This is a genomic window from Citrobacter sp. KTE151, assembly GCF_000398845.1.
GTDB classification, from domain to species: domain Bacteria; phylum Pseudomonadota; class Gammaproteobacteria; order Enterobacterales; family Enterobacteriaceae; genus Citrobacter; species Citrobacter braakii.
In genome coordinates this window covers 254,822-355,339 of record NZ_KB976065.1, presented here as the reverse complement: position 1 = coordinate 355,339, position 100,518 = coordinate 254,822, and the positions used below count along the sequence as shown (strand labels likewise).

Genomic DNA, 100,518 nt, shown 5'->3' with positions numbered 1-100,518 from the left:
CCTGTACTGAACACCTGTACTGAACCCCTGTACTGAACACCTGTACTGAACACCTGTACTGAACCCCTGTACTGAACACCTGTACTGAACCCCTAAGAACTACCAAATGGAGAATGTATGAACACAAGCACCAACACTGAGACAATCACCCTACCTGTACCCGGTCCCGCACAGGAAGCCTGTGAGGCCAGTCAGAGCACCGTACAGGATACCGACTACCTTTCACTGACAGCCACAGTGGACACACTGCTGGAGGCTGTGCAGGCCGCTACAGATACGTCTGAGTTACCAAGCATCCAGATGTACAAGCCAGACGCGACACAGGCAGGCGCGTACCTACAGGCACACTATGGCAGTATCCTACGTGGTATGGATGAGGCTTTCCGTGATGTGAGAATCAGCAAGCCGGAGGATATCGAGTTACTGGTGCGTGGATTTCTGATTAAGCTGGTGAATCTGAGCATCCGAAGCAAACACAGCGCCTTGAATCAAGCCAGAATCAACAAGGATACTGCACAGGCCGACGCACTGGGGGAGGAGCTAGCTCACTCTGTGCAAGCGTGCATGCTCACTCAGAAGATGCGGGAGAAGTTCAGCCCGGATGAGGTGCAGCTAATCCAAGAGCACGCTCAGGCCGGGCGCATGAACATCGCCAAGAGCATGGCCGGGCAGGATGTACAGTTCCTGATTGCAGATACCGACTGGAAAGACAAGGCCGATGCAATGGCTAAGATTCCCGGTAGCCGTAGCATTACCGCCAGTATCGGGACAAAGAACACGGGTGATTCTGTGTCTGTGCAGTTCCGAGATGGTGGATGGGTGCTGGCGTGGTGGAACTCTGCTGAAACCGGTAATGGTGACAATCCCGGCTGGGTGGTTATCCAGTGCAGTGAGAACCTGCGGGACACCTTGCAGCGTGAGCGTGCGCAGCAGCGTGAGATTGATACTCTGTTAGGCCGCCGACGCCCGCAGATGCAAAGCAAGGTGTTCACCGATGAGCTGGCGTAAGGGCAGCACACTACCCCTGCAATCCGGTAAGCACCCCACTAACCGGGAGTTACAGCTTATGCGGTTAGGCTATCCCGAGTACCAACAACGGCTCAGCAGCATTCAGCAGCATAACCCCGCTCGATACAACGCCATTATGGATAAGCAGAAACTCTTCACTAGTGGTGACTTCCGGTGTGTGAAATGTGGCGGTGTCGAGCAGTACACCCGGAATCTGGCTTGCCGTGGTTGCTGTATTAAACGTAGCAAGGCGGTGTTTGTTCTTCTCGAATCGCCTTACATCCTGAATCCCGAGTACCGGTATATCCCCGATGAGGTGGCCTCAGAGCGGTATCAGGAGCGCGTGCAGGCGAAGCAGTACCTCGATTGGTTCAGGGGCGAGTTAATGCTGGTGCGTGTCCAGTGCGGTCAGTGGCTGCTAGAGCGTGGCGTGCTGTTTCAGCCGGGCAAGGGTGGACGTTCTCAGGGAGTGCAGTATCTCCAGCCTAACCAGAAACGACACGCTGAGTTTATGAACAATCCCGAGTATCGGGAAATCTTGAATTATATCGAAAACACTATAGGAGAAAGGCCATGAACGGTGATCTTGGTTGTTCATTACAAGAAGCTATTGCCCTTAACCGCATTTTAAAGCTGTGTAGCGATGCACCGTCGGGGCTGGCGTGGCGAGCACGCTCTGGGAAAGGTAAAGCGAATAAGCGGGAAGGCGACCCAGCAGGCGGTTTAAATAGAACGGGTGGGCGGGATTATCGAGTCATGGTGAACGGGAGGCGGTGGACTGCTCCCGCCGCCGTTCGGATTCTGCTGAGTCTGGAATCTGTCCAGCGAATCAAAAAGGAGGTTTGATGCTGTACACAAAACAAAAGGCGCTCCCTACGCAGGTACCAGCGCTTCACGAGTCGCTTTGCTTAGCCAATGATTCTCCATCCGGTATTCGTTATCGCGTGTCCAGTTCGCTTGGTGTTCACGTCCCGACTTGTGTTGCGGGATTACCCACAGTGGTATCGTCATGGCCTCCTGATGTGGCTGAGATGTTCAGAGGCCAGCACTTGCACCCGTTAGATTATGAAGTGTCAGTACAAACAGGTTGGGATATCCAAGAGATAGGCGAGGGCTTGTGGGACGTTAATCCCTTGCTAGAAACATTCCCTGCTGCTGAGGTTCGCGCTGCTTTGAAGCACTTGGAGCTTGAGCGTGAGATTCAGTTGCTAACGCGAATTGTTGAGACTGATAAAGAGCAAGTGCAGAAAAAAGACGTTAAAAAAGTATCTAGGTTCAATGGTCGGAGCGCCGATTAAGGGGCTACATATCGCCGCAACGTATTTTAACTTCAAAAATAATATACTCCATTGATTTAAAATTCAATCAAACTTGTATCGGTATATCGTCTTATACGTTGGTAATAGCAATCGTGCCTCTAACTCAAATCATCAGTTGGTATAATGTGGTACGGTACTGCTGTCACCAATACCCCCCCCCTATACTATTACCGTGCTGTTAAGTCTCAATCAAAAAAATTTAACCTTGCTCTGCTTCTTGTACATGTTAATCGTTCATGAAAGTAATGCTCCATAATATGGGTGTTCAGTGTTTTTAAATTTATGAGCGGTTAACATGGTTTTAGATTGCAGGGTGTTCCTCATAGGTTTACTGATATTGATTTCTATTGTTGGTTTGTTTTTTGTTGCTCAATATAAACTCAATGTGTTTTAAGGAGTGTCTTATTATAAGTAATGATAAGGGGAATGATATTATAGTTAATTGCTTCGCAGTCGATACAGAATCTCCGAGCGGTTTAACTTGGAAGCGTGCCCTATCCCAGAGAGTTAAAATCGGTGCTTGTGCTGGGACTCTCGGTAAAGATGGTTATTGGTCTGTTCAATTAAAAGGAAAGAAGTACGCTGTACATCGTATTATCTGGTCTGTTATCAACGGTACTATTCCTGCTGGGCATTGTATCGACCATATAGACGGGGATAGAGGTAATAACAATATCCTGAATCTGCGATTAGCTACCAGAGCGCAGAACAACCAGAATGCACGTAAATGTATTACAGGTAATAATCTACCCAAGGGAATTAGTGTTAATAAAAAAAATGGGGTTTATTGTGCTCAAGTACAAAGTGACGGGAAGCGGTGGCGTAAGCATGGGAAGAACCTTGAGCAACTCACCCATGAGGTTCAATTAGCCCGTACAATCTCACACGGGCAATTCGCATGTCATGGATAGATTTATTTATTATCTTCTAGGGCGGGGCAGCGGGGCGTTGTTAAGTCACTGCACCGCCCAATATTTCGACCGTAAATAATAAACTCCCTCGGCTTGGTTGGGTAGTATTTATCGAATAAAGTTATCGTTTCATTTAGTAACTGATTGCAAGAGTCAGGGGAGGCGGTGACGAGATGCCCGTTAACTTCTAATAAGCAACCGAGACTATAGTACCAGCCGTTAAAGCGTTTAATATTAACCTCACGTAAAGAAATATTATCAGTGCCGCTTCCAATATAATATGATGCTTCATCATTCATTGGAGCGCGAGAGAATACAAATAGAATGCTTACTACAAAGCCCAGTGCGATAAGTTGGGCTACTATTGAGATAGCCCGCCCTTTAATTATGGATACCTTGAACATACTAGCCCCTTGCTGAATGGGATTGTTATTATACAGGTACAGTTGTGCCGTTATGTTCCGTAATCTAGGCGACAACCACTGTGCATTAATACTTTGCTCACCTACCAGTTTGAAAATAAACTGGGATCTCTTTCATAAATTTGTATAAGAAGAGCTGCACCAACAACACGAGCAGGTTCAATCATGTAATTATCAAAGTCAACACTACTTAGTAGTTCCAATTCTGGTAGGAGTATTTTATCTATTATATCTTTGGATGTGGTTCTTTTATATTTCATTAGCAGAGGAGCATACAGGGGTAGAGTTGGTTGGAGTTCATTTACAATGGAGAATGATTGTACTAATAAAGAAGTGCCTAGTCGAGATTTCATAAAATCATTGGAGTCATGATAATTTAAAAACCATTGCTGAAATGGTAGTAATGTTTTGTAATCGGATTTTGATGGTCCGAATAATTTAAATAGTATACCCATCCTTTACCTTTTTATTTATTTGAGTTGTTGAGTGAATTTCATTGTGGCTTAAACAATCTCGCCTCTATCTTTTAGGTGGCAGCTTGATTTTACTCCATTCTGCCAGCAGTGCTAGGGTATTGGTAATTGGTTTGATAGATCAATACTCGTTAATCGATCGGTTTAATCGATCATCTTTGGGGGGCTTCCACATGGTAAATCGCTTGTACCAGTGACACATAATCGGCTAATTCTGATAGAAGTGCACCAGAGCTGTAAGTTTTGAATGATTCAGTCTTGCCCCTTTCATGACCAACAATTTGTGCAATCCTATCCTCCGGTACGCCAGCGCGGTCTAAGGCAGTAATGAACATTCCGCGCAGACTATGAAAGCATTGTCTGTCTGTGGCATTGGGTAAAACCTTATCCCGTAGGCGGGTGAATTGCTGGCTGTACCACGGCCCCCTTTTACCATCGAGCCGCTTTATCAAGTTTGACTGCGGTAACAGGTACTCGCCTAGCTCGCCTTGCTGGTTCAATTGTTTGCATCTAGTAACGACGCTTTGTAACGCTGGGTGCATTGGTACAACCCGTACACCTGCTTTTGTTTTAGCTGCTCTCACGCTAAAGCACATGACACCCTCGATTTCTGAGGCGTCAGAGATCCGTAGAGAGGCGATTTCATCTAGCCGCATACCTGAGTAAAGCCCGATTAAAATAACGTCCCGTAGATCGTCTGAGGCGTTATTAAGTAGGACATTTATTTCATCCGGGGCGAATGCTTCATAACTTTTTATTGTTCTCTTGGCCTCTAGTCTATGCCCGGTAAATGGGGAGGCCGCTGGTATATTGTCGTAGCAACGGCGGGCGTACTCGTACACCGTGTTTAATCCTGATAAATAATTCTGGATAGTCTGCGTGGATTTCTTAGGCTTGAGCGCTCGAATAAATCCCGTTACCTCGGTGCGGCTGATGCCTGTTAGTTCAGTATCAGCAACGTTTAGATACTTGAGAAATAAACGAGAGGCTAGGGCATGTTTGCTTATTGTGCTGAGGCTTCGAGATTGTTTGTACTCGGCAAGATACTCATTCGTAACGGCCTGTAGCATAACCCTTTGGCCTGATAACGCCTGTGATGATTCTCCTAGTTGTTGTATGGCGTGGATAGCGCGATTTAATAATACCGCTCCGGTATCAATTGCGTGCTTTTCCTTTACGTGGTTCCACTCAACAACTAAGCGGTCTCGAATTACTCTCGCTTTCAGAACGTCTCGCTGCCCTGTGCTTTTCTTGAATAGCTTTCGTCCATCGGTTAAGTGGCGCATATGCCTAGGGACTGATATTTGAAACATCCAAAGGCCTGTTTCATGTTTGTACAGATACTGGTTCTTCTTGTTACTACCCATAGCGTTACCCCATGTGGTGATGTATATTCACCGCACCAGCAATGGGCTTAGGCACTTTCGATTACATAAGAAAGCGATTTAGTTCGATTCCCTTCGCCCGCTCCAAACACACTTCTCTGAACGTCTCCCAAAGTCTACAAATCCAGTATCTGTGAGCCTTGTAACAATTATTCGCTGTTTATACGTCTACGGACGTCTACCGGAATCTATACGCATTTGTGTATAGTGATGTGTATAGAGTGATTACCGACCATCGAAACTATACACATGCCGCTTACAGACCTTGAAATCAGGCGCTCCAAGCCAAAAGATAAGCCCTATACACTTAATGATGGAAATGGCCTTTCCCTGCTGATTGAACCAAACGGATCTAAAGGGTGGCGCTTCCGGTAGTTTCGACGGCAAGCCAAAAATGCTGTCTCTTGGTACATACCCCACGTTCTCCCTGACTGATGCCCGGCAAAAACGCGATGATGCCAAAAAACTGGTAGTCGCTGGTATAAATCCAAGCGACGTCAGAAAGCAGGGAAAAATAGATCGTCAGGCTATTTATGGCGCCACTTTCGAAGGAATAACGCGGGAGTGGTACGAAAAGCGCATTGATCGCTGGTCTGAATCCTATGCGGAAGAAATGCTGTCAACTTTCGAAAAGGACGTTTTCCCGCTTATTGGTCATCGTCCTATTTCATAAATTAAGCCTATGGAGCTGCTGCACGTCCTCTCCAGACTTAACGACCGAGGAGCAACAGAGAAATTACGCAAAGTGCGTCAGCGATGCGGTGAGGTTTGGCGGTACGCCATAGTTACCGGCCGTGCCGAATACAACCCAGCCCCTGATCTTGCCGGTGCATTTGCGCCGCACAAGAAAGAACATTACGCCTTCCTTAGTGTTGACGAACTTCCCGCCTTTTTCGATGCCCTGAATTCTTATACAGGCAGCCTGGTTGTGAAACTGGCCGCTCGCCTCCTAATCATAACCGGGTTACGCCCTGGAGAACTTCGCCAGGCTGAGTGGTCGGAAATCGACTTTGAAAATAAAGTGTGGGAAGTACCAAAGGAGCGCATGAAAAAACGTCGCCCTCATTGTGTGCCGTTGTCATATCAGGCTATCGCCATTCTTGAGCAACTGAAGCCAATAACAGGGCGTTATTCGTTTATTTTTCCGGGCAGGATCCAGCACAGCAAGCCAATGAGTGAAATGGCGATGAATGTTTTATTCAGGCGTATAGGTTATGCAGGAAGGGTAACGGGGCACGGTTTTCGGCACACGATGAGCACTATTTTGCATGAGCAAGGCTATAACACGGCATGGATAGAGATACAGCTGGCACACGTCGATAAGAACTCAATTCGTGGGACGTATAATCACGCTCAGTATCTGGACGCTTCAGTGGTACGCAAGTTATATGGATGATTTGGAAGTTAGGGGAAATGTGATGCATGGCTCGTTTGGTCAATTGGTGCGAAATAAATAAAGGTTGCAATGAAAATAAATAGCGCAGAAAGAATTTTAGAGTGGTTTGATCTTGAAAGATATGATGCATATACCAAGGGGTTGAGCTACGTGGAATGGATCGCTGCTTTATGGGAACGATGTGAATATTGGGATTACGATTATCACGCCCAGCCTAAATTATTTCCAGATCTTTGGAGTAACAAGGCACGGGAGCTTGCGGCAAAGGCAGAGGGTGAAAAACGGATACGCTTTGACTCCTTTATTAGTGAAATGAAAAGTGGGGTGGTACTTAAACCCGAGTGGCTGCAAGCAAGAGTTGATGAATGTAATTGTTATGCGAGTGTTCATAAGTTGGAGGAGTCTGACATTATGGATCTTGTGGATATTTATAAAATTGACAAGGAATATGATGAGTTTACTAGTGGCTTAAGGCTTCATATAGATTTAAATACTGAGGATAAATATATAATGCAACAAATAAAAATAATCATTGCTAATGAGAGGGAACTCAAAAATTTATCACCATCTAAATCTCTGAATGATGCCATGATAGGGAAAATTATTAATTTAAGATTGCTTCAATATCTGGATGCTATTTTATTTTCAAAGAGGGAGCGGTTAGAAATTAACCATGTTGCATTGGCAAGAGTGCTTTATCCTGATGAGTATGATGTTAATCCGATAGAAAGAGTTAGGAAGACAATGCCAGAGTTATCAGCAAGTGTAATGAATGCTGGTTTTTTGAATGCCTCAGAAAGCCGCCTCGCTGATTACTAACCAGGAACCTGGAATGATAATGCATCCATATCATTCCAGGTGAAATTAATTCTAGTCAATCCAAGCAACTTTGATTAGTTAACCTCCAGACAGTGATAAATAATCTTCATTACAGCTAAAATAAATTTCCGCACATTCCGCGACTTCTGATTCATTACGCATTCTAATTCCCCCCGTAGACTTTAATAGCCCACGGGAGAAAACTAAGAGCAACACAACCTGATCAAGCTGCCAGAAGTTATGCGCCGCACAGGATGCGGCAAAGCCTGGATCTATCGACTCATTCAGAAAGGTGCCTTCCCTACCGCCGTAAAGATTGGTTCTCGTAGTGTTGCTTTCGTCGAAAGCGACGTTGATGCGTGGGTTAACCAGCGTATTGAAGAACGAGACCAAGGAAAGGGCGCGTAAAATGAATAAAAGAAAAAACGTTGATGATGAAGTTAAATGTGGCGGCATGTCCACGATGTCCACGGGCGAAGGATTGCCGATCATCGAGTGGGCCGGTGTTCGCGTCGTCACCTCCGAGCAACTGGCTGATGGATATAGCACGGGTGTCGAAAATATCCGCCGCAACTTCAACCGCAACAAATCCCGTTTCGTCGAGGGTACGCATTACTTTCAAATTTCAGGTGGTGAACTGGAAAATTTGCGCGGGTCTTTTAGTCCCGCACAAATTTCAACCAGGACAAGAAGCCTGACACTCTGGACCGAACGCGGCGCCCGTTAACGCCAAACTCTGAGCCTGATGATTTAAATCGGCCCTTGGGGCCGTTTTTCTTGAGGATAAAAAATGTATCCGTATACCCATCAGCCGCAAAATCCACTCGCCGGACTCGACCTGTACGATCCACAGATTCGGCAACTGGTTATGCAGCACTATACGCACCTGGCTCACATGCTGCCGCAAGTGCAGCAGCAATTTTATCAGCCACAGTACCAGCAGCAGTACGCGCCACCGCCGCCTGCCGTCCCTGATTTTGGGCTTACGCTTGCTGAGCAGCAGTTTCTTTATCAGAACGCGAATTTAATACCGGCGTTTTATCAGACGGCGGACGGGAAAGTGCTGAACAAAATGCTGGTGGAAGGATTGCAGAAAATGTTGGGGGTGAGCAGTGGCGCTGATACAACCGCAACAGTGGCCACCCAGACCGGGAATGCCACCGGATGACCAAGACTGGGAAGAATGAAAAAGACCAGGGAAGGCAACACTCCTTGCTGGATTATCTGGCGTTGCGCTTCAGGTATGCCTGGCAGATTTTACAGATGCGATCAGTGCTCCCTTCCAATTCCATAACTAATGACATTACTTCAGCGTAATCACAATCCCTCATAAGAACCTCGCCAACAATTTAGAAATATCTATAACTAAATCTCACCCAAACGCCTAATCATATCAATCTCGGTCGCCAATCTTACTCTCGCCGCAGCAATGAAGGTGAACCAACATTCTTAGGTGCTGAACCAACAGCATTTTGAGTTTGTCGGTTCACACAAATCCAGTACTGGCGCGGCTTGCAGACCAGTGAATCAACGTTTTTTCTGTGTCTATATATGCGTTTTTTTTGCATCATCAGTGCTACGGAAAAAGCCCCGTAATGGGGCTTTGCCTGATGCTTGATTCAATGAGCTGAAATTTCAGCACATCGAGACGGGAGCAGATTTGCGCGTATCTCGCCGCCGGTGAGGTTAACCCCGCCATTGGCTGAGTTCCCCCATTGGAGGGAGTCAGAACTCCCGGGAGATCGTCAAATAACCGTTGTGCCGGATTGAGCATTCATCATCGTTCAGCAATGCGGAGGCGATGAAAATATCCTTCTTTCCGTCGGCGTTAATGTACGTGTAACGCGCGGCCAGATTCATGACGTGACCATTATGATAAATGCCGTAATAGTCGTCCTCTGATAACCCGTTGCCGGCTGCGGTATCGGTCTTCGCCAACTGCCTGGCAAACACATCAGAAACTGGCGTGATGCTCAATACTTCCACCGTAGTTTTATTACGGTTCACAGATGAGCGAGCAATCAGCAGATCCTTAGTGAATGCAGAAAAAAGCCCCTGTTCGATAAAACGACCTGGCGCTGCGCATTCACTACCCGGCAGAATGGCAGCGTACACAGATGCTGTGACCATAGACAGCATCAGCAGAACGGCGCGAATCATCGCGTTACCTCCAGCTCTGACCCAGTATCTTTACTGACTAAAAGGCGTGTGGAGTGACTCATGATGATACAACCTTCTGAGGCAAATCCCGCAATGCCGATACGCTTATCACCATGCATACGGAAAGTGCGCATATCACGCCCGTAAGAATTGCCGCTGATGTGTTTCAGCGTGATAGTTAGCGGGCCTTTACTGGTACCGTGTCTGCCAATCTTCCATGTGCCGCGTGGAATTGGCCCCATGCCGCGAACGTGCTCGCGGTCTGGATTATTTTTATTGGTCAGCGAGCCTGAATAACCGGTTTCAATCAATTTTCCGTCACGGTACAGTTCGCCGGTACTCTGCTTGTATAGCCATTTAGCCATGTGTGATCTCCTTATGCGGTTTTGCGTTCTTTCCAGCTGTCAGCGTGCTGGATATTTCCGTCAACGTAATTCCAGGTGATTTTCTCATAACGCAGGCCCACATGCTCAATGTGTCCATGCTTTTCGAATTCCGGATCCTTCGTATCAAACATGATGGGTACGACGTGGCACACCTTCACGTTATCGAGTTGCACGTTAAAATATTCTTCTTCCATGCCGTTATTGTTGATGCGGTAATATTTGAAGACGGCCTTTGCCAGGGGGCGGCCCGTTGTTAATGCGCGGTATAAAAGCGGGGATGATGGGTCAATCTCTTTTTCGAAGGTGTACGCCTCATGCTGGCGCGTTCCGGTGGTGGCCCCGGTCATATCATCAGTAGGGATAAACACATCGTGTTGCATGCCAACCAGCTCTATACTTTCTTCGCGCCCGGCGACCTCTACTCCGCCCTTCAGTAATTTCCCGTCTTCCTCGTATAGCCATAAATAAACCGGTATCGCCATTCTTAATAACTCCTTTTAGTTGAATAACTGACCAGACATTACCGCCCGCTGACATTGCAAAATGTAATATTTAACCCTTCGCCGTTACCTCAATAAATATTATTAATGCATTATCATAAATAATTATTTATATGAATGTATCATGGGTTTATGTCCTGAGGTTCACAGCATGAGTGAACACAAGTGATCACTTTCCATGGATGATGTTCGCCACTTAACCCAATGATATTTTTTTTGATAAAATGGCATTGGTGAATAGGGTGAACACTTTTTTATATAAAGTAATTTTCCTGATAAATAAAAAAAGCGGCATCCGCCCTAACATTTATCTTCGTAAAAACCATTCTGCCGCTTTCGGTATGCCAGTTACTGGATGAGAGCAACTACCACGGATGCCTGGTGATTTAACATCTTGCGGATCTTCTTTTTCACGTCTAACGATGTGGATAGCGGTCTACTCCAAGCGAGTGATAAATGTGTATAGAAATGTGTATAGTTTTTAAAAATAGAACACGAATTCCCTTTTTTCACTGGCATTTCTTTGTGTTGTTCTACGCCCTTCGCCGCCTCTCCTGATTCAATTATCCTTCGTAATCTCAATGTGTTTCTTTGTTTAACGGTCAGACAGATTCAATGCACGACTATGCAGGCTAAACCGATGGTGGGAGACGATAGGCTCCCCTGGCGGGAGATACCTCATATGAAACTAACTATCCACAGGGGCCAAAGAGAAATCTTTGACGCTCTCGGATAGTAGAGCCTTGTATATGCTGGTTAATCCTTTCAATTCGCGATACTGGTGTCTTAAATATCGCATTCCCCCCCGTGGTACAAAAAATCAACTATCAATCAATTGAATTTATTTAAGAAATTTTAAGGAGTATGTTTGATTGTCTGTCTGAAAATATATCAATGCTAATACAGGTCACGTAGTTAATTGTTAGATTATAATTCCATAGTTATCTTTTTTTTGAACACGATATAAGATTAACCATTCTTCATAAATAAGTAATATAGTCTTTTTGTAGGTCAATTTTCTCTAATCGGCAGTAACAGGTTTTAAATGGCTTAGACTTGGTATGATGTTACCTTGATAAACATAGTGGACATCTATTTTGTTAAAAATATATTCAGGAGTTTTATCATTAGTGATAATTTCTTAAGGTGACTAGTTTTGTTCTCATTATCCTATTAAGAAATTATGTAGATACACAAAAATATACGAGTCAGTTTAGTAAGGTATACCAATTTTAATACTTGCTATGCCGGGTGGCTCGTTAGCCTTGTGTATATTATGTCATTACTGTTGAAGAATATGGCAAATATAATTAGATAGACTACTGTTGTACTGATTAAAATCTCACACGGTATAGCTTAGAATTTAAATGTAAGGATACGGGTGACAATTCAGCCAGGCTACCTTTAACCCCGGTATGTATGCTGTAAATTTGTAAGAAAATGTTTCTGTGTGTTTTGAGACTTTTCTCATTTTGAATAAAAGATGAAAGTGCGATTTCACAGGTGGTACTAATAATACAACCAATAATCGCATTAAAATGCCGATATCCATTAGTAATTCAAATCTAAGAATGAATAATTGATAGTTTTTAGCTATGAATGGAGAGGGGTTGATATCACATCCTTGTTGTGTAAAAGTTCATTTCATGTACTTAGCAATATTAATAAAATTAATTACTCGATTGTTAGGTATTTTTTAGAGGGTAGGTGTGCTTAAAAGTACGCACTTACCTTTCCATGGATGAAATAGATTTTTTTGAGGTTATGGAGGCTTCATGAAGTATCAACATTTCTGGCCACCTAATGATATTTACTTTGGGGGTGGTGCCGCTAGTGTTATTGATGAAATGTCACTGATTACAAACGAAAGAAATTATTTATTTGTGAATCTTAATCAATACAGCTTACGTAGCACCTTGGCTTTTTTCTCACGGAATAAAAATATCAATAAAATCATAATCATCATTTCCAGCTCACGGTTGATGCCTTTGGCTCTTTTTTGGCTGGATAATATCAAAAATGTTATTGCTGTTTTCGATACCTCAACATCTGTGTCGGAGATGATTAAGAAAATAAGCCTATATCGACGAAATGGTGACAAGATAACAGCAGGGCGAAGGGAATGTAACTTTAAGATTAGCAACAAAGATATCATGAAGATGAAGTACTTCTTAACCGAAAGCGGTATGGAGGAGCTTCAGGATAGATTTATGAACTCGCCGTCAACATTGTATCGTTGGAGAAAAGAAATCGCCCTTAAATTCGGCGTGCGAGACCCTCGATATCTTCTATTGCCAGAATAAAATACTATGCGTTTTCTCATTAAGAATTACAATTAAAGATCCGATCTTTAATTGTTGTTTTAGAACGGATACTGCATACGACCTCCATTTAACTAAAATTAGGAAATATAAAATTTCTAGCCTTGCTTAGACTAGAAACTGTCGTGATTTCGATAAGAATAGATACGCTGGCTAAGAACGTCAGGGGCGGTAGCGTTCCAGAGAACATCTGGGATTTATTTAAAGTTAATAATTATTAAATAAGGGACTTATCAGTAATGATCAGCAAAGATGATGTAAAAATTGCCATTATTGGACTCGGGTATGTTGGCTTACCATTGGCTGCTGAATTTGGGAAAATTCGTCAGGTGGTTGGTTTTGATGTTAATCATAAACGTATACTCGAGCTAAAAGAAGGGATCGATGTCAATCTCGAAACCACAGAAGAAGAGCTACGTGATGCTCGCCATCTGACGTTTACCTCATCAATTGATGAAATCAGAGAATGCAATTTTTACATCATTACCGTCCCGACGCCGATCAACGATTATAAGCAACCAGATCTCACCCCTTTGATTATGGCAAGTGAAACTGTTGGCAAAGTACTGAGGCCGGGGGATATCGTGGTGTATGAATCTACGGTATATCCAGGGTGTACTGAAGAAGAATGCGTGCCGATCCTTGAGCGTATGTCAGCGATGACATTTAACAAAGACTTCTTTGTCGGATATAGCCCAGAGCGCATCAATCCCGGCGATAAAAAATATCGTCTGACAACTATCAAGAAAATTACCTCAGGTTCAACTGCAGAAACGGCCTGTCTGGTTGATGAGATCTATCGACAGATCATCACGGCAGGAACGTACAAAACGGAAAGCATTAAGATCGCGGAAGCGGCAAAGGTGATTGAAAATACCCAACGCGATCTCAATATCGCGCTGGTAAATGAATTGGCGATTATCTTTAACCGATTAGAGATTGACACTGAAGCCGTACTGCGAGCTGCGGGAAGTAAATGGAACTTCCTGCCATTCCGTCCTGGACTGGTTGGTGGTCACTGCATTGGCGTCGATCCCTATTATCTGACTCATAAATCACAGGGCATCGGTTACTATCCGGAAATTATCCTCGCGGGTCGTCGACTGAACGATAATATGGGTAACTATGTTTCGGGACAGTTGATCAAAGCCATGATCAAAAAAGGGATTAATGTTGAGGGTTCTAACGTTTTGATTCTGGGGTTCACCTTTAAAGAAAACTGCCCGGATATCAGGAATACCCGCATTATCGATGTTGTAAAAGAGTTGGGCAATTACAGCTGTAATGTTGATATTTTTGACCCTTGGGTGGATGCTGAGGAAGTCGAAGAAGAATACGGGATTATACCTGTATCGGAAATCAAGGCGGCTTCTTATGATGCCATTATTGTTGCCGTTGGCCATGAGCAGTTTAAGGAGATGGGGAGTACTGATATTCGTGGCTTTGGAAAAGATAAACATGTGCTTTATGATTTGAAGTATATCCTTTCGCCTGAGCAGTCAGATGTGAGGTTATAATCATGATAGCCTATGATGAATTAAAAATACAACTCGTTCTTGAACCAAAACGTTGGCTTATTACTGGCGTAGCAGGTTTTATCGGCTCTGGATTATTAGAAGAACTACTCTATTTAAATCAAACAGTAATTGGGTTGGATAACTTTTCAACTGGCTATCAACATAATTTAGAGGATGTGCGTGCCGCTGTCAGTGAAGAACAATGGTCGCGGTTTACCTTTGTTCATGGGGATATCCGGTCGTTTGCCGATTGTCAGGCTGTTTGTGAGAATGTCGATTACGTTTTACATCAGGCCGCTCTGGGAAGCGTACCACGTTCCTTGCAGGATCCTATCACGACAAATAGCGCTAACATTGATGGTTTTTTAAATATGTTGACGGCGGCGAGAGATGCACATGTATCTGGTTTCACCTATGCCGCAAGCAGTAGTACTTATGGTGACCATCCCGATTTACCTAAAATTGAGGAACGGATCGGCCGGCCATTAAGCCCGTATGCGGTTACAAAATACGTCAATGAATTGTACGCCGAGGTGTTTGCTCGCAGCTATGATTTTAACGCTATTGGCCTGCGCTACTTTAATGTATTTGGCCGCCGCCAAAACCCTAACGGAGCATACTCTGCAGTCATTCCTCGCTGGATACTATCGCTTCTTAAAGATGAACCAATTTATATCAATGGCGATGGTTCAACAAGCCGGGATTTTTGCTATATAGAAAATGTGATTCAGGCCAATTTATTATCAGCAACGACTAATGATTTAGCCTCAAAAAATAAAGTCTATAATGTGGCTGTTGGAGACAGAACTTCGCTAAATGAGCTTTATTATCTCATCCGCGATGGGTTGAATTTATGGCGGGACGAACAAATTAGTGCTGAACCAATTTATAAAGATTTTCGTGACGGTGACGTTAAGCATAGTCAGGCAGATATTACCAGAATAAAAACATTTCTTTCATATGAGCCTGAGTTTGATATCAAAGAAGGACTTAAGCAGACTCTAAAATGGTATATCGATAAAAAGACTGCTTTGTATTCCTGAGTAAAACTACTCACTTTCCTTTCACGTGGATGAATTTAATGAAATCGTCAGGGATGTTTACGCTTACAGCCATTGGTAGTTGCCGTATTGTGAGTCCGGTAAAACGAGCTCAGCCTTATTTTAATTTCAAGGCTAATTTTAAAAGGATATATGGTTTTACGCATACGAGCAGCGAGGCATTACAGCAGGTTCGTTTTATTTTAGGCTTGATAGATATTCCTGAAAAGGTCCGGCCTTTTATTTTTAGACCTTCCGTAAATTATTCAAATACCGACGTTCATAGTCGTTCTGATTTCTATATCGTTGAGATTTCAAGTCAGAAGAAGATTATGGCCTATGGGTTCTGCTTACAAATAAATTATTTAACTCGTCATTTCTATGAGTTTTTTAGCCAAACAGAGCGGGCGCGTGTGTACTGGTCGCTGGCCACGCCAGGAAATCAACACAAACTGCTGGCCTATCTCAAAGACGATCCCTGTTTTGCCGGAATGTCGGAAGACGATCGTGCCTTATTAAGCAATATCAATGTCGAGCAGATGGATGAGCATGCTATCGAACAGGATATGATGGAAATCGTTCAGCTGCTTGGTCGCGATCGCGTTATGTTTATGACCCATGTTGATGCCGTGACTCGTGCTGGAACCGTCATTCAGTCCCGCAGTCGGTTGATTAAAAATGTCGAGACCATCGCCACCAGGATGGATATTCCCTGCGTTAATCCGACAAATTTGATGGAAAAGTGGGGGCAGAAACGAGCCCTGGAAAAAAATGGCGACGATCTTACTCATTATACCGACATGTTTGGTGACGCGATCGTTGCGGCTATTTTTAAGGGAGTGATCAATAATACTAATCATCATCTTGATGAGGGGCGACAAGAGAAACAGGACCAAATACGTGAGATTACCCTGTCGATCACTAAGCTGCTTGCCGATAGCGACATTATTGCTGCATCACAGCAACTTTTTGCCGCATTAAGAAATCAGCAGCAAGAGCCTGTTCTAATCCAACTTCGGTCCGTAATCTTCAGCCGTTTAGGTTATTATGAACAGGCTTATCAGGATATTAGTGATGTTGAGAAAATTATCGGTACGACGGACAGTACATTACGTTGTCGGCTGAGGTCTCTACATGGATTAGCGCGTTGGCGGGAAGCCTTATCGACGGCCGAGATGATGCTTTCCAATGAAATTGAAGATGAAGAAGTCCTTACCGTTGCCGCCGGCTCAGCCGATGCTTTACAGCTGTTTGATAAGTCATATCAATACTGGAAACGTGTACTGTTATTGAATCCTGAAACCCAAAGCGGATGGGTTAATTTCCTGAGCAGCACGCAATATTTCAATGATGGCAACGCATTCTCCGAAGCTTTCCATGCCGGCATTCAATCGCAGCGCCTAAATGATGCGTTTATGGAAACAGCGTTATCTTTGGCAATCAAATTCAGTGATGAATTGATTTTCATGCATGCACTCGAGCAGCTACTCCGCCATGAGTCAGAATTTGCGCTGACGGTATTGTCGACGATTCATGATACCGGTCTCGTTATCCGCACAGCTTTCTGCATCAAGAATATGAGCTATCATCAGGCGCTTAGCACCTCGTATAAAGATAAACTCCACGACGTTTTTGAGGCATGGAACAATACTGCGCTGTCGCTACATTCGGTTGATGATTTTGTCTCACTGAGTACTTCGCTGGTCTACAGCTACTCTGCATTTATGGTTTATCCCCATGCACGTATTTCTCGCTTTAATAATGAAGTTAAAATGGCATGGCGCGAGAAATTAAGAGAAATGTATGAGCGTGAGGATTATGAAAATATCCTGGCAGGGGCGAAAATAGTGTGGCCACTTCTGGAGTTCGATCCCGTTAGCACCGTATATTGTGCAAGAACGCTGGTGAATCTTGGTGCCTGGAAAGACGCGTGCACGTTGGCCCATATGACCTTGATTCGTAATTCGAACATTACCAGCCTGCAGTCGATTATGTTACGCAGCATACGTCATATTAACGATATTCCATTCCTCATTGATTTGATTGCTAACGTCATGAGCATTTCTCCATCATTCCAGAATGCCTCGATGAACGAGTTGTTTGAGAAAGAGTGTCGCAATGTTGCAACCAGAGCCCTTAAATATGTACGCCAGAAGAAAACGGAAGGGCGTCTGGATGAAGCATTGTCTGTATTGATTAGCTTGAAACGAATTGATCCTGATGTTTCTCGCCTGATGCGTGAATATAAGCAAATTATCAGATTATTTAATGAGTCACTGAAGGATGGCGGTAGCACTATCGCGTCTTATGAACATCTAGATTATGCGAAAAAATTACTCGTTTTTGATAGCGAAAATGCCTATGCCTTGAAATATGCCGCATTAAATGCAATGCATTTACGCGACTACACCCAGGCTTTGCAGTATTGGCAGCGACTGGAGAAAGTGAATGGGCCAACGGAGCCGGTGACAAGGCAGATCTCGACCTGCATAACCGCATTACAAAAAAATACATCAGGGAAGTCGTAATGATTACGCAGGAAGAAAAGTTAGCTGCGCTAGGGAAAACGCTTTTAACATTGAAACAAGAGAAGAAGCTTGCGCAAGCTGTTGCGTTAATTGACAGCGAATTACCGGCTGAGGCTTTAACTTCATTAGCGATGCTAAAAAAAGCAGAATTTCTTCATGATTTCAATGAAACGGCGCGTGCATACGCGCTCTACGAAACGCTGATTGCACAAAACAATGATGAAGCACGTTATGAGTATGCGCGTCGTTTATATAATACGGGGCTAGCCAAAGATGCGCAGCTAATTCTTAAAAAGGTTAGCACCGGCGTGCAGAAAAAATATAATAATTATTTAGGAAAAATAAATAAGATCTGCGATTTGCTTGAACGCCTTGAAGGGGAAGCGATCCCTGTGGGGACCAACACCCGTATTATTGCAATGAAGCATGCCATCTTGTTCTATCGAAATCGTCAGCCGCGGCAGCTTCCCGTCGGATCTTTTGGTCGCCTTGCGCTCTGTACAGGCTCGCTAGGTAGCGGCGGTGCAGAGCGTCAGATTTCCAGGCTGGCTATTGAGATCGCCAGAAAATATCGGCAACAGGGGAAAATTGGCGGCCTGAAAGTAGAAGAGCCGGTAGAGCTCATTATTCGCTCCCTGGCACCGGAACTCAGGCAAGACTTTTTCCTGAAAGAAGTGCTGGAAGAACAGGTCGAGGTGCTTGAAATCGCGAAGATTACCGGAAACTTCTTTGACGATACGACAATAGAATCTCCGGAGTTGCGCTTATTGCTCTCTCATCTGCCGCCGGTGTGTAACTACGGTATCAAGCATCTGGTCCCCCACTTATGCGAGCGCAAGCTGGATTATCTCTCCGTTTGGCAGGATGGCGCTTGTCTGATGATTGCGCTTGCAGCGCTGATTGCTGGCGTGCCCAGAATTCAACTGGGATTACGTGGCTTACCGCCGGTGGTGAGAAAGCGTCTGTTCAAGCCGGAATATGAGCCTCTCTACCAGGCGCTGGCGGTCGTGCCTGGCGTTGATTTTATGAGTAACAACCATTGTGTGACCCGCCATTATGCCGACTGGCTAAAGTTGGAGGCGAAGCACTTCCAGGTTGTATATAACGGCGTCTTACCGCCATCTACCGAACCCTCTTCTGAGGTGCCACATAAAATCTGGCAGCAGTTTACGCAAAAAACACAGGATGCGGACACGACTATTGGTGGCGTTTTCCGCTTTGTAGGCGATAAGAACCCTTTTGCATGGATTGATTTTGCAGCACGCTATTTACAGCACCACCCCGCCACACGCTTTGTGCTGGTAGGCGATGGTGATTTGCGCGCTGAAGCGCAGAAACGCGCCGAACAGTTGGGGATTCTGGAGAGAATACTATTCGTTGGCGTCTCGCGTGACGTGGGGTATTGGCTGCAAAAAATGGACGTATTCATTTTGTTTTCGCGTTATGAAGGGCTACCCAATGTGCTCATTGAAGCACAAATGGTCGGGGTGCCGGTGATTTCAACCCCTGCAGGTGGATCGGCAGAATGCTTTATTGAGGGTGTTTCGGGTTTCATTCTTGATGATGCACAGACGGTCAATCTTGACCAGGCTTGCCGCTATGCAGAACAGTTGGTCAATTTATGGCGCAGCAGAACCGGTATTTGCCAACAGACGCAGTCATTTTTACAAGAACGCTTCACCGTTGAACATATGGTGGGAACGTTTGTACAAACCATTGCCTCTCAGCCTCGTTAATTAATGGGCAGCATTTTTTCAGCTAATTCATTTATAAAATAAGTTATGAAAAAAATTATTATATTATTAACGACGTTTTTTCTGCTTTCGGGATGCACTATTCCCAGGGCGGTATTTAAATCCAGCCTGATTAATCAGGACGATCCTCATTATCATCTGGTCGAAGTCACGCCGACATTAAAACTGAGTGATGCCGATACTGTGCCGAAAACTATTGTCGATCCGGTCTTTGCCGAAAATAACTGGCACTGGACATCTTTGGCTAAAGGCGATGTGCTGCATATCACTATTTTATCCTCGGGGGGAGCGGGGTATTTATCCAATAACGCGAGCGGCGACCGGGCGGATTTTGAAAATATTCTTGTGACTGACGGTAATATCGTTCAGGTGCCTTATGCCGGGATCATTCCGGTTACCGGGCTGGATGTGACACAACTGGCTGAAGAGATCAGAAAGCGACTTTCGCGCGTTGTCCTGAATCCTCAGGTGCTGGTGACGCTTACCGCCCGCACCGGAGCCATGGTGACGGTCGAGGGCAGCGGGAAAACGGGTCGCTACCCTCTCGAACAGAGTATGAATCGTCTTAGTCATTTTTTGGCAACGGCGGCGGCAGTAGAAAATACCAGCGCAGATATGATGGAAGTTCACGTGACGCGCCAGCAGCATTATTTCAATGCGCGACTGTCAGATATTTATCAGTATCCCGGGTTGGATATTGTCTTACAGCCGGATGACCGTATCACTCTGCGTCAAGTGACCGAGTATGTTAATGTGCTCGGCGCGGCGGGTGTTCAGGGAAAACATGCTCTGGTTCAGCGTCATTCCAGCGTAGTGGATGCTTTGGCGCTGGCGAAAGGATTAAACGACAATCTTGCCGATCCGCAGGCGGTTTTTCTGTACAAGCATGACGAAGCGGAGCAAGCGAAACAGCAGATGCGTAAGCTGAATATCTATCATGTCGATATGAGCCAACCTGACTCGGTGTTTTTAGCACAGGCCATGCGGGTGGAGGACGGCGATGTTATCTATATCTCGAACGCCTCTTTGACTGATTTCGCTAAGGTGAAAGCCGCATTCGATAGCTTTTTGATCCGCGGCTCTAATTCTTTCTAACGTCGCCATATGAATATTTTGAAAAATAATACTTATTATTTTATGAAACTCATTACCGTCTGTGAGTTAATCATTTTGTTAATGTCACGCGATATCAAAACACGCTATAACGGTAATTTGCTAAACTATATGATGGTGCTGGCCGTACCACTGGTATGGATAACCATTACCGTTATTTCTTTTCAATATTTAAATCGCACCGTGCCAATATTCACTGACGATATCAGCTTTGTTATTGCAGGTATATTACCGTATCTGTTATTTCGTTATACCATTACCGCAACCATGCGCACCCGTTCATTCTTTACATCGTTGGCGGTTGTCTCGCAGGTTAAGAAAAGACATGTGATTTTTGCTCTTGCCGCAGTCGAATTTGTTAATGCGGTTATCATTTATATTATTGTTTCATTAATTAACTTTCTTATCTTCTCCCGCTGGGAAGCCCAGAAACCGATCCTGATTTTTGAAGGAATGGTTATCGCATGGCTTCTGGGGTTATCGTTTGGTTACTTTTGTGACGCACTGTCTGAACGGTTTCCGCTGGTCTACAAAGCCGTTCCTGTAGTGCTAAGACCGATGTTTTTGATTTCAGCTGTCTTTTATACGGCGAATGAATTGCCCTATTCATTATTAAGCATATTCAGCTGGAACCCTCTACTTCATGCTAATGAGATAGTCAGAGAAGGAATGTTTGAGGGGTATAACTCCTTGTACCTTGAACCTCTTTACCCTCTGGCATTTTCCGCAACGTTATTCCTCGCGGGCATCATTTTTCACCTGATTTGTGACACTGAAAATCACTGACTTTAGCTTCAGGAGAGACGCGTTCGTGTTCGGTTTATTAGGTTGTACACGCTATTTTGAGTCTGATAAGGGCCCACGGGTGGTCCTTGATAAAACAGATTTTGTCATGGATTACCATGAGCATATCGGTATTCTGGCCGCCCCTGGTTCAGGCAAAACGACGCTAACCCGATTGCTGTGCGGTATAGATGCTCCTGATGAAGGGGATTTTATTGGGCTACGGGGTGATGCGCTCCCACTGGGGGCAAATGCTTTTGTTCTGCCGGGGTTAACCGGCGAAGAGAATGCGCGCATGATGGCCAGTCTTTATGGCCTGGATGGCGATGAGTTTTCACATTTCTGCTATCAATTGACCCAGCTTGAACAGCGCTATACCGACAGGGTGAGTGAATATTCTGTCACGATGAAAGCGCATCTGGCATTTGCCATTAATTTACTGCTTCCCTGTCGCCTTTATATTGCTGATGACAAGCTGTACACCGGGGATAATACCTCACAGTTGCGTATGCAGGCGGCGCTAGCTTATGAGCTGCAACAGAAAGGGTTGATTGTGCTAACGCGCAACCCTCGGCTTATTAAAGAACACTGTCATGCGTTTGGCGTACTGCTGCATGGAAAAATTACGATGTGTGAAGATTTAGCACAAGCATCTGCGCTTTTTGAACAATATCAGTCAAATCAGGCGACGATTCAAACTGATGATTATGCCTTTGATATATAATTAGAAAATATACGGATAGAGTGTGGAAAATTCAGAACGTATTAAAAAATGGAAAGAGGAAAGGGCGAAGGTAGCAGAAGAAAGCCGAGCCTCGCGACTACAACAAAAAGAGAATGAACGCTCCCTTCGCCAGACGGAAAAAACGGCCGATGCGAAAAGTCATCATCGCCCAGACGCCGGGTGGTCCGCGACGGATGCTGATTCCGTCCGTAGAGCGTCATTGGTTATTAAAGAGCGGCGTGTTCAGCAAGCCAAACAATCGCTACGTCGGCTCTTTCTTTATATTGCTTTGCCGCTGCTGGTTATTATGCTTATGTCGTGGCTATTAACTTCGCGTTTTTATAGCGCGGATGCCACCTTTATTGTGCAAACTGATGCCAGCCAGGATAATTTTTCTGGAACAGCTTTCTTTGGTGCAGGCAATGAGATGTCGGAGGGCTTTCAGGTTCGCGAGTTTATACTTTCGAAAGAAATGATGGAGCGGATGGAAAAAGAGCTCGGTTTTTTATCTTATTTCGCGCAAGACGATATCGCATTATTTTCCCGCTACCACGCACCGCTGGGTATTAATGATGATCCTTATCGTTACTATTTATCGAAAGTCTCGGTTGCTGTCGATATTCAACAGGGCATGCTGCGTTTAAACGTCAAGGCGCGGAGTGCGAAACAGGCTGAGTTTTTTGCCCAGCGCATTCTGGCTTTTGCTGAACAGCACGTTAATACCGTTTCAGCGCGGATGCAGCAGGAACGGATTTTATGGCTGGAAAACGATGTTAAATCGGCCCAGGAGAATCTGGGGGCCGCTCGGCTTGAATTGCTAAAAATACAGCATATACAAAAAGATATTGAACCGCAGGAAACCGTGACCGCGATTTATCAATTAATTGCTGGCTTTGAAACGCAGTTGGCGGAGGCGAAAGCGGAATACGCGCAATTAATGGCTAATGGTTTGGATCAGAACCCCCTTATTCCTCGCCTGTCGGCCAAAATCAAGGTCCTGGAAAAGCAGATCGGCGAACAACGTAACCGCCTGTCAAATAAGTTAGGGTCGCAAGGTTCTTCAGAAAGTCTGTCCCTGTTTGAAGATCTTCGGCTGCAGAGTGAGATCGCCAAAACACGCTGGGAATCTGCCTTACAGACCTTACAGCAAGGGAAGCTTCAAGCGCTACGTGAGAGACGGTATTTGCTGATCATTTCTCAACCGATGGTGGTGTCTGACACCACTCGCTATGCCGATGGAACAAAGTGGTTACTGTTCTTCGTGTTGCTGGGCATCGCGTACCTGGTGACTTCTCTCCTGATAACCATCAGGCGGATGCGTGAATAAGGCGGAGTAAGGAAATACGATGAGCTTGCACTCTACATGTAAAAAAATATCGCCAACCACCCTGCTCAAACAAGAGGATTGGGAGGGGCTATGTCACTATTTCGGTCAGCATCCCGAAAAAGTACGAGATAGTGCTGGAAATGAGCAAAACATTCTTCTCTTCGCTATCGCGTGTTTGCGTAAAGATGAAACAGATGCCGCGCTGACTTTGTTGTCAGACCGTGTGCTGACGGCAAAGAATAGCCGTGATTTATTGCGACGCTGGATTATTTCGCCGCTGGCATCACATCATCGGGACGCTGTACTACAGGTGGTTAACAAACTGCTGGCGGTGAATGTGTGCCAGCCGGAGGATGTCCTGCTGGTCGCAAGCGTGCTGCTTAAGAGTAAACAATATGCGACTGTTGCTGACTTAGCCGAGCGGGCATGGCTCGCTTTTTCGGGCAATAGCAAAATTTTTGCCCTCCATCTGCGCAGCCTGACGCTGGTGGATAAAGAGTTACAGGCAATCTCGTTGGCCAGAACACTGGCGCAGGAAACTCCCCCGCGGGGAGATATGATTGAGACCTGCCTCCGTTTCTTAAATAAAAGCCGCCTACCAGAAGATCATGACCTGGCCCGCGCATTGCTCCCTTTCTTCGTGTTAGAAAGCCAGGAGTCGGCGGGGCTGGCGGTTGATACGCTGTGCGCTGTCGGTAAATATCAGGAAGCCATTCAGACTGGGGAGTCCGTATTAGCCCGTGGGTTGGATGGTGCGGCGCTGCGTCGTAGCCTGGGGCTTGCCTACTATCAATCCGGTCGCAGCCGGGAAGCGAAGCTTCAGGCCGCTGAGCATTGGCGTCATGCCCTGGATTTTAACCCTGATAATTTACGTATCGTGACCCTGTATGCCGATGCCTTAATCAGAACGGGTCAGAATGAGAAAGCCATTCCGTTACTGCAGCAGTCGCTCGCGACTCATCCTGATCTTCCTTATGTCAGAGCCATGTATGCCCGAGCACTGCGCCAGGTTGGGCAATACGCTGCTGCCAGCGATGAGTTTGTACAACTGGCAAGGGAAAAAGGGGTGACCAGTAAATGGAACCGTTATGCCGCGGCGGCGTTGTTACAGGCGGGGAAAACAAGCGAAGCGGAAAGCGTCTTTGAGCACTATATTCAGGCCAGAGCAAGCCATCTGCCTCAGTCATTCGAAGAGGGGCTGCTGGCGCTTGATGGGCAAATATCTGCCGTTAATCTACCGCCTGAGCGCCTTGACTGGGCATGGGAAGTTGCCGGCAGACAGTCCGGTATCGAGCGCGATGAATGGGAACGCCGGGCGAAGTGGGGGTATCTTGCCGATAATTATCTCCTCGACTGGCTTGAATGCCGTGGAGAGCAGGCCGACGAACCGATGTATCGGTTGGCCGATATATCGCATGTCGAGCAGTTTTTCCAACGGCTGCAGCTCGATAAGCGTGGTTGCATTGTTGTATCGGCTCATATGGGCGCAATGTATGCCGGGCCGATGATCCTCTCCTTGCTGGAAATGAACAGTAAATGGGTGGCTTCCACGCCTGGCGTGCTCAAAGGGGGCTACGGTGAGCGGTTGATTTCGGTTAGTGACAAAAGCGAAGCGGACGTGGTCAGGGCCTGCATACAGACCTTACATAGTGGGCAGTCGCTTGTTGTGGCGATCGACGGCGCGCTGAATTTGAGCGCGCCAACTATCGACTTTTTCGGCCAGCAGATTACCTACTCCACCTTTTGCTCTCGACTTGCCTGGAAAATGCATTTACCCACCGTATTTGGTGTTCCGGTGTGGCGAGACGGGCGCATCCATTTTGTTTTGGAGAAAATGGTCGATCCGCAGAGGTTCGAAAGCCAGTCTTCTTTTATTGAGCGCTGGAAAGACAATTACCTGAAATGTGTAACCCAAATCCTGAATAGCGGGCCTGAAAATCTGAGACTGTCGGGGGGGATTTGGCGAAATATCACGCGCAGGGATGAAACATCTTCGGGCTGAAAAGACATTTGCCCCGCGATGCCTTTGGCGCACCAGGCGGGGCCGCCCGCTAAGTAAAACTGAGTTATTCTATTTAGAAAGCATCCGTTCATTAACGTTCGGGTGCTTTTTTCGTTCTAACGAGCTGAAAAACGGAGAATTATATAATAGCTACGTTATACCTGATTGTGGTTCTGTTTGTCTGAGGGTTACCAGAAGACAGTATCCTGAAGTCATCCCTTAGCAATGTTAAATAGCGGCATCGAAATCCGCTGGTAGCGTACTGTTTCCTGTGCCCAGGCTGCGTTGCATTAATACCGTATCAAGCCAAAGCCCATGCTTGAATCCAATGTTCGTCAGCGTGCCTATTTTCGTAAATCCGGCCTGCTGATGGACTTTCAGCGATCCCTGATTATTGCTGTCGCCGACGATAGCGATCAACTGCCGATAACCCTGCGTTTCAGCCCACTCAATTACATGGCGTAGCAACGCTTTTCCCACCCCCTGACGCTGTGCCGTCGGGTCAATATAAATCGAATCTTCGAGGGTATAGCGATAGGCATAACGCTCGCGGTAGCGGGTGAGATAGCAATACCCGATGACCTTATCTTCTTGCAATGCGACAACCCACGGCAGCCCCAGACTGCGGATTTTTTCCAGACGCTCCTGCATCTCGCGGGTATCCGGCGGGTCAGTTTCAAAGCTGCCGGTACCGTGAATAACATGATGGGCGTAGATATCGCGTATGGCGGGGATGTGTTTTTTTTCAGCGTTAACGATTTTCATTGACCAGCTCCCATTGGCATCTTTGTCCAAATTACCTCAAAGGCTGGAGAGAAGGTCAGTGCAAAAAATTATGCGTCTATACCCGTCATTCTTTAAGCTGCATGTGCGTTGGCTACGCTAGCGCACTTCAGTCACATAGTTCGCGATGCTCCTGGGGATTTACTCACTTGCCGCCTTCATGTAACTCGAATTATTTAGGGTATATAAATTATTTTCAATGTAAATAAGCTTTCAAATTGTAAGGGTAAAGTGAGTGGGGTTGATACTGTCAATAATACGCAAGGTTGGTAAATACATTAGCGAGTTGAGCAATGCACAATTCTTCGCGCACGTATTATGGCGGATACCAAAATACCAATTTTGGTAGATTGCAATGATAGGCTCAGGAAGTTGTTTGATTCTATTGAGTTTTTACTTTTTTTTTACTGTACTTAGTTCTGCTTATGACTGTACCTTTAATTTCATTTTATCGACCCTGTTCGAAACTTAAAATTAGGTTATATTATTTACATTGTTATCTTTGTTGTTATCAGGGGCATTATTATCAGAACTTTCTCTATCCGCACACAATAGTTACCATGCAAACAGTTGCGCGGTGTAGCTATGCCAACTAGCAATAGTTATCATCGTCACAAGGTTTCGTCATGCAAACTTAATCTAAATCCAGAATTCAATCCCAAGAGTATTAGGATTATTTAGTCTAAAATACTTTTTTGTCTAAGAGTTTTCGTATCGCATAGCCACGAACTACGCTGAGTGATAAAATTTTCGAGTTTACGCCTGCTTTCCCACGATTAGAGGGCTAGGCGCGGGTAGTCAATAAGACGAAAGAGTTAATTGCTTCATAACCCTATTGCAAAATAAGCGGCAGTGCATCTTACATGGTCGGGTATCGTAAGTAACCGACTGTAATATATTGAAAACGCTTATTTTTACTCTGATGTAAGTTATAAGGGCTGATATGTTAAGTATGCGTCGACATGCCAACTTCATTAAACGTTTTAAGTCTTTAAGCTGTTTATTTACGGCAAGCGTTCTTTTCCCTATGCAAATCTCTGCAGCGACATCAGATTATGACGCTTTGGTTATTGAAGCGCGGGGTGGTAATAGTGCACCGTTATTGCGTTATCTAGAGGATCAGGGAAAGCAAAGCGCGCTAACGCCAAATCAGGTTGCCGACTGGCTGCAAGTTTCCAGTTGGGTTGATAACAACGATAAAGCCACTATTGAAATTTGGCAGCGCTATCGTGGGCAGATGGATGTGCCTGCACGCGGCAAAGTCGCCGCTGCACGTGCGTACCGTAACCAGAAAAACTGGAATGATTCATTGGCGGTATGGGAAAGCGTTTTACAGGAAGAGCCTGACAACGTTGACGTACGCACCGGCTGGATAATGACGTTGGCAGATGCTCGCTACAATCAGCAAGCCCTTACTGAAGCGAATAAATGGGCACAGGCACATCCGGGGGCTGACTCCGATGCGCTACTTGCCTACGTATATCATTCTCAGGGAAAAAACTGGGACGCGCTGTTGGTTGCCAGCCAGGCGGATGACGTTGATCCTGGCAACAAAAATGCAAAATCTACGCTGCTGTCTGCTCTGTCAGCAAACCGTGTTTCCGGGCCTGCCTTAAATATGGCGGAGGTAGTGCCTACGGCAGATCCTGTGAAGCGCCGCCTTGAGCTTGATGCGGCCGCCGAAATGGTACGTTCCTCCTATACGTCCGCACGTAATGAAGAAGAGCGGTTTATCGTGGCGGATAAAGCGCTGGCCCGCTATGACCAGTTGCTGGCTGCCTGGAAGGATGAGCCGTCCGCGCAGAATGATGTCCGTCGGGCGAGAATTGACCGCATGGGCGCTTTGCTGGTTCGTAAGCGAACGTCTGAAGTGATTAAGGAATACGAATCGCTTTCTGCGAGCGGCGAAGTGCCAAACTACGCGAAACGCTGGGTAGCATCGGCATGGTTAAGCGAACGCCAGCCAGAAAAAACCGAAGCGATGCTGATGAGCATCTACTACCCGAATGGACCGATTCCCGTTACGCCGCTTGGTCCTGAGGATCAACAGGATCTGTTCTACGCGCATATCGATAATGAAAACTTTGATGCCGCTAAAAAACAGGCCGAAAACCTAATCAAAGAGAGTCCGTACCTGCGACGCATCTATGGTTCGCCAACGCCGCAGCCTAACGATAACTGGCTGCTCGGACAGTCGATGCTGACGCAATATTATATTGCTGCCAATGAACTACCTGAGGCTGAAAAGCTCGCAGAGCATCTGGCGCGAACAGGTTCAGGTAACCAGGGGCTGCGCATATCTTATGCCTCCGTTCTTGAAGCACGTGGCTTGCCGCATGCGGCGGAGAAAGAGCTGAAGCTGGCGGAAGTGATTGAGCCAAGTAACCTGGAACTGGAGCGTCAGCAGGCTTATGTTGCGTTGGATCTCCAGGAATGGAGGCAGGCCGATGAACTGACGGATGACGTCATCGCCCGTAGCCCGGATGATGAAGCGACGCTGCGCCTCGCGCGTATTCGTGATGTCCACAAAATGTCGGAAGTGCGCATTAGCGGCACACAAGGGATCTCGTCCGATAGCCCGGTCAGCGGTAAGAATGACTTCAATATCAATACTGCCATTTACAGTCCGCCAATTAACGACAACTGGCGATTGTTTACTGGATTCAACTTTGCTACCGGCGAATTTGAGGAAGGTAAAGGCATCAGCCGCGATCTGGCTGCGGGGGCGGAATGGACTTCCCGCGACTACTGGGCAGAAATGGAAGTCTCTGGCCGAAATTATGGCGATGGTCAGAAAATTGGCGGTCGTCTTTCCGGCTGGCATGACTTCAATGACAACTGGCGCGTAGGCGGTTCGGCCGAGCGCTTGTCGCGTAATACGCCACTGCGCGCGCTGCGTAGCGGCGTGTATGCCAACGGCGGCGATATGTTTGTTCGCTGGTATCAAAACGAACGACGTGAATATCAACTGTCGTTTGCCGCATCACATTTCTCAGATGGTAACGATCGCATCGAATACGGACTCAGCGGAAAAGAGCGCATGTGGACAACGCCGCGCTTCACCCTGGACTTTACCCCGGGCATCGGCGGGAGCACCAACACCAAAGAGAATGTGCCGTATTACAACCCGAAGAGTGATTTTTCCGTGGTACCGGGTCTGAGCGCGGAGCAGGTTCTTTACCGCCATTATGACACCGTGTGGACGCAGCAAGGTCTGGCTGGCGTAGGTGGCTATTGGCAGCAAGGCCAGGACGCTGGTGCCATCGTTCAGGTGGGATACGGACAACGGCTCAAATGGAACAACGTCGTAGATGGCGGGGTGATGCTGATTTGGGATAAACGCCCCTACGACGGTAAACGTGAGCGGAATATCTCCCTCGCTTTCGATTTAAATGTCAGGTTTTAAGGATTGTTCATGCTGAAAAGATGCCTGTGGCTTAGCGCATTAATCGCTGGCTGGTTGATGATTACCGCGTGCAGTAGCGCGCACAATACAACGCCTCGCTACGTTCCTCCCGCAGAGAGAACGCCGCTGACGGCGGATCATCCGTGGCCGAAAAATAGCTTCCTGGTGCTCGGCTACCACGATGTCGAGGATGGTGCCGCCGACCAGCGCTATCTTTCTGTGCGGACCAGCGCGTTGAGCGACCAAATGGCCTGGCTGCGTGATAATGGCTATAACCCGATCAGCGTGCAGCAAATCCTGGACGCCCATGACGGTAAAATCGTGTTGCCGGAAAAAGCGGTATTACTCACCTTTGATGACGGATATAGCAGTTTTTATACCCGCGTCTGGCCGCTGCTGAAAGCCTACAACTGGCCTGCGCTCTGGGCGCCGGTGGGGAGTTGGGTTGATGCTCCCGCCAACAAAAAAGTCGATTTTGGCGGCTTAATGACGGCGCGAGATAAATTCGCCACCTGGAAAATGGTCGAAGAGATGGGTAAATCACCGTTGGTGGAAGTCGGTGCGCACACCTGGAATTCGCATTTCGGTGCACAAGCCAACCCGCAGGGAAGTAAAGAACCGGCGGTGGCGAACCGCCTGTATGATAAGCAAACCGGCACTTACGAAACGGATGAACAGTACGCGCGCCGTATAAACGCGGATATCTCTCTCATCACCAACAAGATCAAATCGGTGACCGGGAAATCACCACGCGCGTGGGTCTGGCCTTACGGTGCGGCCAATGGCACAACGTTAAACCTGGCTAAAGAGCATGGCTATAAGATGGCCTTCACGCTCAACGAAGGGTTGGCGAATGCCGCGTTTCTTGATGACATCCCGCGCGTGCTAATCTCTGATAACCCCTCTCTTAAGCGCTTTGCCAGCCAGGTCGCTCAGGTACGTGAACCGCAGACGATGCGCGTGATGCATGTCGATCTGGATTACGTGTATGACAAGGACCCTGCTCAGCAGAAGCGAAACATCGACAAACTTATCCAGCGCGTTTATGACATGCGTATTTCTCATGTCTTCCTGCAGGCCTACGCCGATCCGCAGGGTGACGGAAATATTCGCGAGCTCTATTTCCCTAACCGCTGGCTGCCGATGCGTGCCGACCTCTTTAACTATATCTCCTGGCAGTTACAAACGCGGGCAGGGGTGACGGTGTATGCCTGGATGCCGGTTCTGGCTTTCGATCTCGACGCTTCCATCCCACGCGTAACCGCCTGGGATCCGAAAACGGGACGTACAGCGATCAGCCGCGAGAACTATGTCCGTCTGTCCCCCTGGAGCAGCGAAGCGCGTCAGCGCATCACTGAAATCTATGAAGACCTGGCCAAACACGCCAGCTTCAAAGGGATTTTGTTCCATGACGATGCTTTCCTGACGGACTTTGAAGACGCGTCACCGGAGGCGTTGGCTGCCTACCGCGCCGCAGGGTTTCCCGGAAGCATTGAGCAAATCCGTAGCAATCCCCAGGCGTTCGAGTGCTGGACGCGACTGAAAAGTAAGGTGCTGATCGACTTCACCAAACAACTGACCCAGGCGGTGCGTAATATTCGCGGTCCGCAGGTGCAAACGGCGCGCAATATTTACGCGATGCCGGTACTGGAGCCGGAGAGTGAAGCCTGGTTTGCGCAGAACCTGAATGATTTCCTCAATACCTATGACTGGACGGCACCAATGGCGATGCCTTTCATGGAGCAGATCCCGGCTAATGATGCCAACGCCTGGCTCGACAGATTAGTGAATGCCGTTGCACAAACGCCCGGCGCGCTGGACAAAACCGTGTTTGAACTACAGGCACGAGACTGGCGTAAATCCGGGGACGAGGCTGAAATCAGCGGAAAACAAATAGCCGAATGGATGCGCCAGCTGAAATTAAGCGGTGCAGGTAACTACGGCTATTACCCGGATGATTTCATCAGCGACAAACCTGAGATGTCAGAGATTCGCTCGACGTTCTCCTCATACTGGTACCCGCAAAAATGACCGATCGCATAATTGCTTTCCTGATACTTTGCCTGATGTTCAGCCTGCCGTTTGGCGTGGCGGTCATCTTTACAGGTGAAGTGATGTTGAACTTCGTCTTCTTCTGGCCCTTGTTTATGTCTGCTTTGTGGATAAGCGGCGGGGTCTATTTCTGGTTCTACCGTGAGCGTCACTGGAAATGGGGAGATGACACACCGCCACCGACGCTGGAGGGGAATCCGCTGGTTTCCATTCTGATCCCCTGTTTTAACGAAGGGATCAATGCGCGCGAAACCATTGAGGCCGCGCTGGCGCAGCGATATAAAAATATTGAAGTGATTGCCATCAACGATGGTTCAACGGATGACACCCACGACGTGCTGGAACAACTGGCGGTGGAATACCCCAGTCTGCGGGTGATTCATCTGGCTGAAAACCAGGGCAAAGCGCTGGCGCTCAAGACCGGGGCAGCAGCGGCGCGCAGTGATTACCTGGTGTGTATTGATGGCGATGCGTTACTGGACCGTGATGCCGTTGCCTATATTGTGGCGCCGCTGATCCAGTTCCCGCGCGTCGGTGCGGTGACCGGGAACCCACGTATTCGAACCCGCTCCACCTTAATCGGTCGGGTGCAGGTCGGGGAGTTTTCTTCCATTATCGGCTTGATTAAGCGCACTCAGCGAGTTTATGGGCAGATCTTTACCGTTTCCGGCGTGGTTGCTGCGTTTCGTCGTCGCGCGCTGGCCGAGGTCGGTTACTGGAGCCCGGACATGATCACCGAAGACATCGATATCAGTTGGAAGCTGCAATTGCGCCACTGGTCGATATTCTTTGAACCGCGCGCACTGTGCTGGATCCTGATGCCTGAAACGTTAAGAGGGTTATGGAAACAACGACTGCGCTGGGCGCAAGGCGGTGCGGAGGTGTTTATCGTGAACATGCGCCGCCTGTGGTCATGGGAATATCGCCGTATGTGGCCGCTGTTTTTTGAGTTCTGTTTTTCTACCACCTGGGCGTTTGCCTATGCGATCAGTATCGTGCTGTTCCTGTTAGGGCTGATGATCCCGATGCCGGACTCGCTGTATGTACAACATCTGTTCCCGCCAGCCTTTACTGGGCTTATCCTCGGTGTGGTGTGCTTGCTGCAGTTTGCGGTGAGTCTGATGATTGAGCGGCGCTATGAAAAAGGCATTGGCGCGTCGTTGTTCTGGATTATCTGGTTCCCGGTGGTGTACTGGATGCTAAGCCTGTTCACCACGCTGGTCGCCTTCCCGAAAGTAATGCTCAAACGCAAACGCGGCAGGGCGCGTTGGGTGAGTCCCGATCGTGGAATTGGGAGGATCGAATCATGAGCCAGCCGCTGATCTTTACGGAGCAGCGTTTGCTGCCGCGCATCATTGACGTGCTGTTAACGCTTTTTGCCTGGGTTGGCTTTTTATATTTGATCTATAAAGGGCTGATCACCGCTCTGGCGCACTCACCTTATATAGGTGTGCGACCCTTTTTCACCACGCTGGATACGGTCACGTTTTACATCCTTGTCGCGCTGGTCAACGGACTGGTGCTGATTGGTTGGGCGAAGTACAACCAGTTTCGTTTTCGGGTGGAACGTCGCAGTCGCAGGCCCGGACTGGAAGATCATGAGCTGGCGGAAAGTTTACGTATTACCCGGGAACTGGTGACAGAGCTGAACAAAGCGCGGGTGCTGACGGTTCACCATCATGAAAGTGGTGAAATCAGTCATATCGATGTGGACAGGGATATCGCCGATAACCGTCTACCGCCGCCGACGCCTGCGATGCTGGAGTATTTGCCGCCAGAGCCGCAGCCGTTGTTGCAGAAAAGGCCTGAGTGATATTTCTACTTTCAGCTGCTTCCTTCAGCCTCGCAGAGGTCTATGATTAGACCCAGACAATAAAAAAATGCGAGGCAATGTCGTGGATAAGGAACTACTGGATGCCGGTTACCGGGCCTATACCGGCGAGAAGATTGACGTCTACTTCAATACGGCGATATGTCAACATTCGGGCAACTGCGTGCGGGGAAGCGCAGCGCTTTTTAACCTGAAACGTAAACCGTGGATCATTCCGGATGAAGTGGATGTCGCGACGGTCATTAAAGTGATTGATACCTGTCCGAGCGGTGCGCTGAAATATCGCCAGAAATGAGTGAGGGGACCATGGAAATTCTTGTAGGCCACAACAAATTTTATGTTAACGATGCCGAAGGCAATCAGGTTGCCGAGATTGTCTTCGTGCCGACGGGTGAGCATCTGAGCATCATTGAACATACCGATGTCGACCCCAGCCTGAAAGGCCAGGGGGTCGGTAAACTGCTGGTGGCGAAGGTGGTGGAGAAAATGCGCGCCGAAAACCGCAAAGTTATTCCGCTGTGCCCGTTTGCCAAACATGAGTTTGATAAAACCCGCGAGTACGACGATATTCGCGCCTGATAATCTTACGTGCGCCGGAAGGCATGACCGCCGTCCGGCGCATCACTCCCGATGCAGCAAATCCTGATAAATTCCCGTCAATACACCTTGTGGGCCAAACTCTTTTTTAATCCACTGGGTTACACGACCGGTGGCCGAATGCTGGGTCGCCAGCAGCATCCGTGAATCCTGACGCGGGTTGTGGATCTGCCGCGTGACCAGCAACGACTTTTCCATCGCCTCGCGCACCATATAGTCCGGCAGAAAACCGATGCCCTCACCCAGGATCTGGCACTGGCATTTGGTATTAAAATCAGGAACCAGAATCGACTCCTGTCCGTGTAACAGCCAGCCGACCTTCTTGTTGATGGTGTGGGCGGTGTCTTCCACCATGATGTTCGGGTACAGGCGCAGCTGGCTCTCAGAAATCGGTTCGGGCATAAAAGCCAGCGGATGATCCGGGGCAATCGCAAACGACCAACGGATCGCGCCGATCTCGGTGTAATCAATCCCCCCGCCGTCCAGTAACGTATCCGGCGCGCCGATAGCGATGTTGGCGAGGTTGTTAATGATCGAATCCCAGACGCCGTTATACACCTCGGTGGTGACGGTTATCTGGCAGGTTGGAAACTGTTTCTTGAGTACCTGCAGCAGTCGTGCCGTATGTTGAGGGGTATACAACAGTTGATTAATACAGATGCGTACTCGGGCTTCAATGCCCTGAGCAATGGTATCAATACTGCGCTTGATGGCGTGGAAATCGTTGAGCAGGTCGGTCGCCTTGCGAAACAGATAGCGTCCGGACTCGGTCAGCTCAATGCTGCGGGTACTGCGGGTAAACAGCACCACGTCGAGCCCCAGCTCCATGCGCTTAATGGTGTAACTAATTGCTGATGTGGTTAAGCCTAGTTCCTCAGCCGCCTTGCTGAAGCTGCTGTAGCGGGCTGCCATCGTAAATGCCAGCAGGTTTTCCTCGGTAAAAATTGAATTCATCTTCCTCCCCTCCGGCGACAAACGCACATCCGCGACGCGATGATTGTTGAATGTATTTGTAATCCTTATGCAGAGCAATCAGTTTTGAACAGAATTTAACACTAGTTTTACAATTGATTTGAAGGCAATCACACTTCTGTATATTAATTGCAGGCCGCTATCCGTGTAGCATCACGCCTGATTTTCCTGACAACTGATTAATGGCTAAAAGCGGCTCTGTCATAAGGAAAAGATTGCACTACAGCACGTTTTGTTCTCATTGTTAAATTTGATTCAATAATCGACACGCTTACGATGAATGAAATTTAAGCGGATATTATTCTCTGCACTCTGTTGCTATTCTCAGCTTATCGGATATTTAAAAAGTCTAAAAAACTGCAGGAGAGCGATTATGTCAGAGAAAGAACTCATTACTGAATTTCTGCTGGCGGCAGAGCAGGGTGATGCCGATGGATTAAAATCCTGCCTGGCAAAAAATGTGGATATTAATGCCACTAACCACCAGGGGCGTACTGCCATAATTATTGCCAGCCTCAATAAACATTATGACTGTGTTTCTTTATTGATTGCCGCCGGTGCCGATATTAATAAACAGGATCAAACCTGTTTTAATCCATTCCTGATTAGCTGTCTGACTAACGATTTAACGCTGCTGCGTACCGTATTACCGGCCAACCCCGACCTCAATTGCCTGAGCCGTTTTGGCGGCGTCGGTATTACGCCAGCCAGCGAAAAAGGTCATGTAGAGATCGTGCGCGAACTGCTGCTGCGTACCGATATCAATGTTAATCATACCAACTTTGTCGGCTGGACGCCGTTACTGGAAGCCATCGTGCTTAATGACGGCGGCGCGAAACAGCAGGAAATCGTCAAGCTGCTGCTCGACCATGGCGCAAACCCGCACATGACGGATAAATACGGTAAAACCCCGCTGGAGCTGGCGCGGGAGAAAGGATACCACGAAATTGCCGAGCTGCTGATTGCGGCCGGAGCCTGACAGAGGAGCGCCACTATCGCCACGCCATCACGGCGATGCGTACGGGCGCTAACCGCAGACGGCGCGTTTCTCGCTTTCCGGGGAACAGGACGGGTTGAACAGGTTTTTTCCCGCGCGGTAAACCTGTTGATACCTGAACAGCAGCGGTTGCTGACGTTACTGAGTGAAGGTTGTGATAACGCGCCTAACAGCTGTCGGCTGGCGCTGACGCATTGTGAAGAGCTGTTTCACCCCGGTGAGAGAGTCAGTTTTACCGAATCGGGGATAGCCGTTGGCAACGATAAATGGATAGAAACTTCCGGTTGTCTGCCGTGGCGCATACTACGGTGGAGGCTTGATGCAATAAGCCTTGCTGCAATCCGCTGGCTGCGCTGGGAAGAGGTTATCCGCCAACAGCTAAGAAGCGCTGACACATTATTTCTGTACCAGGGTGATAACCCGTTTTATCTGGAAATCACCCGTCAATTACTGAGTCGCCGACAAACATTACTGGCGGCGTTGCATACAGGAGAAAATATCTCTACAGCGGTCAGCCATTTAATTGGTCTGGGGATTGGTCTGACGCCCTCATCTGATGATTATTTAGTGGGCTTAAGCACTATTTTATTTATTCCGGGACATCCGCTGGGGAAATATCGTGATGAATTTTTAGCAGCCTTACAATGTGCCGGAAATAATACCACGCTACTCAGCAAAATAACGCTAGAGGAAGCCTTTCATCAACGTTATCGGGAAAGCGTCGGACGGCTGCTGAACCATATTATTACAGAGCAACAACCCGTTTCTACGCAATATATTACTGACATTAAAAATATCGGCTCAAGTTCTGGCTGCGACATGCTGTATGGCATGGCGGATGCCTGCGCCCTGAGCCACAGGTCCGGAGGGAATTATGTCGATCAGGATAGTTGTTAAAAAGAACACGTATTTTGATTCTGTCTCACTGATGTCTATCTCCACACGCGCAAATAAGCTCGATGGCGTTGAGCAGGCGTTCGTGGCTATGGCGACAGAAATGAATAAGGGCGTACTGAAGAATCTCGGTCTGCTCACGCCTGAACTTGAAGAGGCGAAAAGTGGCGACCTGATGATTGTCATTAAAGGTGCCAGCGAGGCGGCGAACGATCAGACGCTGGTGGCGATTGAAGACTTGTTTACGCATAAAGAGCAGGGGGGGCAGCATGAAGCGCGCTATGCCACGCTCGCCAGTGCGAAGAAGCATGTTCCTGACAGCAACCTGGCGGTGATCTCGGTCAATGGTCTGTTTGCCGCGCGTGAAGCGCGTCAGGCGCTGCAAAATAACCTCAACGTGATGTTGTTCTCTGACAACGTCTCTCTTGAAGACGAACTGGCGCTCAAGCAGCTGGCGCATGAAAAAGGGCTGCTGATGATGGGGCCCGATTGCGGAACCGCCATTATTAACGGCGCGGCGCTGTGTTTTGGCAATGCGGTGCGTCGCGGCAACATCGGAATTGTTGGCGCCTCCGGTACCGGTAGCCAGGAGCTGAGCGTACGCATTCACGAGTTTGGCGGCGGGATTTCCCAACTGATTGGCACCGGTGGACGCGATCTGAGCGAAAAGATTGGCGGCCTGATGATGCTTGACGCGATTGGTATGCTGGAGGCCGATCCGCAAACCGAGATCATCGCGCTTATCTCCAAACCTCCTGCGCCAACAGTGGCGCGCAAAGTGCTGGAACGTGCGCGCGCCTGCCATAAGCCCGTCGTGGTGTGTTTCCTCGGACGTGAAGCCGCGCCTGCGGATGAAAACGGTCTGCTGTTTGCACGCGGCACTAAAGAGGCGGCGCTGAAAGCGGTACTGCTGACTGGCGTGAAAAAAGAGAGTCTGGATCTGCATCCGCTCAACTGGCCGCTGATTGAAGAGGTCCGCGCCCGCCTGACCCGGCAGCAAAAGTACATTCGCGGCTTATTCTGTGGCGGCACGCTGTGCGATGAGGCGATGTTTGCTGCCATGGAAAAACATGCGGAGGTTTACAGCAACATTCATCCGGATCCGGCTTTTCGCCTGACAGATCTCAACCGCAGCGTGGGACATACCTTCCTTGATTTCGGAGATGACGATTTTACCAACGGTAAACCGCACCCGATGATCGATCCAACCAACCGCATTAGTCGTCTGTTGCAGGAAGCACGCGATCCTGAAGTCGGCGTGATCGTTATGGACTTCGTTCTTGGATATGGATCACATGAAGATCCGGTTGGCGTGATGATCGAGGCGATCGTCGAAGCCAAAGCGATCGCCGCCGCAGAGGGGCGTCCGCTTGAGATCCTCGGCTACGTGCTGGGAACCGATCTCGATACGCCGTCGCTGGAAAAACAGTGCCAGATGCTGACCGATGCAGGCGTGATCTGGGCGAGCAGTAGCACCAATACCGGATTGCTGGCGCGTGAATTTATCTGTAAAGGGGAGGAAGCCTGATGAGCCAGACACTGTTTAACCAGCCGCTGAACGTGATTAACGTCGGCATCGCGATGTTCAGCGATGACCTGAAAAAGCAGAATGTTCCCGTGACCCAGCTCGACTGGACGCCGCCGGGCCAGGGCAACATGCAGGTCGTGGCCGCACTGGACGAAATTGCCGATTCGCCGCTGGCTGACAAAATCGCTGCCGCTAACCAGCAGGCGCTGGAACGCATTATCCAGTCGCATCCGGTGCTGATTGGCTATGACCAGGCGATCAACGTCGTGCCGGGCATGACCCGCAACACCATCCTGCACGCCGGACCGCCAATCTGCTGGGAAAAAATGTGCGGCGCAATGAAGGGCGCGGTCACCGGGGCTTTGGTGTTTGAAGGGCTGGCGAAAGATCTGGATGAAGCCGCCGACCTGGCCGCCTCGGGTGAAATCATCTTCTCACCGTGCCACGAGCATGACTGTGTCGGTTCGATGGCGGGTGTAACGTCGGCGTCGATGTTTATGCACATCGTCGAGAACAAAACCTACGGCAACCGCGCATACACCAATATGAGCGAGCAGATGGCGAAGATCCTGCGCATGGGCGCGAACGATCAGAGCGTTATCGATCGCCTGAACTGGATGCGCGATGTGATGGGACCGATGCTGCGCGACGCCATGAAGCTGGCGGGCGAAATCGATCTGCGCCTGATGCTGGCGCAGGCGCTGCACATGGGCGATGAGTGTCATAACCGCAATAACGCTGGGACGGCGCTACTGATACAGGCACTGACGCCGTGGATTATTCAGACCGGCTATCCGGTTGAGCAGCAGCGTGAGGTATTCGAGTTCGTCCTCAGCAGCGATTACTTCTCCGGACCGACCTGGATGGCGATGTGTAAAGCCGCAATGGACGCCGCACACGGGATCGAATACAGCACCGTAGTCACGACGATGGCGCGTAACGGCGTTGAATTCGGTCTGCGCATCAGCGGCTTACCGGGTCAGTGGTTTACCGGTCCGGCGCAGCAGGTGATTGGCCCGATGTTTGCAGGCTATAAGCCCGAAGATTCCGGACGTGATATCGGTGATAGCGCAATTACCGAAACCTACGGCATCGGCGGTTTTGCCATGGCCACGGCACCGGCCATCGTGGCGCTGGTGGGCGGTACGGTTGAAGAAGCGGTCGATTTCTCTCGCCAGATGCGTGAAATCACTCTCGGCGAAAACCCCAACGTTACTATTCCGTTACTTGGTTTTATGGGCGTACCGACCGCTATCGACATTACGCGCGTGGGTAGCACCGGCATTCTGCCGGTGATTAACACCGCAATTGCGCACAAAGATGCGGGGATCGGCATGATCGGCGCCGGAATAGTCCATCCGCCGTTCGCCTGTTTTGAAAAGGCGATCCTCAACTGGCGCGACCGCTACTGCCAATAACAACAATCGGGGCTAACGCTGTTAGCCCCACAGTAGCGAAGCGAAAAACGTTGCTTACCTGCAGGGCTGGGCGATCCCCGGGATCGCAAACGATGCTTAACCTGTTAAGGATATTCCATGAACAGCATAAAACTAGAATGGAAACGTGGTGACTGGGCTGCTTACTTTGGGCTGATGACCAACAACCTGACTAACCTGCTGACAATGATGGGGCTGCTCATTTTTGTCGTCGGGATCCCTACCGAAATTGTCTATGGTCGCATTGCGCCTGCCTTTGGTCTGGCGGTGCTGGTGGCCAGCGTCTGCTACGCCTGGTTTGGCCTGCAGATGGCAAAGCACACCGGGCGTAAAGACGTGACGGCGCTGCCGTCCGGGCCGAGCGCACCGTCAATTTTTACCGTGACCTTCCTGGTGCTAATGCCGGTATATCAGCAAACCAAAGATGCCAACTTTGCTATCCAGATAGCCCTGGTGTGGTGCTTTGTAGAAGCGTTGATCCTGGTCGGCGGCTCCTTCCTGGGCGAGACCATCCGCAAGATGATCCCGCGTACGGTATTACTTTCTTGTCTGTCCGGTCTGGGACTGTTGCTGCTGGCGATGAACCCGATGCTGCAGGCATTTGAAGCGCCGACCGTCTCTTTCATCGTCTTGTTGTTAATCTTCATTAACTGGTTCGGTAAGAAGCCGATTTTTGCCCGCATCCCCACCGGTTTGCTGCTGCTGATTGCCGGTACAGCGTTGGCGTGGATCTCCGGTTTGCAAAGCCCGGAAGCCATAAAATCTTCTATGTCTTCCTTTGGCTTTAACCCGCCGGAGATCCATGTCGACAGCTTCCTGCAGGGTTTGCCGCACGCGCTGCCGTACCTGGCTTCTGCGGTTCCTTTGGGTCTGGCGAACTACATTTTTGACCTTGAGAATATTGAAAGTGCGCATGCGGCGGGTGATGAGTACAACACCCGTAAGGTCATGATGGCGAACGGTTTTGCCTCCATGCTCGGCTGCATGCTGGGCAACCCATTCCCGGTGACCGTATATGTTGGGCATGCGGGCTGGAAAGCGATGGGGGCCAGCATCGGTTATACCCTCGCTTCAGGCATCACCATGTTCCTGGTACCGCTGTTTGGGCTGGGGGCGTTTATGCTCGCGATTATTCCGATGACTGCGATAGTGCCGATTCTGGTGTTTATCGGCGTGGTGACCGCCAACCAGGTGGTGCGAGAGACGCCCAAAGTCGAGGTTCCCGTTATCTTTATCTGCTTGTTCCCGTGGATCGCTAACTGGGCGTTGACCATCGTCAACAGCGTGATGGGCGCCGCCGGAACATCCGCGGGGAAACTGGGCAGCGACCTGCTGCACAGCAAAGGTGTCTATTACGATGGGCTGGTGCATCTGGGAAGCGGTGCGCCGCTGGCCAGTATGCTGTGGGGCTGCGTCGCTATCTTCGCCATTATGAATAAGCCGCTGCGTGGGGCGATTGCCGCAGCTTTTGGCGCGCTGTTATCGCTGTTTGGTGTGATCCACTCTCCGGCGGTTGGCTTTGCAGAAGGCAGTTCGATGATGTTTGTTGTGGCCTACCTGATGATGAGCGGCATGTTTGTCCTCAAGCATGTTCTTGATAGCCGTGAAGCGGTGACTGCGCCTGAGCAGGAACCGACGAAAACGACCTGAATCGCCTGTAAGCGGAAGATAACACTATGAAAGAACTTGTGGTCGTTGCCATTGGCGGCAACAGCATTATCAAAGATAACGCCAGCCAGTCGATTGAGCACCAGGCTGAAGCGGTGAAAGCGGTGGCGGATACGGTGCTGGAGATGTTGGCATCGGACTACAACATTGTGCTGACGCACGGAAACGGGCCGCAGGTGGGGCTGGATCTACGGCGTGCGGAAATCGCGCATGAGCGTGAAGGGTTGCCGCTCACCCCGCTGGCAAACTGCGTCGCCGATACGCAGGGCGGGATCGGCTATCTGATCCAACAGGCGCTGAACAACCGCCTGGCGCGGCGCGGTGAGCAGAAGGCGGTTACGGTGGTCACGCAGGTGGAGGTCGACAAAAACGATCCGGGCTTCGCTAACCCGACCAAGCCTATCGGCGCGTTCTTTAGCGAAGCGCAGCGCGATGAACTGCAGCGGGTCAATCCGGGCTGGCGCTTTGTTGAAGATTCGGGGCGCGGCTACCGCCGGGTCGTCGCCTCTCCGGAACCGAAGCGTATTGTCGAGGCGGAGGCGATCAAAACGCTGACCCAGCAAGGCTTTGTGGTGATTGGCGCGGGTGGCGGCGGGATCCCGGTGGTGCGTAGCGATCAGGGGGATTATCAGAGCGTGGATGCGGTGATTGATAAAGATCTCTCCACGGCTCTGCTGGCGCAGGAGATCCGCGCTGACATTCTGGTGATCACCACCGGCGTCGAGCAGGTCTGTATTCATTTTGGCAAACCCAACCAGCAGGCGCTGGATAAGGTGGATGTCGCAACGATGACCCGTTACATGCAGGAGGGACATTTCCCGCCGGGGAGCATGTTACCCAAAATCGTTGCCAGTCTGGCGTTCCTGGCGCGTGGCGGTAAGCGAGTGATCATCACCACGCCGGAATGCCTGCCGGCCGCACTGCGCGGCGAAACGGGCACCCATATTGTCCATTCCTGAGAGGAAATGTGAATGAAGGAAAATAACAGCCGCCGTGACTTTTTAAGTCAGAGCGGAAAAATGGTGACCGCTGCCGCGCTGTTTGGCGCAGTGGCTCCGGTCGCGTATGCTGCTAATCCTGTCGGGAACACCTGCGGGGCGAAGAGCACAATGACGATTAACGATAAGCACTATTACCTGGATAACGTCCTGCTGGAAGCGGGTTTTAATTACGAAAACTCGGTGGTGGTGCATACCCGTACCGCGCTGCAAACCGTTGAAATTCAGGACGGGAAAATTGTTGCCCTGCGTGAGAATAAGCAGCATCCGGATGCGACGCTGCCGCACTACGATGCGGGTGGAAAGCTGATGCTGCCCGCCATGCGCGACATGCACATCCATCTGGATAAAACCTTTTACGGCGGTCCATGGCGTTCGCTGAATCGCCCGGCTGGCACCACCATTCAGGATATGATCCGCCTTGAGCAAAAGCTGCTGCCTGAACTCCAGCCTTACACGCAGGAGCGCGCGGAAAAGCTCATCGATCTGCTGCAATCAAAAGGCACCTCGATCGCCCGCAGCCATTGCAATATAGAACCGGTTTCCGGGCTGAAAAACCTGGAAAATCTGCAGGCGGTACTGGCGCGTCGCCAGCCGGGTTTTGCCTGTGAAATCGTGGCGTTTCCGCAGCATGGCCTGCTGTTATCGAAGTCTGAACCGTTGATGCGTGAAGCAATGCAGGCGGGGGCGCATTACGTCGGCGGTCTGGACCCAACCAGCGTGGACGGGGCGATGGAAAAATCCCTCGACACCATGTTCCAGATTGCGCTGGATTACGATAAAGGCGTGGATATCCATCTGCATGAAACCAGCCCGGCGGGCGTTGCGGCGGTGAATTACATGGTGGAAACGGTGGAGAAAACGCCGCAGTTGAAGGGCAAACTGACCATCAGCCACGCATTTGCGCTGGCAACCCTGAACGAACAACAGGTGGATGCGCTGGCGAGCCGCATGGCGGCGCAGCAGATTACCATTGCCTCGACGGTGCCGATCGGTACCTTGCATATGCCGCTCAAGCAGTTGCGTGACAAAGGTGTGGAAGTGATTACCGGGACCGACAGTGTGATTGACCATTGGTCGCCGTACGGGCTTGGAGACATGCTGGAGAAGGCGAATCTGTACGCGCAGCTCTATATTCGTCCCAATGAACTCAACCTGTCGCGGGCGCTGTTCCTCGCCACCGGCGATGTGCTGCCGCTTAACGATAAAGGTGAGCGCGTCTGGCCGAAAGCGCAGGATGAAGCCAGCTTTGTACTGGTGGATGCCTCCTGCTCAGCGGAAGCGGTCGCGCGAATCTCCCCACGCACCGCGACCTTCCATAAAGGCCAACTGGTGTGGGGGAACGTCGCAAGCTAGCCTGGTTTGATGCGCAGCGGCAATCGCTGCTGCGCTCTCTGCTCGTTAACCGACGATCCCCATATAGCCGTGAATCCCCATATATAAGCCGACCATCGCGATGAGCGCGCTGGAAAAATAGGGGGCTTTGCGTGCCAGTGTGTTAAATCCGCTCCAGCGTTTGGCCGCCTGCTGCACGCTGATTGCCGCTCCCACGCCCACCGTTACCAGCGTTAGCGCCAGCCCGAGGCTGAAGCACAGCACCATAGTGGCACCCAGCGTGAAGGCTTTGAGCTGGATGCAAATCAGCAGTACCGTAATGGCGGCAGGGCAGGGGATCAACCCGCCAGTCAGACCAAACAATAATATTTGGCCGTTGGTGACCTCTTTGCCTGCAAAGCGGCGCTGAATATCGGTAGCATGTGCCCGCTCGTGGGCGTCCTGATACGCTTTTGAATCTTCGCTCAGCCCTGCTAACGCAGCATGGTTATGATCGTGGTCGTGGTCATGTTCGTGATGATGGTGGTGAGCTTCACCGTGGTTATGATGGTGGTGATGGTCATCATGATCGTGGTCATGATGCGTCTGGGTCAGCCAGTTCTGTTCTCCCTGCCAGGTTCGCCAGAACATCCAGAATGCGGTCCCGAGAATAATAATCGCCGAGACAAACTGCAGCCACGGCTCAACGGTCTGGGCAGTAAACGCTTTGCTGATATACATCCCGCCGAGCGCAATCAGCCATACCACTGCGGTATGCGACAGCGTTGCCGCCAGCCCCAGCATCACCGCCTGTTTGATGGTTCCCTTAATGGCAATAATAAAGGCCGCCATCATCGTCTTGGAATGCCCCGGTTCCAGACCGTGTAACACTCCTAATAGAATCGCGCTGGGAATGAAAAACCAGGCGTTGCCTTGCTGAAGAAGCGTAGAAAACTCACCCATGAGAATGATTCTTAGTTGTTTAATTTTGCCAGATTCTACTCCCCCCCAGTATTAAATACTACCCCCCAGTAGAATGACGATGGTATTGTCGCTACAGCCAGACGTTGAAAAGGTATTGCTATGTCACATACGATCCGCGACAAACAAAAGCTGAAAGCCCGAGCCAGTAAGATTCAGGGGCAGGTAGCGGCGTTGAAAACCATGCTGGATGAACCGCATGAATGCGCGGCGGTATTGCAGCAAATAGCGGCGATCCGCGGTGCGGTAAACGGGTTAATGCGCGAGGTGATTAAAGGTCATCTGACCGAGCACATTGTGCATCAGGGCGATGAAATTAAGCGCGAAGAAGATTTGGATGTGGTTTTGAAGGTACTCGATTCGTACATCAAATAAGTCAGTTTAACGGCTCATCCACATACTGATGAATGAGCCGTTAAAAACACGTTCTAGCCAAAAAACATCACAGATACGCACAGCAGACCGACAATCAGGGTGATCAGATTTCCCACTGAACGGTACGGCTTTAGCGCCGGGATCAGATAGGTAGATAATGTCGGCATGATAAACAGAATCATGGCAATCAGCGGCCCGCTAATCGCGTAAATCATTGAAATTGCATTAGGGTTAATGCAGCAAATGATAAACGTAATGGTCGAAACCAGCATAATGGACAGAGCGCGGTTAAAGGCCCGGCTTTTCTTCACTCCCACCTGATGCAACGATGTTTTTACCACCTCGGTTGCCCCTTCAATCACGCCAAAGTAGGTGCCGAGGAACGATTTTGACATCGCCACGACGGCGACAATGATCCCAGAAATCGACAGCCATGCTGGTGCGTTTGGCATCATCGATAGCGCAGACAGAATTGTCACGCCTTCATTTTTCGCGTCCTCGATATAGTTTGTCGGAATCGAAAGCAAACAGCTGAAGACGAAAAACAGCACGCTCAGGCAGATGATGACGTAGGCTACCTTCATGATTTTTTTGCATTTACCCATGGCCTGCTCGCCATATTTCTCACGTCGGTCGATGGCGAACGTCGAGATAATTGGCGTATGGCTAAAAGCGAAAACCATCACGGGAATAGATATCCAAACCTGATGAAGCGTGTGCTGATCGAAAGACATCTGGCCGGTGAGTAGCGTTGGCTGCCAGCTTCCGGTCAGGTAGAGCGAAAGGAACAAAAAGTACGCGATGAGCGGGAACACCAGAAAGCCCATTACCCGAATGGTTGCTTGTCGGCCCATCAGAAAAATCAGGTTCAGCACCAGCACCACGCCAAGACTGACCAGCATGCGAACACGCAGATCGATGGCGATATGTTTTGCCAGTTGTTCAGTGAGTGAATTGGTTATCGCCACGGCGTAGATCAGCACCACCACAAAGAAGGCAATAAAATAGAGGGTCGTGATCAGGCTGCCTATCTTTTTGCCGTAGTAGTGCGTAACTGCACCAGTGATCCCTTCACCTGCCGAGGTTTTTGAGGACAGGATAAACTGGCACAGCGCCTTGTGCGGCCAGTAGGTTAAAGGCCAGGCGACGAGTGCGGTGATAAACAGTACCACTGCGCCTGCAGAACCCAGCTGTATGGGGAGGAAGAGGGTTCCTGCGCCGACGGCAGTCCCATATAGTGCGAAGCTCCAGAGAGTATCTTCTTTTGACCAAAATTTCGACATTATTTGAACGTATCAACTATAAAATAAACAAAAAGAAGCGCAATTTACCACAAATGGCAGGGGCTGGGGGAGGTGTCAACAAGCGGGCGAGTGAATGGATCAAAAGCCGGAACCGAGAAGATTCCGGCTATTGTTTGAATTATCAGGCAGTAACGCGCTGCTGGCGACGCTTCATAACGCGCTCGCGTAAAGTGTCATAAGCCCAGTTATAGAACATGGTGTATGGCAGGAAGAACAGGAAGAAACCTATTTCCAGCGTGAATGCCTGGAGCAGGCTGACGTTCAGCACATACGCCACGATGCTCACCCCGATGACAATAAAACCGCTCTCGAAGCCTAAGGCGTGGAATGCCCGCACTTTAGCCGTACGTTTTACCAGGTGCGACGGCCACAGTCGGTCAAACAGGGCGTTATAAATGATATTCCAGATCATCGCCGTCGTGGCGAGAAGAATGGTCAGTCCGCCCATTTCCAGCACCGAGCGCTGCATCAACCATGCGGTGGTTGGTGCGAGGATCGCGGTGGCAATGCCTTCAAAGCAGACGGCATGAAAAATTCGCTCCAGTAACGAGCGGCGTTGGACTGTATCGTGTTGCATAATCTAAAACCTTCTTTGATGCCCGGATAACGGAATGGTGGCAATTTTATCGTTTTATGTGATATCTAAAAGATAGTATCCATCGATAAAGTAGATAGTTCATGCGTTACTCTCCTGAAGCGTTAACGGCATTTGTGGAGACCGTTTCCTGCGGCTCATTTTCTGCTGCGGCCCGGCGGCTGCGTAAAAGTCAGTCCACCATCAGCACGGCCATTGCGCATCTGGAAGCCGATCTCGGTTTTGCGCTGTTTGACCGCTCATCACGTCAGCCGACGCTAACCGAAGAAGGTAAGCGGGTGCTGGGCTATGTGCAGGCAATTTTGACGGCCAGCGAACGTCTTGATGAGGCAGCGATTTCGCTGTCGGGTGAAACGGAAGCGCGTCTGACCTTCGTTTTGTCTGACACGCTGCACCCGGATGTGCTGGAAGAATTGATGGTGCAGTTTGACCACAAGTTTCCCCATACCGAGTTTGAATGTCTGATTGGCGAAGATGAAGACGTGATCGATCTGCTGCAAAAAGGACGTGCTCAGGTTGGGTTGATCGAAGCGCGGGAGGATTACCCGACCGACATGGGCGTCACGCGTCTGCCGATGCAAACCTGGATGGGATTATACGTTGCGGCATCGCATCCACTGGCGACTCAAGAAAAACTGCAGTGGGAACAGCTACATACCTGGCGAGAGCTGCGGCTGAATACCTATCTGGAGAGCGGCACCAACGTGGCGCGCGGCCCCGTCTGGTCGGCGCCTAACTATTTGTTGCTGCTGAGTATGGCGGTGCAGGGATTCGGCTGGTGCGCGCTCCCTTGTGCGCTGGTGGAGGAGTTTGCGGCAGAAAAACCGCTGGTCCAATTGATGCTGCCCGGCTGGCCAAAGGCTATCTCTATCGATCTGCTGTGGAATAAGAAATCACCGCCTGGCGTGGCGGGAAGTTGGCTGCGCGACCATTTACAGCAGAGTGGCGTTCAGATGACCAATAAATGATACGAATTTCCTTTGTGATAAAAATCACCGTTTTTAAACAACCTTGATAACTCTTTTTAACAATCATCTACTATTGCGGTGTTATTTTGCGCTGAGGTGGTGATGAAAGAGGTTGTGATAGTCGGGGCGTTACGGACACCGATCGGCTGCTTCCAGGGGACGCTGGCGCGCCACTCTGCCGTTGAATTAGGTAGCATGGTAGTCAGGGCGTTACTGGATCGCACGGGCGTGGACGTTCACGCTGTGGATGAAGTGATCCTCGGACAGGTGCTTACCGCTGGTGCCGGGCAAAACCCGGCGCGTCAGTCCGCCATCAATGGTGGGCTACCCAATACCGTCTCCGCCATCACCATTAACGATGTCTGCGGCTCGGGTCTGAAAGCGCTGCATCTGGCGACCCAGGCTATCCAGTGCGGCGAAGCCGACATTGTCATTGCGGGCGGACAAGAGAATATGAGCCGTGCGCCGCATGTCCTTACTGATAGCCGTACCGGCGCACAGTTGGGCAACAGTCAACTGGTCGACAGCCTGGTGCATGACGGCCTCTGGGACGCTTTCAACGATTACCATATGGGCGTGACTGCGGAAAATCTGGCGCGGGAATATGGCATCAGCCGTGAACTGCAGGATGCCTACGCACTGCATTCGCAGCACAAGGCGCGGATGGCAATTGACGCCGGGCGCTTTAAAGATGAAATCGTGCCGGTGGTAACGCAGCGTAATGGGCAATCGTTCGTGGTGGATACCGACGAACAGCCGCGCACCGATGCCAGCGCAGAAGGGCTGGCGCGTCTGGATCCTACCTTCGACAGGCTCGGTTCAGTAACCGCGGGCAACGCGTCATCCATCAATGATGGCGCCGCTGCGGTGATGATGATGAGCGAGGCCAAGGCCCAGGAGCTGAATTTGCCGGTGCTGGCTCGCATTCGTGCCTTTGCCAGCGTCGGGGTCGATCCCGCGCTCATGGGAATTGCACCGGTGTACGCGACGCGCCGTTGCCTTGAGCGTGTTGGCTGGCAACTGGCTGATGTTGATCTTATCGAGGCCAACGAAGCCTTTGCCGCACAGGCATTGTCCGTTGGAAAAATGCTGGAGTGGGATGAACGGCGGGTGAATGTGAACGGCGGAGCCATTGCGCTCGGTCATCCGATTGGCGCATCTGGCTGTCGTATTCTGGTTTCACTGGTACATGAAATGGTGAAGCGTCGGGCGCACAAAGGGCTGGCAACGTTATGTATCGGCGGTGGTCAGGGCGTGGCGCTCGCTATCGAGCGAGATTAACCACCCGAAGTTTTCTCTGCTTAAACGCCTTTCCCACTGTATTTCCCCCTGCATCTATAAAAAAGCCCTCCAACAGGAGGGCAAGGCCAGTTACAGAAACATACACTCTAAACTCTGCTAACGTATCAAAACGACGTTTCATTTCATGTGATTAACAGCGCACTTTGTTAGAAAAGGTGTGTGAACGGCGTGTGAGGCTGGCTGTATTTTCAATGTCTTACCCCAACCCCTCATGAACTACTCTTGTTTATTTTTATCTATCTAATTGTTTTAAATGATTTTATTGAAACCATTCCCGCGATTTATATGCGCTAGCGTGATCGCAATTACACTTTTGATAATAAGATGCAGAAAAAGTGAAACGTTGTTTTATTTGTAATTGAAAACCTATTCCGGGAGGGATATCATGAGTGCATAAGATAAAACGGAACAGCGTTTTGCTATTCGTTTAAGCATTCACGGTCAATTTATCACTGGAGGTAAATGTGGACGTAAGACAAAGCATCCATAGTGCGCATGCGAAAACCCTGGACACTCAGGAGCTGCGTAATGAGTTTTTGGTCGAAGAAGTGTTTGTCGCAGATGAATACACCATGGTCTACAGCCACATTGACCGCATCATTGTTGGCGGCATTATGCCAGTGGCCAAAACCGTCTCTGTGGGTGGCGAAGTCGGCAAACAGCTGGGCGTAACCTACTTCCTCGAGCGTCGTGAGCTGGGTGTGATTAACATCGGTGGCCCGGGCACGATTACCGTTGACGGCCAGTGCTATGAAATTGGTCATCGTGACGCGCTGTACGTCGGGAAAGGGGCCAAAGAAGTGGTATTCGCCAGCATCGATACGGCGAAACCGGCGAAGTTTTACTACAACTGCGCGCCGGCCCACACGACTTATCCAACCAAAAAAGTCACGCCAGCAGACGTTGCGCCAGTGACGCTTGGCGATGACCTCACCAGTAACCGTCGTACCATCAACAAATATTTTGTGCCGGATGTGCTGGAAACCTGCCAGTTGAGCATGGGTCTGACCGAACTGGCGCCGGGTAACCTGTGGAACACCATGCCGTGTCATACCCATGAACGTCGTATGGAAGTCTATTTCTATTTCAATATGGAAGAAGATACCTGCGTCTTCCACATGATGGGGCAGCCTCAGGAAACGCGTCATATTGTGATGCACAACGAGCAGGCGGTGATTTCTCCGAGCTGGTCAATTCACTCCGGCGTTGGCACAAAAGCTTATACGTTCATTTGGGGCATGGTCGGCGAAAACCAGGTCTTTGATGATATGGACCATGTAGCCGTCAAAGATCTGCGCTAGTTGCGGGCGATAGCCGTGCCTGCTGCGGCGGGCATTATAAAAAATTAAGGATTTACAATGATTTTGAATGCATTCTCTCTTGAAGGTAAGGTCGCCGTTGTGACCGGTTGTGACACTGGCCTGGGTCAGGGTATGGCGTTGGGTTTGGCTGAAGCGGGCTGCGATATCGTGGGGATCAACATCGTTGAACCGACGGAAACTATCGAACGCGTGACCGCGCTGGGGCGCCGTTTTTTAAGTCTGACCGCCGACCTGCGTCAAATTGACGGCATTCCGGCGCTGCTGGAGCGCGCAGTGGCAGAATTCGGTCATATCGATATTCTGGTCAACAACGCAGGTCTTATCCGTCGTGACGATGCGATCGACTTCAGCGAAAAAGACTGGGACGACGTGATGAACCTGAACATTAAGAGCGTGTTCTTTATGTCTCAGGCTGCGGCGAAGCACTTTATCGCTCAGGGTAACGGCGGCAAAATTATCAACATCGCCTCTATGCTTTCTTTCCAGGGCGGGATCCGCGTGCCGTCTTACACCGCGTCTAAAAGCGGCGTAATGGGCGTCACCCGCCTGATGGCGAACGAGTGGGCCAAACATAACATCAACGTCAACGCAATTGCGCCGGGTTACATGGCGACGAACAACACTCAACAGCTGCGCGCTGATGAGCAGCGTAGCGCAGAAATTCTCGATCGTATCCCGGCGGGTCGTTGGGGGCTGCCGAGTGACCTGATGGGGCCGATTGTGTTCCTGGCATCCAGCGCATCTGACTATATCAACGGCTATACCGTTGCGGTAGACGGCGGCTGGCTGGCGCGTTAACCCGCTTTCCAGAACCGACAAACCCTGCCCTTTGGCAGGTTTTGTCGGTTAAACATAAAGTGAATGTAGCAATACACCGGAGGCGACATATTCATTCCCTCTGGAACAACATTATGCCGCCAGGCAGATTACGAACAGATAAAATTACGCAGGCAGAAAATCTTCGCGCATGGGCGTAAAGGTATCGAGTAGCGTTCCCGGTTTTAAACAGACGCAGCCATGCATAATGTTGGGCTGTTTATATAGGGTATCGCCTGCCCTAACGACATGCTTTTCTTCGCCGATGGTAAATTCAAACTCCCCAGACAAAACGTAAGTCAGCTGCTCATGCGGATGATTGTGCATCGGACCAATCGCGCCTTGCTCGAAGTTCACCTCAACCGCCATCATTTTACCGTCGTGAGCAAGAATGCGTCGGGTAACGCCATTGCCCAGATCTTCAAGGGTGGTCTCTTTATGAAAAATAAACATCCGGTATTCCTGTAATTAAAACAATGTTTCATTAAACCTATATCAGAAAATTAAAAAAAGAAATGCGCGCCAACAGATGTGGAAAGTTGATCACATCTTTGGTTCACTGGAGAGATAACAACAAATCAGGGGAAATGATGAAAACGATCGGTCTGTTAGGCGGTATGAGCTGGGAATCCACCATTCCTTATTATCGACTCATTAATGAAGGGGTAAAACAGCGTCTGGGTGGCCTGCACTCGGCACAGATTCTGTTGCACAGCGTAGATTTTCACGAGATCGAAGCCTGTCAGTCTGGCGGTGACTGGCAGCGGGCTGGGGAGATCCTCGCGCAGGCCGCCGCAGGGCTTCAGCAAGCCGGAGCGGAGGGGATTGTGTTGTGTACCAACACCATGCACAAAGTTGCTGAGGCGATTGAAACCGCCTGTGACGTGCCGTTCCTGCATATTGCCGATGCGACGGGGCGGGCCATACAAAAACAGCAGATGAGCAACGTGGCGCTACTGGGTACGCGCTACACCATGGAGCAGGATTTTTACCGCGGACGTCTACAGACTGAATTTGGTATTAGCACGCTTATTCCTGAGGCTGATGATCGTCAGAAAATAAACCAGATTATTTTCGACGAGCTGTGCCTCGGTGAGTTCAGCAACGCTTCCCGCGACTACTACCTGAGCGTAATTGATCAGTTGGCTAAACAGGGCGCTCAAGGGGTTATCTTTGGCTGTACCGAGATTGGTCTGCTGGTTCCAGCCGAGCTAAGTCCATTACCGGTTTTCGACACCGCGGCAATCCATGCGCAAGATGCGGTGGCGTTTATGCTTTCGTCTGTGGATACAAAATAGCCTCCAGCGGATCGATAAGTCTCGGGAGTTGAGCTTGCAGATGCGCCGTAAAAGCATCGACCAGCGCCGAGGCAGGGCGATGAAGTGGGTGGATCAGGCTGACCGTAAAGGGTACCGAAATGCTGAAGCGGCGGATAACCACTCCGCTGCTGGCATAATCCAGCGCGGTCAGTGGGTTTACCACCGAGATCCCCACGCCCGCCCGCACCATTGCACAAATTGAAGCGGCGCTGTGGGTTTCAATCACCATACGGCGCTTCACCTGATGTTCGTTAAACAGGGTGTCCAGTAGCTGACGATAACTGTCGGTCCGCGACAGGCTGATGTAGTTCTCTCCCTGAAAATCCTGTGGCGTTAATACCGCTTTCTCGGTCAGCGGATGCCCCTGCGGCAGTACACACACTTCATCCAGCGCCAGCAATTCGGTGCGTTTCGTTCCGGCAGGCGTATGCAGCGTTTCCGTTAACCCCAGATCGTGGCGCTGCGCCGACAGCCACTCTTCCAACAGTGGTGACTCCTGCGGCACGATCTGAATGTTGACCTGCGGATAGCGCGCGAGAAATGGCTGCAGCAGCGGCGGTAAAAAGGACTGTGAAAATACCGGCAGGCAAACAATCGACAATTCACCTTGACGAAATTCGCGCAGGCTTTCGGCGGCGCTCACAATTCTGTCCAGGCCGTACCACGAACGTTGTACCTCTTCAAACAGACGTAAGCCTTGCACGGTTGGATGCAGTCGGCCACGCGTGCGTTCAAACAGCGTTAATCCCAGGACTTTTTCGAATCGGGCCAGTTCCCGACTGACGGTGGGCTGCGAGGTATGTAGCATGCGCGCGGCTTCCGTCAGATTACCAGCGGTCATGATGGCGTGAAAAATTTCAATGTGGCGCAGGTTAACCGCGGGCATAGGCAATCCTCGAATGAGCTAATCCATATCATTTTTGCATAGACTCACGATAAAACGATATTTTTTATTCTTTTTGGGCTGTGGCGTAATCATAAAAAAGCCAATACCGGAGCACGCCATGCCACGCCCACTCAACAACACAGACACTGACCTGACCGCCGACAACCTGTTGCGCCTGCCTGCCGAATTCGGCTGCCCGGTGTGGGTCTATGATGCGCAGATTATTCGCGCGCAGATTGCCAAACTGAGTCAGTTTGACGTGGTGCGTTTTGCCCAGAAGGCATGTTCGAATATTCATATTTTGCGCCTGATGCGCGAGCAGGGCGTGAAGGTCGATTCCGTCTCGCTTGGCGAAATTGAACGCGCGCTGGCGGCAGGTTTTGTACCGGGCAAAGATGAGATTGTCTTTACCGCCGATATGATTGATGAAGCGACGCTCGCCCGGGTGCATGAATTGAGCATTCCGGTAAATGCCGGGTCGGTCGATATGCTGGAACAACTGGGCCAGCTCTCGCCGGGCCATCGCGTGTGGCTCCGCGTAAACCCTGGCTTTGGGCATGGACACAGTCAGAAAACCAATACCGGGGGAGAAAACAGCAAGCACGGTATCTGGTACAGCGATCTTCCGGCGGCGCTGGAGGTAATTCAGCGCTATAAGCTGAAGTTGGTGGGTATTCATATGCATATCGGCTCTGGCGTGGACTACGCGCATTTGGAGCAGGTGTGCGGCGCGATGGTGCGTCAGGTGGTGGAATTTGGTCAGGATCTGGAGGCGATCTCCGCAGGCGGCGGTTTATCAATCCCGTATCGCGAAGGTGAAGAGGCGATCGACACCGATCACTATTTTGGATTGTGGAACGCCGCGCGCGATAGTATTGCGCGTCATCTGGGTCATGCCGTCAAACTGGAGATCGAACCAGGGCGTTTCCTGGTCGCGGAAGCTGGTGTGTTAGTGGCGCAGGTGCGCAGCGTAAAAGAGATGGGCAGCCGTCACTTTGTGCTGATCGATGCGGGCTTCAACGATCTGATGCGCCCGGCCATGTACGGTAGCTATCACCATATCTCCGCGCTGGCGGGGGATGGTCGTTCTCTGCAACAAACTCCTCAACGGGAGACCGTGGTGGCCGGACCGCTGTGCGAATCAGGCGACGTGTTTACCCAGCAGGAAGGCGGAAATGTGGAAACCCGTCTGTTGCCTGCGGTGGTGCCGGGTGATTATCTGGTTTTGCATGATACCGGGGCGTACGGAGCGTCAATGTCGTCAAACTACAATAGCCGCCCGCTGCTGCCGGAGGTCTTGTTTGATAACGGCGTGGCGCGACTGATTCGTCGTCGCCAGACCATTGATGAGCTGTTAGCGCTGGAATTAATCTGAGTAAAGCTGGCCGGATAAGGTGCTTGCGTCGCCATCCGGCTCTTTTTCATATTACTTAAAGTACGGTCCGAGCGTTACTGAGTCACGTAATACCAGTTTGCCGGTAAACGGAGGGATCGGCTCCACGCTCTCACCGTTGGCCAGACGTATAGCCTGGTCGATTGCCGTGGTTATCATGGTATCAATCGGCAGATAAACGGTAGATAACCCCGGTTCCAGCCATTTGGCGCTGGGCGCATCATCAAAACCAAACAGCGAGACGTCCGTCGGGATCCTCAGCCCGGCCTGATGTAACGCTTTTGATGCACCTAATGCCATGTCATCGTTACAGGCGAACAGGGCGCTGAATTTCACCCCTTCCTCCAGTAGTTCTCGACAGGCTTCATAGCCTCGCGTCATCGTGGAGTCGCCGTATTTAACCTTATCAGGATCCCAGGGAATACCGTTTTTTTCCAGAGCCTTACGATACCCCATCAGGCGGGATTTACCGGTAGGCGTATGGCCTGGCACGGTGATGCAAGCAATATCGCTGTGCCCCTGCGAGATCAGATAATTGACCGCCTGATACGCCGCGTCTTCCTGCTCAAAGAAAATCGCGCGATCGCGGGCCTGACTGACATCACGGTTGATGACCAGCAAGGGCATCGCAATGCTGTTCATCAGCGACATAATCGCCTTTTCACTCATATAGCGGGTATAGAGAATAATGGCATCGCACTGCCTGTCGGCCAGCATTTGCACGGCTTCTTGCTCACGCTCCGGCGTGTCGTGACCATCGGTGACGATCAACTGCTTGCCGTGAGACTCCGTCTGGCGCGAGGCCTGTTGCAGCAGGCGGCCAAAGTAGAATCCATCAAATGTGGAAACCACCAGGCCAATGCTGTTGCTGGTGCGATTCGCCAAAGAGCGCGCTAAAAAATTGGGCCGATAATCGAGTGCCTGCATGGCCTTGAACACTTTCTGGCGCGTGCTCTCTTTTACCTGACCCGTTCCATTTAGTACGCGCGAAACGGTCGCTTTTGAGACGCCTGCGTGTCGTGAAACGTCCAACATCGTAGTCATGACGCAATCCTGGTTAATCGTTTGACGATGAGTTCCCCGGCTCTGTCAGCGCCGAAACGGAATGGCGACGCACCAGAGTTGGGTTAAAGACGTGGGTAATTTCAGGTGCGGGCCGCTTCTCCGCCAGCGCGAGCGCCAGTTCGGCGGCCTGGGTTGCCATCGTCACGATGGGATAGCGTACCGTGGTCAGACGTGGGCGCACATAGCGGGAAATCAGCACATCATCAAAGCCAATCAGCGAGATTTCTCCCGGCACATCAATGCCGTTATCATTCAATACGCCCATGGCGCCAGCCGCCATTGAGTCGTTGTAGCAGGCTACCGCAGTGAAGTTTTTGCCACGACCAAGTAACTCGGTCATGGCCTGTTCACCGCCGCTTTCATCCGGTTCGCCGAACGTCACCAGTCGATCGCTCACCGGTATATTGCTCTCCACCAGCGCGTCGTAATAGCCTTGCAGACGATCTTCCGCATCAGAAATACTGTGATTGGAACACAGGTAGCCAATGCGCGTATGGCCCTGCTGAATAAGGTGTCGGGTAGCGAGCCATGCGCCGAAACGGTCATCGAGGGCAACGCAGCGTTGTTCGAATCCCGGCAGAATTCGGTTAATCAATACCATGCCGGGGATTTGCTTCATTAATGAAGCCAAATCCGCATCCGGGATGATTTTGGCATGGACAACAAGGGCCGCGCAGCGGTGGCGAATGAGCTGTTCAATCGCCTGACGTTCCTTCTGTTCATTATGGTAGCCATTGCCAATCAGCAAAAAATTCCCGGTGTTATAGGCCACCTGCTCGACAGCTTTAACCATTGCCCCAAAGAATGGATCGGACACATCACCAACGACCAGTCCGATGGTTTCAGTGGATTGTTGCGCCAGTGCACGCGCATTCGCATTGGGGTGGTAGCTGAGTGATTCCATTGCACTCGTTACGGCCAGACGCGATGCTTCGCTGGCTTTGGGGGAATCATTGATCACTCGAGAAACGGTGGCGACTGATACACCAGCTAGTCGGGCTACATCCTTTATGGTCGCCATGATAGTACCTGTTGTGGGTAAACGCTTACATTCCGTCAGTGTTACGGAAAATGGCTGGCTGTTCAAGCAGATTGCCCGTCAGGACCTCGCAAATGTGAGCGCGCGCGAGCGAAGATAAGACAGAAAATAGAAAATGCTAATTTTTGCTTACACTTTGCGATGTGCTGTTGCGATTGTTCGCTGGTGGGAGAACTGAGCGGATTGCTAAAGTTGGGGTCCCAGAGGTATTGATAGGTGAAATCAACTTTCGGGTTGATCACTAGAATTACACCAGCCTGCGCAGATGCGCAGGTTTTTTTTGCCTTCAGCCTATCTGTAACAGTAACCGATAATTTACACAACTCGTTGCATTTGGGTTCATTCCTTTGCGTTTTCGTACTGGCGTATCTGGCTGCTGACGACCACAATCAAGATCCCAGAGGTATTGATTGGTGAGATTATTCGGTACGCACTTCGTACCTGTCTCTTGCACCGACCTGCGCGGATGCGCAGGTTTTTTTTCGGACTGTATTTACCTGTTTACCTGTCGCGCCCATTCCCCAACTCGTATACTCTCCCACCATTAATGTTTCTATAATTAATGGCACAGGGAGTTGAGATGCTATTTGGCTTTTTTCGTAATCTGTTTCGCGTGCTTTTCCGCGTTCGCGTCACGGGCAATGTCAGCGCGCTACAGGGAGAACGCGTTCTAATCACTCCCAACCATGTCTCATTTATAGACGGCATCCTGCTGGCGCTATTTTTACCGATTCGTCCCGTCTTCGCCGTTTACACCTCGATCAGCCAGCAATGGTATATGCGCTGGCTAACCCCGCTGATTGACTTCGTGCCGTTAGACCCAACCAAACCGATGTCGATTAAGCATCTGGTCCGTCTGGTCGAGCAGGGCCGTCCGGTGGTGATTTTTCCCGAAGGACGCATTTCGACCACCGGTTCGTTGATGAAAATATATGACGGTGCCGGGTTTGTCGCCGCGAAGTCGGGAGCGACGGTCGTTCCTGTCCGCATTGAGGGAGCAGAGCTTTCCCACTTCAGCCGCCTGAAAGGTCTGGTTAAACAGCGATTCTTCCCGCGTATCCAACTGCACATTCTACCGCCGACCCAAATGCCAATGCCGGAAGCCCCGCGAGCGCGCGATCGCCGCAAAATCGCCGGTGAAATGCTGCATCAAATTATGATGGAAGCACGCATGGCGGTACGCCCGCGTGAAACGCTATACGAGTCGCTGCTGGCGGCAAAATACCGTTTTGGCGCGGGCAAAAACTGCATTGAAGATGTTAACTTTACGCCAGACAGCTACCGCAAGCTGCTGACTAAGACGCTCTTTGTGGCCCGTATTCTGGAAAAATACAGCGCCGAAGGTGAAAAAATCGGCCTGATGCTGCCAAATGCGGGGATCAGCGCGGCGGTCATTTTTGGAGCCATTGCGCGTCGACGCATTCCGGCCATGATGAACTACACGGCGGGCGTGAAAGGGTTAACCAGCGCCATTACTGCGTCTGAAATCAAAACGATCTTCACTTCCCGACAGTTTCTCGATAAAGGCAAACTCTGGCATCTACCGGAACAGCTCACCCAGGTACGCTGGGTTTATCTGGAAGATTTAAAAGCCGATGTGACGTTGAGCGATAAGCTGTGGATTTTCTCACATCTGCTGGCACCGCATCTGGCGCAGGTGAAACAGCAGCCGGAAGAGGCTGCGGTGATCCTCTTTACGTCTGGTTCGGAAGGCCATCCGAAAGGCGTGGTTCACAGCCACAAGAGTATTCTGGCGAACGTTGAGCAGATTAAAACAATTGCCGATTTCACCGCCGATGACCGCTTTATGTCGGCACTGCCGCTGTTCCACTCCTTTGGCCTGACAGTGGGATTATTCACGCCGCTACTGACCGGTGCAGAAGTGTTTCTTTATCCCAGCCCGCTTCATTACCGCATTGTGCCGGAGCTGGTATACGACCGGAACTGCACCGTGTTGTTTGGTACTTCAACGTTCCTCGGCAACTATGCGCGTTTCGCGCATCCGTACGATTTCCACCGCCTGCGCTATGTGGTGGCAGGCGCGGAAAAACTGCAAGACAGCACAAAGCAGCTATGGCAGGAGAAATTTGGCCTGCGTGTCCTTGAAGGCTATGGCGTGACGGAATGTGCGCCGGTTGTGTCGATCAATGTGCCGATGGCGGCAAAATCAGGAACGGTAGGGCGCATCTTGCCAGGCATGGATGCCCGACTGCTGGCTGTTCCGGGTATTGAGGATGGTGGGCGTTTGCAACTGAAAGGCCCGAATATTATGAGCGGCTATTTGCGCGTCGAAAAACCTGGCGTGCTGGAAGTGCCGACGGCAGAAAATGCGCAGGGTGAGATTGAGCGCGGCTGGTATGACACCGGAGACATCGTCCGCTTTGATGAAAACGGCTTTGTACAGATCCAGGGGCGCGCCAAGCGTTTTGCTAAAATTGCCGGAGAGATGGTCTCGCTGGAAATGGTTGAGCAACTGGCATTGGCGGTATCTGCAGACAAAATGCACGCCACGGCGATCAAGAGCGATGCCAGCAAAGGTGAGGCGCTGGTGCTGTTCACTACCGACAGCGAACTCACGCGTGAAAAACTACAGCAGTATGCGCGAGCGCATGGCGTGCCTGAACTTGCCGTGCCGCGTGATATTCGCCACCTGAAGCAACTCCCATTACTCGGCAGCGGTAAGCCGGATTTTGTTACGCTGAAAAGCTGGGTCGATGAGCCGGAAAAACAACATGATTGAGTCAGCGCACACTAACACTTCAATCTGGTCCAAAGGGATGATGTCCGTCATCGCCGCGCAGTTTCTGTCGGCGTTTGGCGATAACGCGCTGCTGTTCGCCACGCTGGCGCTGCTGAAGGAACAATTTTATCCGGACTGGAGCCAGCCAATCCTGCAAATGGTGTTTGTGGGCGCTTACATCCTGTTTGCGCCATTTGTTGGACAGGTGGCGGATAGCTTTGCCAAAGGCAGAGTGATGATGTTCGCGAACGCCCTGAAACTGCTGGGCGCGGCGAGTATTTGCTTCGGCATTAATCCGTTTCTCGGGTATACGCTGGTGGGGATTGGCGCGGCCGCGTACTCACCGGCCAAGTATGGCATTCTCGGTGAATTGACCACCGGTGACAAACTGGTCAAAGCTAACGGCCTGATGGAAGCCTCCACCATCGCCGCGATTTTGCTCGGTTCTGTCGCCGGCGGCGTTCTGGCCGACTGGCATGTGATTGCCGCGCTTTCTGCCTGTGCGCTGGCCTATGCTGGCGCCGTGGTGGCTAACCTGTACATCCCGAAACTGGCCGCGGCTCGTCCTGGCCAATCCTGGCATCTGGGGAAAATGACGCGCAGTTTCTTCTGCGCCGCTTCTTCGCTGTGGCGCAACGGTGAAACACGTTTTTCGTTGGTCGGAACCAGCCTTTTTTGGGGCGCGGGCGTCACGCTGCGTTTTCTGCTGGTGCTGTGGGTTCCGGTGGCGCTCGGCATCACCGATAACGCTACGCCGACCTACCTCAATGCCATGGTAGCGATTGGGATTGTCGTAGGTGCGGGGGCGGCAGCGAAGCTGGTGACGCTGGAAACCGTGTCGCGCTGTATGCCAGCGGGGATCCTGATTGGCGTCGTGGTGCTGATTTTCTCACTTCAGCATGCGCTGCTTCCGGCTTACGCGTTGCTGATGCTTATCGGCGTGTCAGGTGGCTTCTTTGTGGTACCGCTGAATGCGTTGCTGCAGGAGCGGGGCAAGAAAAGCGTTGGTGCGGGTAATGCGATCGCGGTGCAAAACCTGGGCGAAAACAGCGCGATGCTGCTGATGCTCGGGATTTACTCACTGGCAGTGCTGGTGGGGATCCCGGCGGTAGCGATTGGTATTGGATTCGGCGCGCTGTTTGCGCTGGCGATTGCGGCGCTGTGGATTTGGCAGCGCCGCCAGCCTGGTACGAGATGAGTGAACAATGAATGTGCCGGATGGCAGCGTCGCCTTATCTGGCCTACAGAACGCAGCAATTTGTAGGTCTGATAAGCGTAGCGCCATCAGGCACTAACCGTCACGGTGCAGGATAGGTATACACCTGATGCACCGCTTCAATCTCTGCCAGTACTTCTTCGCTCAACTCCAGATGCAGGCTTTCAACGTTGGTTTTTAGCTGCTCCATCGTCGTGGCTCCCAGCAGGGTGCTGGCGACAAACGGCTGACGACGCACGAATGCCAACGCCATTTGCGCAGGATCCAGATTATGGCGTTTCGCGATATCCACATAGGCCGCAACGGCTTTTTGCGTTTGCTCGCCGCTGTAACGCGTGAAACGGCTAAACAGCGTATTGCGTGCACCGGCTGGCTTCGCGCCGTTCAGGTATTTACCGGTTAATGTACCGAAGCCAAGGCAAGAGTAGGCCAGCAGTTCAACGCCTTCATATTGGCTCACTTCCGCTAGTCCAACCTCAAAGCTGCGATTCAGCAGGCTGTAGGGGTTCTGAATGGTGGCGATGCGCGGCAGATCGTGTTTGTCCGCCAGGTGCAGGTAGCGCATCACGCCAAACGCGGTTTCATTGGACACGCCGATGTAGCGAATTTTCCCCGCGCGCTGAAACTCTGCCAGCGCGTCCAGCGTATCCAGCAGCGAAACGACTGGCGCAGAGTCCGTCCAGCTGTAGCCTAACTTACCAAAGCAGTTGGTCGGGCGCTGCGGCCAGTGAACCTGATACAGATCCAGGTAATCGGTTTGCAGTCTTTTCAGGCTGTCGTGCAGCGCTTCACGAATATTTTTACGGTCCAGCGCCTGATTCGGTCGAATACCGCTGTCGTTGTTACGTGAAGGTCCACTGACCTTAGAAGCAACGATTAGCTTTTCACGGCTGCCGTGTTTGGCGAGCCAGTTACCTACGTAGGTTTCGGTGAGACCCTGGGTTTCAGGACGCGGCGGTACCGGATACATCTCGGCAACGTCGATCAAATTTATGCCTTGTTCTACGGCATAATCGAGCTGTGCATGTGCGTCGGCTTCGCTGTTTTGTTCACCAAACGTCATTGTGCCCAGCCCCAGTGTACTGACTTCAAGCGAGCTGTGGGGTATACGGTGATATTGCATAGCCGTTTCCTTTTTATAATCACGACATAAGGATTATAAAAATGGCTGAGGGAAGAGAAAAAGGGAAGTAAAATTGTTAAGGCCAGCGCGCTGCTGACCTCAACCATCAGCGTTCAATGATTTGAGACACATCATCGCGATTAATCTGCATCGCATTGCCTTGCTGGTCGTGATAGCTCACCAGACCGGTATCATCGTCAATTTCTGGTTTTCCATCGGTCAGGATCATTCGACCATCTTTTGTCGCCATTACATAATCACTGCTGCATCCGGAAACGGCAAAAGCCAGTCCTACGGCGGAAATCAAAACTGCCCATTTTTTCATCTGCTTATCCTCACATGGCCTGCATCTGACAATAGTTTAGTAATAACGCGAAGTTGTGCATGGCGAAAGCAGTAAAATCTTAAACTGTGAGAAGAGGTAGGTGTGGCGCGCATTCGCTCCCCGTGCGGGGAGCGATGGATTTCATCAGAGCGGATTTTTTTTATTACGCCACAGGTTCAAGGTCTCTACCGCAATAGAGAAGAACATGGCGAAATAGATATATCCTTTCGGAACGTGGACGTCGAAACTTTCCAGAATTAGCGTGAAACCGACCAGAATCAGGAACGAGAGCGCCAGCATTTTTACCGAAGGATGGCGATCGACAAAATCGCCAATCGGGCGTGCAGCAAACATCATCACACCCACGGCAATCACCACTGCCGCCATCATGATAAACAGATGATCGGACAAGCCTACCGCAGTAATCACGGAATCCAGGCTGAAGATAATGTCTAACAACATGATCTGCACAATCGCGCCCAGAAAAGAGGAAACGCGGGTTTTCAGTCCCTCTTCCTCACCTTCAATGGATTCATGGATCTCCTTACTGGCTTTCCAGATCAGGAACAATCCCCCCAGTAGAAGGATCAGGTCGCGCGCTGATATTGCCTCGCCAAACACTTCGAATAGCGGGTTTGTCAGACGCGTTACCCAGGCGATAGAGGCCAGCAGTGCCAGACGCATGATCATCGCCGCCGCAAGCCCAATACGTCGGGCATGATTGCGTTGCGCTGTCGGGAGTTTGGCTACAACCAGAGAGAGGAAAATAATATTGTCGATCCCAAGAACGATCTCCAGCAGCGTCAGCGTACCGAGCGCAAGCCAGGCGTTAGGATCGGTTATCCATGCAAATAACATCGAACAAAGTCCTGCCAAAAAAAAGAAGCGGTAATTATAGGCCCGTAACGCGGCGGGTGAAAGACCGGACGGTGCCTATTGCGCCTGGAACAAGAAATGTCGCTCAAGCAATGCGCGCGTGAAGTTCTTTTTCAAGTAAAAACCGCGTGGTAGGGTCAGGATGGGTTCGCCATGGGCGCCAATGGCCTCGGTAAGCGCTCGGGCGTTGGCGGCTTTAGGACGCAGCTGTAGCACTTCCCCATGGCGGGCAGTGATGCGTTCGACGTGGCCTAACACTATCATGTCCATCAACTCTTCCCAGTCCAGACGCAATTGCCGGTCTTCTTCTTCATTCGGGCTCCACAGCAGGGGAGAACCGACGCGGCGCTCAGCCAGCGGGATGCTGCGTTCGCCTTCTACCGGGATCCACAGAACGCGTTTAAGTTTGTGCCGCACATGGCTGGTTTCCCAGGTAACGCCGGTATTGCCGGTTAACGGTGCCACGCACACAAAGGTGGTTTCCAGCGGTCTGCCAAGGCTATCCACTGGGATTGTTTTCAGCTCCACGCCCAGCGCCGCAAAATCCTGTTCCGGTTTGCTGCCCGCACTAGCGCCGAGCCAGATTTCCAGTAGTACGCCAATCCAGCCTTTATCGCGCTTGAGATCCTTGGGGGTAACGAGTCCTGCCATTGCCGCCAACTCTCCCAGCGCGTAGCCCGAAAGCAGCTGTGCCTGGCTCAACAACTGGGCTTCAGATTCAGGGGGAGAAAGCAGCGGATGGAGTTCTGACATCGGGTTAACCCTTAGGTGAAAAAATGAGCAAAGATTTTATACCGTGTGGACAGAGTTTATCTTTTTCCACATGCTTTATTCAATTCTATGATTTATATTGGTTTTTAGATTTACATACGCAGAGTTGCGCAACAGCGAAGCGGGTTTTCCAATTCTGGTCACTGACAATGAACAGGATCTTACACCATGTTATCCACAGAAAGATGGGATAACTGTGAAAAACCCCCACTACTGTTTCAATTTACAGCCTTGACGTGCGACGAAAATCGAATTTTCACACAAATTGTGCCTAACTTATTGGCATAATCTGTGGATAAAACCAACGCTGGTCGATCTTTCATCAGCCTGAAGATCGTGTGCGTGATATACGTCACATTTCTATGGGTTTATTTGCGCTTAACGGTTTTAACTTAATGAATATAGAAGACTATTTTTGATATGTGACGAATGTCTTATTCGGACTGTTCTGGGTTTTCCCATAGTAATTCCGTACTTCTTCACAACTATATCCACAGAAAAGGTGAATAAAATCGCCTTGCTTGCCCTTCTTCTGTTTATAACTCCGCCCTTAGCTGTGAGTTATTCAATTGTTATTAGAGTATCGCGCCCTTAACAGAGTGGTTTACCGCCTCTCTGGAGTGTGAAACAATCGTTTGTATATAAGGTTTATATTGAGGTAGTCCGGTGATTGATGACGATGGCTACCGCCCGAATGTAGGGATAGTAATTTGTAACCGCCAGGGGCAGGTCATGTGGGCCCGGCGATTTGGTCAGCACTCCTGGCAATTCCCGCAAGGTGGGATAAATGCAGGAGAGACAGCAGAGCAGGCGATGTACCGGGAACTCTTTGAAGAAGTGGGTCTCAGTCGTAAAGATGTACGGATCCTTGCTTCTACTCGTAACTGGTTGCGTTACAAGTTACCGAAACGTTTGGTGCGTTGGGACACGAAGCCGGTTTGTATCGGCCAGAAACAAAAATGGTTTCTTCTGCAATTGGTCAGCAGCGATGCTGAAATCAATATGCAAACCAGCAGTACACCTGAGTTCGACGGCTGGCGCTGGGTGAGTTACTGGTATCCGGTTCGACAGGTGGTGTCATTTAAACGCGATGTCTATCGCAGGGTGATGAAAGAATTCGCAAGTGTTGTCATGGCGCTTCAGGAGAGCACTCCTAAGCCGCAAAGCGCACCTGCGTACAGACGTAAAAGAGGTTAAGCTACGCAAATTATGCTCACCCGCCTGCGCGAAATAGTCGAAAAGGTGGCCAGTGCTCCGCGTCTGAATGAAGCGCTGAATATTCTGGTTACCGACATCTGTCTTGCGATGGATACAGAGGTCTGTTCGGTTTACTTGGCCGATCACGATCGACGTTGTTATTACCTCATGGCGACCCGGGGACTGAAGAAACCGCGTGGTCGTACTGTCGCACTCGCGTTTGATGAAGGTATCGTTGGCCTGGTTGGCAGGCTGGCGGAACCTATCAACCTCGCCGATGCGCAAAAACATCCCAGCTTTAAATACATCCCTTCGGTAAAAGAAGAGCGCTTTCGTGCGTTCTTAGGCGTACCGATTATTCAGCGCCGTCAGCTGTTAGGTGTGCTGGTGGTCCAGCAGCGCGAATTGCGCCAGTACGATGAAAGTGAAGAGTCTTTCCTCGTCACGCTTGCTACGCAAATGGCGGCGATTCTTTCGCAGTCGCAGCTTAACGCGCTGTTCGGCCAATACCGGCAAACGCGCATCCGCGCATTGCCCGCCGCCCCTGGCGTGGCAATAGCCGAAGGCTGGCAGGATGCGACGCTGCCGCTGATGGAGCAGGTCTATCAGGCTTCAACGCTGGATCCGGCGCTTGAGCGCGAGCGACTCACCGGTGCGCTGGAAGAGGCGGCGAATGAATTCCGCCGCTACAGCAAACGCTTTACCGCCGGGGCGCAGAAAGAAACGGCGGCGATTTTTGATCTCTATTCACACTTGCTTTCCGATACTCGTCTGCGCCGTGAGCTGTTTGCGGAAGTGGATAACGGTTCGGTGGCCGAGTGGGCCGTTAAAACGATCATCGAAAAGTTTGCCGAACAGTTTGCAGCGCTGAGTGATAACTACCTCAAAGAGCGGGCCGGAGATTTACGCGCGCTGGGCCAGCGTCTACTGTTCCATCTTGACGACTCGATCCAGGGGCCGAATACCTGGCCGGAACGCTTTGTGCTGGTGGCGGATGAGCTTTCCGCCACCACGCTGGCGGAACTTCCTCAGGACCGCTTAGTCGGTGTGGTTGTTCGGGACGGCGCGGCCAACTCTCATGCGGCTATTATGGTTCGTGCGCTGGGTATCCCTACCGTCATGGGGGCCGATATCCAGCCGTCGGTGTTACATCGCCGTACGCTGGTAGTGGACGGTTATCGCGGTGAACTGCTGGTCGATCCAGAGCCGGTATTGATCCAGGAATACCAGCGTCTTATCAGTGAAGAAATTGAGCTGAGCCGCCTGGCGGAAGATGACGTCAACCAGCCAGCGCAGTTGAAAAGCGGCGAGCGTGTGAAGGTGATGCTCAATGCGGGCCTCAGCCCGGAGCATGAAGAGAAGCTGGGGAGCCGGATCGACGGCATTGGCCTGTATCGCACCGAAATCCCGTTCATGCTGCAAAGTGGTTTTCCTTCGGAAGAAGAACAGGTTGCGCAGTATCAGGGCATGCTGCAAATGTTTAACGACAAGCCGGTGACCCTGCGTACGCTGGATGTCGGTGCCGATAAACAACTGCCCTACATGCCGATCAGTGAAGAGAACCCGTGCCTTGGCTGGCGTGGCATTCGCATAACGCTCGATCAGCCGGAGATCTTTTTGATCCAGGTTCGGGCCATGCTGCGTGCCAACGCGGCAACCGGCAACCTGAGCATTTTGCTGCCGATGGTCACCAGCATTGATGAAGTGGACGAAGCGCGACGTTTGATTGAACGCGCCGGACGCGAAGTGGAAGAGATGATCGGCTACGCGATCCCAAAACCGCGCATTGGCATCATGCTGGAAGTTCCGTCGATGGTGTTTATGCTGCCGCATCTGATAAACCGGATAGACTTTATCTCGGTCGGAACCAACGATCTCACCCAGTACATTCTGGCTGTCGATCGTAACAATACGCGGGTGGCCAGCATTTATGACAGCCTGCATCCGGGTATGTTACGTGTGCTGGCGATGATTGCGCAGGAAGCCGAAAGAAGCGGTATCGATTTGCGATTGTGCGGTGAAATGGCGGGCGACCCGATGTGCGTGGCCATTCTGATCGGCCTGGGTTTTCGCCATTTGTCGATGAACGGTCGTTCCGTGGCTCGCGTTAAATATCTGCTGCGCCATATCGATTTTGATGAGGCGCAAACGCTGGCGCAACGCAGCCTGGAAGCGCAGATGGCGACAGAAGTACGCCATCAGGTGGCGGCTTTTATGGAACGCCGTGGCATGGGGGGACTGATTCGCGGGGGATTGTGAATCGAGGGCTGGTAACAGTAGGTATACATATCTTTTAACTGTAATCGGCATCCGCTGCGATCCCCATGTGCTATCATTCGCACCTTTGGAGCGCCTGCATTATGCAGGCGCGCTTATCAATTGCTGTCTGACTTCAGCGAAATAACAAGAACTTGTGGTGACAGATGACCAGTAGCTATCTGCATTTTCCGGATTTCGATCCGGTCATTTTCTCAATCGGACCCGTCGCGCTTCACTGGTACGGCTTAATGTATTTGGTGGGGTTTATTTTTGCGATGTGGCTGGCGACGCGCCGTGCTAATCGTCCGGGCAGTGGCTGGACCAAAAATGAAGTAGAAAATCTACTGTATGCGGGCTTCCTCGGGGTTTTCCTTGGAGGGCGTATTGGTTACGTACTGTTCTATAACTTCCCGTTATTCCTCGATAACCCGCTGTATCTGTTCCGCGTTTGGGACGGCGGGATGTCCTTCCACGGTGGGCTGATTGGTGTGATCCTGGTGATGATTATCTTCGCCAAACGCACCAAGCGTTCGTTCTTCCAGGTTTCTGATTTCATTGCCCCGCTGATTCCGTTTGGTCTGGGCGCAGGGCGTTTGGGCAACTTTATCAACGGTGAGCTGTGGGGACGCGTTGATCCGAACTTCAAGTACGCCATGCTGTTCCCGGGCTCCCGTACCGAAGACATTTTACTGCTGCAAACTAACCCGCAATGGCAGTCAATTTTTGATACCTACGGCTCGCTGCCGCGCCACGCCTCACAGCTTTATGAGATGGCGCTGGAAGGCGTTGTGCTGTTTATCATTCTTAATCTGTACATTCGTAAACCGCGCCCGATGGGTTCGGTATCCGGTCTGTTCCTGATTGGTTATGGCGCGTTTCGTATTATCGTTGAATTCTTCCGCCAGCCGGATGCGCAGTTTACCGGCACCTGGGTACAGTACATCAGCATGGGACAGATCCTCTCAATCCCGATGATTGTCGCAGGCATTATTATGATGGTTTGGGCGTACCGCCGCAGCCCACAGCAACACGTTTCCTGAGGAACCATGAAACAGTATTTAGAACTGATGCAAAAAGTGCTGGATGAAGGCACACAGAAAAACGACCGTACCGGAACCGGAACGCTTTCCATTTTTGGTCATCAGATGCGTTTTAATCTGCAGGAAGGGTTCCCGCTGGTTACGACTAAACGCTGTCATTTACGCTCGATCATTCATGAACTGCTGTGGTTTTTGCAGGGCGACACCAACGTTGCCTACCTGCATGAAAACAACGTCTCAATCTGGGACGAATGGGCGGATGAAAACGGTAATCTGGGGCCGGTTTATGGCAAACAGTGGCGTGCGTGGCCTACGCCAGATGGTCGCCATATTGACCAGATCACCACGGTGTTAAACCAGCTCAAAAATGACCCGGACTCTCGCCGAATTATCGTTTCTGCATGGAACGTCGGTGAGCTGGATAAAATGGCACTGGCGCCGTGCCACGCGTTCTTCCAGTTTTACGTGGCGGATGGCAAGCTCTCCTGCCAGTTGTATCAGCGTTCGTGCGATGTGTTCCTCGGTTTGCCGTTTAACATTGCCAGCTACGCCTTGCTGGTACACATGATGGCGCAGCAGTGCGATCTGGAAGTGGGTGATTTTGTCTGGACCGGCGGCGACACGCACCTGTACAGCAACCATATGGATCAAACGCATCTGCAGCTTAGCCGCGAACCGCGCGCGCTGCCGAAGCTGGTCATCAAACGTAAGCCTGAATCTATCTTTGACTATCGCTTCGAAGATTTCGAAATTGAAGGTTACGATCCGCATCCTGGTATTAAAGCGCCAGTGGCTATCTAATCGGCTTCATGCTGTCACAACCGACGCCCGTGCGCGTCGGTTTTTTTGTCTCAAATCGCGTTCTTCGGCGTGGGTTCCTGAAATATTGCAACGACCTGCAACGCGACAAATATTCCCCGTAGCTCGCCGTAGAAACCGAATTTCCAGCTCGTTATTCATTTTCCTCACGCCATACTGGCGGCATGAAAAAACAACACGGCTACACGCTTATCGAAACCCTGATTGCGATGTTGATCGTCGCGGCGCTTGGCGCCTCGGGGCTGTATGGTTGGCAGCGCTGGCAACAGCAACAGCGGCTATGGCAAACCGCCATTCAGGTGCGAGATTACCTGCTGCAACTGCGTGAAGATGCTAACTGGCATAACCGCGATCACGTCATCAGCGTGATTCGGGATGGCACATCCTGGTGTTTTGTCAGCTCTGCTGCTGTGCAAACCACGTGTCTACCCGTTTCGCCCTTGGTTTTTACACCGCCCTGGGACGATGTCGAAATGGCAGAGATAACGCCTTCACTGGCCTTTTTTGGTCTGCGCAATACGGCATGGGCTGGACATATTCGCCTGAAAAATACGACAGGGGAATGGCGCGTGGTGGTGTCAGGCTGGGAGCGAATCAGGCTTTGCGAGAAAGATGAGGCCAGGTTATGTCAGTAAATGAACGGGGCTTTTCACTCCTGGAGGTGCTGATTGCTATGGCGATTAGCAGCGTTTTATTGCTTAGCTCAGCGCGATTTTTACCCGCGCTGCAGCGAGAGATCCTGCGCAACACGCGACAGTTAGCGCTTGAAGATGAAATATGGCAGCGGGTATACACCGTGGCGAAGCATCTTCAGCGGGCAGGGTACTGCCGCGGAAACTGTGTCGGAGAAGGGCTGGAGATATCGGCTAAGGGCGACTGTGTCATTGCGCGCTGGGATGCCAATAGCAACGGCATTTGGGAGAGCAGTCCCGCGAAAGAGGCCGATACGATTGGATTTCGTTTACAGGACAAGGTACTGGAGACCCTGCGGGGAGTAACGGACTGCAATGGAAAAGGGTGGGAGAAAATGACCGATCCAGCCACGATACAGATTGAGGCATTTCAGGTCGAACGTCTGAATATCAGCGGATATTCCCCGCTCCTTACGCTGCGTTTGCGCGGAGTGAACAATGCCGAACCACAAAAGGTTATTGAAGCAGTCTACAGCGTGACAGGATTCAACCTGTGAACCGTGAGCGGGGCGTTTCATCTTTAGCGATGGTCTTGTTGCTACTGGTGCTCGGTAGCCTTCTGCTGCAAGGCGTTAGCAGGCAGGAGTCCCGTTTTGCTTCGCGAGTGGTCACGCAAAGTCAGGCTCTGCAGCGCCAGGCGGTGGTGCAATCCGCGATGGAATGGGGGCGTATGCAGCCCTGGCGCTTACAACTCGCCGTACAGTGTCGGCGTTATACCACGCAGGATGCCGCGGTTTGCCTGCGACTGCTTACTAATAATTTCGTGCTGCTAATAGTCCATTATGAAGGGGTATCGTTATGGCGGCAGGGGGCGATTATTGATGACAATATCGAATATTCGGTGCATGGCTGGAGCGATTTTTGTCCGCTAAAGGAGCAGGCGCTATGTCAGATCCCCTGAACAGACAGCGTGGCTTTAGCCTGCCGGAAGTGATGCTGGCAATGGTGTTGATGATCATGATTGTGACCGCGCTGTCAGGATACCAGCGGGCGCTGATGAACAGCTTTATCATCAGAAACCAGTATCAGCAACTCTGGCGTCACGCCTGGCAGCAAACCCAGCTGTATCCGTTTTCATCGCCTTTGAACTGGCAGGTAAACCGAATGCAGACAACGAGCGCGGGATGTGTCAGCATCAACGTTAAAATTTCTTCACCCTTGGGCAGGCAGGGTCAGATGACGCGTCTGCATTGCCCGAATCGTCAGTAGTCAGGAGTCGCTATGTTAAGGGTCTACCACTCCAATCGTCTGGATGTGCTGGAAGCGTTAATGGAATTTATCGTTGAGCGCGAGCGGCTGGACGACCCCTTTGAACCTGAGATGATCCTGGTTCAAAGTACCGGTATGGCACAGTGGCTACAAATGACCCTTGCACAGAAGTTTAGTATTGCCGCCAACATCGATTTTCCGCTGCCCGCGAGTTTTATCTGGGATATGTTTGTGCGCGTGCTGCCGGATATCCCGAAAGAGAGCGCGTTCAGCAAACAGAGCATGAGCTGGAAGTTGATGACGCTGTTGCCGCAATTGCTGGATGGCGATGACTTCGCATTGCTGCGCCACTATCTGACGGACGACACCGATAAACGTAAACTGTTTCAGCTTTCCTCGCGCGCGGCTGACCTCTTCGACCAGTATTTAGTCTATCGCCCTGAGTGGTTGACCCAGTGGGAAGCTGGGCGACAGGTTGAGGGACTCGGTGAGTCTCAGGCCTGGCAGGCGCCGTTGTGGAAAGCGCTGGTGGAACACACCGAGGAATTGGGCCAGCCGCGCTGGCATCGCGCCAATTTATACCAACGATTTATTCAGTCTCTGGAAAGCGCGTCCGAGTGCCCGCAGGGACTGCCTTCTCGCGTCTTTATTTGCGGCATTTCGGCGCTACCGCCGGTTTATTTGCAGGCATTGCAGGCGCTGGGCAAGCACATTGATATTCATCTGCTGTTTACCAACCCTTGTCGCTACTACTGGGGAGATATAAAAGATCCCGCCTGGCTGGCGAAGCTGATGGCGCGTCAACGTCGGCACAGCTTTGAAGAACGCCATCTGCCGCTGTTTCGCGATAGTCAGAAAGCCGAAGGATCGTTTAACAGCGATGGTGAACAGGATGTGGGCAACCCGATGCTGGCCTCGTGGGGCAAACTGGGGCGCGATTACATTTATTTGCTTTCGGAACTAGAAAATAGTCAGGAGCTGGATGCGTTTGTCGATATAACGCCTGACAATCTTTTGCATAATATTCAATCGGATATTCTGGAACTTGAAAGTCATGCCGTGGCGGGCGTTACGCTGGAAGAGTATTCGCGTAGCGACAATAAACGACGGCTTGAACTGAACGACACCAGCGTGACTTTCCATGTTTGTCATAGCCCACAGCGCGAGGTAGAAATTCTTCATGACCGCCTGCTGGCAATGCTGGAAGCGGATCCCACGCTGACACCGCGCGATATTATTGTGATGGTGGCTGATATCGACAGCTACAGCCCATTTATTCAGTCGGTCTTTGGCAGCGCGCCAGCTGAGCGTTACTTACCTTATGCGATTTCCGACCGTCGGGCGCGCCAGTCTCATCCCGTCTTACAGGCCTTTATTAGCCTGCTGTCACTGCCGGATAGCCGTTTTGTCTCAGAGGATGTGCTGGCATTACTGGATGTACCCGTCCTGGCGGCGCGTTTCAATATCGATGAAGAAGGGCTGCGCTATCTTCGTTTATGGGTCAATGAATCCGGGATTCGCTGGGGAATTGACGACGATAACGTGCGTGAACTGGAACTTCCGCCTACAGGTCAGCATACCTGGCAATTTGGTTTAACGCGCATGCTGCTCGGCTACGCGATGGAAAGCGCGCAGGGCGAGTGGCAATCGGTATTGCCATACGATGAGTCCAACGGTTTGATTGCCGAGCTGGTAGGGCATCTGGCCTCGCTGCTGATGCAGCTCAATCTCTGGCGTAGAGGGTTAGTGCAGGAGCGCCCGCTGGAAGAGTGGCTGCCCGTTTGTCGGGACATGCTTAATGATTTCTTCCTGCCGGATGCAGATACCGAAGCGGCGATGACACTGATTGAACAGCAGTGGCAGGCCATTATCACTGAAGGTCTGGGGGCTGAGTATGGTGATGCCATACCGCTTTCTCTATTGCGAGATGAGCTGGCCCAGCGTCTTGACCAGGAGCGCATTAGCCAGCGCTTCCTGGCGGGGCCAGTTAACATTTGTACGCTGATGCCGATGCGCTCTATTCCTTTCAAGGTGGTTTGCCTGCTGGGTATGAACGATGGCGTTTATCCGCGTCAGCTTGCGCCGTTGGGCTTTGATTTGATGAGTCAAAAACCGATGAGGGGCGATCGCAGCCGTCGCGATGATGACCGCTACCTGTTCCTCGAAGCATTGATTTCAGCACAGCAAATGCTCTACATCAGCTACATTGGCCGCTCCATTCAGGACAACAGCGAGCGCTTCCCGTCGGTACTGGTGCAGGAACTGATGGACTATATCGGGCAAAGCCACTATCTGCCGGGCGATGAATCATTGACCTGCGATCAAAGCGAAGCGCGGGTAAAAGCACACATTACCCGTTTGCATACCCGTATGCCCTTTGATGCACAAAACTATCTGCCGGGCGAACAGCAAAGCTATGCCCGGGAATGGCTGCCTGCGGCGAGCCTGTCAGGAAAAGCGCACACGGATTTTGTCCAGACGCTTCCCTTTGAGATGCCTGAAACGCTGACGCTGGAAACGCTGCAGCGATTTTGGGCTCATCCGGTAAGGGCTTTTTTCCAGATGCGTCTGAGGGTCAACTTCCGCTCTGAAGAAAGTGAGATCCCGGAAACGGAACCGTTCACTCTTGAAGGATTAACCCGCTATCAGCTTAATCAGCAATTGCTTAACACGCTGGTTGAAGAGAAGGATGCTGAACAACTGTTTCGCCGTTTTCGTGCGGCGGGCACGCTTCCCTATGGGCCATTTGGCGAAATTCTGTGGGATACGCAGCGTCAGGAGATGCAGTCGCTGGCTGAACGCATTATCGCCTGTCGTCAGCCCTGCCAGAGTATGGAAATCGATCTTAACTGTAACGGCGTGCAAATCACCGGTTGGCTGCCACAGGTGCAAGAGGACGGTTTGTTGCGCTGGCGCCCATCTTTGATAAGCATTGCGCAGGGTGTGCAACTTTGGCTGGAACATCTTGTCTATTGTGCCAGTGGCGGTACGGGAGAGAGCCGGTTGTTCCTGCGTAAAGACGGGGAATGGCGTTTTCCGCCACTGGATGCAGAGCAGGCGCTGCTGTACCTGTCGCAGCTCATTGACGGGTATCGGGAAGGCATGTCGTCACCATTGCTGGTATTGCCCGAAAGCGGCGGCGGCTGGATAAAAACCTGTTATGACGCCGCAAATGATGCCATGTTAGATGACGATGCAACGTTGCAAAAAGCGCGCAGTAAGTTTCTGCAGGCCTATGAAGGCAACATGATGGTACGGGGTGAAGGTGATGATATCTGGTATCAGCGTCTTTGGCGTCAGTTGGATGCGGCTACGCTGGAGACCATTGTTTTACAGTCTCAGCGCTACCTGTTACCGATTTTTCGCTTTAATCAGTCATGATGATTGTATAAAAATTGCGCAGTTCGATGGCTTCCACTATGATGCGCATTCTGTCACGGACTGATTCTTACAAAGAGAGGATGCTGGCTCGTTCAGCACATAGTCTTGCCCTGTTCAGACCACGTATTTATGCGTGCTTTGCTGTGAACAGGTGAATACGTTAATGATGAGGTTTGTGAATGCCCCGCAGCACCTGGTTCAGCGCATTACTGTTGTTCGTCGCCCTTTGGGTTCCCGTAAGTCAGGCAGATACCGGTTGGCAGCCTTTAGCTGAAACCATCCGTAAAAGCGATAAAGACACCCGCCAGTATCAGGCCGTGCGCCTTGATAACGGCATGGTCGTGTTGCTGGTATCCGATCCTCAGGCCGTGAAATCCCTTTCTGCACTGGTGGTTCCCGTGGGCTCGCTGGAAGATCCGGACGAGCATCAGGGGCTGGCGCATTATCTCGAACACATGTGTCTGATGGGCTCGAAAAAATACCCACAGCCGGACAGTCTGGCTGAATTCCTGAAAATGCACGGCGGCAGCCACAATGCCAGCACCGCGCCTTACCGTACGGCCTTCTATCTTGAAGTCGAAAACGACGCGTTGGTGGGGGCGGTGGATCGCCTGGCGGACGCTATTGCCGATCCGTTGCTGGATAAAAAATATGCCGATCGTGAGCGTAACGCGGTTAACTCCGAGCTGACGCTGGCGCGTACCCGAGACGGGATGCGTATGGCGCAGGTGAGTGCTGAGACCATCAACCCGGCGCACCCTGGTTCTCGTTTCTCCGGCGGAAATCTCGAGACATTAAGCGATAAACCGGGAAACCCGGTGGTGCAGGCATTACAAAAATTTCATGAAAAGTACTACTCCGCGAACCTGATGAAGGCGGTGATTTATAGCAATAAACCGCTGCCAGAGCTGGCGCGGATAGCTGCTGAAACCTTTGGACGCGTACCGAACAGAAATATCGCAAAGCCTGAAATTACCGTACCGGTAGTCACCGACGCGCAAAAGGGCGTCATCATCCACTATGTTCCGGCAATGCCGCGTAAAGTACTGCGCGTCGAGTTTCGTATCGATAACAACAGCGCGCAGTTCCGCAGTAAAACCGATGAGCTGGTGACCTATCTGATTGGTAATCGTAGCCCTGGCACGTTGTCTGACTGGCTGCAAAAGCAGGGACTGGTTGAAGGTATTCGTGCGGATTCCGATCCGGTGGTGAATGGGAACAGCGGCGTGTTAGCCATTTCCGCGACGTTAACCGACAAAGGGCTGGCGAACCGCGATGAAGTTGTTGCGGCAATTTTCAGTTATCTCAATCTGTTACGCGATAAAGGCGTCGATAAACGCTATTTTGACGAACTGGCGCACGTACTGGATCTCGATTTCCGTTATCCCTCCATCACCCGTGATATGGACTACGTGGAATGGCTGGCTGATACCATGATCCGCGTTCCTGTCGAACATACGCTGGATGCGGTGAATATTGCCGACCAGTACGATGTGAAAGCCGTTGAGCAACGCCTGGCAATGATGACGCCACAGAATGCGCGTATCTGGTATATCAGTGCGAAAGAACCGCATAATAAAACCGCTTATTTTGTCGATGCGCCTTACCAGGTGGATAAAATCAGCGACAAAACCTTTGCCGACTGGCAGCAAAAAGCGCAGGGCATTGCGCTGTCGTTACCGGAGTTGAACCCCTACATTCCGGATGATTTCACGCTGATTAAAACGGATAAAAAATACGCTCACCCGGAACTGATCGTTGATGAGCCGGATCTACGCGTGGTGTATGCGCCGAGCCAGTATTTTGCCAGTGAGCCGAAGGCTGACGTCAGCGTGATCCTGCGTAACCCGAAGGCCATGGACAGCGCCCGCAACCAGGTATTATTCGCACTTAACGATTACCTGGCGGGGATTGCGCTCGATCAGTTAAGCAATCAGGCGTCGGTAGGTGGAATTGGTTTCTCTACCAACGCTAACAATGGGTTGATGCTTAACGCCAACGGCTATACCCAACGTCTGCCGCAGCTTTTTCAGGCGCTGCTGAGCGGCTATTTCAGCTACACCTCAACGGATGAACAGCTGGAACAGGCGAAATCCTGGTATGCCCAGATGATGGATTCTGCAGAGAAGGGTAAAGCCTACGATCAGGCAATTATGCCAGTGCAAATGCTTTCTCAGGTGCCGTACTTCTCACGCGATGAGCGTCGTAAGCTACTGCCTTCCATCACCCTGAAAGAGGTGATGGCGTACCGCGACGCCTTAAAAACCGGTGCGCGGCCTGAATTCCTGGTAATAGGTAATATGAGCGCCGCTCAGGCGACGACCATGGCGCGGGATATCCAACAACAGCTTGGCGCTAACGGGTCACAGTGGTGTCGCAATAAAGATGTGGTTGTGGACAAGAAGCAGTCCGTCATCTTTGAAAAAACAGGCAGTAGCACGGACTCCGCGCTGGCGGCGGTATTTGTGCCAACCGGATACGATGAATACGCCAGTTCAGCCTACAGCGCCATGTTAGGGCAGATTGTTCAGCCGTGGTTCTACAATCAACTGCGTACTGAAGAGCAGTTAGGCTACGCTGTATTTGCTTTCCCGATGAGTATCGGCCGTCAGTGGGGAATGGGGTTCCTGCTGCAAAGCAATGATAAGCAGCCGTCTTATCTTTGGGAGCGTTATAAAGCGTTCTTCCCGACGGCGGAAGCGAAGCTGCGGGCGATGAAACCTGAAGAGTTTGCGCAAATTCAGCAGGCGATTATTGCGCAAATGCTGCAGGCGCCGCAAACGCTGGGGGAAGAAGCCTCACAGTTAAGCAAAGATTTTGATCGCGGCAATATGCGCTTCGATTCACGTGATAAAATAGTGGCTCAGATTAAACTGCTGACGCCGCAAAAACTTGCCGACTTCTTCCATCAGGCGGTGGTTGAGCCGCAAGGCATGGCGATACTGTCACAGGTTTCCGGCAGTCAGAACGGGAAAGCAGAATATGTGCACCCGGAAGGCTGGAAAGTGTGGCAGACAGTCAGCGCGTTGCAGCAAACCTTACCCCTGATGAGTGATAAGAATGAATGATGCCGCTGAGTCCCTTGATCCACTGCGCTTGCCCCTGACGGGCGAGCGCCTGATTGAAGCCTCTGCGGGCACCGGTAAAACCTTTACCATCGCCGCCCTGTATTTACGTTTACTGCTTGGACTGGGCGGCTCTGCCGCCTTTCCTCGTCCTCTGACCGTTGAAGAACTGCTCGTGGTCACCTTCACCGAGGCGGCCACCGAAGAGTTGCGTGGTCGAATTCGTAGCAACATTCATGAACTGCGAATTGCCTGCCTGCGTGAAACAACCGACAACCCGCTATATGCCCGTTTGTTAGATGAAATCGCCGATAAAAAACAGGCCGCTCAGTGGCTGCTATTGGCTGAAAGACAGATGGATGAAGCGGCGGTGTTTACCATCCACGGCTTTTGTCAGCGTATGCTCAGTCTCAACGCCTTTGAATCAGGCATGCTGTTCGAACAGCAACTGATAGAAGATGAATCGCTGCTGCGCTATCAGGCCTGTGCGGACTTTTGGCGTCGGCACTGCTATCCACTACCCCGCGACATTGCGCAGGTGATTTTTGAAACGTGGAAAGGACCGCAGGCTCTGCTGAGAGACATCGATCGCTATCTGCAGGGGGAAGCGCCGGTCATCAAGGCTCCGCCGTCTGATGACGAAACGCTGGCTTCCCGGCACGAACAAATTCTCACGCGCATTAACCAGATCAAGCAGCAATGGCGTGATTCCGTTGATGAGCTGGATGGCCTGCTGGAAGCCTCCGGGATCGACCGGCGTAAATTTAATCGTGGTAACCAGGGCAAGTGGATCGAAAAGATCGGTGCATGGGCGCAAGAAGAAACCCAAAGTTATCAGCTTCCTGACGCGCTGGAGAAATTCTCTCAGCGTTTTCTGGAAGAACGCACCAAAGCGGGCGGAATAACCCCTCAGCACCCGCTGTTTGTCGCTATTGATGAACTGCTTAGCGAACCGTTAACTCTCCGCGATCTGGTGATCACCCGGGCGCTGGCGGAGATCCGTTCAGCGGTTGCCGAGGAGAAACGACGCCGCGGTGAGCTAGGCTTTGACGATATGCTCAGCCGTCTGGATGCGGCGTTGCGCAGTGAAAGCGGCGATGCGCTGGCGACGGCTATCCGTACCCGTTTTCCGGTCGCGATGATCGATGAATTTCAGGATACCGATCCGCAGCAGTACCGTATTTTTCGCCGGATCTGGCAGCATCAGCCGGATACCGCACTGCTGCTGATTGGCGACCCAAAACAGGCGATTTACGCGTTCCGCGGCGCGGATATCTTCACCTATATGAAGGCGCGCAGCGAGGTCAGCGCACACTATACGCTTGATACCAACTGGCGTTCGGCCCCCGGCATGGTCAATAGCGTAAATACGCTTTTCAGCCAGATGGATGACGCCTTTATGTTCCGCGAAATCCCCTTTAGCCCGGTAAAATTTGCAGAAAAAAACCAGTCGTTTCGGTTTGTTTTACACGGTGAGACACAGCCAGCCATGAGCATGTGGCTGATGGAAGGGGAAAGCTGCGGCGTAGGCGATTATCAGAACTACATGGCCCAGGTGTGCGCCACGCAAATTCGCGACTGGCTTAAGGCAGGGCAGTCTGGCGCTGCGCAACTGGTCAGTGGTAAAACATCCAGTCCGGTACGCGCGTCGGACATCAGCGTACTGGTTCGTAGCCGCCAGGAGGCGGCACTGGTCCGTGATGCGCTGACGCAGCTGGCAATTCCCTCCGTCTACCTTTCCAACCGTGACAGCGTATTTGAAACGCTGGAAGCGCGGGAGTTGCTGTGGGTGCTGCAGGCGGTGATGACGCCGGAGCGTGAGAACACGCTGCGTAGCGCGCTGGCGACCTCAATGATGGGGCTGAATGCGCAGGATCTTGAAGCCTTAAATAACGACGAAAATGCCTGGGATGCGGTGGTCGAAGAGTTTGATGGCTATCGTCAGTTCTGGCATAAACGCGGCGTGATGCCGATGCTGCGCGCGCTGATGACAACCCGCCAGATTGCGGAAAACCTGCTGGCGACGGCGGGGGGCGAACGCCGCCTGACTGATATTTTACATATCAGCGAACTGTTGCAGGAAGCAGGCTCGCAGCTGGAAAGCGAGCATGCGCTGGTGCGCTGGCTGTCCCAGCATATTCTTGAACCCGACAGCAACGCGTCCAGCCAGCAGCTCAGGCTGGAAAGCGACAAGCATCTGGTCAAAATCGTCACTATCCATAAATCTAAAGGGCTGGAGTATCCGCTGGTCTGGCTGCCGTTTATCACGAATTTCCGCGTCCAGGATCAGGCTTTCTACCACGATCGCAGCTCTTTTGAAGCCGTGCTGGATCTCAGCGATGCCGAGGAGAGCGTTGAGCTGGCTGAAGCGGAACGTCTGGCGGAAGACCTGCGTTTGCTCTATGTCGCGCTAACCCGTTCGGTATGGCACTGCAGCCTTGGCGTGGCGCCGTTGGTGCGACGTCGGGGCGATAAAAAAGGGGATACCGATGTGCATCACAGCGCCCTTGGTCGCCTGTTGCAAAAAGGTGAGCCGATGGATGCCGCGGGTCTGCGTAGTGCGATTGAAGCGCTGTGCAGCGACGATATTGCCTGCCAGACGCCTGCGCAGCCTGACGGTGAACGCTGGCAAGTTGCGCAGGCTGTTAGCTGCGAACTGAGTGCGAAAATACTGCAGCGTACGCCCGGCGATAGCTGGCGCGTGACCAGTTATTCCGGTCTGCAACAGCGTGGGCATGGAATCGCGCAGGATCTGATCCCGCGACTGGATATTGATGCCGCAGGCGTTGGTGAGGTTATTGAAGAGTCAGGGCTTACACCGCATCAGTTCCCGCGCGGCGCTTCGCCAGGTACATTCTTGCATAGCCTGTTTGAAGATCTCGACTTTACTCAACCGGTAGATCCGAGTTGGGTCGAGGAAAAACTGGCGTTGGGCGGTTATGACGCGCACTGGACGCCGGTTTTGACCGAATGGCTGGATGCCATTTTGCAGGCGCCTCTCAACGAGACGGGCGTGAGTTTGAGCCATCTTTCCGCGGGTGAAAAACAGGTGGAGATGGAGTTTTACCTGCCGATTTCGCAGCCGCTGATGGCCAGCCAACTTGATGCGTTAATTCGCCAATACGATCCGCTCTCCGCGGGGTGTCCTGCGTTGGAATTTATGCAGGTACGCGGCATGCTGAAAGGATTTATTGACCTGGTTTTCCGCCACCAGGGGCGTTATTACCTTCTCGATTACAAATCGAACTGGCTTGGGGAAGACAGCTCAGCGTATACGCAGCAGGCGATGGCCTCTGCCATGCAGGCGCATCGCTACGACCTGCAGTATCAACTTTATAGCCTGGCGCTGCATCGCTACTTGCGCCATCGTATTGCTGATTACGATTATGAACGCCATTTTGGCGGTGTTATCTATCTCTTCTTGCGTGGCATTGACAGTGAAAATCCGCAACAGGGAATTTACGCGACCCGACCTGACGGGGAGTTAATCGCCTTGATGGACGAGATGTTTGTCGGTGCGCCACTGGAGGAGATGTCATGACAATCCAGAAACGATTACTGGAAGCTGTGGAGCAAAAACAGCTCCGGCCTCTGGATGCTCAGTTTGCGCTGGCGGTTGCCGGAAATGACAACCCTGCCGTTGCGCTGGCGGCGGCGTTGCTCAGTCGTGAAGCAGGAGAAGGGCACGTCTGCTTACCACTTTCGCGGTTATCCCTGAGCGAGGATGCCCATCCCCTTTTAAGCGCCTGGCTCGCTGAAGTGGGGGAGCCAGAAGACTGGACGGAATGTCTGCTGGCCTCCGGGGCGGTAAGCCGTGGTGAGCAACCCACGCCGCTGGTGCTGCACGGCGATCGCTTGTATCTGAACCGGATGTGGCATAACGAACGGGCGGTGGCTCGCTTTTTCAGTGAAGTTAACCACGCCATTGAGGTGGATGAACAACGGCTGACCCACACGCTGGCGGCGTTGTTTCCACCAGCGGAAGGTGTTAACTGGCAAAAAGTGGCCGCTGCGGTGGCGTTGACCCGTCGTATATCGGTGATCTCCGGCGGGCCGGGGACCGGAAAAACGACAACAGTTGCGAGGCTTCTGGCGGCGTTGATTCAGATGGCGGAGGGAGAACGCTGCCGTATTCGTCTGGCGGCTCCTACTGGAAAGGCGGCAGCGCGCCTGACTGCCTCGCTGGGTGCAGCGCTACGAGAACTGCCGTTAACCGAAGAGCAAAAGAAACGCATTCCCGATGACGCCAGTACGTTGCATCGATTATTAGGCGCTCAGCCAGGCAGTCAGCGCCTGCGTCATCATGCGGGAAACCCGCTGCATCTGGATGTGCTGGTGGTGGATGAAGCCTCGATGATTGATTTGCCGATGATGTCGCGCCTTATCGATGCGCTGCCGCCGCACGGGCGGGTGATTTTTCTTGGCGATCGTGACCAGCTCGCTTCCGTCGAAGCGGGGGCGGTGCTGGGGGATATCTGTGCTTTCGTCGGTGACAGGTTTACCCCGGAACGCGCCCGCCAGCTCAGTCGTCTGACCGGAAGCGCTATTCCGGCAGGTCTGGGAACTCAGGCCGCCGCTTTGCGCGACAGTTTGTGTCTGCTGCAAAAGAGTTACCGTTTCGGTAGCGATTCCGGAATCGGTCAGTTGGCTGCTGCAATTAATCGTGGTGACAAAGCCGCGCTAAAAACGGTCTTCCAGCAGGGGTTTAGCGACATCGAAAAACGCACGCTACATAGCAGCGAAGATTACGCCGCGATGCTGGATGAGGCGCTGGCGGGTTATGGACACTATCTGGATTTACTGCGTGAGGGCGCTGAGCCGGATGCTGTCATTCAGGCCTTCAATGAGTATCAGCTGTTGTGCGCCCTGCGTGAAGGTCCGTTTGGCGTGGGTGGTTTGAATGAACGCCTTGAGCAGGTGATGGCGCAAAAACGTAAAATTCATCGTTCGACGCATAGCCGCTGGTATGAGGGAAGGCCGGTGATGATCGCGCGCAATGACAGTTCGCTGGGATTATTTAACGGTGATATCGGCATTGCCCTCGATCGTGGACAGGGCCTGAGGGTGTGGTTTGCGCTGCCGGACGGTTCTATCAAATCAGTCCAGCCCAGTCGCTTACCTGAACATGAAACCACTTGGGCGATGACCGTGCACAAATCGCAGGGATCTGAGTTTGACCATGCGGCGTTGATTTTACCCAGCCAGCATTCACCCGTGGTTACCCGCGAGCTGGTCTATACCGCCGTCACCCGCGCGCGCCGGCGTCTGTCACTGTATGCCGATGAGCGGATATTAAGTAACGCCATTGCCACCCGCACCGAACGTCGCAGCGGATTGTCGGCGTTGTTTAATCAATAAAATTCGTTGCCGGATAAGGCATTTATACCGCATCCGGCAACGACCACTACCCCAAATCCGCCATCAGCACCTTTGACCGCCGCTGATAGTTGTACATCTCTTTCTTGCTTTCCGGCAGCAGGTCGATATCCACCGGCGTGAAACCACGTTCCTGGAACCAGTGAATGCTGCGCGTGGTCAGCACGAACAGTTTGCTCAGTCCCATTTGCCGGGCCTGCGCGGCGATCCGCTCCAGCAATACTTCCCCGCGCGATGAGCTACGGTAGTCCGGATGCACCGCCACGCACGCCATTTCGCCAATTCTCTCCTCCGGGAAAGGGTACAGAGCGGCGCAGGCGATGGTCAGGTTATCGCGCTGAATAATCGTGAATTTGTCGATCTCCATTTCCAGTTGTTCGCGGGAGCGACGTACCAGAATGCCTTGTTGCTCCAGCGGACGGATCAGCTCCAGAATCCCGCCGATATCGTTAATGGTAGCGCGGCGGATCTGCTCGGCGCTTTCCATTACGATCTGCGTACCGATCCCGTCACGGGAGAACAGTTCCTGCAGCAATGCGCCATCTTCCTGATAGCTGATCAGATGGCAGCGCCGTACCCCACTGCGACAGGCTTTCACTGCCCCGCGCAGGAAGCGCACTGTGCCGGAGCTGTAATCGCCTTTCTCTTCCTGCAACTCAACGCGCGCCTGGGCTTCGTTAGGAAACAGCTCGGAAATAATATCGCCATCATCGTTGGTGACGCCCTGAGAGGAGCAAAAGCCGATCATTTTCTCTGCCTTCAGTTTGATAGCCAACTGCGTGGCGACCTCTTCTGAAGTCAGGTTAAAGCTCTCACCGGTGACGGAAACGGCGACCGGGCCCATCAGCACAATCGCGCCACTGTCTAACTGCCGGTGAATGGCATCTTCATCAATACGACGAATACGTCCGCTATGGCAGTAATCCACGCCGTCATCAACGCCCAGCGGCTGGGAGATAATAAAATTACCGCTGACCACATTGATGTGCGCCCCCTGCAATGGCGTATTATTCAGGCTCATTGACAGGCGGGCGGTAATATCAAGCTGAAGTAACCCTGCCGCCTGTTTGACCAGCTCCAGGGTTTTAGCGTCGGTAACGCGCGTATTCTTGTGGTACACCGGTTCATGATGATGTGCCGCAAGATTGGCATCAATCTGCGGTCGTGCGCCATAGACCACGACAAGGCGGATGCCGAGGCTATGAAGAAGGCCAATGTCATTGACGATACTGGAAAAGTTTTCATGCTCGATGGCTTCGCCGCCCAGCATAATGACAAACGTCTTTCCCCGATGGGTATTGATATAGGGAACAGAATGGCGGAATCCCTGTACCAGTTCGGTTCTACGCTCCTTCACCACGGCACACCCTCATTGCATGATTATTCGTAATTTGTGTATTTTTATTCTGTTTTGGCGCTGTGCGCAAGCGTAATTTTTACCCATGCCGAAGATTTTTCTCAGTAATGCCGTGAATATAAAAAGAATGTTTACCCTTTTATAGATGACAGATTATGCGTCATTCGCTAAAGTTTCCGGTCAATTCAGACGTTTTACGTATTACCTCAATAAAGATTTCTTTTTGCTCGGGAGAAGCATGTCGGGATCCAATTCAGCAATCAGTCGCCGCCGTTTACTGAAAGGTGCGGGTGCTATGTGGCTTTTGAGCGTCAGCCAGGTTGGTCTGGCTGCCATGAGTCAGGTCGTTGCCGTACGTGTCTGGCCAGCGTCCAGCTACACCCGCGTCACGGTAGAATCTAACCGTCTGCTGAAATACAAACAGTTTGCCCTGAGTAATCCTGAGCGTGTGGTTGTGGATATTGAAGGCGTTAATTTGAACTCGGTGCTCAAGGGCATGGGTGCGCAGATCCGTCCTGACGATCCGTATATTAAATCGGCGCGCGTCGGGCAGTTTGACCCACAGACCGTGCGGATGGTGTTCGAGCTGAAACAGAATGTGAAGCCACAACTTTTTGCGCTGGCTCCGGTGGCCGGCTTTAAAGAACGTCTGGTGATGGATCTCTATCCCGCGAATGCCCAGGATGTTCAGGATCCGCTGCTGGCGTTGCTGGAAGAATACAACAAGGGCGATCTGGACAAACAGGTGCCGCCTGCGCAAAGTGGCCCGCAGCCGGGTAAAGCGGGGCGCGATCGCCCCATTGTCATTATGCTCGACCCAGGGCATGGCGGAGAGGACTCCGGTGCGGTGGGGAAATACAAGACGCGTGAAAAAGATGTGGTGCTGCAGATTGCCCGACGCCTGCGAGCCCTCATAGAGAAAGAGGGCAACATGAAGGTCTTTATGACGCGAAATGAAGATATCTTCATTCCGCTTAAAGTCCGCGTGGCGAAAGCGCAGAAGCAGCGTGCAGACCTGTTTGTCTCTATTCACGCCGATGCATTTACCAGTCGACAGCCCAGAGGTTCGTCGGTATTTGCGCTCTCGACTAAAGGGGCGACAAGCACCGCCGCGAAATATCTGGCGCAAACTCAGAACGCCTCGGATTTGATTGGCGGCGTCAGCAAGAGTGGCGATCGCTACGTCGACCATACCATGTTCGACATGGTGCAATCGCTGACCATCGCCGACAGTCTGAAGTTTGGTAAAGCGGTATTGAATAAGCTCGGTAAAGTCAACAATCTGCATAAGAACCAGGTTGAACAAGCCGGGTTTGCGGTACTTAAAGCGCCGGATATTCCGTCTATTCTGGTGGAAACCGCATTTATCAGTAACGTTGAGGAAGAGCGTAAGCTCAAAACTGCGACCTTCCAGCAGGAAGTTGCAGAGTCGATTCTGGCGGGGATCAAAGCCTACTTTGCCGATGGTGCGACGCTGGCGAGAAGGGGATAACAAAAAAGCGCTGAAAAGCGCTTTTTTTATGGACCACAGATACAAAAAAACACCCTTTAGGGTGTTTATAATGTTGGTTGCGGGGGCCGGATTTGAACCGACGACCTTCGGGTTATGAGCCCGACGAGCTACCAGGCTGCTCCACCCCGCGTCACCGTACTGCTTTATATTTTATCAAATTTGATTGGTTGCGGGGGCCGGATTTGAACCGACGACCTTCGGGTTATGAGCCCGACGAGCTACCAGGCTGCTCCACCCCGCGTCACCGTACTGCTTTTATTTCATCAAATTTTAATTGGTTGCGGGGGCCAGATTTGAACTGACGACCTTCGGGTTATGAGCCCGACGAGCTACCAAGCTGCTCCACCCCGCGTCCGTGGATGCGCACTATACTCTGCTCGCATTTTCATGCAACCCTTTTTTCACCTTGATCACGTTTTTAAGGTGAAAATGAACAAAAACAACGCATTCTGGATTGTTTTTTGCTCAAAATTTGCGTTCGGGTATGTATACGCATTTCATTAGGTTCGGGGGTTTGTTATCTTCGTCTCGCATTCAGGCAACATAAGACGAGAACAATGAAAGGACGTTGGGCAAAATATCTTCTGGCGGGAGCAGTCGTCGCGATGCTCGCCGCGTGTTCCTCAAAACCCACCGATCGTGGGCAGCAGTATAAAGACGGGAAATTTACCCAGCCTTTCTCACTGGTGAACCAGCCTGATGCGGTTGGCGCACCAATCAATGCCGGTGATTTCGCCGAGCAGGTTAATCAAATTCGCAGCGCTTCGCCACGTTTGTACGGCAACCAGAGCAACGTTTACAACGCTATCCAGCAGTGGTTACGTGCGGGCGGTGATACGCGCAGTATGCGCCAGTTTGGTATTGATGCCTGGCAAATGGAAGGGGCGGACAACTACGGTAACGTCCAGTTTACCGGTTATTACACGCCGGTTATTCAGGCGCGCCATACGCGCCAGGGCGAGTTTCAGTATCCTATCTATCGCATGCCGCCAAAACGTGGCCGTTTACCAAGCCGGGCCGAGATTTACGCGGGTGCGCTGAGCGACAACTACATTCTGGCGTACAGCAACTCCCTGATGGATAACTTCATTATGGATGTGCAGGGCAGTGGTTACATCGATTTTGGCGATGGCAGTCCGCTTAACTTCTTTAGCTATTCCGGGAAAAACGGCCACGCCTATCGCAGCATCGGTAAAGTGCTTATCGACCGTGGCGAAGTGAAAAAAGAAGATATGTCGATGCAGGCTATTCGCCATTGGGGTGAAACGCACAGCGAAGCCGAAGTGCGTGAGCTGTTGGAGCAGAACCCATCGTTTGTCTTCTTTAAACCGCAATCTTTTGCACCGGTCAAAGGGGCCAGCGCGGTACCGTTGATTGGCCGCGCATCTGTGGCTTCTGACCGCAGTATCATTCCGGCGGGCACAACATTGCTGGCGGAAGTCCCGTTACTGGACAATAACGGCAAGTTTACCGGCCAGTACGAACTGCGCCTGATGGTGGCGTTAGATGTGGGTGGCGCTATTAAAGGGCAACACTTCGATATCTATCAGGGCATTGGTGCTGACGCCGGACACCGTGCGGGGTGGTATAATCACTACGGTCGCGTGTGGGTACTGAAAACAGCGCCGGGTACGGGTAACGTGTTCAGCGGTTAATAGCCGGATGGCGCTCGATATTAATGAATTTGAGGTGTTATGTCTGTGGTTATCAGTGATGCCTGGCGCCAGCGTTTTGGCGGTACGGCGCGTCTGTATGGCGAAAATGCGCTGCAGTTGTTTGCCCAATCGCACGTTTGCGTGGTCGGGATTGGCGGGGTAGGGTCGTGGGCGGCGGAAGCGCTGGCGCGTACCGGTATTGGCGTCATCACGCTCATCGATATGGATGATGTGTGCGTCACCAATACTAACCGCCAGATCCATGCTCTGCGCGATAACGTCGGCCTGGCAAAAGCTGAAGTGATGGCTGAACGTATCCGCCAGATTAACCCGGAGTGCCGGGTGAACGTAGTCGATGATTTTGTCACGCCGGATAATGTTGCTGAGTATATGAGTGCGGGTTATTCGTATGTCATTGATGCGATTGATAGCGTGCGCCCAAAAGCGGCACTGATCGCCTGGTGTCGGCGTAACAAAATTCCGCTGGTGACCACCGGTGGTGCGGGAGGGCAGATCGACCCGACGCAGATACAGGTCGTTGATTTGGCAAAAACTATCCAGGATCCGCTGGCAGCCAAGCTACGCGAGCGACTGAAAAGCGATTTTGGCGTGGTGAAAAACAGCAAAGGCAAGCTGGGCGTGGACTGTGTGTTCTCGACCGAAGCGCTGGTTTACCCGCAGGCAGATGGCTCGGTATGTGCGATGAAGGCGACGGCGGAAGGGCCGAAGCGCATGGATTGCGCATCCGGTTTTGGCGCGGCCACTATGGTGACCGCCACCTTTGGCTTTGTTGCCGTCTCACACGCGCTGAAGAAGATGATGGCGAAAGCGGCGCGCCAGAGTTGAGTGTGTTGTGCCGGATAAGGCGCGTTCGCGTCGCCATCCGGCAACCATCAAACCTGTCGGGCAGCCTCAAGAATCGCCTCGTTAAGAGCATGCAGCCCCTGGGTACGCGAGGCGCTGAGCTGCGCGCGTAAACCTAGCTCGTCAAATAATGCCATAGGCGAATGCGCCAGTAACTCGGCTGCGGTTTTACCTTCAACCGCCGTGAGTAATACCGCCAACAGCCCGCGTACAATGCGACCTTCGCTGTCTCCGAAGAAATGCAAAGTACCATTCTCATGAAGGGTATGCCCCAGCCAAACGCGGTTTTCGCAGCCCGCGATCTCTTTGGCCTGTGCCTTTAGCGAATCAGGAAGCGCTGGCAACTGCTTACCCAGCAGAATCAGCTGGCGATATTTATCTTCCCACTGGGTGAGCGGGGTAAAGGTATTGCGTAACGTCTCTTCCGTTACGGTTGTGCCAAACGGGTGTCCGGCGAACAGAGGGCTTGTCATTAATCCACCAATATTTCCAGCGCGCGGTCAACGGCTGCGACCAACGCATCTACATCACTTTGCGTATTATAAGGTGCAAATGAGGCGCGTAGCGTCCCGGATACGCCCAGTTCTGCCAGCAGCGGTTGCGCACAGTGTTGTCCTGCACGCAGCGCAATGCCATATTCTGCCAGCAACGTCACCATGTCGCTGTGATGAACGCCTGCGAAATCAAAGGCTAACAGACTGGAGTCCTGGCAGCGGAAGGAGCGAAAGCCGGGGCGTTTCGCCAGCGCATCTTCTGCCAACGTCGCCAGACCCCGGCTCCAGTTTTCGGCCTGCACCACGTCAACGTCCGCCAGCCATTCGAGCGCCGCGCTTAGCCCGATAACGCCAGCAACGTTAGGCGTACCGGCCTCCAGCTTCCATGGAGCAGCCTGGGTGGTGAAACCGTCAAAACTGACTTCGCTAATCATTTTACCGCCACCGAGCCAGGGAGACATGGCATCCAGCAGTTCCGGTTTACCGTACAGCACGCCAATGCCGGTGGGGCCATACAGCTTGTGGCCCGAGAACGCATAGAAATCAATGTCTAATTGCTGTACGTCGGCGGGGAAATGGACAATCCCCTGGGCGCCATCCACCATCACCACCATACCAGCCGCATGGGCGAGGGTAATGGCGCGGGCCAGATCCGGGCAACCGCCGGTAACGTTCGACATCTGCCCAAGCGCCAGAATGCGGCTGCGTGGAGTGATGAGTTGCGCGAGGCTTTCAACGTCTGGCAATAAATGGTCGTTAAGCGGTAGTCTGACGACCTTCGCCCCCGTTTGCTCCGCCACCATCAGCCAGGGCACGAGGTTGGCATGGTGTTCTGCTGCGCTAACGATAATCTCATCACCCGGTTGTAAGCGCGGTCGCGCATAGCTTTGGGCAACCATGTTGATCGCTTCCGTCGTACCGCGGGTCCAGACGATTGTTTTGTCATCCGGCGCATTAATCAGGCTTGCGACTTTTTCCCGTGCGGCTTCATAGCGTGCGGTCAGGCGCTGTGCTTCGGCAAACTGGCTGCGATGGACGTTACCGGCGCTCAGGCTATAAAACTGATGGGTGGCCTCAATCACTGCCTGCGGCTTCAGTGCGGTAGCAGCGCTGTCGAGATAGACGCCAGCATCGTTGAGTGCGGGAAATTGCGCGCGAAACTGCGCGGGGTTAAAAGCGTTCATGGTACTCCTCAGTTCAGTAAACCGATCGTGGCGCAAAAAGGGCGCTGATACAAGGGGTGTGCTAACCATCGGAATACTCTGGATATCCTGGCAAAGTCCACGCAGTGTCTTATGCTATATACCGTTAGGCGAGCAATTTAGCCTGTTACGGAGTGTGTTTTTAATAGCATAAATCGCTTTAAGGAGAAAAAGATGAAAAAGACTGCCGCAATTATCTCTGCTTGTATGCTGACTTTTGCCCTGAGCGCCTGTTCTGGTTCGAATTACGTGATGCACACCAATGATGGTCGATCAATCGTATCTGATGGTAAGCCACAGACCGACAATGAAACGGGGATGATTTCGTATAAAGACGCTAACGGCAACAAACAGCAGATTAACCGTACCGATGTGAAAGAGATGGTAGAACTGGATAACTAACCGGTCGTCCATCGACAAAGAGTCGGACAAAAAAAAGCACCGCAATTTGGCGGTGCTACATTAATCACTATGGACAGACAGGGTAAATGTACAGGAAGTGAAAAAGGGTAGCTTTGCTACCATGGTCTGAATCGCAGACCAATTGCAAACACAACAACACAACATCACAACCGTAAGCCAAAAGCCCACCAGAACACGCATTCCGATAAAACTTTTCGTTCCGGCTTCAGGAAGTGCCGCCACTATAGGTATTTGCTGGTAGAACCTCAACGGACAATTTATAATGGCTCAGATAAAAAAAACTAATAGGTTACAACCTGTTGGTTAATTGTTAAATTCATTTAACATCAAAGCCTAAAAGTCATGTCAAAACGATTACCACCCCTAAATGCGTTGCGTGTTTTTGATGCTGCAGCGCGTCATTTGAGCTTTACTCGCGCAGCAGAAGAGCTTTTTGTGACGCAGGCCGCAGTAAGTCATCAAATCAAGTCACTTGAGGATTTCCTGGGGCTGAAGCTGTTTCGTCGACGCAATCGATCTTTGCTGTTAACGGAAGAAGGCCAAAGCTACTTTCTCGACATCAAAGAGATTTTTTCGCAATTAACCGACGCGACGCGTAAACTTCAGGCACGCAGTGCAAAAGGTGCGCTCACCGTGAGTTTATTGCCCAGTTTTGCAATCCAATGGATGGTTCCCAGACTCTCTAGCTTTAACTCAGCTTATCCGGGAATCGATGTCAGGATCCAGGCGGTGGACCGTCAGGAAGACAAACTGGCTGACGATGTTGATGTGGCGATTTTCTACGGACGTGGCAACTGGCCGGGTCTGCGTGTTGAAAAATTGTACGCAGAATATCTATTGCCGGTCTGCTCGCCGCTATTACTCACCGGTGATAAACCGCTAAAGACGCCCGAAGATCTGGCGAAACACACATTATTGCACGATGCGTCGCGCCGTGACTGGCAAGCCTATACGCGCCAGCTTGGCCTGAATCATATCAACGTACAGCAGGGACCCATCTTCAGCCATAGCGCCATGGTGCTCCAGGCTGCTATCCATGGACAGGGAATTGCATTGGCTAATAACGTCATGGCGCAATCCGAAATAGAAGCCGGACGTCTGGTCTGTCCGTTTAATGATGTTCTGGTCAGCAAAAACGCATTTTATCTGGTTTGTCATGACAGTCAGGCAGAACTGGGTAAAATAGCCGCCTTCCGTCAGTGGATTCTGGCGAAAGCGGCCACGGAACAAGAAAAATTCCGCTTTCGTTATGAACAATAATTTACGTAGGGTATTCACATGACCAGCCGTTTTATGCTGATTTTTGCCGCCGTAAGTGGCTTTATCTTTGTGGCGTTGGGCGCCTTTGGGGCACATGTTCTGAGTAAAACCCTCGGTGTCGTTGAGATGGGGTGGATCCAGACTGGCCTCGAGTATCAGGCGTTCCATACGCTGGCTATATTTGGCCTGGCCGTCGCCATGCAGCGGCGCATTAGCATTTGGTTTTACTGGAGTAGCGTGTTTTTGGCATTAGGAACGGTGCTGTTTAGCGGCAGCCTGTATTGCCTCGCGCTCTCGCATTTACGCCTGTGGGCGTTTGTTACCCCCGTCGGCGGTTTCAGCTTCCTTGTGGGCTGGGCGCTGATGTTAGTGGGCGCTATTCGATTGAAACGTAAGGGCGTTAGCCATGAATAAGGTTGTATTGTTGTGTCGCCCAGGTTTTGAAAAAGAGTGCGCCGCAGAAATTACGGATAAAGCAGGACGCCGGGAAATCTTCGGTTTTGCCCGCGTGAAAGACAATGCGGGTTACGTCATCTTCGAATGCTATCAACAGGACGATGCCGAAAAGTTAGTGAAAGAGTTGCCGTTTAGCTCGCTGATTTTTGCCCGTCAAATGTTTGTGGTGGGCGAACTGCTGCAATATTTACCGCCGGAAGACCGCATTACGCCGATTGTCGGCATGTTGCAGGGCGTGGTAGAGAAAGGCGGCGATCTGCGCGTTGAAGTTGCTGATACCAATGAAAGCAAAGAGTTGGTTAAATTTTGCCGTAAATTTACCGTACCACTGCGCGCGGCGCTGCGGGAAGCGGGCGTGCTGGCAAAATATGAAACGCCAAAACGTCCGGTGGTTCATGTGTTCTTTATCGCACCAGGCTGTTGCTATACCGGCTATTCCTGGCCCGACAATAACTCCCAGTTCTACATGGGTATTCCGCGTCTGAAGTTCCCGGCCGATGCGCCGAGCCGTTCAACACTGAAGCTGGAAGAAGCGCTGCACGTGTTCATTCCTGCCGATGAGTGGGATGAACGTCTGGCTAACGGAATGTATGCGGTGGATTTAGGGGCATGCCCGGGCGGTTGGACCTATCAACTGGTTAAACGCAACATGTGGGTTTACTCCGTGGATAATGGTCCGATGGCGCAAAGTCTGATGGATACCGGACAAGTTACCTGGCTGCGCGAAGACGGATTTAAGTACCGGCCGAATCGCAATAACATTTCGTGGATGGTTTGCGACATGGTGGAAAAGCCCGCGAAGGTTGCCGCCCTGATGGCGCAGTGGCTAGTCAACGGCTGGTGTCGTGAGACTATTTTCAACCTCAAGCTGCCGATGAAAAAACGCTACGAAGAGGTGTCGCAAAACCTGGCTTATATTCAGGCACAGCTTGACGAGCATGGCGTAAATGCCCAGATTCAGGCGCGTCAGCTGTATCATGACCGTGAAGAAGTCACTGTGCACGTCCGTCGCCTGTGGGCTGCTGTTGGTGGTCGTCGCGACGAGCGATAAGGTAAAATTGCAGGCCGGATGAAGGCGTAAATGCCTCATCCGGCCTGCATTGTTTCAATCATCGGCGTATCTGAAATAATATGCGTCACATCATCCAGATGCCCAATCCGGGCCTCTCCCGAACGATTAAATTTACTTTTATCGATCAGCAATAATGACTGCGCTGCGCGCTTAAGCAGAATGGACTTGAAGTCGGCATTGGTCGCGTTAGAGTCCCAGAGTGCGCCGTCGCTGTCGATCCCTGCGCAGGAAAAAATAAACAGATCGATCTCGAGTGGTTTGAGCTGCGAGATGAGCGAGGGGTTAACATAGCAACCGTATTTACGCTCAAGGCGACCGCCGGAGCTGAAGAGCTGAAGGTGTTCGCGTTTAGCCAATTCCTGGCAAATGGGCTGGCTGTTGGTAAAGACGTGAATGTTGATGTCCGGTAACTGTCGCGCCAGGTACCAGCACGTTGAGCTGGCGTCCAGGGCTATCACCATACCTTCTTCGATCCATGCCAGCGCTTCGCGGGCAATATTCGCTTTGTGGGCATAGTGGCTTTTGAGTCGCATATGAAACGGGTCGCCGCTGTCCTGATTTTCCCGATGAATCACTTTGGCCCGCCCGTGATTGCGCAGCACTTTTCCCTGGGCTTGTAGCTCGCTGAGATCGCGGCGGATGGTCTCTTTGCTGACCTTAAGTTGCAAAGCAAGGGTTTCGGTTGTCAGATTTTTGTGGTTGGTAAGCAGATCTACGATCGCCTGCTGGCGCGCCGCTTTCATGTTCTGATCCTCATCTTATGATGAATGCCCGTAGCTGACGGGCATTCAGACCAGAGATTACGGGGTTACTCCTTTTTTTAATAGAATATTCCCGTACTTTGCCCGCTCTCCTGTGATAACGATCGCAAACGCCTGTTGCGCGCGTTCATAGAAGGCATAGCGGTCAATACGCGTGATGTCCGGGCAGGGGGTTTGCAGTGAAAGCGCCTGACGATAGCGGGCCTCGACGTCAGGATCGAGGGCATCGCCTTCAACAGCCGCCATCATCACCAGCGGTGGGGCATAGCTGTCCAGTTCAAAGAGCGGAACAATCGCCTGTAGAAGGTCGCTGACCAATAGACCGTCGGCGCGGATAACCTGCGGTCCCATGCTGTGGGCCGGGAAGTGGGCATCGGAAAATATAATCTCATCGCCGTGGCCCATCTCAGCCAGCACCTTCAGCAGGTCGGGCGAAATTAAGGGAGATATTGTTTTGAGCATGTTACTCAACTCCTGTTAGTTCGGATTCGGTTTGCGGATAGAAGTAACGGTACTGGTAGCGTACCTGCCCGCGTGCCTGTTCCGGTGAGGCAAATTCCCCAGTGCCCGACCACGCAAACATTGCGGCACCTGCCACGGTGGTTTCGGCGTCATCCAGCACTTTGACAGGTATCCCGAGAACATTCGCTTTGATCTGATTCCACAACGCGTTGCGGCTTCCCCCACCAACCAATAGCAGTTCAGTGGCCTGGAAATGACCGATTTTTTCCAGCGTATGGAGGTTTCGCTGCAGCTGTTCTGTCAGTCCTTCCAGCGCGGCGCGATAAAAGTGACCACGGGTGGTATTGAGCGTAACCCCTTGCCAGCCCGCATTCTGACAGGCCAGCAGGTCGCAGTGCATCTTCACGCCTTCAGCACCTGCAGGGATGGCCCTGGCTTCGTCAATCAGCGTCTGCCAGGGGGTGTCGGCAGTCCACAGCAGCTTACGCACCCACTCGAGTACACCGGAAGCCAGCCACTGCATGCCGGGGTTATTCAGTCCAGCCTGGCTATCCAGCTCACAAGTGGAACCCGCATATTGGCTGAGCTGGGAGGTATCCACCTGCGCACTGCGCACCATCAGAATTTCCCATGTGCCGGAAGAGAGCACCGGTTCATCTGGCTGGGCTCCAGCGCCAAATAGCGCAAACTGCGTGTCGTGTCCGGCAGAGATGACCGGAATTCCCGCCGTAAGCCCGAGCAAGCTGGCAGCCTCTGGTTGCAAAGCCCCAATCTGTTCGCCTGCTTCAACCAGGCGCGGGAACAGACGGCGCGGTATGCCCGTAGCCTGCAAAATGTCATGACTAAAATCGCGCTGCCGGATGTCCAGCAACTGGCTGGTGCCCGCCATGGTGATATCTGTAGTGAACTCGCCGGTTAAACGGTGGTTGATAAGCGACGAGATAAACAACCAGGCGTGCGCCTGCTCCAGAAATTGCGGATGGTTTTCTTTCAGCCACACCAGTTTATACAGCGTGTTGAAGCTAAATGCGCCGACGCCGGAAATTTCCTGCAATTGCTGCGGTGATATGTAGCGGTGAATATTCTCCATCACCGCTGCGGTGCGTGGGCATTTCCAGCTAATCACCGGATACAGCTGCTTGCCGTTCTTATCAACCAGCGCGCCGTCAACGCCAAAAGTGGTGACGGCGATCCCGCGGACATGGCAGGCGGCCAGTTGCGTGCAGAGGCGCTGACAGCAATCGGCGAAGTGTTGCAGAATGGACTCCAGCGACCATTGATGCCAGGTACTGTTTTCTGTTGCGATGTCACTGGCGTTCGGGGTTGCTGCGCGGGCGACAATCTTTCCCTGTCGGTCAACGGCGATAGCCCGCACGTTGGTCGCGCCACAGTCGAGAACCAGGATAACGTCTTGTTTCATAATCGCTCCCCAAACGTAGCCGGATGGCGCAGCGCTTACCCGGCCTACAAAATTCACTGCGCAGGCCCGGTAAGCTTGCGCCACCGGGCCAGAGTCGCATTAACGCTTATACAGCGGGCCGTAGTTCTGGCAGGCGCGATAATCCTGGCCTTCCATATCCATACCATGGGCTGCCCAGGCTGAAGGGCGGTAAATTTTTTCGTCTTCCACGTTGTGCATACAAACCGGGATACGCAGCATGGCGGCGAGCGTAATAAAGTCCGCGCCCACGTGACCTATCGTCAGTACGCCGTGGTTTGCGCCCCAGTTAGCCATGACGGAATAGACATCGCTGAACGGGCCTTTACCGGTTAAGCGCGGGGCAAACCAGGTGGTTGGCCAGGTGGAGTTGGTGCGCGCATCAAGCTGGTCGTGCATCTCTTTCGGCAATTCCACGCTCCAGCCTTCCGCGATTTGCAGCACCGGGCCCAGGCCTTTGATGATGTTGATGCGGGTCATGGTGAAGGGCACGCCGCCCTCGGTCAGGAAGCGAGAAGAATAGCCGCCGCCGCGGAAGTATTCGTGAATAGCCGGACACCATTCGGTAGCCGCCAGGCAATCATCCGCCTCTTTCTGTGAGATCTCCCAGTGCGGCTTCATGGTCGGTTTCCCTTCGCCGTCGCGCTGTTTGCAGGAGCCATCCAGCGCTGCCGAGCCGGAGTTAATCAGGTGAATAATACCGTGCTCAGCAAGGCCGGTTAGCGGTTTACCTGTGACGCGTTCAACCGCCTCTGGCGACCAGTAGGTGCGCACATCGGCAAAGACCTGCGCTGTGCCGGTGAGTTGATGACCAAACAGCATCGCCACGCCGTTCAGGCTGTCGTTTTCGGTGGCGACAACGAACGGTTCGCGAATGCCGTTCCAGTCAAAGGAGCTGTTGAGCAGTGCTTCGGCGGTATCGCCATTCGGGTATTGATCGGTCCAGTGACGCTGGCCCTGGAAGCCTGCGGCAATCGCGTTATACCCCAGCGACTCTTCAACCCGACCTTTGTCTGCCAGTTTCTGGTTACCCTGCATCATGTCGCGAATACACATGGCCATCAGCAGGCTCTCTTTCAGCACCGCACGGCTCTGCTCTGCGTTACGCTTATATTGCTTTGCGTTCTGATCTTCACCGTAGCGGAAGTTTTTATCCGCCCACGCCAGCGCCATTTCCAGCTCAGCTTCGTCATAGATTTTTTGGTCGATGCGACGACGCAGTTCGGTCATATCAACGGGTTGAACCTTCATTCCCAGCCAGGATTCAAAGAAGTTATGATCGACAATCGAGCCGGCAATGCCCATTGAAACGCCGCCTACGGACAGGTAGCTTTTGCCTTTCATACTGGCAAGCGCCAGGCCCGCGCGGGCAAAACGCAGCAATTTTTCTTCAACATCGGCAGGGATCGTGGTGTCGCCGGCATCCTGTACGTCATGGCCGTAAATAGAGAAGGCGGGAAGTCCTTTTTGATTATGCGCAGCCAATGCTGCGGCCAGATAAACTGCGCCGGGACGTTCTGTTCCGTTAAAGCCCCAGATAGCTTTCGGGCGCATCGGATCCATGTCGATGGTTTCGCTACCGTAGCACCAGCATGGGGTAACAGTAATCGTCACGCCTACGTTCAGGCTGCTGAATTTTTCTTCACAGGCGGCAGATTCAGCCATCCCGGCAATGCAAGTGTCGGCAATCACACATTCAATTTGTGCACCACAGGCGTGACGAAGTTTCTCTGTGATCAGCGCAGCAGTGGCTTTGGCCATATTCATGGTTTGCTCTTCGAGCGATTCACGAACACCCATACGGCGCCCATCAATCACCGGACGAATTCCAATTTTCGGTAAGCTATTTTTGTTCATTCGAGGTTCCTCATCTCACTTTATGCCGTGCTGCAAAAGCGGATGTTGAACACCACCGTCGCAGTTGGCTGAATAACCCATTTTTGCTAACTCGAGTTAGCTTAGGTATTAGAGAGTTTTTTGCACAACTTTTTTGTTGTGGAACTGTGAGAGGCTTCACGAGAAGTGGTTAAAATTCGATCTGCGTCAAATAAACCAGGACGGGTATTTTCAATAAATCCTTTTTAAATTAATTGGTTGTAATAAATTGTCTGTTCAGCGTCACAGTTTTAAACCAAATGATTTGGCTATTTTGAGTAGCTAAAATAGCTTTAAAAGGCACTTCGCTAACTCGAGTTAGCATAATTGATAAAACGCATATGAACTTATAGGTAGTATTCGCATTAACGGTGACGATGGCTTCCTGGCAACGTTTTGCGCCTGATTCACTGATTGCAGTTTCTGTATATTGAGGAAAGCAGCAATGTCTGAAACATTTTTACAGATGAGTCATATTACGAAACGTTTTCCCGGCGTATTAGCGTTGAGTAATGTGGATTTTGCTTTACGCAAAGGAGAGGTTCATGCGCTGCTGGGTGAGAATGGCGCAGGAAAGTCTACGTTGATGAAGATTTTATCCGGTGTTTATCAGCCTGATGAAGGGGATATTATTTTTGAGGGACAACCTGTTACTTTTGCGAATCCGTTGAGTGCACAAAGCGCAGGTATCACCATCATTCACCAGGAGTTTAACCTTTTCCCTGAACTCACGGTGGAAGAAAATATATTTATTGGCAGGGAGTTTTGCAAAAATAATCGCTGGCGTCTGGATGAAAAACAACAGCGACAGGCAGCTATCGATATTTTGCAAAAATTAAACCTGAATATCTCTCCAGAAACGCTGGTGGCCGATCTGACCGTCGCGCAACAACAAATGGTTGAGATTGCTAAAGCGATATCGGTGAATGCCAAGATTCTTATTATGGATGAACCGACGGCAGCGCTGACCGAAACGGAAATTGACAGCTTATTTCAGGTAACTCGTTTGCTGAAAGAACAGGGAACGGGCATTGTTTATATCTCGCACAGATTAGAGGAACTGGCGCTGATCGCCGATCGCGCGACGGTGATGCGGGATGGTCAGTTTATTGCCACTGTGGATTATGATGCGGTTAAAATTAGCGATCTGATTGCCATGATGGTTGGGCGCGATCTTGGCAATATCTATCCTCGCCGCGAACCTTTGGCTCAACACAAGCCGGTGTTGGAAGTAAGCGGTCTGACGCGCAATGGCGTATTGAACAATATTGATTTCACTCTGTATCAGGGCGAAATTTTGGGCTTCGCCGGTCTGATGGGGGCAGGACGTACTGAGCTGGCGCGGGCGATTTTTGGTGCGGATCCCATTGATGGCGGAACCCTCAAGCTGAACGGTAACGTGACGGTAATTAAAGATATTCCTGATGCTATCAAACAGGGTATCAGCTATTTAACCGAGGACAGGAAAAAAGAGGGGCTGGCATTAGGACTGTCCGTTGAGCGCAATATTATGTTGGGCAATTATCCTGAGTATTCCGATCGTTATGGCAACGTGGACAGCAAACGTTGTCAGAAAACCAGCGAAGAACAGGTGAAAGCCCTACGCATTAAAACACCACATTTAGAACAGGCTGCTCTGAATTTAAGTGGTGGTAATCAGCAGAAAATTATTATTGCCAGATGGGTGTGTAAAGACACCGATATTCTCATCTTTGATGAACCCACTCGCGGTATTGATGTGGGTGCCAAACTTGAGATTTATGAATTAATGAATCGACTGGTGGCCAAAGGGAAGTCAATTATCATGATCTCCTCTGAATTACCGGAAGTGCTGGGTATGTGCGATCGCATTTTAGTGATGCGTAATG

Annotated in this window: 86 protein-coding genes, 3 tRNA genes and 1 pseudogene (1 of these 90 running past the window's edge); 61 read left to right on the top strand and 29 right to left on the bottom strand. The window is 51.3% G+C overall.

Going from position 1 to position 100,518, the window contains the following annotated elements; genetic code table 11:
- Positions 1 to 117 precede the first annotated feature (117 nt).
- The 4 genes from WC7_RS06965 to WC7_RS06985 all read left to right on the top strand — a co-directional run bounded on the left by WC7_RS06965 (position 118) and on the right by WC7_RS06985 (position 3,238).
- Positions 118 to 1,008, top strand: a complete 891-nt coding sequence (locus tag WC7_RS06965) for a hypothetical protein (RefSeq protein WP_016154334.1) — start codon at positions 118 to 120, stop codon at positions 1,006 to 1,008.
- On the top strand, positions 995 to 1,585 hold the full coding sequence (locus tag WC7_RS06970) for a hypothetical protein (RefSeq protein WP_050566847.1): 591 nt from the start codon (positions 995 to 997) through the stop codon (positions 1,583 to 1,585). The genes WC7_RS06965 and WC7_RS06970 overlap by 14 nt, the downstream gene beginning before the upstream one ends.
- Before the next feature lie 268 nt (positions 1,586 to 1,853).
- Positions 1,854 to 2,306, top strand: a complete 453-nt coding sequence (locus WC7_RS06980; RefSeq protein ID WP_016154331.1) for a hypothetical protein — start codon at positions 1,854 to 1,856, stop codon at positions 2,304 to 2,306.
- A gap of 404 nt (positions 2,307 to 2,710) precedes the next feature.
- Positions 2,711 to 3,238 carry an HNH endonuclease gene (locus WC7_RS06985; protein ID WP_016154330.1) on the top strand — a complete coding sequence of 176 codons (528 nt, stop codon included), beginning with the start codon at positions 2,711 to 2,713 and terminating at the stop codon, positions 3,236 to 3,238.
- Between the two features lie 2 nt (positions 3,239 to 3,240).
- On the opposite strand, the gene WC7_RS06990 is transcribed toward WC7_RS06985, so the two are convergent.
- The 3 genes from WC7_RS06990 to WC7_RS06995 all read right to left on the bottom strand — a co-directional run bounded on the left by WC7_RS06990 (position 3,241) and on the right by WC7_RS06995 (position 5,500).
- Positions 3,241 to 3,642: a hypothetical protein gene (locus WC7_RS06990; RefSeq protein WP_016154329.1), complete on the bottom strand. Its 402-nt coding sequence runs from the start codon at positions 3,640 to 3,642 to the stop codon at positions 3,241 to 3,243.
- Positions 3,643 to 3,743: 101 nt separating this feature from the next.
- On the bottom strand, positions 3,744 to 4,115 hold the full coding sequence (locus tag WC7_RS26785; protein ID WP_155849805.1) for a hypothetical protein: 372 nt from the start codon (positions 4,113 to 4,115) through the stop codon (positions 3,744 to 3,746).
- Between the two features lie 170 nt (positions 4,116 to 4,285).
- Positions 4,286 to 5,500: a site-specific integrase gene (locus tag WC7_RS06995; RefSeq protein WP_032947156.1), complete on the bottom strand. Its 1,215-nt coding sequence runs from the start codon at positions 5,498 to 5,500 to the stop codon at positions 4,286 to 4,288.
- A gap of 267 nt (positions 5,501 to 5,767) precedes the next feature.
- On the opposite strand from WC7_RS06995, the pseudogene WC7_RS0124645 reads away from it, so the two are divergent.
- From WC7_RS0124645 to WC7_RS07010, 5 genes and pseudogenes are all read left to right on the top strand, one after another.
- Positions 5,768 to 6,975: pseudogene (locus WC7_RS0124645) on the top strand (tyrosine-type recombinase/integrase).
- Positions 6,976 to 6,983: 8 nt separating this feature from the next.
- Complete coding sequence (locus WC7_RS07000; RefSeq protein ID WP_016154325.1) at positions 6,984 to 7,733, top strand: DUF6387 family protein; 750 nt, start codon at positions 6,984 to 6,986, stop codon at positions 7,731 to 7,733.
- Between the two features lie 219 nt (positions 7,734 to 7,952).
- Positions 7,953 to 8,141: a helix-turn-helix transcriptional regulator gene (locus WC7_RS0124640; RefSeq protein WP_255344653.1), complete on the top strand. Its 189-nt coding sequence runs from the start codon at positions 7,953 to 7,955 to the stop codon at positions 8,139 to 8,141.
- A complete protein-coding gene (locus WC7_RS27355; RefSeq protein ID WP_369707990.1) occupies positions 8,089 to 8,460 on the top strand; it encodes an ORF6N domain-containing protein in 372 nt (123 codons plus the stop codon). Before WC7_RS0124640 ends, WC7_RS27355 begins: the two co-directional genes overlap by 53 nt.
- A gap of 63 nt (positions 8,461 to 8,523) precedes the next feature.
- Positions 8,524 to 8,901: a hypothetical protein gene (locus WC7_RS07010; RefSeq protein WP_016154323.1), complete on the top strand. Its 378-nt coding sequence runs from the start codon at positions 8,524 to 8,526 to the stop codon at positions 8,899 to 8,901.
- A 557-nt stretch (positions 8,902 to 9,458) separates the two neighbouring features.
- Here WC7_RS07010 and WC7_RS07015 read toward each other — a convergent pair.
- Genes WC7_RS07015 through WC7_RS07025 form a run of 3 tightly spaced genes read right to left on the bottom strand, consistent with a single transcriptional unit; the run spans position 9,459 to position 10,761 of the window.
- Positions 9,459 to 9,893, bottom strand: a complete 435-nt coding sequence (locus WC7_RS07015; RefSeq protein ID WP_016154321.1) for a hypothetical protein — start codon at positions 9,891 to 9,893, stop codon at positions 9,459 to 9,461.
- Complete coding sequence (locus tag WC7_RS07020) at positions 9,890 to 10,258, bottom strand: tlde1 domain-containing protein (protein ID WP_016154320.1); 369 nt, start codon at positions 10,256 to 10,258, stop codon at positions 9,890 to 9,892. Before WC7_RS07020 ends, WC7_RS07015 begins: the two co-directional genes overlap by 4 nt.
- An 11-nt stretch (positions 10,259 to 10,269) precedes the next feature.
- Positions 10,270 to 10,761 (bottom strand): Hcp family type VI secretion system effector, encoded by a 492-nt coding sequence (locus WC7_RS07025; protein ID WP_016154319.1) that lies wholly within the window; start codon positions 10,759 to 10,761, stop codon positions 10,270 to 10,272.
- Between the two features lie 1,793 nt (positions 10,762 to 12,554).
- Here WC7_RS07025 and WC7_RS07030 point away from each other — a divergent pair.
- The 10 genes from WC7_RS07030 (at position 12,555) to vexE (ending at position 25,888) form a co-directional block, all read left to right on the top strand.
- Positions 12,555 to 13,082 carry a hypothetical protein gene (locus tag WC7_RS07030; protein ID WP_016154318.1) on the top strand — a complete coding sequence of 176 codons (528 nt, stop codon included), beginning with the start codon at positions 12,555 to 12,557 and terminating at the stop codon, positions 13,080 to 13,082.
- A 257-nt stretch (positions 13,083 to 13,339) separates the two neighbouring features.
- A complete protein-coding gene (gene tviB, locus WC7_RS07035; protein ID WP_016154317.1) occupies positions 13,340 to 14,617 on the top strand; it encodes a Vi polysaccharide biosynthesis UDP-N-acetylglucosamine C-6 dehydrogenase TviB in 1,278 nt (425 codons plus the stop codon).
- Between the two features lie 2 nt (positions 14,618 to 14,619).
- The gene (gene tviC / locus WC7_RS07040) at positions 14,620 to 15,660 is read left to right on the top strand and encodes a Vi polysaccharide biosynthesis UDP-N-acetylglucosaminuronic acid C-4 epimerase TviC (protein ID WP_016154316.1); all 1,041 of its coding nucleotides are present in this window, start codon (positions 14,620 to 14,622) and stop codon (positions 15,658 to 15,660) included.
- A 29-nt stretch (positions 15,661 to 15,689) separates the two neighbouring features.
- Entirely contained in the window at positions 15,690 to 18,185 is a 2,496-nt protein-coding gene (gene tviD / locus WC7_RS07045) for a Vi polysaccharide biosynthesis protein TviD (RefSeq protein ID WP_155849804.1), read from the top strand.
- The gene (gene tviE / locus WC7_RS07050; protein ID WP_016154314.1) at positions 18,185 to 19,921 is read left to right on the top strand and encodes a Vi polysaccharide biosynthesis glycosyltransferase TviE; all 1,737 of its coding nucleotides are present in this window, start codon (positions 18,185 to 18,187) and stop codon (positions 19,919 to 19,921) included. Before tviD ends, tviE begins: the two co-directional genes overlap by 1 nt.
- 45 nt (positions 19,922 to 19,966) lie before the next feature.
- The gene (vexA, locus tag WC7_RS07055) at positions 19,967 to 21,034 is read left to right on the top strand and encodes a Vi polysaccharide ABC transporter protein VexA (protein WP_016154313.1); all 1,068 of its coding nucleotides are present in this window, start codon (positions 19,967 to 19,969) and stop codon (positions 21,032 to 21,034) included.
- A gap of 9 nt (positions 21,035 to 21,043) precedes the next feature.
- Positions 21,044 to 21,838: a Vi polysaccharide ABC transporter inner membrane protein VexB gene (gene vexB, locus WC7_RS07060; RefSeq protein WP_016154312.1), complete on the top strand. Its 795-nt coding sequence runs from the start codon at positions 21,044 to 21,046 to the stop codon at positions 21,836 to 21,838.
- 25 nt (positions 21,839 to 21,863) lie between these two features.
- Positions 21,864 to 22,559, top strand: coding sequence for a Vi polysaccharide ABC transporter ATP-binding protein VexC (vexC, locus tag WC7_RS07065; protein WP_016154311.1), 696 nt, complete (start codon positions 21,864 to 21,866; stop codon positions 22,557 to 22,559).
- Between the two features lie 22 nt (positions 22,560 to 22,581).
- Positions 22,582 to 23,886 carry a Vi polysaccharide ABC transporter inner membrane protein VexD gene (gene vexD / locus WC7_RS07070; RefSeq protein WP_016154310.1) on the top strand — a complete coding sequence of 435 codons (1,305 nt, stop codon included), beginning with the start codon at positions 22,582 to 22,584 and terminating at the stop codon, positions 23,884 to 23,886.
- Between the two features lie 19 nt (positions 23,887 to 23,905).
- Positions 23,906 to 25,888 carry a Vi polysaccharide transport protein VexE gene (gene vexE, locus WC7_RS07075; RefSeq protein ID WP_016154309.1) on the top strand — a complete coding sequence of 661 codons (1,983 nt, stop codon included), beginning with the start codon at positions 23,906 to 23,908 and terminating at the stop codon, positions 25,886 to 25,888.
- 228 nt (positions 25,889 to 26,116) lie between these two features.
- Here vexE and WC7_RS07080 read toward each other — a convergent pair whose 3' ends face one another.
- A complete protein-coding gene (locus tag WC7_RS07080; protein ID WP_016154308.1) occupies positions 26,117 to 26,653 on the bottom strand; it encodes a GNAT family N-acetyltransferase in 537 nt (178 codons plus the stop codon).
- Positions 26,654 to 27,614: 961 nt separating this feature from the next.
- Between WC7_RS07080 and pgaA the strand changes: the two genes are divergently transcribed.
- The 6 genes from pgaA to WC7_RS07110 all read left to right on the top strand — a co-directional run bounded on the left by pgaA (position 27,615) and on the right by WC7_RS07110 (position 34,539).
- Positions 27,615 to 30,077 (top strand): poly-beta-1,6 N-acetyl-D-glucosamine export porin PgaA, encoded by a 2,463-nt coding sequence (gene pgaA, locus WC7_RS07085; protein WP_016154307.1) that lies wholly within the window; start codon positions 27,615 to 27,617, stop codon positions 30,075 to 30,077.
- Positions 30,078 to 30,086: 9 nt separating this feature from the next.
- On the top strand, positions 30,087 to 32,108 hold the full coding sequence (pgaB, locus tag WC7_RS07090) for a poly-beta-1,6-N-acetyl-D-glucosamine N-deacetylase PgaB (RefSeq protein ID WP_016154306.1): 2,022 nt from the start codon (positions 30,087 to 30,089) through the stop codon (positions 32,106 to 32,108).
- Positions 32,105 to 33,439, top strand: a complete 1,335-nt coding sequence (gene pgaC / locus WC7_RS07095) for a poly-beta-1,6-N-acetyl-D-glucosamine synthase (protein WP_016154305.1) — start codon at positions 32,105 to 32,107, stop codon at positions 33,437 to 33,439. Before pgaB ends, pgaC begins: the two co-directional genes overlap by 4 nt.
- The gene (gene pgaD / locus WC7_RS07100; protein ID WP_016154304.1) at positions 33,436 to 33,942 is read left to right on the top strand and encodes a poly-beta-1,6-N-acetyl-D-glucosamine biosynthesis protein PgaD; all 507 of its coding nucleotides are present in this window, start codon (positions 33,436 to 33,438) and stop codon (positions 33,940 to 33,942) included. The genes pgaC and pgaD overlap by 4 nt, the downstream gene beginning before the upstream one ends.
- An 82-nt stretch (positions 33,943 to 34,024) precedes the next feature.
- Positions 34,025 to 34,255, top strand: coding sequence for a 4Fe-4S mono-cluster protein YjdI (gene yjdI, locus WC7_RS07105; protein WP_016154303.1), 231 nt, complete (start codon positions 34,025 to 34,027; stop codon positions 34,253 to 34,255).
- A gap of 11 nt (positions 34,256 to 34,266) precedes the next feature.
- Entirely contained in the window at positions 34,267 to 34,539 is a 273-nt protein-coding gene (locus WC7_RS07110) for a GNAT family N-acetyltransferase (protein WP_016154302.1), read from the top strand.
- A gap of 42 nt (positions 34,540 to 34,581) precedes the next feature.
- Here the strand turns inward: WC7_RS07110 and WC7_RS07115 are convergent, their stop codons facing one another.
- A complete protein-coding gene (locus tag WC7_RS07115; RefSeq protein ID WP_016154301.1) occupies positions 34,582 to 35,511 on the bottom strand; it encodes a LysR substrate-binding domain-containing protein in 930 nt (309 codons plus the stop codon).
- 391 nt (positions 35,512 to 35,902) lie between these two features.
- Between WC7_RS07115 and WC7_RS07120 the strand changes: the two genes are divergently transcribed.
- The 7 genes from WC7_RS07120 (at position 35,903) to WC7_RS07150 (ending at position 44,406) form a co-directional block, all read left to right on the top strand.
- Positions 35,903 to 36,508: an ankyrin repeat domain-containing protein gene (locus tag WC7_RS07120; RefSeq protein ID WP_016154300.1), complete on the top strand. Its 606-nt coding sequence runs from the start codon at positions 35,903 to 35,905 to the stop codon at positions 36,506 to 36,508.
- A gap of 126 nt (positions 36,509 to 36,634) precedes the next feature.
- Positions 36,635 to 37,423, top strand: a complete 789-nt coding sequence (locus tag WC7_RS07125) for an oxamate carbamoyltransferase subunit AllH family protein (RefSeq protein WP_016154299.1) — start codon at positions 36,635 to 36,637, stop codon at positions 37,421 to 37,423.
- Positions 37,401 to 38,948 (top strand): acyl-CoA synthetase FdrA, encoded by a 1,548-nt coding sequence (gene fdrA / locus WC7_RS07130; RefSeq protein ID WP_016154298.1) that lies wholly within the window; start codon positions 37,401 to 37,403, stop codon positions 38,946 to 38,948. Before WC7_RS07125 ends, fdrA begins: the two co-directional genes overlap by 23 nt.
- Positions 38,948 to 40,366 (top strand): YlbE family protein, encoded by a 1,419-nt coding sequence (locus WC7_RS07135; protein ID WP_016154297.1) that lies wholly within the window; start codon positions 38,948 to 38,950, stop codon positions 40,364 to 40,366. Before fdrA ends, WC7_RS07135 begins: the two co-directional genes overlap by 1 nt.
- 117 nt (positions 40,367 to 40,483) lie before the next feature.
- A complete protein-coding gene (locus WC7_RS07140; RefSeq protein WP_016154296.1) occupies positions 40,484 to 42,034 on the top strand; it encodes a permease family protein in 1,551 nt (516 codons plus the stop codon).
- A gap of 26 nt (positions 42,035 to 42,060) precedes the next feature.
- Entirely contained in the window at positions 42,061 to 43,011 is a 951-nt protein-coding gene (locus WC7_RS07145; protein ID WP_016154295.1) for a carbamate kinase family protein, read from the top strand.
- A gap of 12 nt (positions 43,012 to 43,023) precedes the next feature.
- Positions 43,024 to 44,406: an amidohydrolase family protein gene (locus WC7_RS07150; protein ID WP_016154294.1), complete on the top strand. Its 1,383-nt coding sequence runs from the start codon at positions 43,024 to 43,026 to the stop codon at positions 44,404 to 44,406.
- Positions 44,407 to 44,451: 45 nt separating this feature from the next.
- Here WC7_RS07150 and WC7_RS07155 read toward each other — a convergent pair whose 3' ends face one another.
- Positions 44,452 to 45,327 (bottom strand): nickel/cobalt efflux protein RcnA, encoded by an 876-nt coding sequence (locus tag WC7_RS07155; protein ID WP_016154293.1) that lies wholly within the window; start codon positions 45,325 to 45,327, stop codon positions 44,452 to 44,454.
- Between the two features lie 120 nt (positions 45,328 to 45,447).
- Between WC7_RS07155 and rcnR the strand changes: the two genes are divergently transcribed.
- On the top strand, positions 45,448 to 45,720 hold the full coding sequence (rcnR, locus tag WC7_RS07160) for a Ni(II)/Co(II)-binding transcriptional repressor RcnR (RefSeq protein ID WP_016154292.1): 273 nt from the start codon (positions 45,448 to 45,450) through the stop codon (positions 45,718 to 45,720).
- Between the two features lie 53 nt (positions 45,721 to 45,773).
- Here the strand turns inward: rcnR and WC7_RS07165 are convergent, their stop codons facing one another.
- Both WC7_RS07165 and WC7_RS07170 read right to left on the bottom strand, forming a co-directional pair.
- Complete coding sequence (locus WC7_RS07165; protein ID WP_016154291.1) at positions 45,774 to 47,003, bottom strand: amino acid permease; 1,230 nt, start codon at positions 47,001 to 47,003, stop codon at positions 45,774 to 45,776.
- Between the two features lie 142 nt (positions 47,004 to 47,145).
- Entirely contained in the window at positions 47,146 to 47,601 is a 456-nt protein-coding gene (locus WC7_RS07170) for a multidrug/biocide efflux PACE transporter (RefSeq protein WP_016154290.1), read from the bottom strand.
- Between the two features lie 101 nt (positions 47,602 to 47,702).
- Between WC7_RS07170 and WC7_RS07175 the strand changes: the two genes are divergently transcribed.
- The 4 genes from WC7_RS07175 (at position 47,703) to kduD (ending at position 52,009) form a co-directional block, all read left to right on the top strand.
- A complete protein-coding gene (locus tag WC7_RS07175) occupies positions 47,703 to 48,587 on the top strand; it encodes a LysR family transcriptional regulator (protein ID WP_016154289.1) in 885 nt (294 codons plus the stop codon).
- 102 nt (positions 48,588 to 48,689) lie between these two features.
- Positions 48,690 to 49,868 (top strand): acetyl-CoA C-acetyltransferase, encoded by a 1,179-nt coding sequence (locus WC7_RS07180; RefSeq protein WP_016154288.1) that lies wholly within the window; start codon positions 48,690 to 48,692, stop codon positions 49,866 to 49,868.
- A gap of 485 nt (positions 49,869 to 50,353) precedes the next feature.
- Entirely contained in the window at positions 50,354 to 51,190 is an 837-nt protein-coding gene (gene kduI, locus WC7_RS07185; RefSeq protein WP_016154287.1) for a 5-dehydro-4-deoxy-D-glucuronate isomerase, read from the top strand.
- A 57-nt stretch (positions 51,191 to 51,247) separates the two neighbouring features.
- A complete protein-coding gene (gene kduD, locus WC7_RS07190) occupies positions 51,248 to 52,009 on the top strand; it encodes a 2-dehydro-3-deoxy-D-gluconate 5-dehydrogenase KduD (RefSeq protein ID WP_016154286.1) in 762 nt (253 codons plus the stop codon).
- Between the two features lie 144 nt (positions 52,010 to 52,153).
- Here kduD and WC7_RS07195 read toward each other — a convergent pair whose 3' ends face one another.
- Entirely contained in the window at positions 52,154 to 52,480 is a 327-nt protein-coding gene (locus WC7_RS07195; protein ID WP_016154285.1) for a cupin domain-containing protein, read from the bottom strand.
- A gap of 137 nt (positions 52,481 to 52,617) precedes the next feature.
- On the opposite strand from WC7_RS07195, the gene WC7_RS07200 reads away from it, so the two are divergent.
- Complete coding sequence (locus WC7_RS07200) at positions 52,618 to 53,325, top strand: aspartate/glutamate racemase (RefSeq protein WP_016154284.1); 708 nt, start codon at positions 52,618 to 52,620, stop codon at positions 53,323 to 53,325.
- Here the strand turns inward: WC7_RS07200 and WC7_RS07205 are convergent.
- The gene (locus WC7_RS07205) at positions 53,297 to 54,232 is read right to left on the bottom strand and encodes a LysR family transcriptional regulator (protein WP_016154283.1); all 936 of its coding nucleotides are present in this window, start codon (positions 54,230 to 54,232) and stop codon (positions 53,297 to 53,299) included. The genes WC7_RS07200 and WC7_RS07205 overlap by 29 nt on opposite strands.
- Positions 54,233 to 54,350: 118 nt before the next feature.
- Here WC7_RS07205 and lysA point away from each other — a divergent pair, with 118 nt between their 5' ends.
- A complete protein-coding gene (gene lysA, locus WC7_RS07210) occupies positions 54,351 to 55,607 on the top strand; it encodes a diaminopimelate decarboxylase (protein WP_016154282.1) in 1,257 nt (418 codons plus the stop codon).
- A 51-nt stretch (positions 55,608 to 55,658) separates the two neighbouring features.
- Here lysA and WC7_RS07215 read toward each other — a convergent pair whose 3' ends face one another.
- Together WC7_RS07215 and galR are read right to left on the bottom strand one after the other, a co-directional pair.
- Complete coding sequence (locus tag WC7_RS07215) at positions 55,659 to 56,669, bottom strand: LacI family DNA-binding transcriptional regulator (RefSeq protein WP_008785715.1); 1,011 nt, start codon at positions 56,667 to 56,669, stop codon at positions 55,659 to 55,661.
- A gap of 13 nt (positions 56,670 to 56,682) precedes the next feature.
- On the bottom strand, positions 56,683 to 57,711 hold the full coding sequence (gene galR, locus WC7_RS07220) for an HTH-type transcriptional regulator GalR (RefSeq protein ID WP_016154281.1): 1,029 nt from the start codon (positions 57,709 to 57,711) through the stop codon (positions 56,683 to 56,685).
- Between the two features lie 598 nt (positions 57,712 to 58,309).
- On the opposite strand from galR, the gene aas reads away from it, so the two are divergent.
- Positions 58,310 to 60,469: a bifunctional acyl-ACP--phospholipid O-acyltransferase/long-chain-fatty-acid--ACP ligase gene (gene aas / locus WC7_RS07225; protein WP_016154280.1), complete on the top strand. Its 2,160-nt coding sequence runs from the start codon at positions 58,310 to 58,312 to the stop codon at positions 60,467 to 60,469.
- Positions 60,462 to 61,667: a lysophospholipid transporter LplT gene (gene lplT, locus WC7_RS07230; RefSeq protein ID WP_016154279.1), complete on the top strand. Its 1,206-nt coding sequence runs from the start codon at positions 60,462 to 60,464 to the stop codon at positions 61,665 to 61,667. Before aas ends, lplT begins: the two co-directional genes overlap by 8 nt.
- Before the next feature lie 100 nt (positions 61,668 to 61,767).
- Here lplT and WC7_RS07235 read toward each other — a convergent pair whose 3' ends face one another.
- The 4 genes from WC7_RS07235 to mutH all read right to left on the bottom strand — a co-directional run bounded on the left by WC7_RS07235 (position 61,768) and on the right by mutH (position 64,762).
- Positions 61,768 to 62,808, bottom strand: coding sequence for an NADP(H)-dependent aldo-keto reductase (locus WC7_RS07235; RefSeq protein ID WP_016154278.1), 1,041 nt, complete (start codon positions 62,806 to 62,808; stop codon positions 61,768 to 61,770).
- A gap of 106 nt (positions 62,809 to 62,914) precedes the next feature.
- Positions 62,915 to 63,133, bottom strand: a complete 219-nt coding sequence (gene ygdR / locus WC7_RS07240; protein ID WP_000758660.1) for a lipoprotein YgdR — start codon at positions 63,131 to 63,133, stop codon at positions 62,915 to 62,917.
- Between the two features lie 144 nt (positions 63,134 to 63,277).
- Complete coding sequence (locus WC7_RS07245; RefSeq protein WP_016154277.1) at positions 63,278 to 63,991, bottom strand: TerC family protein; 714 nt, start codon at positions 63,989 to 63,991, stop codon at positions 63,278 to 63,280.
- 75 nt (positions 63,992 to 64,066) lie between these two features.
- On the bottom strand, positions 64,067 to 64,762 hold the full coding sequence (mutH, locus tag WC7_RS07250; protein WP_016154276.1) for a DNA mismatch repair endonuclease MutH: 696 nt from the start codon (positions 64,760 to 64,762) through the stop codon (positions 64,067 to 64,069).
- A 684-nt stretch (positions 64,763 to 65,446) separates the two neighbouring features.
- Between mutH and rppH the strand changes: the two genes are divergently transcribed.
- From rppH to recD, 12 genes are all read left to right on the top strand, one after another.
- Positions 65,447 to 65,977 (top strand): RNA pyrophosphohydrolase, encoded by a 531-nt coding sequence (gene rppH / locus WC7_RS07255; protein WP_003825602.1) that lies wholly within the window; start codon positions 65,447 to 65,449, stop codon positions 65,975 to 65,977.
- Positions 65,978 to 65,989: 12 nt separating this feature from the next.
- On the top strand, positions 65,990 to 68,236 hold the full coding sequence (gene ptsP, locus WC7_RS07260; protein ID WP_016154275.1) for a phosphoenolpyruvate--protein phosphotransferase: 2,247 nt from the start codon (positions 65,990 to 65,992) through the stop codon (positions 68,234 to 68,236).
- Between the two features lie 164 nt (positions 68,237 to 68,400).
- Positions 68,401 to 69,276 (top strand): prolipoprotein diacylglyceryl transferase, encoded by an 876-nt coding sequence (gene lgt / locus WC7_RS07265; RefSeq protein WP_003825606.1) that lies wholly within the window; start codon positions 68,401 to 68,403, stop codon positions 69,274 to 69,276.
- Positions 69,277 to 69,282: 6 nt separating this feature from the next.
- A complete protein-coding gene (gene thyA, locus WC7_RS07270; protein ID WP_003033990.1) occupies positions 69,283 to 70,077 on the top strand; it encodes a thymidylate synthase in 795 nt (264 codons plus the stop codon).
- Positions 70,078 to 70,259: 182 nt separating this feature from the next.
- Entirely contained in the window at positions 70,260 to 70,730 is a 471-nt protein-coding gene (locus WC7_RS07275; RefSeq protein WP_016154274.1) for a prepilin peptidase-dependent protein, read from the top strand.
- A complete protein-coding gene (locus WC7_RS07280) occupies positions 70,721 to 71,284 on the top strand; it encodes a prepilin peptidase-dependent protein (RefSeq protein WP_016154273.1) in 564 nt (187 codons plus the stop codon). The genes WC7_RS07275 and WC7_RS07280 overlap by 10 nt, the downstream gene beginning before the upstream one ends.
- A complete protein-coding gene (locus WC7_RS07285; RefSeq protein WP_016154272.1) occupies positions 71,281 to 71,688 on the top strand; it encodes a DUF2509 family protein in 408 nt (135 codons plus the stop codon). The genes WC7_RS07280 and WC7_RS07285 overlap by 4 nt, the downstream gene beginning before the upstream one ends.
- A complete protein-coding gene (locus WC7_RS07290; RefSeq protein WP_016154271.1) occupies positions 71,673 to 71,996 on the top strand; it encodes a prepilin-type N-terminal cleavage/methylation domain-containing protein in 324 nt (107 codons plus the stop codon). The genes WC7_RS07285 and WC7_RS07290 overlap by 16 nt, the downstream gene beginning before the upstream one ends.
- 12 nt (positions 71,997 to 72,008) lie before the next feature.
- Complete coding sequence (recC, locus tag WC7_RS07295; RefSeq protein WP_016154270.1) at positions 72,009 to 75,377, top strand: exodeoxyribonuclease V subunit gamma; 3,369 nt, start codon at positions 72,009 to 72,011, stop codon at positions 75,375 to 75,377.
- A 179-nt stretch (positions 75,378 to 75,556) separates the two neighbouring features.
- Positions 75,557 to 78,445 carry a pitrilysin gene (gene ptrA, locus WC7_RS07300; RefSeq protein ID WP_016154269.1) on the top strand — a complete coding sequence of 963 codons (2,889 nt, stop codon included), beginning with the start codon at positions 75,557 to 75,559 and terminating at the stop codon, positions 78,443 to 78,445.
- The gene (gene recB, locus WC7_RS07305; protein WP_016154268.1) at positions 78,438 to 81,983 is read left to right on the top strand and encodes an exodeoxyribonuclease V subunit beta; all 3,546 of its coding nucleotides are present in this window, start codon (positions 78,438 to 78,440) and stop codon (positions 81,981 to 81,983) included. The genes ptrA and recB overlap by 8 nt, the downstream gene beginning before the upstream one ends.
- The gene (recD, locus tag WC7_RS07310; RefSeq protein ID WP_016154267.1) at positions 81,980 to 83,800 is read left to right on the top strand and encodes an exodeoxyribonuclease V subunit alpha; all 1,821 of its coding nucleotides are present in this window, start codon (positions 81,980 to 81,982) and stop codon (positions 83,798 to 83,800) included. Before recB ends, recD begins: the two co-directional genes overlap by 4 nt.
- 46 nt (positions 83,801 to 83,846) lie before the next feature.
- On the opposite strand, the gene argA is transcribed toward recD, so the two are convergent.
- The gene (argA, locus tag WC7_RS07315) at positions 83,847 to 85,178 is read right to left on the bottom strand and encodes an amino-acid N-acetyltransferase (RefSeq protein WP_008785703.1); all 1,332 of its coding nucleotides are present in this window, start codon (positions 85,176 to 85,178) and stop codon (positions 83,847 to 83,849) included.
- A 235-nt stretch (positions 85,179 to 85,413) separates the two neighbouring features.
- On the opposite strand from argA, the gene amiC reads away from it, so the two are divergent.
- The gene (amiC, locus tag WC7_RS07320; RefSeq protein WP_016154266.1) at positions 85,414 to 86,667 is read left to right on the top strand and encodes an N-acetylmuramoyl-L-alanine amidase AmiC; all 1,254 of its coding nucleotides are present in this window, start codon (positions 85,414 to 85,416) and stop codon (positions 86,665 to 86,667) included.
- Positions 86,668 to 86,741: 74 nt separating this feature from the next.
- Here the strand turns inward: amiC and WC7_RS07325 are convergent.
- The 3 genes from WC7_RS07325 to WC7_RS07335 all read right to left on the bottom strand — a co-directional run bounded on the left by WC7_RS07325 (position 86,742) and on the right by WC7_RS07335 (position 87,040).
- Positions 86,742 to 86,818 (bottom strand) — tRNA-Met (locus WC7_RS07325).
- A 34-nt stretch (positions 86,819 to 86,852) separates the two neighbouring features.
- Positions 86,853 to 86,929, bottom strand: a tRNA-Met gene (locus WC7_RS07330).
- Positions 86,930 to 86,963: 34 nt separating this feature from the next.
- Positions 86,964 to 87,040 (bottom strand) — tRNA-Met (locus WC7_RS07335).
- Between the two features lie 205 nt (positions 87,041 to 87,245).
- Between WC7_RS07335 and mltA the strand changes: the two genes are divergently transcribed.
- Both mltA and tcdA read left to right on the top strand, forming a co-directional pair.
- Complete coding sequence (gene mltA / locus WC7_RS07340; RefSeq protein ID WP_019077597.1) at positions 87,246 to 88,343, top strand: murein transglycosylase A; 1,098 nt, start codon at positions 87,246 to 87,248, stop codon at positions 88,341 to 88,343.
- Between the two features lie 39 nt (positions 88,344 to 88,382).
- Positions 88,383 to 89,189 carry a tRNA cyclic N6-threonylcarbamoyladenosine(37) synthase TcdA gene (gene tcdA, locus WC7_RS07345; protein ID WP_016154264.1) on the top strand — a complete coding sequence of 269 codons (807 nt, stop codon included), beginning with the start codon at positions 88,383 to 88,385 and terminating at the stop codon, positions 89,187 to 89,189.
- Positions 89,190 to 89,236: 47 nt separating this feature from the next.
- Here the strand turns inward: tcdA and csdE are convergent, their stop codons facing one another.
- Both csdE and csdA read right to left on the bottom strand, forming a co-directional pair.
- The gene (gene csdE / locus WC7_RS07350; RefSeq protein ID WP_016154263.1) at positions 89,237 to 89,680 is read right to left on the bottom strand and encodes a cysteine desulfurase sulfur acceptor subunit CsdE; all 444 of its coding nucleotides are present in this window, start codon (positions 89,678 to 89,680) and stop codon (positions 89,237 to 89,239) included.
- A complete protein-coding gene (csdA, locus tag WC7_RS07355; RefSeq protein ID WP_016154262.1) occupies positions 89,680 to 90,885 on the bottom strand; it encodes a cysteine desulfurase CsdA in 1,206 nt (401 codons plus the stop codon). Before csdA ends, csdE begins: the two co-directional genes overlap by 1 nt.
- A gap of 192 nt (positions 90,886 to 91,077) precedes the next feature.
- On the opposite strand from csdA, the gene WC7_RS07360 reads away from it, so the two are divergent.
- The 4 genes from WC7_RS07360 to rlmM all read left to right on the top strand — a co-directional run bounded on the left by WC7_RS07360 (position 91,078) and on the right by rlmM (position 94,093).
- The gene (locus tag WC7_RS07360) at positions 91,078 to 91,305 is read left to right on the top strand and encodes a YgdI/YgdR family lipoprotein (protein ID WP_016154261.1); all 228 of its coding nucleotides are present in this window, start codon (positions 91,078 to 91,080) and stop codon (positions 91,303 to 91,305) included.
- A gap of 363 nt (positions 91,306 to 91,668) precedes the next feature.
- Positions 91,669 to 92,586, top strand: a complete 918-nt coding sequence (gene gcvA / locus WC7_RS07365) for a glycine cleavage system transcriptional regulator GcvA (RefSeq protein WP_016154260.1) — start codon at positions 91,669 to 91,671, stop codon at positions 92,584 to 92,586.
- Positions 92,587 to 92,604: 18 nt separating this feature from the next.
- Complete coding sequence (locus tag WC7_RS07370; RefSeq protein WP_003034037.1) at positions 92,605 to 93,000, top strand: DUF423 domain-containing protein; 396 nt, start codon at positions 92,605 to 92,607, stop codon at positions 92,998 to 93,000.
- The gene (gene rlmM, locus WC7_RS07375) at positions 92,993 to 94,093 is read left to right on the top strand and encodes a 23S rRNA (cytidine(2498)-2'-O)-methyltransferase RlmM (protein WP_016154259.1); all 1,101 of its coding nucleotides are present in this window, start codon (positions 92,993 to 92,995) and stop codon (positions 94,091 to 94,093) included. Before WC7_RS07370 ends, rlmM begins: the two co-directional genes overlap by 8 nt.
- A gap of 35 nt (positions 94,094 to 94,128) precedes the next feature.
- On the opposite strand, the gene fucR is transcribed toward rlmM, so the two are convergent.
- The 4 genes from fucR to fucI form a co-directional block, all read right to left on the bottom strand.
- The gene (gene fucR / locus WC7_RS07380) at positions 94,129 to 94,857 is read right to left on the bottom strand and encodes an L-fucose operon activator (protein WP_016154258.1); all 729 of its coding nucleotides are present in this window, start codon (positions 94,855 to 94,857) and stop codon (positions 94,129 to 94,131) included.
- A 57-nt stretch (positions 94,858 to 94,914) separates the two neighbouring features.
- Complete coding sequence (gene fucU / locus WC7_RS07385; protein WP_016154257.1) at positions 94,915 to 95,337, bottom strand: L-fucose mutarotase; 423 nt, start codon at positions 95,335 to 95,337, stop codon at positions 94,915 to 94,917.
- 1 nt (position 95,338) lies between these two features.
- Complete coding sequence (gene fucK / locus WC7_RS07390; protein ID WP_016154256.1) at positions 95,339 to 96,757, bottom strand: L-fuculokinase; 1,419 nt, start codon at positions 96,755 to 96,757, stop codon at positions 95,339 to 95,341.
- 99 nt (positions 96,758 to 96,856) lie between these two features.
- The gene (fucI, locus tag WC7_RS07395) at positions 96,857 to 98,632 is read right to left on the bottom strand and encodes an L-fucose isomerase (RefSeq protein ID WP_016154255.1); all 1,776 of its coding nucleotides are present in this window, start codon (positions 98,630 to 98,632) and stop codon (positions 96,857 to 96,859) included.
- Between the two features lie 463 nt (positions 98,633 to 99,095).
- Between fucI and WC7_RS07400 the strand changes: the two genes are divergently transcribed.
- Positions 99,096 to 100,518: the 5' portion of a sugar ABC transporter ATP-binding protein gene (locus WC7_RS07400; RefSeq protein ID WP_016154254.1), read on the top strand. The gene runs 77 nt beyond the window's last position; 1,423 of the gene's 1,500 nt are visible here — the first part of the coding sequence; it begins with the start codon at positions 99,096 to 99,098; its stop codon lies off the right edge, out of view.

What these genes read in the sequence shown, in the direction of transcription:
- WC7_RS07275 (WP_016154274.1), top strand. Translation starts at nt 70,260, where the DNA reads ATGAAAAAACAACACGGCTACACGCTTATCGAAACCCTGATTGCGATG.
- WC7_RS07195 (WP_016154285.1), bottom strand. Translation starts at nt 52,480, where the DNA reads ATGTTTATTTTTCATAAAGAGACCACCCTTGAAGATCTGGGCAATGGC.
- vexA (WP_016154313.1), top strand. Translation starts at nt 19,967, where the DNA reads ATGAAAAAAATTATTATATTATTAACGACGTTTTTTCTGCTTTCGGGA.
- WC7_RS07235 (WP_016154278.1), bottom strand. Translation starts at nt 62,808, where the DNA reads ATGCAATATCACCGTATACCCCACAGCTCGCTTGAAGTCAGTACACTG.
- recC (WP_016154270.1), top strand. Translation starts at nt 72,009, where the DNA reads ATGTTAAGGGTCTACCACTCCAATCGTCTGGATGTGCTGGAAGCGTTA.
- WC7_RS07015 (WP_016154321.1), bottom strand. Translation starts at nt 9,893, where the DNA reads ATGATTCGCGCCGTTCTGCTGATGCTGTCTATGGTCACAGCATCTGTG.
- WC7_RS07280 (WP_016154273.1), top strand. Translation starts at nt 70,721, where the DNA reads ATGTCAGTAAATGAACGGGGCTTTTCACTCCTGGAGGTGCTGATTGCT.
- thyA (WP_003033990.1), top strand. Translation starts at nt 69,283, where the DNA reads ATGAAACAGTATTTAGAACTGATGCAAAAAGTGCTGGATGAAGGCACA.
- fucK (WP_016154256.1), bottom strand. Translation starts at nt 96,757, where the DNA reads ATGAAACAAGACGTTATCCTGGTTCTCGACTGTGGCGCGACCAACGTG.
- WC7_RS07180 (WP_016154288.1), top strand. Translation starts at nt 48,690, where the DNA reads ATGAAAGAGGTTGTGATAGTCGGGGCGTTACGGACACCGATCGGCTGC.
- tviE (WP_016154314.1), top strand. Translation starts at nt 18,185, where the DNA reads ATGATTACGCAGGAAGAAAAGTTAGCTGCGCTAGGGAAAACGCTTTTA.
- WC7_RS07155 (WP_016154293.1), bottom strand. Translation starts at nt 45,327, where the DNA reads ATGGGTGAGTTTTCTACGCTTCTTCAGCAAGGCAACGCCTGGTTTTTC.
- WC7_RS07170 (WP_016154290.1), bottom strand. Translation starts at nt 47,601, where the DNA reads ATGCAACACGATACAGTCCAACGCCGCTCGTTACTGGAGCGAATTTTT.
- WC7_RS07110 (WP_016154302.1), top strand. Translation starts at nt 34,267, where the DNA reads ATGGAAATTCTTGTAGGCCACAACAAATTTTATGTTAACGATGCCGAA.
- pgaC (WP_016154305.1), top strand. Translation starts at nt 32,105, where the DNA reads ATGACCGATCGCATAATTGCTTTCCTGATACTTTGCCTGATGTTCAGC.
- WC7_RS06980 (WP_016154331.1), top strand. Translation starts at nt 1,854, where the DNA reads ATGCTGTACACAAAACAAAAGGCGCTCCCTACGCAGGTACCAGCGCTT.
- rlmM (WP_016154259.1), top strand. Translation starts at nt 92,993, where the DNA reads ATGAATAAGGTTGTATTGTTGTGTCGCCCAGGTTTTGAAAAAGAGTGC.
- WC7_RS07140 (WP_016154296.1), top strand. Translation starts at nt 40,484, where the DNA reads ATGAACAGCATAAAACTAGAATGGAAACGTGGTGACTGGGCTGCTTAC.
- WC7_RS07290 (WP_016154271.1), top strand. Translation starts at nt 71,673, where the DNA reads ATGTCAGATCCCCTGAACAGACAGCGTGGCTTTAGCCTGCCGGAAGTG.
- tviD (WP_155849804.1), top strand. Translation starts at nt 15,690, where the DNA reads ATGAATTTAATGAAATCGTCAGGGATGTTTACGCTTACAGCCATTGGT.
- fdrA (WP_016154298.1), top strand. Translation starts at nt 37,401, where the DNA reads ATGTCGATCAGGATAGTTGTTAAAAAGAACACGTATTTTGATTCTGTC.
- WC7_RS07245 (WP_016154277.1), bottom strand. Translation starts at nt 63,991, where the DNA reads ATGTTATTTGCATGGATAACCGATCCTAACGCCTGGCTTGCGCTCGGT.
- WC7_RS07010 (WP_016154323.1), top strand. Translation starts at nt 8,524, where the DNA reads ATGTATCCGTATACCCATCAGCCGCAAAATCCACTCGCCGGACTCGAC.
- pgaB (WP_016154306.1), top strand. Translation starts at nt 30,087, where the DNA reads ATGCTGAAAAGATGCCTGTGGCTTAGCGCATTAATCGCTGGCTGGTTG.
- WC7_RS07020 (WP_016154320.1), bottom strand. Translation starts at nt 10,258, where the DNA reads ATGGCTAAATGGCTATACAAGCAGAGTACCGGCGAACTGTACCGTGAC.
- tviC (WP_016154316.1), top strand. Translation starts at nt 14,620, where the DNA reads ATGATAGCCTATGATGAATTAAAAATACAACTCGTTCTTGAACCAAAA.
- gcvA (WP_016154260.1), top strand. Translation starts at nt 91,669, where the DNA reads ATGTCAAAACGATTACCACCCCTAAATGCGTTGCGTGTTTTTGATGCT.
- WC7_RS06985 (WP_016154330.1), top strand. Translation starts at nt 2,711, where the DNA reads ATGTGTTTTAAGGAGTGTCTTATTATAAGTAATGATAAGGGGAATGAT.
- recD (WP_016154267.1), top strand. Translation starts at nt 81,980, where the DNA reads ATGACAATCCAGAAACGATTACTGGAAGCTGTGGAGCAAAAACAGCTC.
- pgaA (WP_016154307.1), top strand. Translation starts at nt 27,615, where the DNA reads ATGTTAAGTATGCGTCGACATGCCAACTTCATTAAACGTTTTAAGTCT.
- WC7_RS07215 (WP_008785715.1), bottom strand. Translation starts at nt 56,669, where the DNA reads ATGACTACGATGTTGGACGTTTCACGACACGCAGGCGTCTCAAAAGCG.
- fucR (WP_016154258.1), bottom strand. Translation starts at nt 94,857, where the DNA reads ATGAAAGCGGCGCGCCAGCAGGCGATCGTAGATCTGCTTACCAACCAC.
- pgaD (WP_016154304.1), top strand. Translation starts at nt 33,436, where the DNA reads ATGAGCCAGCCGCTGATCTTTACGGAGCAGCGTTTGCTGCCGCGCATC.
- ptsP (WP_016154275.1), top strand. Translation starts at nt 65,990, where the DNA reads ATGCTCACCCGCCTGCGCGAAATAGTCGAAAAGGTGGCCAGTGCTCCG.
- WC7_RS06995 (WP_032947156.1), bottom strand. Translation starts at nt 5,500, where the DNA reads ATGGGTAGTAACAAGAAGAACCAGTATCTGTACAAACATGAAACAGGC.
- WC7_RS07370 (WP_003034037.1), top strand. Translation starts at nt 92,605, where the DNA reads ATGACCAGCCGTTTTATGCTGATTTTTGCCGCCGTAAGTGGCTTTATC.
- lplT (WP_016154279.1), top strand. Translation starts at nt 60,462, where the DNA reads ATGATTGAGTCAGCGCACACTAACACTTCAATCTGGTCCAAAGGGATG.
- recB (WP_016154268.1), top strand. Translation starts at nt 78,438, where the DNA reads ATGAATGATGCCGCTGAGTCCCTTGATCCACTGCGCTTGCCCCTGACG.
- WC7_RS07175 (WP_016154289.1), top strand. Translation starts at nt 47,703, where the DNA reads ATGCGTTACTCTCCTGAAGCGTTAACGGCATTTGTGGAGACCGTTTCC.
- ptrA (WP_016154269.1), top strand. Translation starts at nt 75,557, where the DNA reads ATGCCCCGCAGCACCTGGTTCAGCGCATTACTGTTGTTCGTCGCCCTT.
- ygdR (WP_000758660.1), bottom strand. Translation starts at nt 63,133, where the DNA reads ATGAAAAAATGGGCAGTTTTGATTTCCGCCGTAGGACTGGCTTTTGCC.
- WC7_RS07200 (WP_016154284.1), top strand. Translation starts at nt 52,618, where the DNA reads ATGAAAACGATCGGTCTGTTAGGCGGTATGAGCTGGGAATCCACCATT.
- galR (WP_016154281.1), bottom strand. Translation starts at nt 57,711, where the DNA reads ATGGCGACCATAAAGGATGTAGCCCGACTAGCTGGTGTATCAGTCGCC.
- kduD (WP_016154286.1), top strand. Translation starts at nt 51,248, where the DNA reads ATGATTTTGAATGCATTCTCTCTTGAAGGTAAGGTCGCCGTTGTGACC.
- WC7_RS07025 (WP_016154319.1), bottom strand. Translation starts at nt 10,761, where the DNA reads ATGGCGATACCGGTTTATTTATGGCTATACGAGGAAGACGGGAAATTA.
- tviB (WP_016154317.1), top strand. Translation starts at nt 13,340, where the DNA reads ATGATCAGCAAAGATGATGTAAAAATTGCCATTATTGGACTCGGGTAT.
- WC7_RS07145 (WP_016154295.1), top strand. Translation starts at nt 42,061, where the DNA reads ATGAAAGAACTTGTGGTCGTTGCCATTGGCGGCAACAGCATTATCAAA.
- tcdA (WP_016154264.1), top strand. Translation starts at nt 88,383, where the DNA reads ATGTCTGTGGTTATCAGTGATGCCTGGCGCCAGCGTTTTGGCGGTACG.
- WC7_RS06965 (WP_016154334.1), top strand. Translation starts at nt 118, where the DNA reads ATGAACACAAGCACCAACACTGAGACAATCACCCTACCTGTACCCGGT.
- WC7_RS07165 (WP_016154291.1), bottom strand. Translation starts at nt 47,003, where the DNA reads ATGTCGAAATTTTGGTCAAAAGAAGATACTCTCTGGAGCTTCGCACTA.
- vexE (WP_016154309.1), top strand. Translation starts at nt 23,906, where the DNA reads ATGAGCTTGCACTCTACATGTAAAAAAATATCGCCAACCACCCTGCTC.
- csdA (WP_016154262.1), bottom strand. Translation starts at nt 90,885, where the DNA reads ATGAACGCTTTTAACCCCGCGCAGTTTCGCGCGCAATTTCCCGCACTC.
- WC7_RS07360 (WP_016154261.1), top strand. Translation starts at nt 91,078, where the DNA reads ATGAAAAAGACTGCCGCAATTATCTCTGCTTGTATGCTGACTTTTGCC.
- mutH (WP_016154276.1), bottom strand. Translation starts at nt 64,762, where the DNA reads ATGTCAGAACTCCATCCGCTGCTTTCTCCCCCTGAATCTGAAGCCCAG.
- lgt (WP_003825606.1), top strand. Translation starts at nt 68,401, where the DNA reads ATGACCAGTAGCTATCTGCATTTTCCGGATTTCGATCCGGTCATTTTC.
- WC7_RS07115 (WP_016154301.1), bottom strand. Translation starts at nt 35,511, where the DNA reads ATGAATTCAATTTTTACCGAGGAAAACCTGCTGGCATTTACGATGGCA.
- mltA (WP_019077597.1), top strand. Translation starts at nt 87,246, where the DNA reads ATGAAAGGACGTTGGGCAAAATATCTTCTGGCGGGAGCAGTCGTCGCG.
- WC7_RS27355 (WP_369707990.1), top strand. Translation starts at nt 8,089, where the DNA reads ATGCGTGGGTTAACCAGCGTATTGAAGAACGAGACCAAGGAAAGGGCG.
- WC7_RS07030 (WP_016154318.1), top strand. Translation starts at nt 12,555, where the DNA reads ATGAAGTATCAACATTTCTGGCCACCTAATGATATTTACTTTGGGGGT.
- WC7_RS06970 (WP_050566847.1), top strand. Translation starts at nt 995, where the DNA reads ATGAGCTGGCGTAAGGGCAGCACACTACCCCTGCAATCCGGTAAGCAC.
- csdE (WP_016154263.1), bottom strand. Translation starts at nt 89,680, where the DNA reads ATGACAAGCCCTCTGTTCGCCGGACACCCGTTTGGCACAACCGTAACG.
- rcnR (WP_016154292.1), top strand. Translation starts at nt 45,448, where the DNA reads ATGTCACATACGATCCGCGACAAACAAAAGCTGAAAGCCCGAGCCAGT.
- WC7_RS07120 (WP_016154300.1), top strand. Translation starts at nt 35,903, where the DNA reads ATGTCAGAGAAAGAACTCATTACTGAATTTCTGCTGGCGGCAGAGCAG.
- amiC (WP_016154266.1), top strand. Translation starts at nt 85,414, where the DNA reads ATGTCGGGATCCAATTCAGCAATCAGTCGCCGCCGTTTACTGAAAGGT.
- fucI (WP_016154255.1), bottom strand. Translation starts at nt 98,632, where the DNA reads ATGAACAAAAATAGCTTACCGAAAATTGGAATTCGTCCGGTGATTGAT.
- vexB (WP_016154312.1), top strand. Translation starts at nt 21,044, where the DNA reads ATGAATATTTTGAAAAATAATACTTATTATTTTATGAAACTCATTACC.
- WC7_RS07080 (WP_016154308.1), bottom strand. Translation starts at nt 26,653, where the DNA reads ATGAAAATCGTTAACGCTGAAAAAAAACACATCCCCGCCATACGCGAT.
- WC7_RS07135 (WP_016154297.1), top strand. Translation starts at nt 38,948, where the DNA reads ATGAGCCAGACACTGTTTAACCAGCCGCTGAACGTGATTAACGTCGGC.
- WC7_RS26785 (WP_155849805.1), bottom strand. Translation starts at nt 4,115, where the DNA reads ATGGGTATACTATTTAAATTATTCGGACCATCAAAATCCGATTACAAA.
- WC7_RS07205 (WP_016154283.1), bottom strand. Translation starts at nt 54,232, where the DNA reads ATGCCCGCGGTTAACCTGCGCCACATTGAAATTTTTCACGCCATCATG.
- WC7_RS06990 (WP_016154329.1), bottom strand. Translation starts at nt 3,642, where the DNA reads ATGTTCAAGGTATCCATAATTAAAGGGCGGGCTATCTCAATAGTAGCC.
- lysA (WP_016154282.1), top strand. Translation starts at nt 54,351, where the DNA reads ATGCCACGCCCACTCAACAACACAGACACTGACCTGACCGCCGACAAC.
- WC7_RS07150 (WP_016154294.1), top strand. Translation starts at nt 43,024, where the DNA reads ATGAAGGAAAATAACAGCCGCCGTGACTTTTTAAGTCAGAGCGGAAAA.
- WC7_RS07000 (WP_016154325.1), top strand. Translation starts at nt 6,984, where the DNA reads ATGAAAATAAATAGCGCAGAAAGAATTTTAGAGTGGTTTGATCTTGAA.
- aas (WP_016154280.1), top strand. Translation starts at nt 58,310, where the DNA reads ATGCTATTTGGCTTTTTTCGTAATCTGTTTCGCGTGCTTTTCCGCGTT.
- fucU (WP_016154257.1), bottom strand. Translation starts at nt 95,337, where the DNA reads ATGCTCAAAACAATATCTCCCTTAATTTCGCCCGACCTGCTGAAGGTG.